Source organism: Deinococcus frigens DSM 12807, from assembly GCF_000701425.1.
GTDB classification, from domain to species: domain Bacteria; phylum Deinococcota; class Deinococci; order Deinococcales; family Deinococcaceae; genus Deinococcus; species Deinococcus frigens.
In genome coordinates this window covers 1-87623 of sequence record NZ_JNIW01000014.1, presented here as the reverse complement: position 1 = coordinate 87623, position 87623 = coordinate 1, and the positions used below count along the sequence as shown (strand labels likewise).

The following is an 87623-nucleotide window of genomic DNA, read 5'->3' as shown; positions in this document are numbered from 1 at the left end:
CTTTTGCCCACAGTGTGGGCGCGAGTGAAGATCACCATGTTCTGGTGGTAGAGGACGGAGCGGGTTTCCATGTCCCTCCAGAGGAGGGACAGCCACCAGGTGTCCAGATCATCACCCTGCCCCCTTACTCACCCGAGTTGCAACCCGTGGAGCGCATGTGGGACCTGACGGACGACACAGTGGCCAATCGCTGGTTCGACACGATGGATGACTTCACTCAGACGCTGGGCCAGCAATGCGCCTGGTTGGAAACCCAGCCAGATCTCATCTCCCAGCAGACCCTCTTCCATTGGTGGCCCTTGTCAAGGAATTAATCGGAGTCAGTATCAGACGTAAATTTCTGCACTGAGCGCATGAGATTGACAGCATCTGAATAGCACGCTATAGTTCTTATCAAAACCGCCGAATGAGGCGGCTTTTTTATAGCCTGGGCCTTTTAAACTGCCTGCCGAGCATCGGGAGTCTGGGATATACGGGAGTCTGGAATATACACGCCTCTCAACCAGTGAACAGAAAGAATGCTGTGTAGCAGGGCGTTTTTTCAGTCCAACGCATAAATTTGACAACCGCCAAATATCGCGATATCTTGTTCTTATCACCGCCGAAGAGGCGGGCTTTTTATTTAATCTCATTCTCAAGGACTGCGAGCGCCGTTTTTGATGTTTCCAGTTCCACCCAGGATGCTCGCCCAGGTACGGCGACTTTTTGCAAGCGCAAGATGTCGGCCTCAATCTGACGGCGGATCACCTCGCCACCCGCGCGCAGGAGCAGCGGCCCGTATTTCAGTGCGGCGTTCAGCGGCATGCCGTCATACTCCGGGTCTGGCCCGCTGGCCCGCTCCAGCCGCAGCACCGGGTAAAGCCAGTATCCGGCGATCAGGCGTTCGGCGCGGATGTGGTAGCCCGCCCCACGCGCCCACAACCGCAGCAGCAAGGCAGAGTCATTGGGTTGCAATATCAAGGCTGCGGGTAACCTCTCCCCCGCCCGTTCCAGAATGCTTTTGATGGTGTGCGCGCCCATGCCGCACAGGCTAGCGCTGCCCACCTCGCCGGGCAGGAGGGGCGCGAAGCCGTCGCCCTCGCGGACCTCAATCCGGGTTTCCAGTCTGGACCGCGCCACGCTGCGGCTGGCCTGGGCCAGCGGGCCGGGATTCAGTTCCACGGCAATGCACTGCTGCGCGCGGCCATCGCGGACCAGGCGCACGGGCAGGCGGGCGTGGTCGCTGCCGATATCGGCGTGAACGTTGGTGCGAATCAGCTCCAGCACAGCTTCCAGGCGGGCATCAAGGGTGGGCGTCGGCATCTACCTTTTCTGGCCCAGCATGTGCGGGTGGCCCGTGGATGCGGCTCAGGACCGAGCTGTAGACGCCCACAGCCAGGATTACAGCAGCGATGGCCGCGCCGTACACCAGAATGCTGTTGTCACCCGTCCACTCCAGCGCCACCGCAAAGAAATTGACCGCCAGTGCCGTGACCACCACGCCCAGCAGCTTCTGCTTGAGATCATCAAAAGACCCCACATGCAGCCATTCCGGCACGTTCTGGAGCCGCCCGATAAACAGTCCCTGCAAGCCCAGCCCGATGATCAGCAGGGCCACGCCCACCAGCAGCGTATCGGCCTGCTCCACGGCGGCAATCAGCAGATGTTTGGTGGTCTCTGGCTCGCCCAGATGCCGGAAGGCGTCGGTGATGGTGTGGTATGCCTGCACAATGGCCGCGATGAACAGCGCCAGACTGAAGGCCAGCGCACTGAACACGCCCAGCTCCACGATCAGCCGCGTGAAGCCAAAAGCCCGCGCCAGCATACGGGCAGCGCGGGCCGCCGGATTCCGCGCCATCAGCCCTGTTCCGCCAGTTCAGCAGCCAGCGCCGTCACCGCGTCGCCCTGCCGGATCACGCCGCCCACGACCACCCGCGCGGTCAGGCCACCGTGACCGCGCACCGCGTTGTAGCCGCCCTCGCCCAGATTTTCTTCCATCCGCGAACAGGGGTGGCATTCGCCGGTTCCCTCCAGCACCACTTCGCCAATCTGGAAGCGGGCGTCCTTGAGGGCAAGGAGCGACATACCCGACACGACAATGTTGCGGCGCAGCAGCTCTGGCGTGACCTCGTCCAGTCCGGCCAGGGCGGCAATCACGGGCAGGTGTTCGGCCTGAATCAGCGTGACCTGCCGTTTGCCGGGGCCACCGGGAACAGAGGGGTTAGAGGGTTTTAGAGTCGCCTCCAACTCGCCAGAAAGTGCGGTCAGGCGGCCCGGAGCCACTTTGCCGTGATCCCCGATCAGGCCGACGAGCGGATGGGCCTCCACCTCTGAAACGTACAGGGGCGTCACTCGGCGGGCCGGGCGCAACCCCAGCCATTCCACCCGTCCAGGGCGGGGAAACGTCGTGCGGAGGTCCTGAATGGTCTTCACGCCCTCCATGCTATCCGCTACACTGCGGGGCATGAGGCGTTTGACCCGACGTGCATATCTGCCCTGCCGCTAGTGCGGGAGGAGGTCAGTCTTAGCCTGAAATCCAAATCCCGAAGCGGCGCAGCCAGACTGGTGTGCGCCGCCTTTTCTTGTGGAGTCCATATGAATGAAATTCGCCGGAATGTCCCTGTAGACGAGCAGATTGAAATCCTGAAACGCGGTGTGGTCGATCTGGTCACCGAGGACGATCTACGCCGCAAGCTGGAGCAGAGTTTAAAAACGGGCAAACCTCTGCGCGTCAAACTGGGCGCGGACCCCACCCGCCCGGACCTGCATCTGGGACATGCGGTGATCCTCCGCAAGATGCGGCAGTTTCAGGATCTGGGTCACAAGGTCATCATGCTGATCGGCGACTTTACCGCCATGATCGGCGATCCCAGCGGCAAGAGCAAGACGCGCCCGCCGCTGACCCTGGAGGAAACCCGCGCCAACGCCCAGAGCTACCTGGAGCAGTGCCACCTGATCCTGCGCGGCGAGCCGGAGGTGCTGGAAATCCGTTACAACGGCGAGTGGCTGGAGCCGATGGGCTACGCCGACGTGATTCGCCTGGCCAGCAAATACACCGTGGCCCGCATCCTGGAACGCGACGACTTCACCAAGCGCCTGCAAGCCCAGACCCCGATCAGCCTGCACGAGCTGCTGTACCCGGTCACGCAGGGCTACGACTCGGTGGCGCTGGAGGCCGATGTGGAGCTGGGCGGCACCGATCAACTGTTTAACAACCTGGTGGGCCGCGCCCTGCAACGGGATTACGGCCAGGAGGCGCAGGTGGTCATGACCCTGCCGCTGCTGGTGGGCCTGGACGGCAGCGAAAAGATGTCCAAGAGCCTGGACAACTACATCGGCCTGACCGACGAACCGCACCTGATGTTCGCCAGGCTGATGAAAGTGCCGGACGCGTTGCTGGACAACTATTTTACGCTGCTGACCGATCTGCCGAAGGCCGAGATTTCGGAGCTGCTGAATGGGCATCCTGTCGCCGCCCACCGCGCACTGGCCCGCGCCGTGGTGCCGTGGTTCTCACCCGACGCCGACCTGGACGCCGCCGAAGACCGCTTCAGGAGTGTGGCGAAGGGCGGCATCCCCGACAACATTCCCACCATCAACATCACGGCTGAACTGGATGACAGCATAGATGCAGACCGCATCAGCATGGCCAAACTGGTCGTGCTGGCGGGCCTGGAACCCAGCAACGGAGCCGCCCGCAAGTTAATTCAGAATCGGGGGCTAAAGCTGAACGGCGAGACCTACGCCGATCCGCAGGGGCAATTAACACGGAACGAGCTGACCGCAGAGGGCGGCGCGGTCATTCAGAAGGGCAAGGACAAGTTCGCGCGCCTCGTTCTAGAGTCCTGACCCACCCGGCGTCTTCACGGGGCCTTCACGGGCGTCTTGTGCGGAAGGGGGGTTGTGGAAAAAATCGAAAGTTATACACAGGCTGGTGTGGATAACTCTGGAGGCTGTGGAAAGCGTTCTGGACGGCGGGAACCCCAGATTCTGTTGTGGACTTATCCACAGGCAGGGTGTGGATAAACCCCGTGCCTGTGGATAAAAAATCTGACCCGCCCCTGACTTCTGCGGTCCAGGCGGGTCAGCGTTCAACTGGCTGGGATCAGAACTGGGACACCACGCCCTCTTCGCGGAGGGCCTCCACGCGCAGCATGTTGGTGGTCCCCTGCACGCCGAAGGGCACACCCGCCGTGATCACGTAGCGGTCCCCCACATCGGCCAGGTTGCTGTTCTTCAATTCCTTGTTGGCAATGCGGACCATGTCGTCGGTATTGCGCGGGTCCTCGCTCAGCAGCGGCACGACGCCCCAGCTCAGGGCCAACTGGTTGCGGGTGACCTCGTTGGGGGTCAGGGCCAGAATGGCCAGCGGCGGACGGTTCTTGGCGATCCGCAGGGCCGCGCCGCCGGTGCTGGTAAAAGCCACCACGGCGGACGCCCCCAGCTTGGCCCCGATGTTGCATGCCGAATAGGCGATCGAGTCCTGGGCCAGCGTGGTGTCGATCACCAGTTGGCGCTGGAGCATGCTGTAATGCTCGCTGGACTCGGCCTCGCGGGCGATCCGGTCCATCATCGCCACCGACTCCACCGGGTACAGGCCCGCCGCCGACTCGGCAGACAGCATCACGGCGTCGGTGCCGTCGTAAATGGCGTTGGCCACATCGCTGGCCTCGGCGCGGGTGGGGCGCGGCAGGCTGATCATGCTCTCCAGCATCTGCGTGGCCGTAATGACCGGCTTGCCCGCCTCGCGGCACAGACGGATCAACCGTTTCTGAATGGTGGGCACCTGTTCGGCGCGCATCTCCACGCCCAGATCACCGCGCGCCACCATGATGCCGTCCACCTCTTTGAGAATGTCCTCGAAGCGGTCCACCGCCTGCGGCTTCTCAATCTTGGCCATCAGCTTGGCGCGGCTGCCGAAGCGCGACAGGTAGTGCCGGGCCAGCAGCAGGTCGTCGCGCGAGCGCACGAAGCTCAGGGCCACCCAGTCCACGCCCAGCTCCGCGCCGAATTCCATGTCGGACACGTCCTTGTCAGACAGGGCAGGCACGCTCAGATCCGCCTCGGGAACGTTGATGCCCTTGTTGTTCTTCAGGACGCCGCCGATCACCACGCCCGTCAGGATGTCGTTGCCGCGAATGCCCTCCACGCGCAGGGCCATGTTGCCGTCGTCGAGCAGCAGCACCATGCCGGGGTGCACGTCGCGGATCAGGTCCTTGTAGGTGGTGGAAACGCGCGTGGCGTCGCCCTCCACGTCGTCCATCGTGATCGTGAAGTGATCGCCAGGAGCCAGCGTCACGGACCCCTCGGCAAAGCGCCCGACGCGAATCTTCGGGCCTTGCAGGTCCTGTAAGATGCCCACCGTGATGCCCTTCTGGGCGGCCAGTTCGCGGACCATGGTGTAGGTCTGGCGGTGGTCTTCGGGGTCGCCGTGGCTGAAGTTCATGCGGACGACGTTCAGGCCCGCGTCCATCATGCGGCCCAGCACTTCCGGACTGCGGCTGGCTGGCCCGACGGTGGCAACGATCTTGGTGGCTCGGTCAAAATGTTTCATGTGATTGCCTCGTTTTGCAGCACGCTCAAAAAACCAGTGTGCGAGTGCCAGTGTGCAGGTGAAGTTGGAAGTGATTCCAAACAAATCTGGAAGGGTGAATTTCAAGAAAGCGGCGAACTCTGGATTGTCGTTCTCGTCCAGCGTCCGCCGCCTGTGTTTTTTGTTACCTGAGCGCCTTGCGGCCCGGATACACGGCGCGGTCTCCCAGCATCTCCTCGATCCGCAGCAGTTGGTTGTACTTGGCGATGCGGTCACTGCGGCTGGCGCTGCCCGTCTTGATCTGCCCGGCGTTGGTGGCCACCGCCAGATCGGCGATGAACGAATCCTCAGACTCGCCGCTGCGGTGGCTGATGATAGTGCCGTAGTGGTGGCGCTTGGCCAGCTCGATGGCGTCCATGCTCTCGGTCAGCGAGCCGATCTGGTTGACCTTGACCAGAATCGCGTTGCCCACGCCGGTGTCGATGCCCCGCTGGAGGCGTTCGGGGTTGGTCACGAACAGGTCATCGCCCACCAGTTGCACCTTGTCACCAATCCTGGTGGTCAGCGCCTGCCAGCCGTCCCAGTCGTCCTCGGCCAGGCCGTCCTCGATGCTCACGATGGGATAGCGGCTGGCCCAGTCGGCCCAGAAATCCACCATCTCGGCGGTGGACAGTACGCGGCCCTCGCTTTCCAGGTGGTATTTGCCGTCCTTGTACAGCTCGGTCACGGCGGGGTCCAGCGCGATGCAGATGTCCTTGCCCGCCTCGAATCCGGCCTTCTCGATGGCCTCCAGCAGCACTTCCAGGGCCTCCTCGTTGCTCTTAAGGTCCGGGGCAAAGCCGCCCTCGTCGCCGACGTTGGTGTTGTACCCGCGCCCGCTCAGCACTTTCTTGAGGCTGTGGAAGGTCTCGGTGCCGTAGCGCAGCGCCTCGCGGAAGCTGGGCGCGCCCACCGGCATGACCATGAACTCCTGAAAATCCACCGAGTTGTCGGCATGCATGCCGCCGTTGATCACATTCATCATCGGCACGGGCAGCGTCTTGGCGTTGCTGCCGCCCAGGTAGCGGTACAGCGGGATATTCAGTTCCTCGGCGGCGGCGCGGCTGGTGGCAAGGCTGACGGCCAGGATGGCGTTGCCGCCCAGCTTGCCCTTGTTGGGCGTGCCGTCCAGTTCCATCAGCGCCTCGTCCACCGCGCCCTGATCGCTGGCGTCCAGGCCCACCACGGCAGGCCCCAGCGCCTCGTTCACGTTCTTGACGGCCTTCTGCACGCCCTTTCCGCCGTAGCGGCTGCCGCCGTCACGGAGTTCCAGCGCCTCGTGGGTGCCGGTGCTGGCCCCGCTGGGAACGATGGCGCGGCCCACATAACCGCTGTCCAGATGGACTTCGGCTTCCACGGTGGGGTTTCCGCGCGAGTCCAGCACTTCACGGGCGATCACTTTTTCAATGTTCATGACGAGTCCTCCCGAACGCCACCCACTCAGCTTTGAGATGCGAGTTAGGTGTATCTCGGACACTATAAGCGCCAGACGCCAGGCCGGGGCAGGGGCGGTCTAAATCGGTTGGGCGATGGAGGCAACTGCTCTGTAGAGTGATCCATACCCGACGAAATTCGCGCGCTGGAACGCACCCGCCTGAAAGCGCTGGTGTCCGGCGACATGAATACCGCGCAGCAACTCCACGCCCCAGAGTTTGAACTGATCACGCCCAGCGGCCTGCGCCTGAGCCGGGATAAATACCTGGACGCCATTGCCGCCGGACGCCTGAAATACCTCGTCTGGGAGGTTATTTCGGAGATCGAAGTCCGCCATTTTAGCGACGTGGCGTTCATCCGCTACCGCTCCAGGCTGGATGTGGTTTCGGGCGATCCACAGATGGTGGCCGGCAATGTTTCCACCAGACCGCCCGACACCTGCGGGCACACGGATTTGTATGAGCGGCGTGCGGGCCGGCTGGGAGGTGGTGTGGTCACAGGCCACCCGGATCGAAAAATTGTAAAAATATCCTCCAGATCGAGATTTATCCACAGAAGTTATCCACACGGTCTGCCCCTGTGGATAACTTTCGCCGTCTACAGCTTACTTTTGACGCAACGATTTACCCGGCACTCAGACCAACGCGAGTTATCCACAGAAGTTATCCACAATCAGAATTCATATAGATAACTTTGTCAAAAACAAAACAGAAGTCGTGCAAATTCAGAAGTGGAGGGCAGCACGTCCGGCCAGATGCCCCGTGCCGCCCTCCAGTGGCCCCTTAAACGCGCAGCGTGACCATAACAGCCATGTAGCCACCTCCGCCGCTCGCGCGGAAGATTGCGGGGCTTGTGGAGCCGGAGAAGAGAAGCTCGGCCTCGCCTTCAATCGGACCAAGGGCATCGAGGACGTGGCGGGCGTTGAAGGCCAGGCTTATGGCCGGTTCCACGCCGCCCTGCGTGACTTCCAGGGTGTCCTGGGCGCGGCCATAGTCGCCCTCGGCAGCCAAGCGCAACTGGCCCTCGGACACCAGAAATTCGACGCGGTTATTAGCGTTTTTGTCGGCCAGCACGGCCACGCGGTTCACGGCCTCCTTGAGGGCGGTGGCGGGCAGGGTGACCTGAAGCTTGATGTCCTTGGGAATCACGCGCTCGTAGTCGGGGAAGTCGCCGTCCAGCAGCTTGAGGTTCATCCGCACGCGGTCCGTGGTGACGCTGAGCATGCCCTCGCCATAGGTAAACCGGGCCTCGCCGTCCTTGAGGACGCGGATCAGCTCATCGACGCTGCGGGCTGGAATGATCAGGTTTCTGCCGTCGCCGCTGACCGGGAAGTCGCGGATCGCTACGCGGTAGCCGTCACTGGCGACCACGCGCGCCGAGCCAGTGTCGGCGTGGTGTTCGAGTTTGATGCCCCGGAAGACCGCCTGAAAAGCCTCGTTGCTGGCGGCGTAGCGCACGCTGCCCAGGGCGCGGGCCAGTTCCTCGGCGTTCAGGCTCAGGTCCGCGTTGCCCGGAAAGCTCAGGGGCGGATACGCCTCGGTGTCGCCGGTCTGCAATTTGAAATCCGATCCGCCCGAACGCACCGCCAGCTCCTGCCCCACCAGCTCCAGCTCCACCAGTTCGCCGCCCAGATTGCGGACAATCTGCGCGAACAGGTGCGCGGGAACCACAAAATCTTTTGGCTCCTGCACCTCGGCAGGCACGAAACACGACAGGTCAATTTCCAGGTTCGTGCCGCTCAGCGTCAGCCCCGCCTCGCTGGCCTCGACTTTTAGCGAGGTCAGGAGCGGATTGCTGCTGCGGCTGGGGACCACCCGTTCCAGCAATCCCAATCCTTCGCTCAACACTTTTTTGGTGACGTGGGCTTTCATGCCTGATCCTCTCGGGTACTTTGGCCGGATTCCATCTGCGGGTGTCCTGTCATTTCAGCGTCTCACTTTTTGGGCTTGGTCTAAGATTTTCTGGCTTGCCTTCCAACCCCTATCTCTTACCTGTCTTTATTAACTATAAAAGATAATAGTAGTAGTAATAGGGCCTGTGGAAACTGTGGATAAGTGGCCTGCGGCTGCGCTGGGCGCGTGTTTGGCCTGTGGACGAAATTGTGGATAAGTGGCACTTGCCTGTGGATAACCTGTGGACAAAAAGGGGGGTTATCCACAAGGGTGGAAAAGGGGCGAGTTATCCACAAAGTTATCCACAGAAAAAACGGGGTTATCCACAGGTTATCCACAGGGTTATCCACAGCTTGTGAAACTCTGCACACCGTTTTGGAACGGAATTTGGAACTTATTTATGGCCTGGCAGAATTGGACAAGCAGATTACGCATCTAGATCCTCCTCATCCAGCCCCTGCATTTTGCGGCGCAGCAGCTCCACCGACGCTGTGACTTCCTGATCCTTGCCCAACTGTTCGGTGACCTTGCTGATGCCGTGCATGATCGTGGAATGGTCCTTGCCGAAGAACTGCCCGATCTCGGGCAGCGAGTGATCCGTCAGGTCACGGATCAGGTACTGGGCCACCTGGCGCGGTACCACCACCTCGCGCACGCGGCCTGAACCCCGGATCACGTCTGGGGGCATGTTGTAATGGGCCGCCACCTGCCGCAGCACGTCGATCATCTCGACCTTGACCTCCTGCGGCGCAAACACGTTGCTCAGGGCCTTGGCGGCCACCGCGCGCGAGAACGGCACGTTGTTCAGGCTGGAAAAGGCCACCACGCGCATCAGGGCACCCTCCAGCTCGCGGATGTTCTTGGTGACCTGCCGGGCGATCAATTCCAGCACTTCCTGCGGGATGTCGATGCGGTTGTGTTCGGCGTTCATCTTGAGAATCGCCACGCGCGTCTCGTACTCCGGTGACTGGATATCCGTGATCAGTCCCCACTCGAAGCGGCTTCGCAGGCGGCCTTCCAGGGTCTGGATGTCCTTGGGCGGACGGTCCGAGCTGAGGATGATCTGCTTGTGGTTCTCGTACAGCGCATTGAAGGTGTGGAAGAACTCCTCCTGCGTGCGCTCCTTGCCCGCCAGAAACTGGATGTCATCCACCAGCAGCAGGTCCACGCTGCGGTAGCGGTTGCGAAACTGGGTCATCTTGTCGTCGCGGATGGCGTTGATCAGGTCATTGGTAAACGACTCGGTGGAGACGTACTCGATGCGCTTGTCGGGAAAGCGCTCGGACATGTAGTGGCCCACCGCGTGCATCAGGTGGGTCTTGCCCAGGCCCACGTCGCCGTAGATAAACAGCGGGTTGTACGCCTTGCCGGGAGACTCGGCCACGCCCATCGCCGCCGCGTGGGCCAGGTTGTTGTTCGGCCCCACCACGAAGTTCTCGAAGGTGTATTTGGGATTCAGCCGTTTGCGGTTCTCGGCCTGGTCCTGCGCCGAGGGGCCGCCGGAATTGCTAGGCGGCGGTCTGCTGGGCGGGGGCGGCGGGTCATTCAGGGAGAGCAACGTGTCTTGCGCGGCGGGCAGGACCTGAAAGCTGACCTGTGGATTCTGCGCGCCCAGCGAACGCAGCGCGTCTTCGAGCAGCTCCAGATAATGCTTGCGGAACCACTCCTGCGCGAAGGAGTTGCGGACGCCCAGCACCAGCGAACCCTCCTGCACGCCCAGATTTTTCACTGGGGCGAACCAGGTGTGATATTCGACTTCCGAAATGTTCTTGCGGACGTACCCCAGCACGTCCGACCAGATTTCCTGCGTGATAGGCGCACACCTCCCTTACGGACTGCCCTAGTGGACTGTTCAGCGCGGGTCAGCATATCACCCGCCCCTCCGCCCTCCGGCCCGATCAGATGAGCGGCCTAGCCCCCCAGCGACGCCAGAATCCCGGCCTCGCGCTCGGGGGTCAGGACGTATTTGAGGTCCGCGTCCTTGCTCCATTCGCGCGTGTCCCGCGCGGTCACCGCCGGATCGGTCAGGGTCAGACCGGCTGCCAGCGCCCGCGTATTGTCCACATCCATCAGGCCGCCCTGTTCGCTGCCTTCTGGGATGTAAACGGGCAGTGCCTTGAAGCTCAGATCGTTGGCCTCTAACGTTTTGCCATCCACCCAGACGGGATCGCAGACGCCCAGCACATTCATGAAGTCGGCCCAGCGTATTCGCGGCCCGGCCATGTTGAAGATGCCGTCTATTCCGCCTTCAACCACCTTGACCGTGAAGCGCGCCAGATCGCGGGCGTCGATGACCTGAAGGTGGTCTGCGCCGTCGCCGGGGGCCAGCACGGCCCCACCACGCGCGGCGCGGTCCACCCAGTACGGGTAGCGCGCGGTGTGATCGAACGGCCCGGCCACGATCTGCGGGCGCAGCACCGTGCAGTGACCGCCGTAGACCTCGTGGACGATGTTCTCGCAGGTAACCTTGAGGGGACCGTAGGAGTCGCCCGAAACCTCGGTCACGTCCTCGGCAGTGGGCGCGGACAGCGGATCGTCCTCGCGCACCGGATGGCGCTGCGGCTCGGCGTAGACGCTGACGGTGCTGACGAAGACATAGCGCCCCACGCGGCCCTGCAAGCCTTCCGCGCTGGCGCGCACCTGCCGGGGCGTGTAGCCGCTGACATCCACGCAGGCGTCCCACTCCCGGCCCTCCAAGGCGCTCAGACCCGCTGCGCCCTCGTCGCGGTCCCCGTGGAGGCGCTCGACTTGCTCTGGCAGCTCGTCCTTGGATTTGCCGCGCGTCAGGACCGTCACTGTGTGGCCTGAAGCCAGAAATGCCTCCACGATGTGCCGCCCCACGAACTGCGTGCCGCCCAGAATCAGGATGTTCATGGCCCTACCATAGAGCGCTTTGTCAGGCGGGGCGGGCAGAATAGGGCGCATGAAAGTCCGCTTTACGCGCCGAGACGTCCGCGTCCGCATCGACGATCTGGAACTTGCCGCCCTGGAGCGGGGCGAGGTTTTGACGCTTGGAACGCTGTGGGAGGGCGGAGGCTGGACGCTCAGCCTCGATCCGGCTTCAGACGGGGTTCGTGGGGTTGGGGGTCACCTGAACGTCGGGTTGCAAGGTCTCCTTCCCGATCTGACCGAACCTGCGCGCGAGGGCGTGACCCTCCAAGGGCCGCCGCGCGTGGATGTGGAAAAGGATTTCGGTCCTCCGCACGCCTGAATTCGGTTCAGCGCCGCGCCCACCGTCCGCCCACCTCTTCGGCCAGGCCCATCAGTTGCAGCATGACCAGGGCGGTCTGAAGCTCCGGCAGGGGCAAGCCTGTTGCCGCCTGAAGATCGTCCAGCGTGGAGGGGGCACTCAGGGCCTTCAGTACGCGGGCCTGCTCGGGGGGCAGATCGGGAATGGGCGCGGTGGGAGCCTGACCCCAGCCCAGCTCGTCCAGCACGTCCTGGGCGGATTCGGTCAGCACCGCGCCGTCACGGAGCAGGGCGTGGGGACCAGCGGCGCGGGGATCGCCCGCCCTGCCGGGGACCGCGAACACGGTGCGCCCGCATTCCAGCGCGTGGGTGGCGGTGATCAGGCTGCCCGATTTCCGCTCGCCTTCAACCACCAGGGTTCCTGCGCTGAGGGCCGCAATCAAACGGTTGCGCGTTGGGAAGTGGTGCTGGGCGGGGCCGGTGTCCAGCGGATATTCGCTGATCAGGGTCAGGCGTTCGGCCAGTCGCTCGTTCTCGCGGGGATAGATCACGTTGACGGCGCAGCCCAGCACGCCGATGCTGTGGCCTCCGGCCTCCACCGCCGCGCCGTGCGCCGCCGTGTCGATGCCGCGCGCCAATCCGCTGACGATCACCACGCCCGCCCGCGCCAGATTGCCGGAAATCTTGCGGGTCAGGCTCACCGCATACGGACTGGCAGCCCGAGTTCCCACGATGCCCACGGCGCGCGGCACCACGTCCAGCGTTGGCAGCGCCCCCAGCACCCACAGTACCGGGGGCGGATCGCCCAAGGCCTCCAGGGCCGCCGGGTAGCCGTGCAGCCCCCGGCCCAGCAGCGTGACGCCCATTCGTGCTGCCTTTTCCAGTTCGGCCTGTGCGCCCGCTGCCGCCTTGGCATTGCCCATCCCGGCCACACTTTTGGCGTCCAGACCCGGCACGTCGCGCAACTTCGTCAGTGGGGCGTCTAAGGCTTCCCCCGCACTGCCGAAATGCCGCCGCAGCGCTTCGATCCGGCGCGGCCCCAGGTTGGGCGTCAGGCGCAGGGTCAGCAGGGCCAGCAGTTCGGAAGTGTGGGTGGGGATGGTCACCGGGTCAGGATAGCGGGGAGAGGGCCAGTGGCGCAGAGCCAGCGAAGGCAGGCCAAAAGCCTGTCTGACGGCCCGGCACGGCGGTTCGTTCGGCGGCTCCCGTCATCCTTCACCACCGCTGCTCCACCCAGCTCAGTCCTCGTCTCCCAGCGCCGCGCTTGGAATCCCCAGCACGAATTGCGCGCCGCCCTGAGGATGGTTGCCGCCGCTCAGGCTGCCGCCGTGCATCACCGCGATCTGCCGCGCCACGCTCAGGCCCAGCCCGCTGCTGCCCGAGCCGCTGACAAATGCATCGAAGATGCGCTCGCCCAGCTCGGGCGGCAGGCCGGGCCCGCTGTCGCGCACAGTAAAGGTCAGGTCGTCGGCCCTTTCCTCCAGCGTAAGTTCCACACGGCCTTCTGATCCCGCCGCGCGGCGGGCATTCGCCAGTAAATTGCGAATGGCTTGGGTCAGCCGGTCCGGGTCGCACAGGATGCCGCCGGTCCAGTTTCCCTCGAAAGCCGTGCCAGGCACCAGCCGTTCCAGCCGCTCTTGCAGGGTGCGCGCGGGGATGTAGTGCCAGGCCAGCTTCAATTCCAGTTGGCCGCGTGCCAGTTGCATCAGGTCCTGAGTGGTAAAGGTCAATTCATCGGCCACCAGCGCGGCGCGGCGGACCTCGGGATCGTCGGTGCGCTCCTCGGCACGGCGCAGACTGGCCTTCAGGACGGTCAGCGGTGCGCCCAGCTCATGCACGATCTGGCCCAGCAACTGCTTCTCACGTGCCTGCCCGGCCTCGATGCGGACCATCAGGCGGTTGATGGCGCTCAGCAGGCGGTGAACCTCGTCTTCGCGGGCAGGCAGGGGCAGCGTGGCGAGGCTGCGCGTGGGATCGATCTGATCTGCTAGGTTCGCTGCCCCCTGAAGCCCCGACAGCGCCCGCTGGCCCACCCACCAGCCCACCAGCAGCAGGATCAGCGGCGTGAACACCAGCGCGATCAACAGGGCGCTGGCGGCGCTCTGGCGGGCCGCAATCAGGTCATCCTCAGGCAGGCCCACCCACAGCGTCCCAAACGCCCCGGCCTTGCGTTTGACCGCCCGCACCGAGGTCTCCCCGACATTGACCCGCGACTGTTCCCCGTACGGATACGGCGCTTTCTGAAAATTCCGCAAAATGGGGCTGGCCGCCACCACATTGCCGTCTCCGTCGATCAACATGGTGTAGGCATTGGCTCCGCCCGCCGTCTTGCCCAGGCCCGCGCCGGAAGTGGTGAAGGCCTCGGCCAGTGTATCTGCACGGTCATTCAGCCGGTCACCAAACTGCTGATCCATGCGCGACAGCAAGAGCGTGACCACGCCCAGGCTGATCAGCATGATCAAAGCCAGCGCCAGCAGGCTGTAGGTGGCCGCCAGCCGGAAGCGCAGGCTGTGCCGCCACGCCACCCGCGCCGAGGACAGCCCGGCCCCCGGCGTCAGCACCACGCCCCGCCTGTGTGGTGCGGCGGGCGCATTCGGGGCGGGGCGGGCAGGCGGAAGCATCTGCAGTTCAGCGCTCAGGCTTGCAGCACGTAGCCGACGTTGCGGATGGTCCGAATCCTCAGGTCACTGTCCGATTGCTCCAATTTCTTGCGAAGCTGCGAGATCCGCACTTCCACGCTGTTGCTGTTGGGCGTTTCCCAGCCGTACAGATGGGACTCGATGTCGGCCCGCGAGAACACCCGCTCGGGCGTCCGCATCATCAGTTCCAGGATGCGGGCCTCGTGTTCGGTCAGATTGATGCTTTTGTCGTTCACCGTCAGCAGCAGGCTGGAGGTGCTGAGGCTGGTGTTGCCCAGATTCACCCCGGTTCCGGCGGCGGTGCGGCGCAGCAGGGCGGTGATCCGGGCGTCCAGCTCCGGCATGGCAAACGGCTTGGTCAGGTAGTCGTCGGCCCCGGCATTCAGCCCGGCCACGCGCTCCTGCACGCCGCTACGGGCAGAGAGGACCAGCACCGGCGTGCTGCTGTACTGCCGCAACGCCTGCACCAGATCCAGGCCGTCGCCGTCGGGCAGGTTCAGATCCAGCAAGATCAGTTGGGCGCTGTGCATTCCCAGCCACTCCTGAGCGCCGCGCAACGTGGCGGAGTGATGCACCTGGTAATCGCTGGACAAGTATTCCTTGAGCAGCGGGCCGAGGTGTGGATCGTCTTCTACAACCAGAATCTGCGCCAGCATGGATCTCCTTGAGGGTAGGACGGATGGAAAGGCTTACTTACCGTCTTTGGCCGCGCCGTCTTTGGATGGACTGTCCTTGGCCGCAGACTCCGTAGTTTTCAGGCCCGGCAGGCTCAGGGACTGTCCGGCAGGCTGGGCGCTGAGGGTGAGTTTGAAGGGAATCAGAAATTTGCTGAGCGTCAGGGAGGTATTGGCGGGGCTGGCCCCGGACGTGCCCGGCACCTGCAAGGTCAGCAGCCCCTTGCTGAGGGTGCCGTTATAGCTGCTCTTGAGGCCGGGGAAAGTCGCGCGCGACTTTTCCTCATCGGTCTGGGCAAACAGCACCACCACCGGGCCGTCGTAATCGCCCACGAACTGCATCATCAGTTTGCTGCCGCTGCTCTCGCCGTCGCCCACCTTGGTCTGTAATTCCCGGTCCCAGACCTGCACCTTGAGCGCCCCTGCCGTGGGGGCCAGGGCCGTCAGGCACAGCAGGGAAATGAGGATTCGGGTCATCATGGCAGTGTAGCGGAGTCTCCTGGAGGATGAGGGATAGGGAGGGACGGAGCAATTGAAATGCTCCCGGTACCTCACCTTAATCCTTCAAGCTGATGCGCCCTTGACGAATTCGGGGCACACCTTTATGTCGGCTTGGGATCTGTCGGCTTGGGATTTACGTCGGCTTGGGGTTCGGTGCAGCCGGGCGGCTTACATGGCCTCCAGCATCAGCCGGTCCGGGTCTTCCAGCAGGCGGATCACTTCCTTGCAGAAGCGGGCGGCCTCCGCGCCGTCTACCAATCGGTGATCGAAGGACAGGCTCAGGTACATCATGTGGGCCACCACGATATTATCGTGTTCATCCACGATGGGCCGCTTGACGATGCTGTGAATCCCCAGAATGGCGGCGTCCGGCACGTTGATGATCGGGAACGAGAACAGCGCGCCAATCGAGCCGATGTTGGTGACCGAGAAGGTGCTGCCCGTCAGTTCGTCCGGTGCCAGCTTGCCCGCCTGGGCGCGGCCCGCCAGATCAACAACCTCGCGCGCCAGCTCGAAGATGCTTTTTTGATTCACGTCCCGCAGCACGGGAACGGTCAGGCCCGCGTCGGTGGCCACGGCCATGCCCATGTGGTAGTACCGCTTCTGGACGATCTCGCCGCTGGACTCGTCGAAGGACGTGTTCAGGCTGGGATACTTCTTGAGCGCCGCCGTGACTGCCTTGAAGATGAACGGCAGATACGACAGTTTGACGCCCGCCGCCTTCGCCTCCTCCTTGACCCGGCTGCGGAAGTCCACCAGCTTGCTCAGATTCACCTCGTCCACGGTCAGGGTGCGGACGGTATACAGGTGGCTGGCCTGCATCTGGTTGCTGATGGCGCGGCGCATGCCCCGCAGCGGCACGCGGTTTTCCAGGTGTTCATAGCCCCTGGGCGTGCGGTACTGAACGGGCGCGACGGGCATTCCGCCTGCGCCCTTCGCGGCAGGCTGGGGCTGGCTGGCTGGAGCTGATGCGGCCTGCGCCTGCGGGGCCTGAGCCTGCGACTGGGTCTGAGGCGCAGCCGCCTGCCCTCCTCCACCCTGCCCATGCTCTGCCACGTCCTGCACCCGGATACGCCCGTTGGGACCGCTGCCCTGGACCTGCGCCAGATCAATGTTCATCTCGCGGGCCAGTTGGCGGGCGGCGGGAACGGCCAGCACGCGGCCATCGGCGCGGGCGGGCGCAGGCCCGCGCTCCAATGTTCCTGTCCCGGCGGTGGAGCTGCCCGGCGCGCCGCTGCCGCTGCGGCTGCCCAGGCCCTGCACCTTCACCTGTTCATCGGAGGCAAAGGCCTTGAACAGACTGCTGGAATCGTCGTCGGCCCCGCCCTTCAGGTGGCCCGCCTCCACGATGCTGCCGCCCTGCTCCTCAGCCTCGTCGGCGCTCATCTGCTCGCGCTCCTCCTGGGCCTGTGGGGGCAACTGGGCGTCGGCGGTGGCCGGATTTTCGCCGCTGTTCTGAATGGCCTGGGTGGGGCCGGGCTGGGCAGAGTTGGGGTGGGCAGAGTCAGGCTGGGCAGAGTCGGGGGTGGCTGCCGCGCCCGCCTCACCCCCCTCGTCGATCAGCGCGATGACGGCGTGGACGGCCACCACGTCGCCCTCCTGCGCCATGCGCTTGCTCAGGATGCCCGCTGCCGGGCTGGGCAATTCCACCGTCACCTTGTCGGTCATGACCTCGCACAGCGGCTGTTCCAGCTCAATGGTGTCGCCTTCCTCCACCAGCCACTTGAGGATTTCGCCTTCGACAACGCTTTCGGCCAGTTCGGGGAGCAGGATTTCTTTCACGAATTACCTCTTCGGGGTGGGGGAATAGGGTGGGGATGTGGGGCGGTTGCTCGCCTCTAGCCGATGACAAACATTCGCAGCACGCCGTAAACGGTCAGTACACCGCCCAGCACCTGAATCCAGCGTTCGCCCCTGGCGTACAGGTAGGCACTGACGCCCAGCAGGACGAACATCGCGCCGATGCTCAGGTTGTGCCACGGCTGGGGCAAGTCGCCCGCCACCGCGTACAGGCCGAAGCCGATCATCAGGCCCAGGGTGCCCAGCAGCGGGCGCAGCAGCTCAGGGTTCAGCTTGAGCTTCATAGGCGCAGGCTCACGCGCGGTGTGGGCAGCGCGAAGGTGCTAATAGTTCAGCGCCTGCACGCAGGCCGCCGTGATGCGGTTGGGGCCGGGGAGGTAGATCTTGTCCTGCACGTAGGGATACGGCGTGTCGAAGCCTGCCACCTGCCCCACCGGAGCCAGCAACGAGTCGAAGGCGGCGGCCTGGATGCTGTACGCCACCTCGCCCATGAAGTTGCTGATGCGCGGGGCCTCGCTGACCAGCACGGCGCGGCCCGTCTTCTGCACACTGTCCACCACCAGCTCCTTATCCCATGGCACCAGACTGCGCAGGTCAATGACCTCCACGCTGACGCCCTCGGCCCCCAGCGCGTCGGCGGCGCGTTCCAGATCGGGCATCACGCCGCCGTAGCCGATCAGGCTCAGGTCCGTCCCCTCGCGGCGGATGGCAGCCTCACCGATCCTGACGGTGTAGTCGTGGCCCGGCACTTCCCCTTTGGAGGCGCGGTACAGCCGCTTGGGTTCAAAGAAGATCACTGGGTCTTCCCCTCGGATGGCGGCTTTCAGCAGCCCCTTGGCGTCGTAGGGCGTGCTGGGCATCACCACTTTTAGGCCCGGCGTGTGGGTGTAATAACTCTCGGGACTCTGGCTGTGGTGGTGGCCGCCCTTGACGCCGCCGCCGGATGGGGTGCGGATCACCAGCGGCGCGGTGTACTGGCCGCCGCTGCGGTAGCGCATTTTGGCCGCCTGAGAGATGATCTGATCGAAGCCCGGCCCCATGTAGTCGGCGAACTGGATCTCGGCCACGGGTTTCAGGCCACGCACCGCCATCCCCACCGCCGCGCCCACGATGCTGGCCTCGCTGAGGGGGGTGTCGAACACGCGCCGCTGGCCGAAGCTGGCCTGAAGTCCCGCCGTCGCCATGAACACGCCGCCGCGTGCGCCCACGTCCTGACCGAACAGCACCACCCGGTCGTCGCGCTCCATCTCCTCGTGCAGCGCCTCGGTGATGGCGGTGATCAGGTTGATGGTGCGGGTTTCGGGGGTGGCGGCTGGCAGGCTCTGTTTTTCCTGCGTGGCGGTCACTTGCGGTCCCCCCCGGTCTGCTCAGCCTGCTCGGCGCGCAGCATGGCCGCTTCCTCGCGCAGATGGGCGGGCATGTCGGAATAGACGTCCTCAAACATGATTCGCCAGTCGGGCTGCCCGGTGGCCTCGGCGCGGATGACCTGCTGATCCACCTCGCGGTGAACGGCGGAAATCATGTTGGAGCGCTCCTCGGATTCGATGGGATGGCCCAGGTGTTCCAGCAGTTTTTCCACCCGCACAATCGGATCACGGCCCAGCCATTCCTGCACTTCCTCGCGGGTGCGGTAGTGCTTCTCGGCGTCCGCGTCTGCGTTGCTGTGCGAGCCGACGCGGTAGGTCAGGCACTCCACCAGCGCGGGGCCGTTTCCGGCGCGCACCCACCCGGCGGCGTGCGTGCAGACCTCCATCACGGCCACCAGATCGTTGCCGTCCACGTAGAAACCGGGCATGCCGTACGCCCTGGCCTTGATGTGGATGTTCTCGCTGGCGGTCTGGCCACGCAGGTTGGTGCTGATGGCCCACTGGTTGTTCTCGCACACGAACAGGCACGGCGCGGCCATCGCTCCGGCCATGTTCATTCCAGCGTGCCAGTCGCCCTCGCTGGTGGCCCCGTCGCCGAAGGTGCAGACGGTAATCTCGTCGGTGCCCAGATACTTTTGCGCCATCGCCGTACCCGTAGCAGGCGGCACCTGGTTGGCAATGGAACTGCTGATGGATACGAAGTTCTGCTTGCGGGCGGCGAAGTGGTGCGGCATCTGGCGGCCCCGGCTGGGATCGGAATTGCTGCCCAGGCACTGGCTGATCAGCTCGAACATCGGCACGCCCAGCGCCAGGGCCAGCGTGTGATCGCGGTAATACGGCCACACCCAGTCGTGGCCGGGCCGGACCGAGTGCGCCAGCCCCACCTGGGTGGCCTCCATGCCGCTGGACTGTGCATAAAAGGTGGTGCGCCCCTGCCGCAGCAGCGTGATCAGCTTGCGGTCGAACTCGCGGGCGCGCAGCATCACGCTGTGCAGCTCGCGCAGGCGCTCGGGTGTGTAGGCGTCGGGCAGCGGATGGACCGGCAGGCCGTCCTCGCCCACATAGCGGATCGGTTCGGCGGTGAAAGGTTGAATTTCCGGAACCGATAAGAATTCAACCGGAGGGGCAGGGTTGATCTGGAATGGGGTCATCTGAGGCGGGCCTCCTGAGCGTGCGGCAGACTGTGGAGCCTTCTCTGCCATCGGCGGAATCTGTCTAACTGCTGTCTAAACTAACGGGCGTTAGGCATTCTAGCCGCTGGGCGTGGACAGAACAGGAGGCAGGCCCGTCCGGCAGGTGTGGACGGGAGTGGCTTTCAGGAGCTATGGGGAGAGCCTTGCTCCCGTTCAGTGCGCGAAAAACACCAGATCGGCGGGGACGTACGTGGGAACGGCTCTCCCCTCCCCTACTGGCCCCAGGGTCTCTAAAACGCGCTGCGCCTCTTCCAGATAGGCGGCGAACGGCACCTCTCCCCCAGCGGTCTGTGGTCGCTGCTCTCCAAACAAGTCCATGGGGGCCTCGTCCTGCGCGTGCGTCCATGCCCCGCTCATCCAGTCGAAGGCGTACAGCGGCAGGAAACGCGCGCCGTGTTCAGCCACGAATTCGGTGGCGCAGAGCAGAAACTCCACCTCCTCATCGCTGGCCCACGGCGCGAGGTTCAGGCGGGTCCAGCCCGGTTTGAGGCCGTCGATGTTGGACAGCGCGCACTGCATGTACCGTTCACTGCGCTCGTCGTCGATGTTCAGCAGCACATGGCCGTAAGGTCCAGCGCAGGCACAGCCGCCACGCGCCTGGATCCCGAAGAGGTCGTTCAGCAGCCGCACCACCAGCCGGGGGTGCAGGTAGGCGTCGTCGGTGGCGCGCACCAAGAAGGACAGGAAGGCCAGCCGGGCGGCCTGCGGATTGCCCAGAATCTGAATGCGCCCGTTGTCTCCCAGCCGTTCCAGCGCCCGCGCGAACAGCTCATGCTCCCGCGCCGTCAACTCGTCCACGCCCAGCTCCTCTTTGACCTTAAAGGCCAGCGCCGTACGAATCTTGCCCAGAATGGCAGGCGTTCCGGCGTCCTCGCGGGCCTCGATGTCCTCGATATACACCTGCTTGGTGCGGCTGACATAACGCACCGTGCCGCCGCCCGCCGTGCTGGGCACATTCAGATGGTACAGGTGGTCCTGAAAACACAGCAGCCCTGGCGTGCCCGGCCCCCCCACGAACTTGTGTGGGCTGAGGAACACGGCGTCGTAGCCATCTGGCTTGCCCGGCTTCATGTCGATCTTCACGTATGGGCCGCTGGCCGCGAAGTCAAAAAAGGCGTAGGCCCCGTGCCTGTGGAGAATACGCGCCACTGTGCGGGTGTCGGTCAGCAGCCCGGTCACGTTGCTGGCCGCGCTGAACGAGCCGATTTTGGGGCGGCGGGCATACTGTGGGGACTTGAGCGCCGTGACCAGGGCGTCCAGATCGAGGCTGCCCTTATCGCACAGTGGCAGTTCCACCACCTCGGCTAAGGTTTCACGCCAACTCACCTCGTTGCTGTGATGTTCGTACGGGCCGACGAAGACCACCGGGCGCTCGTGTTCGGGAATGGAGGCCAGCACCGTGGCCCGGTGGTCCCCACACACCGTCAGCCCCAGGATGTCCTGAATGCGCCGCACCGCCGCCGTGCTGCCCGAGCCGCAGAAGACCAGCTTGCACGTTGCGTCTCCGCCCAGTTGCTCCCGGACGTAGTCGGCGGCCTGATGAGACAGGTGGGTGCTGTGCGCCCCGGTGGCGCTGTCCTCGGTATGGGTGTTGGCGTAAAGCGGCAGTGCCAGCGTGTTGATCCGCTCTTCCACACTCCTGAGCGCCCGTCCGGAAGCCACGTAGTCGGCATAGGTCACCCGCCGCTCCCCAAAAGGCGTGCGGATCACGGCGTCAGTTCCGATCAGATCGGCCCGGAGGGTGGCGAAGTCCATGGCCAATTGTAGAAGGTTGGAAACCTGAAGACCAGATGAATAAACCTGCCCATCCACTCATCCGCTCATCCGAACTTGGATTGAGCAATTATCGTCCCACGGTGCGGGTCACCGTTGGCACCGGGCTGGGCAGCTAAACTCACCACCGATGAATGGCTGGAATGTGATCGTGATTGGTGGGGGCCATGCCGGCCTGGAGGCGGCCTGGGCAGCTGCCAAGTTCTCGCGTGTGGCCCTGCTGGTGGGCAACCCGGCGACGGTGGGCCGGATGCCCTGCAACCCGGCGGTGGGCGGCCCGGGCAAGAGCCAACTGGTCTTCGAAATTCAGGCGCTGGGCGGCCTGATGGGACGGCTGGCCGACGACACGGCCATTCACACCCGAGTGTTGAACGCCAGCAAGGGTCCGGCGGTTCAGTCCCTGCGTGTTCAGAACGAGCGCGACGCTTACGCAGAACGCGCCCAGGACGTGATTTTTGGACATCCTGACATCGACATCGTGCGCGGTGAAGCAGCTGATCTGGAATCCGATGGCTGCGGCGGCTGGCTGGTCCTGACCACCGATGGTCGCCGTCTTCCCTGCCGTAGTGTGGTGGTTGCAGCGGGCACCTTTATGCGGGCTGTAACTTGGTATGGACGGCAGTCGCGCGCTGAGGGGCGGCAGGGTGAGCCGCCATCGCGCTTTCTCTCAGCCCCGCTGGAACGGGCCGGCCACATCCTCAAGCGCTTTAAAACGGGAACGCCGCCCCGCGTCCGGGCGGACTCAGTAAATTTCATGGAGCTGCTTGAAATTCCCGCCGATCCGCAGCCGCGCGGCTTCACCGGTACGCCTGGCCCGCGTGCTGGGGAGTCCCCCACCTGGCAGACCCACACCACCCCCGAAACGCACCGCATGATCCATGAAAACTTGCATGAATCTCCGATGTTTTCCGGTGACATTGAGGGCCGGGGGCCGCGCTACTGCCCCAGCATCGAGGACAAGGTGGTGCGTTTCGCCCACCACGACCGTCACCTGCTGTTCGTGGAACCGGACGGGGTTCAAACCAGCGAGGTGTATTTGCAGGGCTTCAGCTCCTCGCTGCCGCCGCATTTACAAGATGGGCTGGTGCGTACGCTGCCGGGTTTCGAGTCGGCGGTGGTTCAACGCTATGCCTACGCGGTGGAATATGACGTGATCGACTCTACCGACCTGACCCTGAATATGGAGTCGCGCTTACTTACGGGGGTCTTCACGGCAGGACAGATCAACGGGACCAGCGGCTACGAGGAGGCGGCGGCGCAGGGTCTGGTGGCCGGAATGACGGCGGCCCGCCGCGCTTTGAATCTGGTGGTTGAACCGATTGGCCGCGAGACAGGCTACATCGGTGTGCTGCTGGACGACTTGGTCTTCAAGGGCAGTGACGAACCGTACCGCATGATGACCAGCCGCGTCGAACACCGCCTGCTGGCGCGCCAGGACAACGCCGACGAACGTATGACGCCCCTGGGCCATCGGCTGGGGCTGGTGCCCGATGACGATCTGGCCAGAGTCCGGATGAAATACCGCCGCGTCACTGGAGGAATGGCTGCGCTCGCATCCCAGCGCAGTGGTGGGCAGACGGGTGAAGCGTGGCTGCGCCGTCCAGAGTTCGGTTTGCTGGATGTCGAGGCGCTGGGTATTTCCCCAGGCAATGATCTTGACGCTTCCGAACGTGAGGCCATAGAGATTCGTGTCAAGTACGCCGGCTACATCGAACGCGCCCGCCAGCAGCTCCGTGCCGAGGCCCGTGCCCGTGACGTGAATCTGGAAGGGATGGACTACGCCGCCATACCTTCCTTGTCCAATGAAGCGCGCGAGAAGCTGGGCCGCAGCCGTCCCCATACGCTGGAGCAGGCAGCCCGTATTCCGGGCGTGCGGCATGCCGATGTCGGGGCGTTGCTGATCCATCTTAAAAAGCAGGGAGTTTCACGGGAAACTTGACGGTGAAACAAGATTGACGGAGCTGGTGGGTCACGGCCCGCCTCTCTGATGTACCGTCTCCTTGACGCCGGCTGAGTTTCACGGGAAACTTGACGGTGAAACAACGGAGGGTGGGCATTGAACACATTTGAGGAAGGGCTGCTGCTCGGTATTCTGATTGGCGAGGGACATTTTGGCGGCGATGGGAAACAGCCCCAGGTCACCCTACGGATGCATACCCGCCATCACAAACTCTTCGAAACATTGCTCCGACTGTGTCCTGGGTCTAAATTGTACGGTCCCTACGAGCACGGTGGACGCAGTTATTTTCAGTGGATGGCGCGGGGCCAGGTGTTGCGCGAGACGCTAATGCCATTGCTGGACCGTTTGCCGCTGGAAAGCATTGACCCGCACGTCTACGGGCGCTATGCAGATATGAAAATGCGGTACAGCCTGTGAGGAGTGAAAGCGCGGACCTGTTGCAGCGGGGCGCACAGGCGCTGGGACTGGAGGTGATAGACCAGCTTCCAGCCTTCGGGCGGCTGTTGGAACTGCTTCGGGAAGGCAACACTCGCCTGAATTTGACCGCCCTCAAGACCGAGGAGGACATTGTCCTCAAGCATTTCGTGGATTCGCTGACCTGCCTGCGGGGAGCATACCTGGAGGGGGCGCTGGCTGTTCTCGATCTGGGAGCGGGGGCGGGATTCCCGACCTTCCCACTGGCGCTCGTCAGGCCAAAGCTTCGGTTCACGCCTGTCGATTCGACCCGCAAAAAGATCGACTTCGTTCGGGAAACTGCCTCGCAGCTCGGTCTCGATCAGGTGACGCCACTGGTGGGCCGGGCGGAATCGCTGGGGCAAGATGCGGAACACCGGGGCAAATATGACCGCGTGGTGGTGCGTGCCGTCGCTTCGCTGCCAGTCCTGGCAGAACTGGCACTGCCGTTGCTGCGCGAGGGAGGCCTGCTGGTGGCGCAGAAGGGGAACATCACCGCCGAGGAGTTAAACGCCGGACGGCGCGCGGCGGGAGAGGTGGGCGGCAAGGTTCAGGTGGTGGACCCGTTTGAATTGCCCATCCTGGGCGACGCGCGGACCCTGATCGTGATTGAGAAGCACAGGCCCACGCCGTCCAAATACCCCCGGCGCGAGGGCGTCCCTACCGCCCAGCCACTGTTCTGGACGCCACCTCCCCGACAGGCACGCTAAAGTGAAGGGCAAAGGTGAGGTTGACTTGATGGGAGACGGGCAAAAGAGACGACCGCATGGTGCGGAGATGGCACACGGGGGGCCGCAGTGAACGTGCTGGGCCTGGTCAATCAGAAGGGAGGGGTGGGGAAGACCACCACCGCGATCAATCTGGCAGCCTACCTGGCCGCAAGCGGGCGGCAGGTCTTGCTGCTGGACATGGACCCGCAGGGCAACGCCACCAGTGGTCTGGGCCAGCGTGGAGCCGAGCTGGGGCTGTATGAGGCTCTGGAAGATCCGGCCCGCGCAGCCGAATGCATCCGTCCCACCGATCAGCCGGGGCTGGATCTCCTTCCTGCCACGCCCGATCTGGCGGGCGCGGGTGTGGAACTGGCCGATGACCCGGACGCGCTGAGTCGCCTGCTGGGCAGCCTGACCGGCTACGACCTGATCCTGGTGGACGCGCCACCCTCGCTGGGGCCGTTGACGGTCAATGTGCTGGCTGCTGCCGACGCGCTGCTGATTCCCTTGCAGGCCGAGTATTACGCCCTGGAAGGGCTGGCGGGCCTGATGGAAACGGTGGAGCGCGTACAGGGCGGCCTCAATCCGCGCCTGAAGGTGCTGGGCGTGGTGCTGACCATGTTCGATGGGCGCACCAATCTGGCCCAGGAGGTCGAGACGATGGTGCGGCAACACTTTGGCGAACTGGTCTTCTGGTCCGTGATTCCACGCAACGTGCGGCTCTCGGAGGCGCCCAGCTTCTCCAAGCCGATCAACGCCTTCGCGCCGTTGTCCAGCGGCGCGGCTGCCTACAAGCGACTGGCCGACGAGGTGATGTCGCGTGTCGAAAAAATCTAGTCTGGGCCGGGGGCTGGACGCCCTGCTGGCCCGCCCGGTGGCCGAAGCACCTGCCAGCAAGAGTGCCAGTGGAGTGCAGGCCCTGAGCATCAACCGCATCGTGCAGGCGGGCTATCAGCCGCGACAGGTGTTCGAGCCGACCTCGCTGGCCGAACTGGCCCAGAGCATCCGCGAGAAAGGGGTGATCCAGCCGCTGCTGGTGCGCCCGCGCGGTGAGTCATTCGAGATCGTGGCCGGGGAGCGGCGCTGGCGGGCCAGCCAACTGGCCGGGTTGACTGAGCTGCCGGTCATCATCCGCGATCTGGGTGACCGCGAGGCGCTGGAAATCGCCATCGTTGAAAACCTGCAACGCGAGGACCTGGGACCGCTGGAAGAAGCGCGGGCCTATCAGGCATTGCTGGACCAGGGACTGAATCAGGAGGGGGTGGCGCAGGCCGTGGGCAAGGGCCGCAGCACCGTGTCCAACGCCCTGCGGCTACTGACCCTGACTGACGGTGCCCTGCGCGCCCTGGACAGCGGCCAGATCAGCGCCGGACATGCCCGCGCCATTCTGGCCCAGCCGGACGCGGACCGCGCCTGGGCGCTGGAACAGATCACGTTGCGGGGCCTGAGCGTCCGCGAGGCCGAGGCGCTGCGCCGGGAAGGCAGCGCAAAAGCCAACGCGCCCATCAAGGTCAATCCGCCGCGCACCTACCGCCAACTGGAACTGGACCTGAGCCGCCGCACCGGAACCCGTGTCCGCATCACCGGCGAGGACAAGGGCAAGGTGGAGTTGAATTACGCCTCGCGCGAGGAATTGGACCGGCTGCTGAATTTGCTGGGATTTGAAGCCGAATCATAAGGCATCCCGAGAGGGGAGAGGCGTGCATGCTTCTCCCTCTCCCCTCCTATTTCTTCCTGCTCAGCGCCCTGTGCCGACCAGAAAGATATTCGGCCACGGGCGGTAGCTGCTCTTGAGGGTGTCCTGCCTGACGGTTTTGCCGTTGCGCACCAGCTTGCGCGTGACCTCCATCACCGCGCCGGGGGCTGCCCAGTCCACCTGCTTGCGCTGTCCGGCAGGCAGTGTGGCGTCGGGGATGATCCTGTCGGCAGGTGAGGGCGTGGAACTGAGCGTCCTCGGCTTGCCGATCTCCACGGTGAAGTCCCGCGCCTTGCCGAACACGCTGATACTCAGGCTAGCCGCCTCGTCGTCCCACTCGGTCTGGAACCACAATGCGCCGCCAGTGTCGTTGGCGAACTTGAGGTCCAAGCTGGGCTGGTAAATGGTGGCGTCCAGCCCCTGCGGATCGTAGTAGTGCACCTGATACGAGTGGTTCTGTCGCTGAAGGGTGGGAAGCCCAGCGCCGTACAGCGTGCGGAAGGCGGTGGTGCTGACCTGGCAGATGCCGCCGCCGACGCCGCTGGCGGTGCGGTCCCCGGCGATCACCAGACCGGTCACGTAGCCGTTGCTGGACGTGACCGGACCGACGAAGCCATTAAAGGAAAAGGTCTTGCCCTCGAACAGCCGGTCGCTGAAGTTCTTCGCGCCCACATGAATATTGGTCACGCGGGCGTCGCTGCTGCCGTAGTAGTTGGTCTCGCCGGTGCCCAGATGCGCGGTGATCCCTCTGGAAAGGAAGTAATCCAGGGTGCGCTGCGGGGCCGTCTGACCCGTCACGACAACGCTGGCCTTGACACCTCTGGGATCCTGGACGGCGGCCAGGACATTGGCGCGGGTGGCGGCCAGATCGATCTGGAGGGCGTTGCGCTGCACCACTGCCCAGCCGTCCCACAGTTCCTCGAAACGGGCGTCCTGCGCCTTTCCGGCCAGTCCGTTCACGAACTTTTTCAAATCCGCGTCCAGGCTGGCGGTAACCGCGCCGCTCTGCCGGATCAGCGCCATGCGTGGGCCAGGAATGGTCAGCGTGCGGGTCAGCGGCACGGTGGTCTTCTTGCCGTCCACCAGCACTGGGATGGTGGTTTCCACGTTGATCAGCAGCGGTCCCTTGAAGGCGGGCACTCTGACGGGCGGCGTGGTTGCCGGAGCTGGCTCAGGCACAGGCATCGGCACAGGCGCGGGGGCTGGTGGGGTGGGTTCCGGCACAGGGTCGGGAGTCGGCTCTGGCTCTGGAACTGGCTCTGGGACCGGGGCAGGCAACGGCTCTGGCAATGTGGGCGAGGGCAGCGGCGGCAGCGCCGGGATGGGCGGCATCTGGGCGATACCCTGACCCAGTGCCGCCGTCAGCAGCGCGGCACCCAGACCCAGGGACAGGCGGAATCTTGACCTCATGCCCGCCAGTATCTCACGCGCCCGCAGCACGTCTGTGAGGGAACATCAATGCGCCAGCAGCTCCGCGCGCCCGGCCAGTTGCCGTGTGATCTCGGCCACTGCCGCCTCAGCGTGGTGGCGTCCATTCTCGATAAACACCTGATTGGTCTTGCCCGCAAAACCCGCGCTGCCCACCACGAACAGTCCCGGCGTGCTGCTCTCGTACTGCTCGTCTAGAACCAGACACGCGTCCGGCTCTTGCGCCAGATTCAGATCACTCAGGAAGGAGAGGTCTGGACGGTAGCCGGTCAGTGCGAAGGTGAAGTGGGTGGGCAGCTCGAAGGTGGTGCCGTCCTGGCGCTCCACCGTCACCACGTCCTGCCCGATGTCCACCACCCGCGAGTTGAAGTGGGCGGCAATGCTGCCCTCCTTGATGCGGTTTTCCAGATCCGGGCGCACCCAGTACTTGATGGTGCTTTTCAAGTCCGGCGCGCGGACCACCATCGTGACCTTCGCGCCGCCGCGCCACAGGTCCAGCGCCGCGTCGGCGGCAGAGTTGCCCGCGCCGATCACGGTCACGTTCAGGCCCATGAAGGGGTGCGCCTCGGTGTAATAGTGGCTGATATTCGCGCTGTCCTCCCCGGAAATGCCCAGGTGCAGCGGGTTGTCGTAGTAGCCGGTTGCCACCACCACGCGCCGCGCCTCCAGCACATCGGGGATACCGTCGCGGCGATTGGTTTCCAGCGTGAAGCCCGCCGGGGCCGCATGGACCGCCGTGACCGAGGTGTACTGCTCGATGTTCAGCGCCTCGCGCTGCGCCACCAGGCGGTAATACATCAGCGCGTCGCGGCGGTCCGGTTTGTCGTGGCCGGTGACCATCGGGTGGTTGCCGATTTCCAGTTCGGGGGCGGTGGTGAAGAACGACATGTAGGTGGGGTACTCAAAAATGGCGTTGACCACGCAGCCCTTGTCCAGCACCACGTAGCTGAGGCCTGCGCGCTTGCAAGAAATAGCGGCGGCCAGCCCCACCGGGCCAGCGCCGACGATGGCGACATCGAACAGGTCAGAAGGGGGGGCAAGACTCATGCCTCCATTGTGTCAGCCAGACACGAATGAGACCGTGAGATTTATAGACGGTTGGGACGGTAGGGGAGGGGAGAGGTGGCCCTGATCAGACGCGAGTCGCCCCTCCTGAACTTTTCAGGCAGGGTGCGGGCGCTGAGAGCACCCTGGTCAGGCTAAATGCCAGCGAAAGGAGTCATACTTGCTGGCCCGTCTCTGAATAGGCCTGTTATTTCTTGCTCAGCTCCCGCCACAGCGTTCCGGTAAAGCCGAACGAGCGCATGGGGTTGTAGCTGGCTGCCGACGCGCCCTGAAGGTTGCTGCGAACGGCGCGGATGTTGGTCTCGGCGGGCAGCACGATAAAGGGACTTTGCTGGTAGGCGCGGTCCGCCACCTGCTTGTACAGCCCGGCGCGGGTGGCGGGGTCCACCGTGGCGCGGGCCTGCTCCAGCCAGCGGTCCACGTCCGCGTCTTTCCAGTTGTTGGTGGGGTAGAAGAAACCGCCGGAGCTATAGAAGGTGTACATGAAGTTGTCAGGATCGGCGTAGTCCGCGCCCCAGCCCATCGGCAGCATGATCTCTAGGCCGTCCTGCATCTTTTTGGACTGCTCAGACCACGGCTCCTCGATGATGTTCATGCGGAACCTGGGATTCAGGGCCTCCACATTGCGCTTGAGCAGTTCCAGCGCCACCTGTCCGGCGATGTGCCCGGTGCGGTAATTGGCGTTGATGGTAAAACCGTTCTTCCAGACCTCGCCGCCACGGGCCTTCTTGAACAGCGCCTGGGCCTGTGCCGGATCGTACCCATACGTTTTGGTGCTCCCCGAGTAGCCGGGGAAGGTGTCGGGCAGCAGCATGGTGCGTTTGACCGCCTTGCCGCGCTGCACGTCGCGCATGTACTGGTCGTAGTCGAAGGCGTAGGCAAAAGCCCGGCGCACATCGGTGTCGGCGAAGAAGTCGGCGGGGATGCCCTTGCCGTCCAGCTTGCCGCTGCCCAGAGCGGAACTGCTCTTGATCTTGTTGTTCATGAACAGCGCCTGCGCCCCGGCGCTGGGCAGGTTGTCCAGCACATTCACGCCGGGTTTGCCCCTGAGCTGCGCCTCCACGTTGGCGCGCGTTCCGGCCTCGATTAGATCGGCGTCGCCGCGCAGGAACGCCTGCTGCCGCACGGCCAGTTCGCCCACCTTCTGCATGATCACGTTGGCGATGGCTGGTTTGCCGCCCCAGTAATTGGGAAAGGCCCTCAGCAAGATGTTGTCGGCGTCGCGGCGCAGCAACTGATAAGCCCCGGTGCCGCTGGGCTGGGCGCTCAGCTTGCTGCCCGAGACGTCCTTGCCCATCCAGTCGCGCCAGGTGGCCTCGGTGCCGTTCCACTCGCCCATTTTGGTGGCCCATTTGCTGTCCAGCACGCCCATTCCGGCAAAGGCCATCTTCGCCACAAACGCTGGATCGGGTTTGGGAAGTTTAAAGACCAGTTGCCCCTGCGCGTTGCAGCTCACGGCCCCGGAGATGCGTGCCCAGGTGACGCTTTTATCCGTCTTGGCGTTGTCGCGCGTGCCCAGCAGCGACTCGCTGATAAACCAGTTGGCCGATTCGGCATGGTTCGTCACCAGATCGCGGCGGTAGGTGTACTGGGCGTCGGCGCAGGTCATGGGGTTGCCGCTGTGGAACTTGACGCCCTGATGCAGGTTCACCGTCAGCGTCCTGCCGCCGTCGCTGTACACCGGCAGCGCCGAGGCCAGCAGCGGCGTCATCTGCGTCAGGCTGGCTCCCTTGTAGGTCCACAGCGTCTCGTACATGTTCTCGATGATCTGGAGGCTGAAGGTGTCGTAGGCGGCGCTGGGGTCCAGCGTAGTCACGGTGGCGGCCTGCTGAATAACCAGCGTGTCCTTAGGCGCAGCGGCGAATGCGGCGCTTCCCAGCACGGCAAGGGTCAGGGTCAGGGTATGGAGTGACGTGATCGTGAACCTCCGGGGATGGGGGAAGTGGGGGAGAGACTGGAGCTGGACTGTTGGAAACGTCTCCCACTATGCGCGTCCCGGCACAGGGGGGCAAGTTGGGGAGGGCCGCATTCATCAACTTCGCTGCCTGACCAGATTAACGCGTCGCTCATTTTGGGTAGGGGGCCTGGAACCAGAACACGCAGTCAGACCCACAGAAGACGTGGGCCACGAAACGCAGTTCCACAGCCCTGATAGCCTCACCTCTGATTGGCTTTGCCTCTGTGGCAGCCTCACATTGGCAGAGTGACTGGGCCATCAGCGTGAGTCCGAAGTTGCCCATCGACCTGACAGCACAGGCGACTCAGGGCGTAAGCCGTCTGGACAGGCGGTTCCCGCAACGGCTGGGCCTGCCAGTCAACCAGGCATGGGGTAACCTTGAAATCGCCCGCAGCTCGAACGCTACGCTAAGCCCCCCAGACCCGTAAAAAGGCCGAGGGGGCGTGCCACTGTGCGCTTTATCTCGAGGCGTTAATTCAAGCGGTAGTTCAGGCCCAGGCGTGCACCGAAACCGAATCCGATGCTGCTGCCCGTGCCCAGCGAAACCGTGGGGCCAGCATTCACTTCGCCAAAAACGCTGATCGGGGCATTGAGCTGATACTTGAGACCGGCTGTAACGTGGGGATACACCGTGAAGCCGGTGCCTTTGCCCAGAGAGATCCCTGCGCCCAGGCCCGCGCCGTAGTACGGCGTGAACGCACCCAGATTGCCGCCCGCGAGATTGGCCAGATAATCCACCGAACCGCCCACCGAGAGCGTGCCGAAGTTAAAGCCCACGGCGTCCAGGTTCAGACCGTAGCGGAGGGCCGACTGCGCGTTACGGTCGGTCTGGTAATGGATGGACAGACCGCTGCCGATAGAGCCGCCGATATAATTCGCGGCAGAGGCGGAGGAAGCGGCGCTGAGGGCCAGGAGGGTCAGGGTGGCTTTCTTCATGAACCCATCATATCGAGATTGCCCATCCTCTGAAAGGCAATGGCCTTCACATATCCCTGGCAGTGGTCTTCATACTCTGCTTATTTCCTGACATTGATTGTGGGGGCAGTCTTTTCAAAGCGCGACCTGGTTGACCGCCGAGAGCCGCTGCAAGGCCCGCGCGATCTCATCCCGCGATTTACAGAAGGCGACGCGCAGCAGGCCCTCCGGCGCGGGGTGTTGCCAGTAGAAGGCCTCGCCAGGAATCACGGCCACGCCGCGCTCCACCAGACTTTCTGCCCGCCACTCAGGGTGAATCGCCGTGAGAAAATAGGTGCCCTGCGGCATGAAGACGGCGGCTCCCAGGTCGCGCAGGCCACCGGCCAGAAGCCCCCGCCGGGCGCTGTACTCGGCCCGCAGATCCTGGTAGAAACCTTCGGCGCGGGCCAGCGGCAGGGCCAGGGCCACCGCCGCCTGCAAGGGCGTGGGCGAGCAGAACGATCCCTGCTGGCGCACCCCGGCAATGTTGGCGGCCACGCCCCGGCCCGCCTCCCCGTTTCCGGTGCTGGCGGGCGGACACGCGATCCAGCCCACGCGCCAGCCGGTGGCCTCCAGCCGCTTGCCCGCGCTGCCCACGGTAAAGGTGCGTTCGGGGGCCATGTCGCGGATGGACACGGGTTTCTCGCCGAAATACAGTTCGTCGTAGACCTCGTCGCTGATGATCCACAGGTCATGCGCGCGGGCCAGCGCCACGATTTCCGTCAGTTCCTCGCGGGAAAAGACCGTGCCAGTCGGGTTATAGGGACTGTTCAGCAGCAGCGCCCGCGTGCAGGGAGTCACGGCGGCCTTCAACGCCTCCAGATTCAGGGACCAGCCTCCCGCCCCGGACAACTGCATGGGCACGGTAACGGGTATGGCCCCGGCGAGCAGCGTCTGGGGAATGTACACGTCGAAGACCGGTTCCAGCATCAGCACCTCGTCGCCTGGACCGTACAGCGACAGGGCCAGCACGTTCAGCGCCTCGGTTGCGCCGCAGGTCACGATCACATCCGCGCCGTCCACGCCCAGATCTGTGCCGATGGCGTCGCGCAGTGCGGGCAGGCCGGACGGCGGGCTGTACTGGTCCAGCGTGCCCACCGCCCGCCGCGCCGCGTCCAGCAAAAAGGCCGGGGGAGAATCGGCGGGAAAGCCCTGGCCCAGATTAACGGCCCCGTACTGCGCGGCCAGGCGGCTCATGCGGGCAAACACGCTCTCCTGCGAGGCGCGGGCGCGGGGCAACAGTTCGGGCATGGCCCCAGTCTGCGCCCCGGCGGAGGGCGGCGGGGGCAGGCGGGTCAGACAGGGAGGGCTAAGGAGGCAAGGAGCGGGACATCAGACGCCTCCACCCGGCGGCCAAACCTCACATCTCCGCCCGTCCGCCTGTGCGAGGATGCCCCCCGTGAGCAGCGTCGCCCATCCCACCTCAGTCCCCCTGCCCGCCGTGCCGCGCACGCTGAGCCTGGGTCTGGTGCTGGTAGTGCTGATCGTGGCCTTCGAGTCGATGGCGGTCAGCACCGTGCTGCCCAGGGTCGCCGGAGAACTGCGCGGGCTGGCCCTGTACGGCTGGGCCTCCAGCGCCTTTTTGCTGTCCAGCCTGTTCGGCGCGGTGCTGGGCGGCGTGGTGGCGGACCGGCGCGGGCTGGCGTTCGGGGCCGTGCTGGCGTTGGTCCTGTTCGCTGCCGGACTGCTGGTAGGGGCCGCTGCGCCCACCATGCTGATCTTCGTGCTGGGCCGCCTGATCCAGGGCCTGGGGGCCGGCGGTCTGGCGGCGCTGCCGTGGGCGGTGATCAGCACCCGCTACCCGCCGGGGGCGCGCGCCCGGATGCTGGCGGCCATTTCCAGCGCATGGCTGCTGCCCGCGTTGATCGGCCCGCTGATCGCCAGCCTGATCGCCGATACGTGGTCCTGGCGCGCGGTGTTCTGGGGGCTGGTGCCCGTGCTGGCCCTCAGCGCACCGATGGCTGTACTGCCGCTGCGCGTCCGCGTCCGGCAGCCGCAGCAGGGTGAGGCATCGCGCGGCAGCCGCCGCATCCTGTGGCCTGCGCTGGGGCTGGCCCTGTCTGCGGGCGCGCTGGTGGAGGGCCTGCGCCGCGCCGACGCCCTGGGATTGCTGCTGGGCGCAGTGGGTCTGATCGGCGTGGGCCTCAGCACCCGCGTGCTGTTCCCGGCGGGCATGTGGCGCTTCAGGGGCGGCCTGCCCAGCGCCCTGATGGTCCGGGGACTGGCGGCGTTTGCCATCATGGGCACCAGCTCCTTTCTGCCGCTGGCCCTCAACGAGTTGCGCGGCCTGAGCCTGACCGGTGCGGGCCTGATCCTGTCGCTGGGCGGCGTGAGCTGGACGCTGGGATCGTGGATTCAGGCCCGCATCGAGGACGCGCGCGGCGAGGCGTCCCGGCCCGCCCGCATTCGCGCCGGCCTGAGTGGCGTCACCGTCGGCGTGGCCATGACCGCCCTGGGCGTGCTGAACATTCTGCCGCTGTGGGCCATCTACCCCGGCTGGGTGCTGGCCTGCCTGGGCATGGGCACCGGCTATACCAGTATTTCCCTGTTCGCCCTGTCCAGTGTGCGCCCGGAAGGTGCGGGGCAACTGTCCGGGCAACTGGCGAATATCGAATCGCTGATGGTGGCGCTGGCCGCAGGCGTGGGCGGCGCACTGATCGCCCGCGTGCGCCCACTGGACGGGGCCTTCACGCTGGCCTTCGCGGTCACGTTGCTGGGGGCGGTGGTGGCCGCGCTGCTGGCCGGACGGCTGTGGGCGGGTCAGAGGGAAGAGGTGGGAGAAGAGGTGAAAGCGGTTTGATGGTGACGGGGCGCAGCAGGGTAGGATAATTGAGTGACGGCAAAACTAAACGAGTTTGTCTGGGAGATGTATATAGCGTCTTCTGAAGGTCAGTTGGCGCTCAGTTACTTTGAGCGGTTGGACAACTTTGCCGAACGTGCAGATCTGCTGGAAACTTTTATGGGCGTGGATGGTTGGATTGCTGTTCATGGCAGTGATGAACTGGAATGGCAGGAGGTTTCCCTTGGAGACGAGGAAATTGCCTACATCACCGCCGTTCGTGAAGCCGCTCAGGAATTTGCTACGAATACGCCTGAGCAAATTAGACATCTCCTAACTCAGTTGGTTAGTTCGGGTACTGTTCGGCTGTCAGAGAAAGACGGTGACGTTCTTGCTCTGGACGATGTATTCGCCAATTTGCACTTGCTGAGTCTGGGCCTTTATCTCGCCCACCCAGACGTTTTTTTACCTTATGCCGTGTCTGGTAACTTTTACCTCGTTCTCAAAATTTCCGAAACTTTCAGCATTCCACTTCCGCCCGTCCCCCCGAAGAATGATCGTCTGGGGCGGTGGCTCTACTACGCCCAGCTCTGCGCGGCATTTTGGGATTTCCGCAGATTGAATGGGTTGTCGCTGCCGGAGCTGCTGGCCTTCATGTACGACTTTTCGGTGAATTACGTGGATGACGGTGAGAACAACGATCTTCCCGAGCCGCGTAGCGCCTGGCTGCTGATCGGCGGCGTTGAGAACGATGACTTGGAATGGATGGATGAGAATCAGAGTGTCGCGCAGACGCACTGGCAGGGCAATCTGGATATGCGGCGCGGTGACGCTTGCATCATGTACGCCAGAAGCCCGGTCAGCGCGGTGCATTCGCTGTGGCGGGTGGTAGAAGACGCTTACGAGGACCCGTTCTTCCACTACAAGCACGCCGTTCAAATCGGCCAGCCATTGCGCCTGCCCGCGCTTCATTTCCGGGAAATTGCCAGTGATTCTTTGTTGGGCCAGAACAAGTACGTTAAGGCCAACTTGCAAGGAGCCAGCGGGAAAGCCCTAACTCACGGCGAATACGAGCGAATCCTTCAAATGCTTGGCACCAAAGCGGACCTTCCGGCGGGCATTCCGCATTTCACGCCGCAGAAATCAGTTGATCTGAGCGCACTTGCCAATGAGCGAGACGTTGAAATTCAGTTGATTGAGCCACTGTTGCAACGTGCCGGGTTGGAGCCGAAAGATTGGGTCAGGCAACTTCCGGTGCGGATGGGACGCGGCGAACGGGTCTATCCAGATTATGCAATCGGGCTGACAGGCAGCGCGCCCGAGCAGCGTGCCAAGGCTCTGGTAGAAGTTAAATACCGCGCCGCAGGAGAGCGCGACTGGCGAGAAGCCTTCTTGCAGGTCAAATCCTACGGCCTTCGTCTGGGAGCGCGGGTCATCCTAACTGCCGCTGCTGAAGGTGTGCGCGTCTATCAGAAAAAAAACGACGATTTTGACTTTGCCTCCGGACAGCACCACGCTTGGGCCGATTTGCAAGCGGGCGAAACGCTGAGGCAGTTGGGACGGCTTCTGAGAGCAAAATAAAAGCAGTGGAATCGGCTTTGAACTGCCAATTCCACCGCTCGCAGCTCGACCTACACCCCCAAATATGCACTCCTAACCCGGTCATCCGTCATCAGCTCCTGCTGCGTGCCCTGCAAGGTCAGCACGCCGCTTTCCATCACGTAGCCCCGGTGCGCGATGTCCAGGGCGGCGTAGGCGTTCTGCTCGGCCAGCAGCACGCTGACCCCGGCCTCGTTGACGCGCTGGATGGCGGCGAAGACCTGCTCCACCACCATCGGCGCAAGGCCCAGGCTGGGTTCGTCCAGCAGCAGCAGTTCGGGGCGGGCCATCAGGGAACGGGCAATCGCCACCATCTGCTGCTGCCCGCCCGACAGGCTGCCGGCGGGCGCATTGCGTTTCTGCACCAGATCGGGAAACAGGGTGTAGACGCGCTCCAGCTCTCGGTTGGTGCCCGCCGTGTCCTTGCGGTGAACGAAGGCACCCAGCCGCAAGTTTTTCTCTACGCTCAGGTCCGGGAACAGCAGGCGGCCTTCCGGACACTGCGCGACGCCGTGCGCCACGTTGTACTCGGGTGTGCCGCCGGTCAGCGGGGTGTTCTTCCATTTGGCGCTGCCGCCGCTGGCCCGTTGCAGGCCCGACAGCGTGCGAAACAGCGTGCTCTTGCCCGCACCGTTGGCCCCCAGCATCACCACGATCTCGCCGGGATTCACATTCAGTGAGATGCTGTGCAGGGCGGTGAAGTGGCCGTAATTGACGCTCAGATCGCGGACCTCAAGCATGCTTCGATTCCTTGGTCAATTGAACTGCGCCCGGGGCAGGAGCATCACCGTTTGTGGCCTGTCCCATCTGGCCGCCGTGGGCGTGACTGCCCAGGTACGCCTCGATCACGGCAGGGTCGCGGCTGACCTGCGCGGGCGTGCCCTCGGCGATCTTCTGGCCGTGGTGCATCACCAGAATCTCGTCGGCCAGGCCCATCACCAGGCTCATCTTGTGTTCCACCAGCACCACGCTCAGGCCGCCCACCACCAGTTCGCGGATCAGGGCCATGAGATTGACCGTTTCCTCGGGGTTCATCCCGGCGGCGGGTTCGTCCAGCAGCAGCAGTTTGGGGTCGCTGGACAGGGCCATCGCGATCCCCACGCGCTTTTGCCCCTCCTGCGTCAGCGCCCCAGCGGGCAGGCCCGCCTGCGCGGCCAGCCCCACCCGTTCCAGCGCCGCCATCCCTCCGGCGCGGCTTTCCTCCTCGTCGTGCCGCTCGCGTCCGGTTCGCAGCAGGGCGTCCCACAGTCCGGCGCGGGTGCGGACGCGGTGGCCGATCATGGCGTTGTCCAGCACGCTCAGTTCCCTGTAAATGGTGGTGGTCTGGAAGGTGCGGGCGATGCCGCGCGCCACCACGTCATGCGTGGGCAGGCGGGTGATGTCCTGGCCCAGAAACTGAATGCTGCCCGAGGTCGGCTGGTAAAAGCCCGAGATCAGGTTAAAAAAGGTGCTCTTGCCCGCCCCGTTCGGCCCGATGATGGCGGTAATTTTCCCGGCCTCGATGCTGGCGGTCACGTCCTGAACGGCGTGGTTGCCGCCAAAATGGATGCCGAGGTTCTTAACTTCCAGCACGGCTGGCCTCCTTCTGGGTGGGCGGCGCAGCGGGTGGCGGGGTGCGCCGCGCGGTCAGGCGCATCCATAGCCCAGCTATTCCCTGCGGCGCGAACATGATCAGCAGCACCAGCAGTGGCCCGAAGACGATGTACTGGTAGTCCTGGAGGCCCTTGAGGTTCTGCGCCAGCGTGTACATCAGCGCCGGTCCCAGCAGCGGCCCGGCCAGCGTGCCCAGCCCGCCCACCAGCAGGTACAGCAGGATGGTAAAGGTCTGGATCGGCCCGGTGGCCGCCGAACCCAGAAAGCCCAGATAGGTGGCGTACAGCCCGCCCGCGAAGCCCGCGATGGCGGTGGACAGCATCATGGCCCGCAGCTTGTGAGAGTAGACGTCGATGCCCGCACTGCGCGCCAGATCGTCCCCGCCACGAATGGCGATCAAGGAGCGTCCGAACACGCTGCCCCGCGCCCGCGCCACCGCGATCACCGTCAGCGCCAGCGAGATCAGCGCAAGATAGTAAAAGCCGCCCGACAGCTTCAGGCCCACGCTCTTGGACAGCGCCTCCAGCCCGGCGGGAGGCATGATGCCGTTCAGGCCATCGTTGCCGCCCGTCAGCGCGTCCCACTTATTAATAACCAGCATGATGATCACGCCCACGCCCAGGGTGAAGATGGCAAACGTGTCCCCCTTGGTGCGGAAGGCCACCAGCCCCAGCAGCAGCCCGGCCAGCGCGGAGATCGCCACCGCCACCGGCCACGCCAGCCAGAAGCTCCAGCCCAACTTGAGGGTCAGAATGCCGGTGGCATACGCGCCGATGCCGAAGAACCCGGCGTGTGCCAGCGGCAACTGCCCGGTATAGCCCAGCAGCACGTTCAGGCCGTACGCCAGAATCGCGTAGATCATGATGTTCACGCCGATGTCCAGCACGTAGCCGGATGGCCCGAAGAGCGGCACCAGGGCGGCTAAAGCAAAAACCGCAACCCACCACATCCAGCCCTTCATGTGCCCCTCTTGAACAGACCCTGGGGCCGGATCGCCAGCACCAGCACCAGCATGGCAAAGCCGATCACGTCGGCGAAATCCAGACTGATATACGCGCCGCCAAAAGTCTCGGCGAAGGACAGCAGAAACGCGCCCACAATTGCGCCCGGCACGCTGCCCATGCCGCCCAGGATGATGATGGCGAAGACCTTGAGGTTCATGACCTCGCCCATACTGGGGCTGACCAGCAGTGTGGGGGCAATCAGGGCCGCCGCCGCCGCCGCCAGCAGGCCAGAAATGGCGAAGGTCAGCGCGCCTACCCGGTTGGTGTTGATGCCCACCAGCCGCGCGCCCTCACGGTTTTGCGACATGGCCTCGATGGTGGCCCCCGTCAGCGTGCGTTTCAGGAAGTAGTTCAGGGCCACCACCACCACCACGCTGGCGGCGATGATGATCAGGCGCTGCCAGGTCACGATCACGCCGCCGATCTCGACGATGCCGTTGATGGGTGCGGGAATCTGCTTGAAATCCGGCCCCCAGATCAGTTGCACGGCGGCCTCCAGAAAGAACAGCACCCCGATGGCCGCGATCATCGGCGAGACGTGGGGCGCGTCCCGCAGCGGATAAAAGATCACCCGCTCCATCAGGGCGGCCAGTAGCGCCACCCCGATGGCCGCCAGGATCAGCGCCGGGACGTAGCCGATGCCCAGCCCGGTCAGCGAGGCGTAGGTCAGGTACGCGCCCAGCATGTACAGCCCGCCGTGCGCAAAATTCGGCACGCGCATCACGCCATACACCAGCGTCAGGCCCAGCGCCACCAGCGCGTAGACCCCGCCCAGCGCCACGGCATTGAAGAGTTGTTGCAAAAAAGTGGTCAAGGGGCAAGTCCTCCAGAGCAGGGGGGATAAGGCAAGGGCCGCGAAAAAAGACTGAGATGATTGAGTGCGAATGGCTGGGCTGGCTTGACCCCTCTGTCCCTACAGGTGACTCATGGAGCTGCGGAGCAGAGGGGAGTCGTGGAGGCGGCGGGGGGAGGGTGCCACCGGAGAGGCCGTGACCGAAAACAGGATGCCATGCTTCTTCTGCGCCTGATCAAAACTGGCCATCCCAACCACCCCATCAAAACGCGCCCCGCAAAACTCATTCGGGGCGCGGGCAGCGGGGCGGCATTCAGAACAAGTCCTGGGTGCCGCCCCACCCGCCTTACTTGTAAACCTTGTCGACGCGCAGTTTGGTGTACTTGCCGTCCTTGACGCTGGCGATAATGAAGTCAGCGTCGGCGTGGCCGTCGGCAGTGACTCCCTTCATCTTGAAGATGGTCTTGCTCTGGGGCAGCGCCTTGGCGGCGGCGTCCAGGCTGGCCTTGATCTTGGCGGGATCATCGGTGGTTCCGGCCAGTTCCATCGCCTTGGCCAGCACGTTGATGCCCATGTAGTTCAGGGCCGCCTCCGACGTGGGGATCTTCTTGTAGGCGCGCAGGTACTGGGCCACGAAAACCTGCGTCCCGGCGAATTCCTTGGTGGGCAGCACGCCCACGGAGCCGTTCAGGTACGACACCGGAACAATCTGGTCCATCTGCTCGAACTTGGCCTGGTCCATCACGATAAAGCCGCCCTTGAAGCCCTGCTCGCGGGCGGCCTTGACCACCAGCGCGGTGGGCTGGCTGGGACCGCCGATGAACAGCACGTCGGGCTTCTCGGACAGCGCCTTGGTCACAGCGGCGCTGTAGTCCACGGTGGTGCCGTAGTCCACGCCGTTGTTCGCGCCCAGGCTGCCGCCCTGCTTGGTCCACTCGCCCATCACGGCCTCGGCCCACTGCTTGCCGTAAGCGCTGGTGGTGCCCACCATGCCCAGCTTCTTGCCGAAAGCCTTCATCTGCGTGCTCACGAAGGGTTGCAGGTAGTTGTCGTAGCGCGGCGGCAACATAAAGGTCAGCGGGTTCTTGGCTTCCAGGATCTTGGGTTCGCTGGAGTAGGCCACCAGCAGGAAGGCGGGATCGCGGGTGGTCATCGGCTGCACGGTCAGGATGCCCCCGGCGTGCGGTACGAAGATGATGTCGATGCCCTGCGAGGTCAGGCGTTTGACGTTGGTGGCCGTTTCGTTGGGCAGGTAGCGGTCATCCAGGCTGACCAGCTTGAAGGTGACCTTCTCGCCGCCGACGGTGACGCCGCCCGCCTTGTTGATGTCGCTGATGCCCAGCTCGATGCCGCTCTGGACATCCTTGCCGTAAAAGGCCGCGCCACCGGACAGAGGACCGGAGTAGCCGATATTCACGACTTTATCGGCGAAGGCAGAACCGGCCAGTGCGGCCACGAGTGCAGAGAATAGAAAGCGCTTTTTCATGGGTGAACCTCCGTGATCCAGAAGACGTAGAGGACGGTGCCACATACGCTGGACGCAGTACAAGTTGTGCGTGGAACACATGCTGTCATGGGCAGGCGAGGGTGTCAATTGTCTGGCCCCCAATTCATAAAGTTCCCAGGTGAAAGGTCTGGCTGAAGGATGTGGATCAAAGTTTTGGCGGGGCGCGCACTACACTCCTGGGCGATGACCAATCCTGCCGCTGCCCCGCCGCCCGCCGCCCCGCTGCCCGTTACCCGGACTCCCCGCAGCCGCGCCCGCATGCTGGAGCTGGTCTTTCCCAAGGACACCAACTATCTGGGCACGGCCTTTGGCGGCTGGGTGCTGTCCCTCATGGACAAGGCCGCCAGTGTCGCGGCGGTGCGTCACGGCGGCGGCAACGTGGTCACGGCCCGTATGGACGGCGTGGATTTCCGCGTGCCAATCCGGGTGGGTGACGCGGTGGCGCTGGACGCCCAGGTGGTCCGGGTGGGCCGCAGCAGCATGACCGTGCGGGTGGACGTGTACCGCGAGACCATGACCACCGGGGAGCAGGAACTGGCGACCACTGGCATGTTCGTCTTTGTCGCGGTGGATGAGGCGGGCAGGCCCTGCCCGGTTCCCCCGCTGCCCGAGGGCCAGCAAACGCCCAGCGCCCATCCGGACCCGGAAGCCCGTCCTTAAGGCAGGACTGCAAATGCCCTCACCGCGACATCAGACTTCCGCTGGTGCCGCATGAAATTGAAGCCTGGCCGTGCGTTTTCCCCCTCGGCCCTCTTGCGTGCGGGGGAGGGAAGAGCGAAGCGGGGCAAGGGCCGGGGGGGGTCACCGGGCACGCCGCTACCGACATCAAGATATCGGCGACTCGATTTTGCTCTCTCTTCCTTACCCTGTTGAGACCCTGTTGAGCAAAGTCTACCCGCCCACGTGGGTCGAGAAGAGACTCTCGTTTGACGAATGCTCTGGCTCCGGCGGCGCTGGACGGAGTGCGGCGGCCTGGTGTGGAGCTGGATGTGGTGTGGGGATGGATCTGGAAACACTCCCCCCGAACGCTGACCTTGAAAGCTGGCAATTGATGCGCTTGAGGTCCCCTCAAGGCCCGCTCGATTCTGCTTTCGTAAAGAAGTCGGCATCCCACGAAGCAACTGTGAAGTTCCCACCTTTATCTCCAGAAAGCGTAAGGCGTGCGATACAGCCGCCTGCTTACGCTCTGGGGACCATGACGGCCTCCTCGCCCCATCTCTCGGTCCTGGTTGTAGACGACAGTCCTGGCGTTTTGCTGTCTCTGCACCGGCTGCTCTCGCCCCACGTCCGCGTGCAGATGGCGAGCAGCGCCCGCGCCGCGCTGGAGGTGCTGACCCCCGACACCGCGCTGGTCCTCAGTGATGTGCGGATGCCGGGCATGGACGGTCTGGAACTGGCGCGCAGGCTGCGGGAGGAGCACCCGGAGCTGGCGGTGGTTCTCATGAGCGACGTCGTGGAGGACGGCCTGCGCCGTCAGGCCCGCGAACTGGGCGTGCTGGAGGTGCTGCGTAAACCCCTGCAATCCGAGGCGCTGCTGCTGGCCCTGCGCGGCTGGCTGGGCATTGGGCTGGGCATTGGGCTGGGCGGTGGGCCAAGCGACGTGCCCGCTTCCCCGGGGGTAAAGCGCCCCGCAGAACTCCAGCCCAGCACCCCGGTCCTGCGGGGGCTGGAGCTGAGTTTTCAGGCCGCGCAGGCGTGTGTGGGCGGCGTCAACCTGCTGCCCGGCGTCCTGTCGTCGTGCGTGTTTGGCGAGCAGGGCGAGCTGATCGCGGGATCGGCGCAGTTGCCCGCCCAGCTCGGCGCGTATCTGGGTTTTCTGTGTAGCACCTCAGCTTCGCTCAGCACGCAACTGGGCGGCCAGATGCCCATGCAGGCCGTGCAGATCGAGTTCGGAGACCGCGTGATGGTGGTCTGTCCATTCGGCGCGGGCGTGCTGACGGCCCTGGTCCACGACACCCCGGCGGCCAGCGGCGTCAAATCCTGGATGCGGATGCAGGCGGGCGGCCTGGACCAGCAGCCTTTGCATTAAAAAACATTTCCCAGAAACGACAGCATCAATTTGTGGAAACGCCCAGGTAGAGTGGCAGTGCCTCTTTTTCCACGTCAGAGATGGGTGGGAGACGGCAGGACTTGTTTAGAACGCCACATCCTGGCCGCGCCACCGTCGGCAGCAGCTTGACCCTCCCTCTCCAGCCTGCTAGATTCTGTATAGCTATGCGGTAAAAGCGCATAACAATACATCTGATGCCAGACCTGACCTCCCGACGCTAACGCCTCCGCCTGACCCGATCTCTGGGGATGGGCGGCGCTGCCTCGCGCCGGGATTTTGCGTTGCCCACCCGTTCTAGGAGACAATCCCCCCATGACAGACCAAACCAACAGCGCCCGCGAAAAAATCGTCCTCGCCTACAGCGGAGGGCTGGACACCAGCATCATTCTCAAGTGGCTCCAGACCGAGCGCGATTACGACGTGGTGTGCTTCACGGCGGATCTGGGCCAGGGTGACGAGGTCGAGGAAGCCCGCGTCAAGGCGCTGAATACCGGCGCGGTGGCCGCCTACGCCCTGGACCTGCGTGAGGAATTCGTGCGCGACTACGTGTTTCCGATGTTCCGCTCCTCCGCGCTGTACGAGGGCTATTACCTGCTGGGGACCAGCATCGCGCGCCCGCTGATCGCCAAGAAGATGGTGGAGATTGCCGCCAAAGAGGGTGCGGTGGCCGTGTCGCACGGCGCGACCGGCAAGGGCAACGATCAGGTGCGTTTCGAGATGACTGCCTACGCCCTGAACCCCGATATCGTGACGGTTGCTCCCTGGCGCGACTGGGCCTTCCAGGGCCGTGCCGATCTGGAAACGTTTGCCCACGAACACGGTATTCCCGTGCCCACCACCAAGAAGGACCCCTGGAGCACCGACGCCAACATGCTGCATATCTCCTACGAGGGCGGCATTCTGGAAGACCCCTGGACCGAAGCCCCCGCGCACATGTTCAAGCTGACGGTCAGCCCCGAGGACGCCCCGAACACGGCGCAGTACGTGGAAGTGGAATTCGTGAACGGCGATCCGGCGAGCATCGACGGCCAGAAGCTCTCGCCCGCTGATTTGTTGCAAAAGGCCAACGAGATCGGCGGCAAGCACGGGATTGGGCGGATCGATCTGGTGGAAAACCGCTTCGTGGGCATGAAGTCGCGCGGCGTGTACGAGACCCCCGGCGGCACGCTGCTGTACCACGCCCGCCGCGCCGTGGAAAGCCTGACCCTGGACCGCGAGGTGCTGCACCAGCGCGACGCTCTGGGGGTCAAGTACGCCGAACTGGTCTACAACGGCTTCTGGTTCGCCCCCGAGCGCGAGGCGCTTCAGGTCTATATCGATCACGTCGCGCAGAGCGTGACCGGTACGGCCCGCCTGAAGCTGTACCGGGGCAACTGCGATACGGTGGGCCGCAAAGCGCCACAGAGCCTGTATGACAAGGATCTGGTGAGCTTCGAGGCGGGCGGAGACTACAACCAGCACGACGCCGGGGCGTTCATCAAGCTCAACGCCCTGCGGATGCGGGTGCAGGCGCGGGTGACGGCCAGGAGTGGAAACAGAGCTGAGTACAAAGACCCGGCGAAGGTCTGAGGATGACTGGCCTCGCTGAAGTTGTCGCTGAAGCTTTGCCGAGGCTGCGGGCCTTACCCGAGGGGCAGACTGCCCGCAAGCTCGTCCCCGATGTCTGGAGCGCCAAACAGATTCTGGGCCACCTGATCGACAGCGGCGTGAATAACCATGCGCGCTTCGTGCGGGCCTCCGCTGAGGCTGGCCTGAGCTTGCCCGGTTACGATCAGAACACCTGGGTGGCGCTGGGCGGCTACCAGGAGCGGTCTTGGACTGAAATGGTGGCGCTGTGGGAGGCGTACCAGCTTCAGGTGGCCCACGTCATTGCGCATTCGCCGCCCGCCAGTCTGGCCCACACGCTGAACATCGGCGGCGGCGCAAGTGTGACGCTGGAGTTTGTGGCACAGGATTACGTGGCGCACCAGTTGCACCATCTGGCGCAGGTCTGGGAGCGGACGGAGGCGTGAACCTGCCCCCCGGCCTCACCCTGCGGCCCGCCACCGTCGCGGACGCCAAAACCGTCCAGGCACAGCGCGACGCCATGTTCACCGACATGGGCAGCGCGCCGGAGCGGGTGCGGGCGGCCTCGGCTCCCAGCCTGGAATGGCTAGGCGGGGGGCTGGCCGACGGTGCGTATTCCGGCGTTCTGATCGAAACCGAGGAACAGGTGGTGGCCGGGGCGGGCGTGATCTGGCAGACGCTGCCGCCCAGCCCGCGAAGCCTGGGTCCGGTGCGGGCCTACATCCTGAATGTTTACGTGGTTCCAGCGCAGCGGGGGCAGGGACTGGCCCGGCACCTGATACAGGCCCTGCTGGCCGAGTGCCGGGCGCGCGGCGTGGAACAGGTCAGCCTGCACGCCTCCGAAGCGGGGAAATCCACTTACGTCAGCCTGGGCTTGGTCCCCACCAACGAGATGCGCCTGACCCTGGAAGCCCCGTGATTCGCCCCGTCACCCCCGCAGACCTGCCCGCCTTTTACGCGGTGATGATGGCGGCAGGCATGGACCCCCGCTCGAGCTGGAACCGCACGACGCTGGAGGGGCTGGAGCAGTCGCTTTTTGCCCCTGGCTCAGGCGGATTTGTGGCCGTCAGTGGGGGAAAGGTCTGCGGCTGCGTCGGCTTCCGCCCGGATGGGCAGGACACGCTGACGCTGAGTCGCCTTGCGGTTCTGCCTGGCGCACGGGGCCAGGGCATCGGCGCAGCGCTGGTGCGGGCGGTGGAGGCACTGGCCGCCGAACGCGGATTCGGGCGCGTGCTGCTGGCCGTCTCGCAATTCAATCTGGAAGTCATCCCGCTTTATGGGCGGCTGGGATATATGCCGAGCGACGAAGCGTATACGTTTGCCAGTCCAGGGAGTCCGGTGCCGGTGGTGCTGGTGAAAGCTATTCAGACTCATCTTCAGAAGGCAGTGACATGACCGATACAACAGCAAAAAAACTGTGGGGAGGCCGCTTTGCCGAGGCTACCGACAGCCTTGTGGAACTCTTCAATGCCTCCGTGTCCTTTGATCAGCGGCTGTACGAGCAGGATATTCGCGGGTCGCTGGCGCACGTCGCCATGCTGGGGCAGGTGGACATTCTGACCGGGGAGGAAGTCACCCAGATCAGCGACGGCCTGAACGCCGTGCTGGACGATATCCGCGCCGGAGAGTTCGAATGGCGCTTGGACCGCGAAGACGTGCATATGAACATCGAGGCCGCCCTGCGAGACCGAATTGGTCCGGTGGCGGGCAAGCTGCACACCGCCCGCAGCCGCAACGATCAGGTGGCCGTGGACTTCCGGTTATTCACCAAAGAAGCGGCGCTGGACCTGGCCGCCCAGACGCGTGCCCTGCGCGCCGTGATGGTGGCCGAGGCCGAGCGGGCGCTGGATACGGGCGTGATTCTGCCCGGTTACACGCACCTTCAGGTGGCCCAGCCCATCCTGCTGGCGCACTGGTTCATGGCCTACGCCGCCATGCTGGAGCGCGACGAGGGCCGCCTGCGGGACGCCGCCGCCCGCATGGACGAGTCGCCGCTGGGGAGTTCGGCGCTGGCCGGGACGCCGTGGCCGATTGACCGCCACACGGTGTCCACCGCGCTGGGCTTTGCCCGCCCCACCTCCAACAGCCTGGACGGCGTGGGCAGCCGCGACTTCGCGCTGGAATTCCTGAGTGGGTGCGCCATCCTGTCCGCCCACCTCTCGCGCTTATCCGAAGAATTGATCCTGTATTCCACCTTTGAATTCGGCTTCCTGACGCTGCCGGATTCTCACACCACCGGCAGCAGCATCATGCCGCAGAAGAAGAATCCGGATGTGGCCGAACTGGCGCGGGGCAAGGCGGGGCGCGTCTTTGGCAACCTGATGGGCCTGCTGACGGTGGTCAAGGGCACGCCGCTGGCTTACAACAAGGACTTGCAGGAGGACAAGGAGGGTGTCTTCGACAGCTACGACACCCTGAGTATTGTGCTGTGCCTGTACGCCGACATGCTGCCCAGGTGTGAGTGGCACGCCGAGAAAACCCGCGAGGCGGCGGCGCGCGGCTACAGCACGGCCACCGATGTCGCCGATTTCCTGGCCCGTCAGGGCGTCCCCTTCCGCGAGGCGCATGAGGTGGTGGGCGGCCTGGTGGGGCTGGCCTCGCGCAGTGGGCGGCAGTTGTGGGACTTGACCGATGAGGAATTACAGGCTGCCCATCCGCTGCTGACTGCCGAAGTCGCCGCCTCGCTGACCGTGGAAGAAAGCGTCAAGAATCGCTTGAGTTACGGCGGCACCGCGCCCAAGCGGGTGCGCGAGGCCGTGGACGCGGCGAAGGTGGCGCTGGGTTTAGAAACGCTGGGTTTGGAGACACCGGGTTTGGAAACGCTGGGCGTGGTTGCGGAGGACTGACGGATGGAGGTGACGGTGAATCTGGACGGCACCCTGCTGCACAGGCGGCAGGCGGAGTGGGCGTACTGGCTGGCGAACCCGGGCGAGAATCCACTCGTGCCAGACGCTGCCGGGCAGCTTGGTGGGACAGGCTTCACGCTCCAGAACGGGCTGTGCATCTACAGCCAGCTTCGCCCCGAATATGCCGAGGGCCTTCCCTACTCTGGAATCATCGTCACCACACGCCCCTGTGAAACCGTTTTTGACCTGACCCCCGCAGAAGCCGCCGCCGTCCACGAATTGCTGGCCGAAGTCCGCGCCCATCTGGAAGCCACCGTCAGACCGGACGGCTACACGGTGGGCTGGAACGTCTTCCCGGCGGGCGGGGCGCACATTCCGCATGTCCATCTGCACGTCATTCCGCGCTGGAATGCGGACGCGGCGGCGGGAGCGGGGCTGCGGTATTTCCTGAAAGCCGCCGCGCAGGCCACCGAACGACGACGAAAGACGGAGGCCGATTCTCCGCTTTCCCCCTCTCCTTCCTCAGAGGTTTCCCCATGACCCGGACCCAATTGCCCAACCCACTGCCCCTGTCCCAGATGCACGTCAAGCTGCGCCAGGCCGCCCCGGAAGACTTTCCCACCGTTCTCGCGCTGCTTGGCGGCTGCGGGCTGCACACTCAGAGCGCGACGCCAGGGGGCAGCACCTACTGGATCGCGGACCTCAACGGCGTGCCGGGCGGCTGTATCGGCCTGGAACACGGCGAGGGGGTGTCGCTGATCCGCTCGGCGGCGGTGCTGCCCACGGCGCGCTCGCAGGGGCTGGGCCGCGCGCTGGTGATCTCGGCGCTGACGCACGCCAGCCTGCGCGGAGACCGGGCCGTGTACCTGTTCAGTCAGGAAGCCGGGGACTACTGGGCGCGTTTCGGCTTCGTGGCGGTGGGCGCAGACGAGATCAGCGCCGCCCTGCCGGACACGCCCCAGGTCAGGAGTGGGCTGTGCAAGGGCTGGATTCACGGCGAGCAGGCGTGGAAGTGCGAGTTGAGTGGGGGCGCGGGCAAATGAAGCCGGAATGCCCGCCACAGGCGCGGGGCGTGCGCTATCCTTCCGACGTTCTCAATTCAAGTGCGCCGGGACCGCTCGGCGAATTTCCTGTCACTTCCCTTCTCTTTCCCGGAGGATTTCCACATGACCGATCAAAGCGTTCAGATCAGGCTGGCCAGGCAGGACGACAAAGACACCGTGGTGCGGGTGTTTCACGAGGCCGGACTGGACACCGACGAGGCCGTGGCGCAGGGCACCACCTACTGGGTGATGGAGCGCGGCGGCCAGCCCATCGGGGCGATTGGCCTGGAGCACGGCGACGGGGCCTCGCTGCTGCGCGGCGCAGCCGTGATGCCAGGCGCGCGGGGCGGCGGCCTGGGTCGGCGGCTGATCATGAGCGCCATCGAGTACGCCCAGGGCCGTGGGGACCGTGCGGTCTACATGTTCAGCAAGGGCGGCGACTGGAGCACCTTCGGCTTCACGCAGGTGCCGATGGCGCTGGTCATGGGCGACGTCCCCGACGCCCCGCAGGTCAAGACCTACCGCTCCGGCGGCGAGCGTCCCGGCGATACCACCTGGATGCGCGACCTGAGCGCGGGGGCCAGCAAGGCCTAGGGCGCGCGGCGATCCGGGTTTTTCCGGCGTTGCACAGGTGTGTTCCATGACCCTTTCCCTGGATTCCATCGCCATTCCCGACATCCACCCGCAGGCTCCGCTGGGTGGGCGCAAGGCCAGACTGTCGGACATCGAGGCCATTCACGAATTGATCGGCTCCTGGGCGGCGCGCGGGCAGATGCTGGTGCGTTCGCGCGCCCTGCTGGCCGAGACCATCCGGGATTTTCACCTGATCTTTGCCGCCGACCACGAGGGTCAACCCGGCGGCCTGGCAGGCGTCTGCGGCCTGCACCTGCTGGCCCCCGATCTGGCCGAGGTGCGCGGCCTGGCCATACATCCCAACATGCAGGGGCGGGGGCTGGGCAAGCAACTGGTGGCCGCCTGCGAGCAGGAGGCGCGCGAGATCGCTCTGCCCGCGCTGTTCGCCTGGACGTACCAGCAAGTCTTTTTCGAGAAGTGCGGTTTCACCCGCATCGACAAGACGCACCTGCACCCCAAGGTCTGGAGCGAGTGCCAGCGCTGCGCCTTTTTCGAGAACTGCAATGAGATTGCGATGCTCAGGGTGCTGGAGTAGGCGAAGCGTTGTCTGCCACAGCGCCCACCCTGCCGTCCTGCCACTCCAGCGTCAGCCGTTGCCCCGCCGTGACCCCCGCCGCCCGCGTGACCGGCTGCCCGGCCCCATCCCGGACCAGGGCGTAGCCGCGCGCCAGGGTGCGCTCGGGGGTCAGGCCCAGCGCCTGCCGCATCAGCGCGTCCACATCGGCGCGGGCGGTGTCGCTCTGGCGGGCAGCGGCGCTCACACTGCGGTCACGCCCCCACAGCACGGCGGCGTCGGCGTCCACCAGCACGGACGCGGCGGCGGCGCGGATGCTGCGGACGTCCTCCTGCGCGGCGGCGGCGGCCCCGGCCACCGTGCGGACGATCAGGGCGGCGGCCTTGCTGGGCGTATCGGTGCGGACGCAGGCCACCTCGTCGGGCAGGGTGTCGTCGCGGGCGTGGCCCAGACCTGTGATGACGGGGGCGGGAAACGTCGCCAGGGCGCGGGCGAAAGCCAGATCGTTGAGCCACGCCAGATCGGTCACCGCCCCCCCGCCCCGAATGACCACCAGCGCGTCCAGCGGGGCTTCCCCGTACAACTCGCGGGCTTCCTGCGCTGCTCGTAACAGGCTGCTTGACGCCTCTCGGCCCTGAAAGGTGGCCTCCAGATATACGAATTCGGTGATCCCGGCGGCCTCCAGCGGGTCCGTCTCGCGGCGGAAGTCGCCCAGGCCCGCCGCCCCGGTGGGCGAGATCACGGCCACCCGCGCGAAATCGGCGGGGGTGGGCAGCAGGCGGTTCAAGCCGTACACGCCCTCGGCCACCAGCGTCTGCCGCAGCGTGTCCAGGCGCAGCGCCGCGTCTCCCAGCGTGTATTCGGGCGACAGGTCCAACACGTTCAGCGAGAAGCCGTACTGCGGATGGAATTCCGGCTGGCAGAACAGCAGCACCTTCAGGCCCGCCGTCAGGGTGCCGCCTGTCGCCTGGCGGAATTTGCCCTCCAGGGCAAAGCGTTCGCGTGCCCAGACGGTGGCGCGGCATTTGGCGATCTCGCCGCCCTCGCCCAGTTGCACCAGGTCCAGGTACAGATGGCGGCGGTCTGTGACCGAGGCTACCTCGGCCCGCACCCACACGGCCCCCGGCATGCCCCGCGCGATCACCTGCCCGATGTACGCCAGCACCTCCGAGAGTTCCAGGAACTGCTCCGGCGGGCGCGTCGGCTCTGTCTTTTTGCGTCCCCGTGTCACAGCCGTGCACCCAGCAGCCGCCCCGCCACCGCAGCCGTCAGCCCCAGGCCCACGCTGCCCAGCGCGTACAGCAGCGCCTGTGCAGCCTGCCCACGCAGCAGCAGGGCGTCCAGTTCGGCGCTAAAGGTGGAAAAGGTGGTGAACGCGCCCAGCACGCCGGTCCCGAAGGCCACGCGCACCCCCTCCGGGACCATGCCGCGCCCAAACAGCGCCAGCGTCAGGCCCAGCAGGAACGATCCCAGCACGTTGACGATCAGCACGGCGAAGGGAAAGCCGGTCCTCAGCACCAGCGGGGCCAGGGCCAGCACTGCCCCCTGGCGGCACGCGGCCCCCACCGCGCCTCCCAGCATCAACGAGAACCACAGCGCGGGCGTCATGGGGGACAGGATAGAGCGTGGACGGGGGAACGCTCTGTACGCCTTTCCCCGCGTACCATCATCGTCATGATCCGCGCCAAGCAACTCGCCACCGGGCAGGCCCTCGAATGGACCGGGCAGACCCAGGGTGTCTGGGTAGACGCCCAGGACATCTCCCCTGAAGATTTGCGGCGGCTGCAAGCGGCCTTCCCCCTGAATGAGCTGGCGCTGGAGGACGTGCTGGAACACGGCCACTGGAGCCGCGCCGAACAGTACCCCGAACACGCCTTTATCACCGTGCGCTCCTTCTCGCATCCCGCCGAGGAGGATGAGGACACCGAGCGCATCAGCATCTTCAGCTTCCCGGACGCGGCGCTGACCTTCAGCACGGGCGGCACGGCGGCGCTGCGCAATGTCTGGGCGCTGGTGGGGCGCGAGAATGTCAACCTGCCCGCCGAGGTCATTTACGAGCTGCTGGACCACACCGCCGATACCTTTTTCACGCTGGCCGAGGCGCTGGAAACGCGCACCGACGCGCTGGAGGAACAGGTGTTCAAGAACAGGCGTGACAACGCGATCCCCGATATTTTTGAGGTCAAGCACCTGCTGTCGCAGGGCCGCCGCCTCGCCAGCGACGCCCGCGAGGCCACCGCGACGCTGGGCCGCTACGCGCCGGGCAACTCCGCCGATGTGCTGCGCTACCGCGACGCCCAGGACAGCTTTGACCGCGCCGCCAGCCACCTGGACAGCCTGCGCGACTTCCTGACCAGCCTGCTGGACCTGCACCTGAACCTCCAGAACCAGCGCATGAACGAGGTGATGCGGACCTTGACCGCCGTCAGCGTGATCTTTCTGCCGCTGACCTTCCTGGCGGGAGTATGGGGCATGAACTTCCAGGCCATGCCGGAACTGGAGTGGCCCCTGGGGTACGCCCTGGCCTGGGGCAGCTTCCTGCTGATCGGTGGCCTGCTCGCCTACTACTTCAAGCGGCACGGCTGGTGGTAACAGCGAAACTCCCTCTGCCACGGCGGGAAGAGGGAGATGTGGGGACTTAGAGCAGATTGCATAAAAAGACCTGTCATGCCGAGCGAAGCCGAGGCATCTCGTGGGCGTCCATTTGACCCTTCGGCTTCGCTCAGAGTGACAATCTCCTTATGACCTTCTTGTGCAATCTGCTGTAAAGACTCAGCCGTGGTAGCCGCTGAGGCCCTTGAGGCGGGTCTCGTCGATCAGGGTCAGGCAGCGGTAGGCGGGCAGCAGCAGGCCGTCGTCGCGCATCTCACCGATCAGTTTGCTCACGCTTTCGCGGGTGGCCCCGGTTCCCTCGGCGATCAGTTCGTGCGTGGCGCGGACATAGCGTGCGCCGTCGGCGTGCTGGCCGCCCAGGGTGCTGTCGGCGAGGTTGAGCAGGTAACGGGCGATGCGCTCGCGCAGGTCGCCATCCTGAATATGCACGCCGTCGGTCATCATGCGCTGGAGCTGCGCGCTGAGGCTGCGGGTCAGGTCCCACAACTCGGCGGCGGACAGGTGCTCGGGGTGAATCGGCGTCAGCGCGGCGTCGGTCAGCGCGACGACCTGATGGGCGCGGGCCTGGCTGTGCAGCGTTTCCTCACCGAAAATATCGCCGGGGTGGATATGGCGCACCGTCAGGTTGCGTCCCTGCGGGGTCAGCCGCACAGCGCGCATCAACCCGCTTTCCAGGCGGTACAGGCTGGGCGAGCTGTCGCCTGCGTAATACAGCGTCTGACCGCGCCGGACGTGGCGTGCGGAGAGATCGGTGTGGGTGTTGGTTGCAGTGTTCGAGAGCGTGGACGGGGCAGCGTAGGTCATGATTGCTCCTGTGGGGACAAGGGGCATTTCAGAAAAAAAATTCGGCGTACCCGAGTCGGACCCTCGTGCTGGACCTGACGCTCTCTTCTGAACGGCCTTTCGTACAGAGAGTGTACAAGCCTTGAACAAAGGTAGAACGTTCGGCCCCCACAGTATGAAGACTGACCAAATTCTGCCCGCTAGCCCAAGACCTCCAGGCCGTCAAAAACCACGCTGGCATGGGCCTTAATGGTCAATTCATGATCATGGTTGTAGCCGCCCGCCAGCATGGTGACCACCGGAATGGCCGCCACCCTGGCCCAGGTCAGCACCGCCCGGTTGCGCTCACGCAGGCCGTCCAGGCTCAGGGCAAAGCGTCCGAAACGGTCCCCGGCCAGCACGTCCGCCCCGGCCAGATACAGCAGCAGATCGGGCCGGAAGGCCTCGGCGGCGGGCAGCGCCTGCCTGTGCAATACCTCCAGATACTCGCTGTCGGTCACGCCGTCACCCAGGCCCAGGTCCAGCGAGCTGCGTTCCTTGCGAAAGGGGTAATTGCGCTCACCGTGGACGCTCAGGGTAAAGGCCCGCGCCTCCGGCCCCAGCATGGCCGCCGTGCCGTTGCCCTGATGCACGTCCAGATCGATCACCGCCACCCGCGAGGCCAGGCCCCGGTCCAGCGCCACCCGCGTCAGCAGCGCGGCGTCGTTGAGCAGGCAAAAGCCCTCGGCGCGGTCCGCGAACGAATGGTGCGTGCCCCCGGCCAGATTCGCGCCCCAGCCAGTGCTGACGGCGTCATGCAGGGCCGCCAGCGAGCCGCCCGCCGCGCGGCGCGAACGCTCCACCATCTCCGGGGACCACGGCAGGCCCAGGGCGCGTTCCTCGGCGCGGTCCACCTCGCCCCGCCGCCAGCGCCGCAGCCACTGCGGATCATGCACCCGCGCCGCATCCGTCCAGCTCAGCGTGGGCGGGTCCGGCACAGGCAGGTGCGGGCGCAGCACCTCGCGCACCCCGGCGTACTTGTAATACGGAAAGCGGTGGCCGTCGGGCAGCGGAAAATGGAAATCGGCGGGCGAGTACGCCCGGAAGGGGTGGGCGAACGTCGGTGAGGCGGGCGCGGACATCCTCCCCAGTCTGCGGCAGACGGCGCGGTCAGAGGGAGAGGGGGGTTACGGGGTTGGAAGGGAAATGCTGATGAAGTGGCCTGCTCAGCGCCCCGTTCTCTCCACCTCATTCCGCTGTCTTAGCCCACCGCCGTTCTAGCCCTCTCTCGTCTGCCCCAACACGGTTTTGAGCACGTCGCTGACGGTCACCACGCCCAGCAGCCTGCCGTCGTCGTCCACCACGGGCAGGCCGTGGACATCCAGCGCCAGCATCTGGCTCAGGGCGTCGCGCATGGGGGTGCCGCCGCGCAGGTGGCCGGTGGGTGGGCGCATCAGGTCGCGGGCCTGCTGGCCCTGTAGGAAGAACTGGCCGCCCATCACCGTGTCGCCGTGACCTGCGCTCGCCCGGTCCAGGGCGTCGGCCAGATCGGTTTCATGCAGCAGGCCCACCAGCACGCCCTCCTGAAGCACGGGCAGCACGCGCAGGCGCGAGATCTTCAACTTGGCCGCCGCCTGGTGGGCCGGGGCGTCGGCGGGGGTGGAGACCACGTCCGCCGTCATGTGCTGCTCTACCGCCCCCCAGCGCAGGCGCGGGGTCCTGGCCTCGGCGCGCAGCACGTCGGTCAGGGTCAGCATGCCCAGCAAAGCGCCGTCCCCGTTCACCCCGTTCCCAGCCACCACCGGCAGCCCGCCGATGCGCCGTTCCAGCACGGTGTGGATGGCCGCCGCCAGCGGCATTTCGGGGGTGACCGTGTGCGCGGGCTGGCGCATGGCATCGCGCACGTGGATGCGCCCGATGCGACTTGCAAAAGCCCAGGGGGTCAGGCCCTCTTTGAGCGGCGGCAGGTTGCGCCGGACCTCGCCGTCGGTCAGGATGCCGATGACCCTGTTTGGATGATCGGGGCCGTCCTGCACCACCGGCAGCCGCTTGACCTGCAATTCCTCCATGCTGACCACGGCGGCGACCAGGGTTTCATGCGCGCCGATGGTCACGGCCCGGCGGTGCATGGCGTCGGCCACCGTCAGTAGGGCGGGACTGGTGGGCTGGGCAGATGTGGGCTGAGCAGATGTCGGCTGGGCGGATGTGATCTGGGGCGCGGTCTGATCGGATATGGGGCGAACCTCCTGGCTGGGCTATCTGGCTGCACTGGGGCGCTGGGTGGGGGCGGAATTCCGAACTGGGCGCAGCCTCCTCCCGCAGCATTACGGAGGCATTACCGCAGGCGGGATACTGGGGCCATGACCACTGGGGCTACGCACACGTCACCCGGCCACGTCATCCTGATCAACGGGGCGTCCAGTGCCGGGAAGACCACCCTGTGCCGCGCGCTGCGGGACGCGCTCCCAGACACCCAGACGGGACCCTTCCTGCATTTCTCCCTGGACTTCTTCATGTTCGGTGCGGACGTGCTGCCGCGCACGCCTCAGGGGAAAGTCCGCGCCTGGCCGCTTATCCGCCCGCAGGTCTTCGACGGCTTTTACCGCTGCCTGCCCGCGTTGCTGGGGGCCGGTAACAATCTGGTGGTGGACCTGATCATCGAGGGCGGGGCGCAGCGGGACCGCCTGCGCGAGCTGCTGGTCCCGCATGACGTGTATCTGGTGGGCCTGCACTGCCCGCTGGAGGAACTGGAGCGGCGCGAGGCGGCACGCGGAGACCGCCGTCCCGGCGACGCCCACCGGGACGCGCGGACGGTCCACACCTTTTGCGCCTATGATCTGGAGATCGACTGTGGCAACACCCCTGAAAATAACGTGGCACACGTGATCGGCGGCTGGGCGGCGCGGGACGGTGCGGGCGCGTGGGGCAAAGGCCTGGGGTAAGGGGCGAAGGCCCCCACGCGTCTCAGCCTCGGGGCCTGTATCCTGCACCATGTTGCGCCGCGCGCTGTTGCCCGCCCTGCTGTTGCCCCTGCTACTCACCGCCTGTCTGGATCAGCAACCGCCGCCAGTGCCGAAGCCGCTGCCACCACCGCCGCCTCCGCCTCCAGCAGCCTGCCGCACCCTGAGCGCCGCCGCGCTGGGCACGGCTCCCCTGAGCTGGCCGCAGGTCACGTCCGACTGGAACGCCGCGCGGGTGCCGGGGCAGGTGCTGATCCTGCGGAGCAGCGCCGCCGGGAAACTCAGCACCCAGGCGCTGAGCGCCCTGTCTGGCGTGCAGACGCAGGCCGTGGTGCCGGGGGTGCAACTGGCCCGGACCCCGGCGGGAGAGGAGGACCGGGCCTTCGCGCAGCGCCTGCGGGCGGCGGGGGTGCGTACCCAGCCCAACTACGTGTACCGGGCGCTGGCCCTGCCCAACGATCCGGCCTTTCCGGGCAACGTGGGTCTGGAGGTCACTGCGGGTATGGACAAAATCAACGTGTTCCAGACCTACCTGACGCGCACCGGGGTCCCGGCGGCCTGGGACGCGCTGGCGTCCGCTGGCAAAACGCCACAGGGGGCCAGGGTGGCGGTGCTGGACTCGGCCCCGGACCGCCGTCACCCCGAATTGCAGGGCCGCCTGGGGGCCACGGTGTCCTGTCTGGCGGCTGGTCCCGACACCGGCGAGGTGATGGCCAGCGAACACGGCACCGAGGTCACCGGCCTGATCGGCGCGAACACCAACAACGGCGCGGGCATCGCGGGCGTGATCTGGAGCGGTCCACTGCTGGGTGTTGAGGTGCTGGACAGCAGCGGTGACGGCAGCACGGCAGAACTGGCCGCAGGGCTGGACTACGCCGTTCAGCAGGACGCGAAGGTCATCAACATCAGCCTGGGTGCGCCGGATATCGAAGACGCGGTGCTGGACGCCGCACTCACGGCGGCGGCTAGAACGGCGGTGGTGGTGGCGGCGGCGGGCAACACCGCCAGCCAGGGCGTGTACTACCCGGCCAGCCACCCCGACGTGATCGCCGTCGGTGCGGTGGGCAGCAGCGACAGCGCACTGGCCTGCTACAGCGCCCGCCCGAATGCCGAGCGTCCCCGCGCCCTGGACATCGTCGTGCCGGGCGGCATCGGCGGAATCTGTCCGGGATACAGGCCAGAACTGGACCTTCCCGTGCTGGCTTCCGGCGGCGGGTACAGGCTGGAGGCGGGCACCAGTTTCTCCGCCCCGCTGGTCAGCGGCGTCGTGGCCCTGATGCGCGGCGCAAGTCCCGGTCTGAGCGCGGCGCAGACCCGCACCCTGCTGCTGGGCAGCGTCAGGCGCTCCGGCGAGCTGCCGCTGCTGGACGCCGCCGCCGCCGTGCGCGCCGCGCTGCGCTGAGGGTCAGGTGGAGAAAAGAAGATGGCGGCCCCACATACGGGACCGCCACCCTCTTAGACGCTCTGAAGGCCGCTGTTACTGCTGCGCGCCGCCCACCAGCAGCGTGGGCGTTTGCAGGTGGCGCACCAGCAGGACGAAGGCCACTGCCGCGTGCAGGACCAGCAGGCCGAACAGTCCGTCGTTGGGAGCAGTGGCGTAGGCGTAGGCCCCCACCAGTTGGAACAGGGTCATGATCAGCAGGGCGCGCGGGCGGCGTTCGGGAAAACGCACGTACAGGTAGAGGCCGCCGCAGAGACTGAACAGCAGAGGAAGAACGAGGGCATTGAGCATTCCTTGATCCATGCCTCATTATCCGTGCCAATTTCTGACACGGCTGTCACCTGCATAGAACACCCGGAGTACAGGAGACCGTGTGTTGACTGGAAGAAAGAACCGCCCCTTGCTCCGGGCCGCCAGACCTCCATTTACAGCTGGTAGCGTTCCAGTTTCTGCGGGTCCACAGCGTGTTCGCGCAGGCCGTTGACGTCCAGCCAGCCGTCCTTGAAGGTGATCGGCAGATTCAGCAGATCGTCCTGGAGCTTCAGCACGAAGCTCAGCTCGCACGGCTCGGTGACCTCGGCGCGGGTGGAGAGCAGGGCGGCGTGCAGCGTGCCCAGTCCGGTGCTGGCCTGGGACCCCACCATGCCGCGCTTGCCGTGCCGGGCGGCCTCGCGCAGCATCCACGCGCCGTCGGTGAAACCGTTGCGGGCGGTCTTGACGTTCAGCACGTTAAAGGTATCGAAGTCCAGTTCCCGCTCCAGATCGGCGGGGGTAAAGCAACTGTCGTCCGCCACGATGGGCAGCGGGCTGCGGGCGTGCAGCTCGGCCCGCGCCCGCATCTGGCGCACTGGCAGCGGTTCTTCGACATACAGCAGCCCTGCCCCCCGCATGGCGTCCAGCGCGGCGGGCGCGGTTTCCGGGGTCAGGGTCTCGTTGCTGTCGGCGTACAGCAGCACGTCCGGGCCGAAAGTGCGGCGCAGTTCGGAAATGACCGCCAGATCGCGGGCGTGGTCGCGGCCCACCTTGACCTTCAGGCAGCGCACCCCTGCCGCCACCACCCGCGTGGCCTCGGCCAGCATGTTGGCAGGAGTGCCCAGCCCCAGGATAAAGCTGACGCGCACGCGCCGATTGGGCCCCATCAACGTATCGAACAGCGTCTGGCCCCCGGTGCGGGCACGGGCGTCGTGCAGCGCCATGTCCAGCGCGCCGCGCGCCGTGTGGTTGTTGGCCACTCTGTTGCGAACGCGGTTCAGCGCGTCCTCATCGGCGATCTTCAGTCCGCTGAACGCGGGGGAGAGGTGGGCCAGGATCGCCACCACGCCCTGCGGCGTCTCGCCGTAGATGGTGGGGCGCGGCGTGGCCTCGGCCTGCCCCACCGTGCCGTCCGAGAGGGTCACGCGCACCAGCACATGCTCGGCGGCACTCATCGCGGAATGCGCGCCCCACGCCAGCGCGGAGGTCAGCGGCAACCGGTAGGGAATGGCCTCAATTCGCTGGACCGTGACGCCGTTCACACCGACGCCTGCACGGCCCACTCCTGCACGGCCCGCGCCACCTGGGCCGGATTCAGGGCCACGGTGTCCAGAATCAGTGCTCGCTGAGGCGGTAGCCCGCGCAGAAAGGCTTCGGCGGCGGCGGGATCGTACTGGCGGCGCTCGCTCAGCACGATCCGCACCTTCGCCAGCACCCCGGCGGCGGGGCACTCCGGCCCTTCCAGCGCGGCCAGCGCGGCCAGGGCGTCCAGTTCGGTGGGGCTGAACACGGCAAAGACGCCCTTCAGACCTTCCAGCTCGGCCCGCAGGCCGCCGTCTGTGGCGCTGCTTCCAGTCACCCGATCGAAGCCGTCCGCCCGGCCCAGCAGGCGGCGCACGCGTACGGTATCGGGTGCGCCCAGTGCCACGAACCGCCACGCGGGAAATTTTTGGGCGGCGTAACGCACCTCGTCCAGGCCGCGCAGACCGTCGAACAGCGGGGCCGGTCCCCAGTGGCGGGTGTCGGCCAGCAGCGATCCCAGCGCCTGTGCCATGCCGCCGGGGTGGGCGGCGCGGTACTGCGCGGTCAGGGCGAAACGTTCCTCGCGGTCCGTCACGGCGCGGCCCACCTGCGGCCAGATCATCACGGCGTCGGCCACCTCGCGGCGGTTGGGCAGCACTTTTTGCCCTCTTAACTCCTGTAACGCCCCCAGCGCCGTACTTTTGCCCACCCCGGTCACGCCCACCAGCACGGTCAGCGGCAGGTGGCCCAGAGGGTATTCCTGCGGCCCAGGTGACGCGGCGTCGGCACGAAGATGGGGCAGGCTCAGGCTGGCGCTCACGCCGTTCAGGCTACACGCACCGGGAGCCGGAGGTCCGGGATAGTCCGCGACTGGGGCACCGGATGAGGGCCGTACGGCGCATTTGCATGCCTTGTTGCTGATTTTTCTCCCGGCGGTCTGCCCTCTGCTGGCCTGCGGGATGGACCGGGGTCCCCTCGTCCTCTCTCTGTTAAATTTTCTAAAGACCACCGCAAGATTAAAACAAGTGCGCTGAGGACTTCGGCCATCACTGACCCGCCGTTCATCTCTACACTTTTACGTGGAGGCAACATGACCCGACTTAAAGGCAATGGTGGTGGCGGCGGCGGTGCATGGTTGCTGATCTTGTTAATCGTGATCGTCGTTTTCCTGCTGGCGTACTTCCTGTATCTCAAGCCGCAGGGCATTCTCAATCTGGGCTTTATCTGAAGCTCTTCCCAGATCTCTTCTTTACCCCCTTTCCACTGGAGCGTGACGCATGATTAAAGGCAAAGACATTCTGGGGCGGCATATCGTTGCCATCGACTCCGGCGAGCGCATCGACAGCGTGCACGACCTGATCTTCGATCACCAGGCCAACGAGGTGCTGGGCCTGCTGGTCGACGAGGGCGGCTGGTTCCGCGCCGCCAAGGTCGTGCCCTTCGAGATGATCCGCTCGATCGGCGAGGACGCCGTCATGATCGCCTCGGCGGAGCATGTGACCACCACCCGTCAGGACGACCGCCTGGCCGACGTGCTGGACAGCAAGATCAGCCTGATCGGCATGACGCTGCTGACCACCGACGGGCAGGACCTGGGCAAGATCGCCGACGTGTACTTCGACGAGGCTTCCGGCAAGGTGGAGGGCTACGAGGCCACCGGCGGCCTGTTCTCGGACATGAGCAACGGGCGGACCTTCGTGCCCGCGCCGGAAAACGTGCAGATCGGCGAACACGCCGCCATCGTGCCGGTCTCGGTGGCCACCGCCATGCACGAGCAGGAGCCGGGCGGCATCAAGGGTGCCCTGAGCAGCGCAGGCGACTCCATCAAGGGCGCTTACGAGAATGTCGCCGAGGCCACCAAGGAACGCCAGAAGGAATACGTGATCGGCAAGACGGCGGGCGGCGATATCACCCTGGACGATGACACCGTGATCGTCGCCAAGGGCGACACCATCACCGCCGAGCAGGCCGACCAGGCCGAAGAGCACGGCAAGCTGACCGCGCTGGCCACCGCCGCGACGGGCGGGGTGATTTCGGACGCCTACGGCAATGTGGCCAACGCGTCCAAGGAACGCCAGAAGGAATACGTGGTCGGCAAGGCGGCGGGCGGGGACCTGCTGGCCGAAGACGGCTCCACCATCGTCACCAAGGGCCAGATCATCACCGCGGAGCAGGCCGAGCGCGCCGACAAGGACGGCAAGCTGACCGCGCTGGCCACCAGCGCCACCGGCGGCGTGATCGTCGCCAGTTACGGGGACGCCCGTGACCGCGTGCAGGGCGGTTTCGAGGACATGCGCGACGCCACCGCCGAGCGCCAGAAGACCTATGTGGTCGGCAAGACCGCCAGCAGCGACGTGAGCACCGATGCGGGCGAGAGCATCGTCTACAAGGGCGGCGTGATCACCGAGTACCAGGCGGACCGCGCCGAGCAGACCGGCAAACTGGGCGCGCTGACCGCCGCCGCCACCGGCGGGGCCATCGCGGGCGGCGTGCAGGGCCTGCGCGGCGGCGGCGACAGTGTGGATCCCACCAGTCCCGAGGCCGCCATTGGCCGCCGCGCGAAGACCGAGGTGCGTGGCCCCAGTGGCAGCCTGGTCGCGGCGCAGGGCCAGATCGTCACGGCGGCCATCGTGGAGCGTGCCCAGCACCTGGGCATCGAGGAGCAACTGCTGGCCGCCACCGTGGGCCGCCCGACCCAGTCCGGCGGCACCGACACCCGCGCCGCCCTGGCCGGAGGTCTGGAGAACGTGTCCAGCGGGGCCAGCAACCTGTTTGACCGCGCCAAGGGCTGGCTGGGCGAGCGCCGCGAGGACGCCGAGACTGCCCTGGACGAGCGCCAGCAAAAGGCCCACGAGCAGAGCATCAAAGACGCCCTGGGCCGCCCGGTCAACCGCGTGATCCTGGCCCCCGACGACAGCATCATCTTGAACTTGGGCGAGATCGTGACCCACAAGGCCGTGGACCTTGCCACCCAGGGCAACGTGCTGGACATCCTGCTCGACAGCGTGAGCAAGGCAACGCCCGACATCAATCCGCTGGACAGCCGCCCCGACGAACACGGCAAGGGCGCACTGGACAGCCAGCCGGACCTGGACAAGCACAACACGCCCGCCGGTTCGTCCACCGATCCCAAGGCGCAAGGCTAGAAACCGCTTAATCACCCCTCACCCCACCCTCTCCCCACGGAGAGGGCTTTTTTATGGCTGTTCCCCTGGCTGCAAGTGGCGGCTGGAAGCAACTCTCGAACAGGAGTCCTGAGATTCACGACCCGGCGCTGAATGGGAGACGCACCCTCCCGTCTCCTCCCGACCGGGCCTATGCTGGCGGGCATGGTCGAGACGCTGATTGGCAATACCCCGCTGGTGCAACTGAGGCGCGTGACCGAACCCGGCATGGCCGATGTGTTCGTGAAGCTGGAGGGCCAGAATCCCGGCGGCAGCATTAAGGACCGCACCGCGCTGGGCCTGATCGAGGACGCCGAGCGCAGCGGACGCCTGAAGCCTGGCGGCACGATTGTGGAACCCACCAGCGGCAACACCGGCGTGGGGCTGGCGCAGGTGGCGGCGGCCAAGGGCTACAAACTGATCCTGTGCATGCCTGCCCAGATGAGCGAGGAGCGCAAACGCACCCTGCGGGCCTACGGCGCGGAGCTGGTGCTGACCGATCCCGAGCGCCGTATGCTGGCCGCCATCGAGGAGGCCGGGCGCATCTCGGAGGAAACGGGAGCGGTGGTGATGGGTCAGTTCACCAACCCGGCCAACCCCGCCGTCCACGAGCGCACCACCGGCCCGGAGCTGTGGAAGCAGATGGACGGACGCATCGACGCCTTCGTGTACGGCAGCGGCACGGGCGGCACCATCAGCGGCGTGGGGCGCTTCCTCAAATCCCAGGACCCGGACATTCAGGTGATCGCCGTGGAACCCGCCCGCAGCAACGTCCTCAGCGGTGGCGAGCGCGGCGAGCACGGCTTTCAGGGCATGGGGCCGGGCTTTATTCCTGACAATCTGGACCGGGCCGTCATCGACCGCGTGATCACGGTCTGGGAGGAGGACGCCTACCCCCTGGCCCGCCGCCTGGCCGAGCAGGAGGGCGTGTTCGTGGGCATGAGCAGCGGGGCAAACGCCTGGGCCTCGTTGTCGGTGGCCCGCGAACTGGGCGTGGGCAAACGGGTCGCCACCATCGCCTGTGACACCGGGGCGCGGTACCTGACCACGGCGCTGTTCAGCGACGAGACCGGCACGCCGCCGGGCTACAGGCCCTATTCGCGCGAACGGGTTTCCAAAGACAATTGAAGTCCCCCGTCCTGACGCCTGGGACATCACGATGGGTCGTTTAAACACTCGATTGTAAAAAACTTGGCAAGCTCATAAAATTTTTCTCATGCTGATCAAGAAGCTTATCGCCGAGGCCATTGGCACCTTTGCCCTGCTGTTCGCGGGCATGCTCGCCATCGCCAACGACGCGACTCTGTTGGGCGTGGCCTTCGCCCACGGTCTGGCGATTGCCGTGATGGCGATGGCGCTGGGCACGGTCAGCGGCGGGCAGTTCAACCCCGCCGTCAGCATTGGCCTGAGCCTGACCGGACACCAGAAATGGACGGAGACCTTCGCCCTCATTCCTGCGCAACTGGTGGGCGGCATTCTGGGGGCGTTCGCCGCCGTGGCAGTGGCCGGACAGGACGCCATGAACAAGGTGGGCTACGGCGCGGCAGCTCTGGGCAGCGGCGTGAGCGTCGGCGGCGGCCTGCTAGCCGAGGCGATCACCAGCGCCTTTTTGCTGATGGTGATCGTCAAGGTGGCGATTCACCAGAAAAGCGTGCTGGGCGGCCTGATCGTGGGCCTAACCATCGTGGTGGACATTCTGGCGGTGGGGCCGATCAGCGGGGCCGCCATGAATCCGGCCCGTGCGCTGGGAGCAGCGGTGGCAGGCGGCGACTGGGCCAACCAGTGGATTTACTGGGTGGGACCGGTCCTGGGCGGCGCGGTGGGCGCGTTCATTGCCAACTACACCGAGGACATGCGCCCCAGCCCGGTGCCGATGGGCGCGGCGGACTGAGGAGGAGCGGTCAAACGGTCGCACCGTTGAACAGTCGAACGGTCAAACGGCAGGCGGTCTGAGAGGGGACACCTGCCGTTTCTCGTCGTCACGCTCAGCGAAAAATCAGTTTGAGTTTTTATGGTGTCCGTCTTGCTCCTTGCGCTGGCCGTTGCCCCAGCGCCGAAAGATGACTTACGTCTGGGCCTGACCGAAACGCAGTGGCGTGGGCTGGTGTCCAACACACTGGGCCATGTCGCGCAGGGCTACACGATCACGCAGGTCCTGCATCCGGCCAGCGGCGACGCTCTGGTGCGCTGGTCCTCCACGGCCAGCCTCGATCCCAGGGGACCAAACGCGCTGGGGCTTCAGCTCTACGGCCCGGACGGCATGTTTCGCCGCTGGCTGCCTGACACTGCCAGGATTAACCGCGATTATGTCCTGTGCGGGCGTTACTTGATTGGTGGGGGCAACACCCTGCGGGTCTGGGATACGGAGCAAAATTACGCGGTGATGGCGCGGAGTCGTCTGCCCGGCCCCCTTCCCGTGGCCCGGCTGAAATGCGATGGCGGCAACGTTCTCCTGAAACCTCCCTCTTCAAATTCGGCCCAGGAGGCCTTTCCGCTGCGCTTCTCTCTTCCCCTGCTTTTGCCGCTGCCCGCAGTGACCCTGCAAGTGGTGCCGTTGCCGCCCAGACGCTGAGGAAAGACCTTTGCTGGCCTGACTGTGCCCCGCCTGAGACGGCGCAGGTCTGGTGCCCAAGCTCAGGGCCGTTCTGACCCCGCCGCGCCCGCTCATACGGATTCCGTTTGTTTCGTAGATGAATCGGCGCTGTCCCGATTCATCCAGTCCACGTCCAGAACCCGTTGTTCCCCTGCTCGTTGACTTGTCCAGAGCAGCGCCCATGAAGACGCTTGGACGCCTGCCCGGATTTCCAGGTGTTTTCGACACCTTTCAATCGGGGTCCGTATAACATGCCCGCATGACCTCTCCCCACCGGCTGGTAATCGCGGGCGGCTCCGGCTTTCTGGGACGGGCGGTGGCGCGGCATTTCTCGGACCTGGGCTGGGATGTGGTGACGGTTTCGCGCTCGCCGTCCGCCGTGTCCATGCCAGGGCGCTGGGTGCGCTGGCATGGACTGCGGCAGGGCGAGTGGGCGCGCGAGGTGGGCGGCGCAGCCGCCGTGCTGAACCTGGCCGGGCGTACCGTGAACTGCCGCTATACCGCGCAGAACATGCTGGACATCTACACCTCGCGCCTGGACACCACGCGGGCGCTGGGGACGGCGATCCGGGACGCGGCAGCGCCCCCACCCGTCTGGCTGAACAGCAGCACCGGGACCATCTACAGGGGCGCGCAGACCCCGCAGACCGAGGCGGCGGGAGAGATCGGAGACGGTTTTAGCGTGGACGTCGGGCAGCGCTGGGAAGCGGCGCTGCTGGAAGAGGACCTGCCGCGCACCCGCCGCGTGGCCCTGCGAACGGCGATGGTCTATGGCCTCGGCACGGACGGTGTGATGGCCACCACTGATCCCCTGATGCGCCTGGGCCTGGGCGGGCCGATGGCGGGCGGCGGTCAGTACGTCTCGTGGATTCACGAGCGCGACTTCTGCCGCGCGGTGGAGTTTCTGGTCGATAGCGAATTGGCAGGCCCCGTCAACGTCAGCGCGCCCCAGCCGCTGCCCAACCGCGATTTTCTGCGCGCCTACCGTGAAGCCTGGGGCATGCCGCTGGGCATTCCGTCCACTGCCGGGCTGATCGGGCTGGGAGCTGCCGTGATGAGGTCGGAGGCGGAGTTGCTGCTTAAAAGTCGTTATACGGTGCCAGAGCGTCTGCTTCAGACGGGCTTTGAATTCGAGTATCCATCCTGGCCAGAAGCGATTGCCGCGCTGGTGGCCGAGGTCCGTGAAGTGGGTCATGCGGGCCGCTAAAGTTGCGCTGATCGCTGCTGGAGTTGTGGCGCTGGTGGCCGCACTCTCGGCCTGTTCGGACGTGCGCTATCTGGCGCAGGCGGCAGGCGGGCAACTGGACCTGCTTCAGCGGGCGCGGCCCATTGCCGATGTGCTGGCCGACTCCGCCACCGACGCGGAGGTACGCCGCAAGCTGGAACTGGTGGGCCGGGTGCGCGCCTTCGCCACCGGCGAGCTGGGCCTGCCCGATCACGGCTCGTTCTTAAAGTATGTGGACGTGGGGCGGCCCGCCGTGGTCTGGAACGTGTTTTCCGCGCCGCCGGACGGCATTGACCTGCGGACCTCCTGCTTTCCCATCGCGGGCTGCGTGACCTACCGGGGCTACTTCCACGAAGCTGCGGCCCGCGCCTACGCCGACACGCGCCGCGCGGCGGGGGACGACGTGAGCGTGGGGGGCGTCAGCGCCTACAGCACGCTGGGTTACCTGAAAGACCCGGTGCTGGCCACCATGCTGTCTTCCTCCGACGCTGGCCTGATCCGCACCGTGATCCACGAACTGGCGCACCCGGCGCTGTATGTGAAAGACGACACCGTGTTTAACGAGTCCTTCGCCACCTCGGTTGAGGAGGCCGGAATGCGACGCTGGCTGAAGGAATACGGCACCCCCGAACTGGCTGCGGCAGACCGGCTGGCGCAGGAGCGCGCGGCGGGCTTCCAGAAACTGCTGCTCCAGACGCGCGGCGAACTGGAAGCCCTGTACGCTCAGCAACTGCCCGCCGCCGAGGTTCAGACCCACAAGGCGGCGATCATCGAGACCCTGAATGACCGCTACGCTGCCCTCAAGGCCAGTTGGGGCGGCTATAACGGCTACGACGGCTGGTTTGCGCGCGGGGCCAACAACGCCTCGCTGGGTGCGGTGGCCGCCTACGCGACGCTGGTGCCGGACTTCCTGGCCCTCTTAGAGCGCAACGGGGGCGATATTCCCACCTTTATCAAGGCTGCCGCCAAGTGTGCGGGGCGGCCCAGTGGGGAGCGGCAGGAGTGCTTGAAAGGAGAGTAGAAAAACGCGGCTGGGACGTATCTTTTGGCCCTTCCCCCCAATGGGTGAGGCTGGGAGGGAGTGAACCGCAAACGCCCGGCCAGCGCAGTGATGCGCACCGCGTTCAATTCCAGAGTAGACAGGAAAGCGCCGTCTGTTCTTCCAGACCACGCTCTTCCAGACCACGCCACGCGTTCTCTTTGCTTCTCCTTCCAGCCGGGTCATAGTAAGGACTTTGACCGCAATCCGTGTCAGAGGACGGCGCTGCGCTTCTGGCCCACTCGGCGGCCTGCCCTGTGGCCCCCCTCCCCGGCCCTGCGCCCGGAGGAGGGAGCACAGACCTCCCCGCCTCCCTTCTGAGAGAATGACCGCATATGTGGACCCTCGTTCTCAACAGCGGCAGCAGCAGCTTCAAATTCGCCCTGATAGACCCGGCCTCGGGCAAGACGTGGCTCTCGGGGCTGGCCGAGCGGCTGGGGGTGGAGGCGGCCTCTGTGCGGCTGGATTCTGATGGCAAACGGCAGACCCATTCCCTGAATGGCGGCAGTTACGCCGAGGCCATGCGGCTGGTGCTGGCCGAACTGGACGCGCTGGGGCTGCGGCAGGACGTGCGGGCGGTGGGCCACCGCGTCGTCCACGGCGGCTCCCGCTTCAGCGCCCCCGCGCCCATCACGCCCGAGGTGCTGGAGGCCATCCGCGACTGCGTGCCGCTCGCGCCGCTGCACAACCCGGCGAACATCGCGGGCATCGAGGCGGCCATGAACGCCTTTCCGGGCCTGCCGCAGGTGGCCGTGTTCGACACCGCCTTTCACCAGACGATGCCCGAAATTGCCTACCGCTACGCCGTGCCGGAGGAATGGTTCCGGCAGCATGGCGTGCGGCGCTACGGCTTCCACGGCATCAGCCACGCTTTTGTGGCCGGGGAGGCCGCGCGGGTGCTGGGCCGCCCTTTGGCCGAGCTGAACCTGATTACCGCCCACCTGGGCAACGGCTGTAGCGTCTGCGCGGTTTCTGGTGGGCGCAGCGTGGACAGCAGCATGGGCCTGACCCCACTGGAGGGGCTGGTCATGGGCACCCGCAGCGGCAACGTGGACCCCGGCCTGCACGACTACCTGGCCCGCGTCTCTGGCCTGACCCTGACCCAGATCACGGCGGCCCTGAACCGTGAGAGCGGGTTGCTTGCCCTGTCTGGCCTGACCAACGACATGCGCGAGCTGGAGGAAGCGACGGCGCGCGGACACGTTGGCGCGAAGCTGGCCGTGGGAATCTTCGTCTACCGGCTGGCGCAGGGCATTGCCGCGATGGCTGTGGCCCTGGGCCGGGTGGACGGTCTGGTCTTCACCGGGGGCATCGGCGAGAACAGCGCCACGGTGCGCGCGGCGACGATGGCCCGCCTGCCGTTCCTGGGTTTCAAGTTGGACGAGTCTGCCAACGCGGCAGCCGCGCGTGGTCAGGGCGGCCCCATTAGCGCCCCCGACAGTCTGCCTGCCCTGGTGGTCAACACCAACGAGGAATGGATGATCGCCCGCGAGACGGCAGGCATCCTGGCACTCACGCCCCGCTGAGCGTTTCCTCTCTGCCCCCAAACCTTGAGACCCCTCCGAAGGAGACCCACATGAAAACCCTCTTCATCGCCCCCACCCGCAACGCCGTGGGCCTGTCCAGCACGGCGCTGGGCCTGACCCGCGCGCTGGAACGGCAGGGCCTGAAAGTCGCCTTTCTCAAGCCGATTGCCCAGACGCACGAGCTGGATACCGACGACAGCGTGCATTTTGCCCGCGCCCTGGCCCACCTGAAGACCCCCGATCCCATTCCGCTCTCCAAAGCCGAGGACCAACTGAGCCACGGCGCGGAAGAGGAACTGATGGAAAACGTGATCGCCCTGTCGCGCGCGGCCACGGATGGCGGCGGCGCAGACGTGTTGATCGCCGAGGGCCTGGCCCTGACCGAGCGCAACGTGTATGCGGGGGCGCTGAATGCCTCGCTGGCCCGCAACCTGGAGGCCAGCACCGTGCTGGTGTCTAGCCTGTCGGGCGTGACGGCGGGAACGCTGGCCGACGAGCTGGAAATCGCCGCGCAGAACTACCGCCGCAGCGACGGCACCGGGTTGTCGGGCTACGTGCTGAACTTCGCGCCGCCCACGCTGGATTTCGGCGGATTGATGGCCGAACTCCGGGTGCGCAGTCCGCTGCTGGCAGGCGGGGAACTGCCGCTACTGGGCGTGGTGGCCCAGTCCCCGGCATTGGCCGCCCCGCGCACGCTGGACGTGGCCCGCTACCTGGAGGCCGAGGTGCTGAACGAGGGCGAGGCCCAGTTGCGCCGCGTCACCAGCACGGTGGTCACCGCCCGCACCGTGCCGCGCATGGCCCACCTGTTCGTGCCCGGCGCGCTGGTGGTCACGCCGGGGGACCGCGAGGACGTGATCATGGCCGCCTCGTTGGCGCACCTGAGCGGCGTGCCGCTGGCGGGCCTGATGTACACCTCGGGCAGCGGGCCGGAGGACAGCATAGAAAAGCTGTGCCGGGCGTCGCTGACCTCCAGCCTGCCGGTGATGCGTGTCCAGACCAATTCCTTTCATACCGCCTCGCGCCTGTCGCGCATGGACGCCCGCGTGCCGCACGACGACACCGAGCGCATGGAGCGCACGCTGGATTTCATCGCGGACCGGCTGGACCTGGCGGCGCTCCGAACGCGCATCCGCACGCCGGAGGTGGTGGGCGAGCGCCGGTTGCCGCCCAGCGCCTTTCGTTACGAGCTGATCGTGCGCGCCCGCGCCGCCAACCGGCGCATCGTGCTGCCCGAAGGGGACGAGCCGCGCACCGTGCGCGCCGCCATCCGCTGCGTCGAGAAGGGGATTGCCCGCCCGCTGCTGCTGGCCTCGCCCGAGAAGGTGCGCCAGGTGGCCGATGGCCTGGCCCTGACCCTGCCGCCGGGCCTGGAAATCATCGACCCCGACGGCATCCGTTCACAGTACGTGGCCCCGATGGTGGAACTGCGCAAGAACAAGGGCCTGACTGCCCCGCAGGCCGAGGCGCAACTGGAGGACACGGTGGTGCTGGGGACCATGATGCTGGCCCAGGGCGAGGTGGACGGGCTGGTGTCCGGCGCGGTGCACACCACCGCCAACACCGTGCGCCCGGCCATGCAACTGATCAAGACGGCCCCCGGCGCGGCGCTGGTTTCCTCGGTGTTCTTCATGTTGATGCCCGAGCAGGTGCTGGTCTACGGCGACGCGGCCATCAACCCCAATCCCAACGCCGAGGAACTGGCCGACATCGCCATCCAGAGCGCCGACAGCGCCCTGGCCTTCGGTATCACGCCGCGCGTGGCCATGCTCAGTTACAGCACGGGCGAGAGCGGCAGCGGCGAGGACGTGGAAAAGGTGCGCGTGGCCACCCGGCTGGTCCAGGAACGCCGCCCGGACCTGATGGTGGACGGCCCGATGCAGTACGACGCCGCCAGCGTGCTGAGCGTGGGCCGCCAGAAAGCCCCCGACAGTCCGGTGGCGGGCCGCGCCACGGTGTTTATCTTCCCCGATCTGAACACCGGCAACACCACCTACAAGGCGGTGCAGCGCGCGGCGGGCGTGGTAGCCGTGGGGCCGATGCTTCAGGGACTCAGGAAGCCGGTCAATGACCTGTCACGCGGGGCACTGGTGGACGACATCGTGTACACCATCGCGCTGACGGCGATTCAGGCGGCGCAGGGGGAAGCGGCACGGGCAGAAACGGCCCAAATGGAAACGGCCCAGATGGAAACGGTGCAGATGGGAACGGCCCAGGATCAGGAAGCGGGGGATCAGGCGACGCCGGGGGAAGGGCGGTAAACGCAGCCCCATGATCCGTGCTGGCCCGGCGCACAACCGTGCAGCTTTAGCGGTACAGATCCGCCCGGCTCAGCGGCAACCCAGCCTGCCGCTCTGCATCCGGTCTGGCGAGCAGACTCTGAAAGATGCTCAGGTGGCCCTTCTGAAAGTAGTACGACGTGGCCCCCAGGTAGATGCGCCACAGCCGGAAGCGCTGCTCACCCAGTGCGGCCAGGGCTGCGGGCCGGTGGGCTTCCAGGTTGCCCGCCCAGTGGGTCAGCGTACGGGCATAGTGTTCGCGCAGGTTTTCCACGTCGCGGACTTCAAAGAGGGCCTCGCTGGCGTATTTCAGGGTTTCCCACACGGGCAGCAGTTCGCCGTCCGGGAAGACGTACTTGCGGGCAAAGTTGCCGCTTTGCAGCCACATCGGCACCCGGGCCTGACCGATGCCGTCGCTGATCGCGTGGTTCAGCATCAGGCCGCCGGGTTTCAGGGCCGCGTAGGCGGTGCGGAAGTAGCTGGGCATGTTCTTGCGGCCCACATGCTCGGCCATGCCCACAGAGGCGATCTTATCGTAGCGGGCCTCTCCGCCGCTCAGGACATCGCGGTAGTCGCGCAGTTCCAGGGTGACCAGATGCTCCAGGCCCGCCGCACGCACCCGGGCGCGGCCCTCGGCCAGTTGCGCCTCAGACAGCGTGACGCCGTGAACCCGCACACCGTAAGTCTGCGCGGCATAAATCGCCAGACCGCCCCAGCCGCAGCCGATGTCCAGCAAGTGTTCGCCAGCTTTGAGTCTCAGCTTGCGGCAGATGTACTCCAGCTTGGCGGTCTGTGCCTGGTCCAGCGTCTCGGTGCCGGTGGGAAAATAGGCGCAGGAATACACCATGCGGCGGTCCAGCCACAGCTTGTAAAAGTCGTTGGACACGTCGTAGTGATACTGGACGGCCTGCTGATCGCGCTCCCGGCTGTGCGGCTGGCCGTCCAGACTGGCCGTCACGGGGGCGGCGGCTGGCCCAGCCGCGCGGCGCAGGGTCTGCACGGCCCTGAGCAGCCCAGGAACCTGCGCGGCATGAAAGGCCGAGTCGAAATCATCGGCGATCCCAGCAATGGTGCCGATGTCACCCTCGATCTCGAAGTCTCCGCGCAGATACGCCTCGCCCAGCGCCACATCCACCGGCAGCTTGAGCATCCGGCCTAGGGTCTGTTCGCCCATGATGGTCAGGGTCGCTCGGCTGGGCAGGCGGGTGGCGGCAAGCACCGTGCCGTCCCATAGGCGCACCTCGAATGAACGCTGACTGGGCAGCACGGCCTCCAGCAGGTGCAGCGCGGCGGCGCGCAGTTCAGGCGCAGTCGGCGGGGGCCGTGTGGCCCGGCGGACCAGCAGGGCAGCGCTCAGTCCAGCAGCGGTTAGCAAGAGGCGGTGGCCAGGGCGCGGACGCGGAGACGAGGGCATGGCCCACGCTAGCGCGGATGGCTCCCGCAGGCACCGGCGCTGGCGGGTCACCCTGCGCCGAAAGTGGCCGGGCAGAACAAGGGGGGCCGGTCCGTTCACGGTGCTGATCGTGGGTGATGGGCCGGGAACCAGTCTGTGTTTACCGCGTCGCCAACACCGCCCGCCGCCACGGCAGCGGCCAGGCGATCCTGATACGCGGCGTCCTGGACAGAAAAAACCCCGCCACATCGGACGGGGGATTGTCTTCCAGTCCCGATTACAGCGAGATCAGGAACGGATCTTCCAGCGCCTCCGCGATAAAGCGCACGAAACGGGCCGCATCTGCGCCGTCGATCAGGCGGTGATCGTAGGTCAGCGAGAGGGGCAGCATGTTGCGCGGCTCGAATGTGCTTGTTTCCCTGTTCCAGACCGGCTCCAGGCCGCCGCGTGAGACGCCCAGGATGGCGACTTCGGGGCTGTTCACAATCGGCGTGAAAGCGTGCCCGCCGATGCCGCCCAGGTTGGAGATGGTGAAGGTGGCCCCCGACATCTCGTCGGGCTTGAGCTTGCGTTCGCGGGCGCGGCCTGCCAATTCGGCCAGCTCCAGCACCAGTTCGGTGATGCTCTTGCGGTCCGCGTCCTTGACCACCGGGACCAGCAGGCCCACCGGGGTATCCACCGCCACGCCGATGTTGATGTAGTCCTTGAAGACCACCTGCTCGGCGGCCAGGTCCAGGCTCGCGCCGAATTTGGGGAACTGGCGCAGGGCGTTCGCCACGACCTTCATCAGGATGTGGGTCATGGTCAGCTTGCCGCCCGCCTTCTCCACGCGTGCGCCGAAGCGTTTGCGGGTTTCTTCCATCGCGGTCACGTCGGCCTTGTCGAAGTGCGTGACCATCGGGATGGTGGTCCACGAGGCGGTCATGGAGCGCACGGTGGCCTTGCGGATGCCGGACATGTCCTCGCGCTTGACCGTGCCCCACTTCTCGAAGTTGGGCAGAGGCGCGGCCTGAGTCTGCGCTGGGGCGGCGGGCGCACTGCCGGAAGCGCTGGCAGCAGAGGCGGCGGCGGGCTGCACGCTGGGGGTTCCGGCGGTGCGGCGCACGTCTTCCTCGCTGATGCGTCCGGCGATGCCGCTGCCGTGAACGTCATGGATGTCCACGCCGATCTCGCGGGCCAGGCGGCGCACGCTGGGCGCGGCGGGAACCACCGTGCGCCCGTCATAGGTCTGGGTGTTGTAGGGCCGCTGCGCGCCGGGGGCCTGGGTGCCAGCCCCGGCCTCTGCGGGCAGCTTGTCGTGGTTGCCGGAGGTGTCGGGAGCCGTGGCCTGCGGCTGTCCGCCCTGCTGGCCCTGCGGCGCGGCCTGGGCCTTCTGCGATTCCTGCTGCGCCTGCGCCACGCGGTTGGCCGTTCCCGCATCGGCAGCCGTGGCGCTGGATTCCACGTTCGCCGCCTGATCGCCGCCGCCCTGTGTTGCTGGGGACTGTGCTGCTGAGGATTGGGCTGCTGGGGATTGGGCTGGAGCGTCCGCCGCACCGCCCGCACCGCTTTCAGTACCGCCGCCCGAAAGCGTGAGGATGGTGCCGCCCACGTTCACGGTGTCGCCCACCGCCACGCCGATGCTCTCCACCGTGCCGCCCGCGCTGGACGGAACCTCGATCACGGCCTTGTCGGTCTCGATCTCGATGACCGGATCGCCCTCTTTGACGGTGTCGCCCACCTTGACCAGCACAGTCACGACGGTTCCTTTCTCGATGTTGTCGCCCACGTCGGGCAGCGCGACGGTGGTGCTGCTGCCAGAGCTGGTCGGAGCGGCAGGAGTAGCGGCGGCTGGAGCTGGGGCAGCCGCTTCCTGCTTAGGAGCTTCGGCCTGTGCGGGAGCCGCCGCCGGGGCCGCTGAGGCGTCACTGCCGCCGCTGAGGGTCAGGATCACGCCGCCCACGTTCACGGTGTCACCCACGTTGACGGACACGGCTTCCACGGTGCCGCCCTCGCTGGCTGGAACTTCAATGACAGCCTTGTCGGTCTCGATCTCGATGATCGGATCACCCTCTTGAATGGTGTCCCCGGCCTTGACCAGCACGGTGACGACGGTTCCCTTCTCGATGTTGTCCCCGACGTCGGGGAGTTTCAGTTCTGTCGCCATTGGTTCTCCTTCGGAGAAAGTTAATAGTAAAAGGTTGATGGTTGATGGTCAGGATGTTGATGGTAGAAGGTAGATGGTTAAGGGCTGAAGATTAACGGTTGGAAATCTTTTTCCATCACCCATCTACCATCACCCATTAACGCAAAACGGGCGCGGCACGTTCGGGATCGATGCCCAGATCGGCAATGGCCTTTGCCACCACATCGCCCTTGACCTTGCCGTCGCGCTGGAGGGCGTATAGGGTTGCCAGAACGACGTGCCTGGCGTCCACCTCGAAGAAGTCGCGCAGTTCGGCGCGGCCCTCGCTGCGGCCAAAGCCGTCGGTGCCCAGGGTCCAGACCTTGCGGTCCAGGTGGCCGTTCAGGCCGTCCGCGCCCAGCTTGACGTAATCGCTGACGCTGATCAGAACGCCGGGGGCATTCTCGGCGGACAGTTGCTGCGCCACGTAGCTGACCTTCGGCTCCTCGGTGGGGTGCAGCATGTTGTGGCGCTGGGTCAGCAGGGCGTCCTGATGCAGTTCTTTGTAGCTGGTCACACTCCACAGGTCCGCCGCCACGCCGTAGTCGGCCAGCATTTCTACCGCCTTCTGCGCGGCGTCCATCGCGGGGCCGCTGGCGAGAATCTGGGCGCGCAGCTTGGCCTTCTTGTTGCCGCTGCGCTGGAACACGTACAGGCCCCTGATGATCCCGTCGTGGATTTCCTGGTGGGTGCGTCCGTCGTCGGGCATGGCGGGCTGAATCTCGTTCTCGTTGTCCACCGTGATGTAATAAAACTCGTCGATGCCGTCCACGTACATGCGCTGAATCCCGGCCTCGATGATCACCGCCAGCTCGTAGGCAAAGGCCGGATCATACGTTTTGAGGTTCGGCACCACGTAGCCCTGCAAGTGGCTGTTGCCGTCCTGGTGCTGGAGGCCCTCGCCGTTGAGGGTGGTGCGCCCGGCAGTCGCGCCCAGCAGGAAGCCGCGCGCCTTCTGATCGGCGGCGGCCCACACCAGATCGCCGATGCGCTGCATGCCGAACATGGAATAGAAGACGTAAAAGGGAATGGTGGGAACGCCGTGGTTGGCGTAGCTGGTGGCGGCGGCGATCCACGAGGACATCGCGCCGTCCTCCGTCAGCCCCTCTTCCAGCATCTGGCCGTCGATGCTTTCCTTGTAGACCATCAATGAGCCGCTGTCCACGGGCGTGTAGGTCTGGCCGCGCGGGCTGTAGATGCCGATGCGCGGCACCAGCGCGTCCATGCCGAAGGTGCGGGCCTCGTCGGGGACGATGGGCACGATCAGTTGGCCGATTTCCTTGTCGCGCAGCAGCTTGCTCATGATCGAGACGGCGGCCATGGTGGTGGACACGGCGCGGCCCTTGCTGCCGCCCGCGAATTCCTCGTAGAACTCGCCGGTGGGGACGGTGAGGCCCGGGTACTCCACATGGCGCGAGGGAATCAGGCCGCCCAGCGCGGCGCGGCGTTCCAGGGCGTACCCCACCTCCGGGCTGTCGGGGCCGGGGTTGTAGTACTCCAGATGCTCCACCTGCTCGTCGGTCAGCGGCAGTTCCAGCAGGGTCCGCAGGGTCTTGAGGCTGCCCGTGTCCATCTTCTTGACGTTGTGGGCCACGTTGCGGGCCTGCGCGCTCTCGCCCAGGCCGTAGCCCTTGACGGTGCGCGGAATGATGAGGGTGGGGCTGCCCTTGTGCGCGATGGCGGCGGCGTAGGCGGCGTAAATCTTATGCACGTCGTGGCCGCCCCGGTTCAGCAGCTCCAGATCGGCGTCGGTCCAGCCCTCGATCAGGCGCTTGAGTTCGGGGGTGTTGAAGAACTTCTCGCGCAGTTCCTTGCCGCCGAAGGCCGCGTAACGCTGCGATTCGCCGTCCACCAGCAACTCGAAGCGCTTGACGATGTCGCCGTTGTAATCCTTTTCCAGCAGTTCGTCCCACTTGCCGTCCCAGATCACCTTAATGACGTTCCAGCCCGCGCCCCGGAACAGCGCCTCGAACTCCTGAATCACCTTGGAGTTGGCGCGCACCGGGCCGTCCAACCGCTGGAGGTTGGCATTCAGGACGAAGATCAGGTTGTCCAGGTTCTCGTAGGAGGCGAAGCGGATTGCGCCGATGCTCTGCGGCTCGTCCATCTCGCCGTCGCCCAGGAAGGCCCAGACTTTCGCGTCGCCCTTGGGCTTGAGGCCCCGGTTTTCCAGGTACTTGATGTAGCGCGCCTGATAGATCGCCTGAATGGGACCCAGGCCCATGCTGACGGTGGGGAATTCCCAGTAGTCGGGCATCAGCCAGGGGTGGGGGTAGCTGGCCAGGCCGGGGCCGTCCGGCGACAGCTCGCGCCGGAAGCGGTTCATGCGGCCCTCGTCCCAGCGGCCTTCCAGGAAGCTGCGGGCGTACACGCCGGGGCTGGCGTGGCCCTGGTAGAACACCAGATCGCGGTCCTGCCCGGCTTCCGGCCCCCGGAAAAAGTGGTTAAAGCCCACTTCCAGCAGCTCGGCGGCGCTGGCGTAGGTGGACAGGTGGCCGCCGATGCCGTCGCTGGCCTTGTTGGCGCGCAGCACCATGACCACCGAGTTCCAGCGGATCGCGTTGCGAAACTTCAGCTCCAGCGCCTCGTTGCCGGGGTATTCGGGCTGCGCCTCCACGTCAATCGTGTTGATGTACGGCGTGTTCTGCTTGAACTCAATCGGTGCGCCCTGAAAATAGGCGTAGTGATCGAGTTCGGTCAGCAGCTCCGCCGCGCGGTTGTCGCCCGCGTCGGCAAAGACATAGGCCAGTGAATCCAGCCACTCCTGCGTCTCCACGTTGTTGACCGAATCGCGTTCCTGCGAGGGAAGGCCTGCACGCGGCGGGCGGTTGGGCGGCTGCTTCGTCATGCTGCCCAGTCTATGCCCCGCCCTTCCACACTTCCAACAGCATGTTCTGGAGGCATTGACCAGACGCGGTGGTGAGTGGGGGTTGGGGAGGATTTGAGGGTGGGGTTTGCCCGGTGGCCCCCGTACCCTTCCGCCGCTTCGCGGCTCCCTCCCTCTGCTCCGCAGCTCTGCGGGTCACCCACAAGTGGAGAGGGGATAAGACAACTTCGCCGCTGTCATACTGACTCCATGAAACGGGCCAACTTCGCCCCGCCCCTGCTGGCCGCGCTGCTGTCCTGCGCTGCGTTGGCGCACCGCCCCATGTTCAATCCCGGCTCTAACAGCCGCGCCGCCGCCTATACAGTTGCCGAGCCGGACGTGTCGCAGGTCATCACCGCCCGCGCCCGGAAGGGAACGCAGGACTGGTACACGCTGAAGGTTCCGGCGGGTTTCGCGCTGAACATCGCCGTGTTCGTGGGGGCGCGGTGCAGCGACGCCTACCGCCCGCAGTTGTGGCTGCTTGGTCCCGGCTTGAGCGAACCGGGTTCCCGCCCCGCCTTCCTGCCCGCTGGCGTGGGGGCGGTCAGCGTTCCCCGCACCTACGCGCCGTACAGCGGTCACGGCGTCACTGCCCGCAAGGGCCAGACGCTGGCGCGCACGCTGGAGGGCGGCACTTACACTCTGGTGGTGGATCACGGCGCGGCAGATGGCTGGTACTTCCTGTACCTGGCCGGGAAGGAATTGGGTGGGGGAACGGCGGAGGGGCGGGAGGGGTTGAGGCAGTTTGGGGGTGCGAGTGAGATAAACACTCACAAATTTCATTTAAAAATTTGCTTTTTATATAAGAACAACCTGACAATAGTCAATATATAGTAATGCCCTCTTATAGAATTCGTAAATCTCCTCAACGCTATTTGGAACTTCAAAGCTTCCAAAATTTTGATGGACAATTTGATTTCTTAGGGAACCTATCATCAGGAACGATCTAGACGCTTCACCAAGATCAGCATTGCCCTTGATCTCCTTAACTCTGATATCCTTAAATTCTGCTCCAAACATACCCCAAAACGTATTATCTTTTAGATTTTTCCAATCAAACCAGGTGTGATATTGTCTAGAAATTACCTTAATTTCTACCAAAGAAATAATTTCTAAGCAGTTATTCGATTTGGATTTAACATGATCTTTCACTATATCTTGAATAATTTTTTCGAAATAACTCGCCGCAGCCAGAGTGAGTGATCTTCTAAATTCCTCTTGAGCTTGCAGCGCGAATGAGTATTCCCCTTGTTCGATCAAGTAGTTGTATAAATCGGAATGTCTGAAATATAAGGAATCTACAACAGTATCATCTCTGAACTTTATCATTGATTATCTCGTCAGCAGTTTTTAAGCGAGTGATATATTTCTCTCTACTACCCGCACTGGACATAGATGCGTCTGTAAACTCTTTATCAGCCTTTATCATTTGAATCTTCTCTAAAGAAATATCAAATTTGCCATGAACATGTTCATCACCTATAAAATTTTTTGTGTAAGCATAGAAGACTGCTTCAAATAAAGATATATTAAACCTTCCTCTAGTACTCATGAACATATCTTCAGATACTTCAGCGGCTTCATTTACAAATTTATCAAACAATTGGCTCAAGTACAGTATCTTTTCATCGCTAATAGTTTTAGACTTTCTCGAAAATTGATTTATAAAGCTCCTTAATGAGGATTTATACGACTGGTTGTCCAATAGAGCAGCAAAGGATCTTAAAATAACTTCTATATCTTTCATATGCAAGTCCGGTGGCTCGCTCCCCGTAAGCTTTCTCCAGCTCGGATTCATATTGACTCTGTATAGCATTTCGTAGAAGCTGGAATGGTACATACTGGATCTAATTTCTTGGGGCCTTAAGTTAACTCCGCCAGAATTTAGACGATTGAATATTTCATAAATGGATGAATCGTCATTTGAAGGTAAATTCTGCCTAATGACCACTACTCTAAGTGGGCGCATATCAAAAGAAAATTTTGCGTCTCCTAAATTAGAGTAGTTCAGTTTATGAAGCTTATTTTTCTTTTGAGCAACATTCTCAGAAAGTTTCAAATTAAAATTAGTGAAATATTCATCACTCATAAGTACGCTATCGTCAATTTTACCCTGGCTATCGAAAATCTGCCTAAGCTCTGATCTTTTAGTTTTCCGAGGAAACTTATGCTTCATAAAATAGTAAAGCGACATTAGTCGTTGCTGACCATCAATCACCAAAAATTTATTTCTTGCCTCTTCGTAAAGGAATATTTGAGGAATAGGCAGACCAATAATCAGAGATTCTATTAACTTTGAAGCTCTCGAAATATCCCAAATATAATTCCTCTGAAAAGATGGTATCTTCACCATGCCACCATCCATCAAATCAAATATCGTTTTAACATTGAAGTCATTGGGTATTGAGGTTATATCGTATTCACTTATATCCTCACTGTCTTCTTCTTGCTGAACATCTTCAAACCACTCGCCATCTCTCTGGAATTGTTCAAGAGTCATGCGAAAACTATAGCTTAAAAACTGGTATCTGAAGAACGCGTGCGGGTGTAAGGGTGTCTTACACAGGTAGATTCTCATCAAACCGCTGAATCTCCACCCTTTCTCCGCTCGGCCCCTTCGCGTAAAAATGATAAATCCCGTACTCGGCGTGGTGCTTCGGCGCGGCCTCTGCCTTCACGCCTGCTTTGTGCAGCGTCTCGTACACGCCATCCACGTCGTCCGTCACCAACGTCAGGACGACGGTGGGCGGCAACTCCACCGCTTCGCGCAGGCAAAAGCCCAGGTAACCGCCGCCCGCAACTGAATAGATATGGCACGTTCCCTGATCCCGCGCCAGCGTCAGCCCCAGCGTGCCGACATAAAAGTCGTGCGTGGCCGCCAGATCGGTGGTGGGGTAAAAGCCGATGAAGGCGCTGAAGGGGTGCGGCATGGGGATAAGGATAGCGGGTGGGGGCGGAATTGGAGATGGGATTTGCGCCAACTGGACAGGCGCGGAAAGCAGCCTGCCAACCGTTCAGGATACCCGCGCCTTCCCGAACGCTGGCCGCCAGCTTGTCGAACAGGGTGTCATTCATCGCGGCAACCCGTCTGCATGGTCTGGCGGGTACATGTCCAAGCCTTGCCGCTGAGCATTCCCCAGCTCCGCATAAGCCGTATCCAGTTCCCTGTCCCGCAAGGCGCGAATGGCTGCCGCCACAGCCTCATCGCGTGAGCCGGGCGCGTGTGTGGCCCCGTACGCGTCCAGCACGGCCACCAGTTCGGCGCTGAGGTCAAATGTCAGGCGGATTTGCCGGGCCATGCTACCCACTTTAGGCCAGTGGGCGGCGTATCCTCCGAAGCATGACCCCCACCGTATTTCTGGACATGAACGAGACCCTGCTGGACCTCTCGGCGCTGGACGGGCTGTTCATGGCGGCGTTTGGCGATCCGGGGGCCAGGAAACAGTGGTTTGGCCTGATGTTGCAACTGGCCCTGACCCACACGGTGCTGGGCGACTACCGCGACTTCTCGGAGCTGGGCCGCGTGGCCTTGCAGGCGCTGGGCGAGGCGCGCGGTCAGGACGTGCCGGATGATCTGCCCGGCGAGGTGGCGGCGGGCATGCGGTCCCTGCCCGCCCACCCCGACACCCGCGAGGGCCTGGAGATTCTGCGCGCGGGCGGGGCGCGGCTGGTCTGCCTGACCAACAACCCGCAGGCCGTGCTGGACGCCCAATTGGACAACGCGGGCTTTGCCGATCTGGTGGACGGCGCGGTGTCGGTGGACCCGGGCCGGATGCTCAAGCCGGGGCGCGCGGCCTACGAGTATGGCCTGTCGCGCACAGGCGCGCATGCCCACGAAAGCTGGCTGCTGGCGGCGCACGGCTGGGACATCGCGGGGGCAAAATCGGCGGGCCTGCACACCGCCTTTGTGGAACGCCCCGGCCAGGCCCAGAACCCCCTGATGCGCGCCGATATCGCCGGGCCGCTGCCCACCGTGGCCCGCGCGCTGATCGGGCGGCTGGGCGGCCAGGCATGAGCAGGCAGGCGTGAGCGTGCCGCCGCGCTCGGCCATTCGCCCCGGCGCTGGGGTGGACATCGTGCAAAAGCACCACCAGCGCAGTGGGCAGCTCACGCGCGGCGTGGTGGCACAGTTGCTCACGTCCTCCTCCGCGCACCCGCACGGCATCAAGGTCCGCCTGACCACCGGCGAGGTGGGGCGCGTGCAGGCCCTGGCAACCCCAGCGCCGTCCGCTCCGATCTGACCCGCAGTGAGCCGCACACCCGCGCCAGGGAGCAGAATGTCAGGGTTGGCAGCAAGACGGGCAGGCTGGAGCGGGTGGACGCCCTGAAATAAGCTGTTTTCCTCCAACTTTACGGGAGGGTGGAGGGGCCACCGGGCGAGCCGTCACTTCAAACGAGTGGCCTGCGCCCGCCTTTTATACCTGTGCCTGCCGACGCGGCAGCGTGATCCCCAGCCCCAGTAGAAACCCGCCCAGCACCGCCAGCACGAAGGTGATCAGCACGTTGTTCAGCGGGGTGGGAAAGCTGGTGGAGCGGTTGGCGTTGGCGACGGCGTGAAGCTGGTTGATGTCGATGACATCCTTGCCCAGCAGCAGCAGCGAGGCCACCAGTGCCACCAGGCCCAGCGCCACAACGATGCGGGAAACGATTTTCATGCCCTCATCTTAAGGGCTGGCCTGTCACCCGGAGGGGAACCCCTCCCTCCCCTCACTTCCGGGGGCCTGACGGACCACCTTTGTGCGGTGGCAGCGGGGTATGCTACGAGGCGTTATGACGCAGTGGCAGACCATCATGTCCGGCGGGAACGCGGCCTTTATCGAGGGGCTGTACGAGACCTACCTGACCGATCCTGGAAGCGTGGACGCCGAGTGGCGGACCCTCTTTGACGAGTTGCGCGGCGGGACCCAGGAGGCCCTGCACTCGCCCGTCCAGCAGGCGTTCTATGAGCTGGGCCAGAGCCGCCGGGGCGGTGTGGCGGCAGCGTCAGCCCCCGCTGGCGGCGGCGCGCAGCAGGCCGGGGGCGCGCTGGTCACGGCCTACCGGGTGTACGGCCACATCAGCGCCCGCAACAATCCCCTCAAGATGCGCGGCCAGCCGGTGGTCCCCGAACTCACGCCCGAGTTCTACGGCCTGTCCGAGGCGGACCTGAACGAGAACGTCAACGAGGGGCCGTTCAGCGGACCTCTGCGGGACGTGATCGCGCAGCTTCAGGACACCTATACCGGCTCGATTGGCTTCGAGTTCAACTACCTGCCCGCCCCGGAGCGCAAGTGGTTCCAGGAGCGCATCGAGCGGCAGCAGGGCCAGGGCCGCTACGCCTTGAGCAAGGACGAGCGCCGCCGCATCATGCTCAAGCTGAACGCCGCCGAGGGGCTGGAGCTGTACCTCAAGAACAAATACCCCGGCGTCAAACGCTTTGGCCTGGAAGGCTCCGAGAGCTTTATCCCGCTGATGGACCGCATCGTCCAGCAGGCCGGGGTGTACGGCGTGCGCGAGGTGGTGATCGGGATGGCCCACCGGGGCCGCCTGAACACGCTGGTCAACATCTTCGGCAAGCCGCCGGGTGTGCTGTTCGACGAGTTCGACGGCAAGAAGAAGCTCAGCGACAACCCCGACGTGGCCGGGGACGTCAAGTACCACATGGGCTACTCCAGCGACGTGCGCACCCCCGGCGGCCCCATGCACCTGGCGCTGGCCTTTAACCCCTCGCACCTGGAAATCGTCTCGCCTGTCGTTCACGGCAGCGTGCGCGCCCGCCAGGACCGGCGCAATGATGCCGAGCGCAAAACGGTCCTGCCCATTACCATCCACGGCGACGCGGCGGTCAGCGGGCAGGGCGTGGTGATGGAAACGCTGAACCTGTCGCGGTTGCGCGGCTTCGCTACGGGCGGCGCGGTGCGAATCGTGATCAACAATCAGGTGGGCTTCACCATCAGCGATCCGCGAGACACCCGCAGCAGCCGCTACTGCACCGACATCGCCAAGGTGGCCAACGCCCCGGTGCTACACGTCAGCGGCGACGATCCCGAGGCGGTGGTCTTTTGCGGCGACCTGGCGCTGGCCTACCGTCAGGAATTCGGCAAGGACGTGTTCATCGACCTGATCTCGTTCCGGCGCAACGGCCACAACGAGGGCGACGAGCCGCGCATGACCCAGCCGATCATGTACCGCGAGATCGACAAGCACCCCGGCACCCGCGCCCTCTACGCCGCCCGCCTGGAGCAGGAAGGCGTGCTGGAGGCGGGCGAGGGCGACGCGCTGGTGGGGCAATTCCGCGACAAGCTCGACGCCGGGCAGCCCGTGGTCTCCGAGATGGCCAATCTGGCCCAGAGCGAGCTGGCGGTGGACTGGTCCTCGTACACCGACACCCGCTGGGAGGACGAGGTTTCAACGGCGGTCCCGCGTGAAAAGCTGGAAGAACTGGGCCTGAAACTGGCCAGCGTGCCCCAGAACTTTCAGCCGCACCGGGGCGTCGAGCGGGTGCTGAAGGCCAGGGCGGCGATGGCGCGCGGCGAGCAGCCGCTGGACTGGGGCATGGGCGAGAATCTGGCCTATGCCACCCTGCTGGACGAGGGCTACGGCGTGCGGCTGGTGGGCCAGGACAGCGGGCGCGGCACGTTCGTTCACCGTCACGCCGTGCTGCACAACCAGAACGCTGATGATCCCTTAAACGAGGAATACCTGGCCCTGGCCCACCTCTCGCCCGATCAGGGCCGGGTGGAGGTGATCGACAGCACCCTGTCCGAGGAGGCGGTGATGGCCTTCGAGTACGGCTATTCCACCTCTGAACCCAAGGGGCTGGTGGCCTGGGAAGGGCAATTCGGCGACTTCGCCAACGGCGCGCAGGCGGTCATCGATCAGTTTGTCAGCGCGGGCGAGAGCAAGTGGCTGCGCCTGAGCGGCCTGACCCTGCTGCTGCCCCACGGCTACGAGGGCGCGGGGCCGGAACACTCCAGCGCTCGCCTGGAGCGCTACCTGCAACTGTGCGCCCAGAAGAACATGCAGGTGGTGGTGCCCAGCAGCGCCGCCCAGATCTTTCACCTGCTGCGCCGCCAGGTGCTGCGCCCGTACCGCAAGCCGCTGATCGTGATGACCCCCAAGAGCCTGCTGCGCAACAAGCAGGCCATGAACCCGCTGAGTGACTTTACCGAGGGGCGTTTCTGTGAGGTCATCGAGGACAAGGACGTGAGCGGCGCGCACCGCGTGGTGATCAGCAGCGGCAAGCTGCACTGGGAACTGATAGAGGCGCGGAACGCCGACCAGGACGCCTACGCCGGAACCGCGTTGATCCGCCTGGAACAGCTTTACCCCTTTCCTGCCGAGGCCATGCGCGCCGAACTGGCCCGCCACCCCGGCGCGCAGGTGGTCTGGGCGCAGGAGGAACCCGAGAATCAGGGCGCGTGGCTGATGCTCTGGGAAGATCTGGAAAGCGTCCTGGCCCCCGCTCAGGTCCTGAGCCACGCCAGCCGCCCCCGCAGCGCCAGCACCGCCGCCGGGTATGCCAGTGTTCACGCCCGCGAGCAGGCCGCCGTGATCGCCGCCGCGCTGGGCGAGAAGATCGACCGGGAAGTGATCCGGGAGCAGGAGCAACTGGCCGAGGAAGCCGCCCAGCCGGGCTGAGGCAGGTGATTGGGAGACGGGGCCGGAGTGACTTCGGCCCCGCTTTTTTGTGGGTTTGCGCTCAGGATCAACGGGATGGCCCCACGGTTCGACCCCTCCGTCCCTTTGGGACACCTCCCCTTAGAAGGGAGGCAAGGGGAGGCTCATTTCCTGGTTTTCTGCACTCCTTGGCTCCCTTTAAGGGGAGCTGGCGGCGAAGCCGACTGAGGGGTTGTCTTGGGAGCGGACGGGAGACATCGCCAGACAAACCACCTTCCCCCGGTGATAGCCTGCCCATGATTCAAAAATCCAGCCCGGCCCCCCGCGAGGTGTTCATGACGCATGTAACAGACCTTCCGTCCGATGTCGCCGCCGCTCCCGCCGACTTTACCTATGACCTGCTAGTAATCGGCTCCGGCCCCGGCGGGCAGCGCGCGGCCATCCAGGCGGCCAAGCTGGGCAAGAAAGTGGCGGTGGTGGAGCGTAAGGCGGTGGTGGGCGGCGTGTGCATCAACACCGGCACGATTCCCTCAAAGACCTTCCGCGAGGCGATCATGCACCTCAGCGGCTACAACGAGCGCGGGCTGTACGGCGCGAGCTACAGCGTCAAGGACGACATTGGCGTGGAGGATCTGCTGAGGCGCACCACCAGCGTGATCGGCCACGAGCTGGACGTGGTGCGCGCCCAACTGCACCGCAACCGGGTGGAGGTCATCTCTGCCGAGGCCAGTTTTATCGGCCCGCACACGCTGCGGCTGCGCGACGTGAGCGGCAAGGGCCACGGCGACGGCTGGCGCGACGTGACGGCCCGCCAGATCGTGATTGCCGTAGGCACCAAGGCGGCGCGCGATCCGAACATTCCCTTCGACGGCCAGCGCATCCTGATCAGCGACGACATTCTGGACCTGACTGAATTGCCGCGCACGGTGGCCGTCATCGGCGGCGGCGTGATCGGCTGCGAGTACGCCAGCATGTTTGCCGCGCTGGGTGTGCGCGTCACCCTGATCGACAAGCGCCCGCGCCTGCTGGACTTCATTGACCATGAGATCACCGACATCCTGGCCTATCAACTGCGCCAGAACCGCATGACCCTGCGGCTGGGCGAGGCGGTTCACAGCGTCCAGAAGGAAGACGGCGAGCGCGGCGAACGGGTCCGCATCGTCCTGGCCAGCGGCAAGGAAGTCACCGCCGATCTGGTGCTGTATTCCATCGGGCGCATCGGGGCCACCGCGAAACTGAATCTGGAGGCGGCGGGCCTGAGCGCCGATTCGCGCGGGCGCATCGACGTCAACGAGCATTACCAGACCGCCGCGCCGCACATCTACGCGGTGGGCGACGTGATCGGCTTTCCCAGCCTGGCCAGCGTCAGCATGGAGCAGGGCCGCCTGGCCGCCTGCCACGCTTACGGTGTGCCCACCCAGAGCGTCCCCGAACTGTTCCCCTACGGCATCTACACCATTCCCGAGATCAGCACGGTGGGCAAGAACGAGGAAGAACTGACGCAGGACGGCGTACCCTACGAAATTGGCAAGGCGCAGTACCGCGAGATCGCGCGGGGGCAGATCATTGGGGACGAGCAGGGCACGTTGAAGCTGATCTTCAATATGGACACGCGGGAGTTGCTGGGCGTGCACATTATCGGCACCGGCGCGAGCGAGCTGATCCACATCGGGCAGGCAGTGATGGCCTTTGGCGGCACGGTGGATTACTTCGTGAATACCGTTTTCAACTACCCCACCCTGGCCGAGTGCTACAAGACCGCCGCCTTCGACGGCATCAACCGCCTGGGCAGCGCCCCTACGCTGGAGCCGAAGCTGGAACCGGCGCAGGAAGTGGGGGTGGTGGTATGAGGGAGGGCTCAGTACCCGACACTTTCCCTGGAGGCTGTCCAGGACAGAATTCCCTTCCCTGTTCAGGCTGATGCTGCCCCAGGAGGTCACTGCACAGCGACGCACCGTTGGCGTGTCGTTGCCGTTGCGCTCACGCCTGGCCGCACAAGACGAATGTTTTGCCCCTGATGGTCAGATGATGATCCGTGCAGGAAAACCTGAAAGTGCTGTTCCGGACGGTCTTCTAAAAAGTGTCGGGTACCTGGCGGCCTGACAAATTTTATGAGAGCGGACGAAAAACGAGTTGCCAGCCGACTTCAAGGGTGGTTTGAGGAGGGGCATGAAGGCGTTTCCGCTGACCTGGTGGCTCAGGGTCAGGCCCGCCCTGGAGCGTCAGGTGAGAGAAGATTGCCTGACCACGGCTCAGCGCGTAATGAACCGCCCGGAGACCGATCTTGAGGTAGCTCAGCGCCCGCCGCCAGTGGGGATCGACGTGTCGTCGATCCCCACGCT

82 protein-coding genes and 1 pseudogene are annotated in these 87623 nt (G+C 65.0%); 40 read left to right on the top strand and 43 right to left on the bottom strand.

Annotation, left to right across the window (positions count from 1 at the left end; all coding sequences use genetic code 11):
* A partial coding sequence (locus Q322_RS0107425) for a transposase (RefSeq protein ID WP_029477228.1) occupies nt 1-314 on the top strand: 314 nt, incomplete at its 5' end.
* Nucleotides 315-618: 304 nt separating this feature from the next.
* Here Q322_RS0107425 and Q322_RS0107420 read toward each other — a convergent pair.
* From Q322_RS0107420 to Q322_RS0107410, 3 genes are read right to left on the bottom strand one after another with little or no spacing between them, the layout of a single operon-like run.
* Complete coding sequence (locus tag Q322_RS0107420; RefSeq protein WP_029477227.1) at nt 619-1302, bottom strand: tRNA (adenine(22)-N(1))-methyltransferase TrmK; 684 nt, start codon at nt 1300-1302, stop codon at nt 619-621.
* On the bottom strand, nt 1283-1837 hold the full coding sequence (locus tag Q322_RS0107415) for a YqhA family protein (protein WP_029477226.1): 555 nt from the start codon (nt 1835-1837) through the stop codon (nt 1283-1285). Before Q322_RS0107415 ends, Q322_RS0107420 begins: the two co-directional genes overlap by 20 nt.
* Nucleotides 1837-2412 (bottom strand): MOSC domain-containing protein, encoded by a 576-nt coding sequence (locus tag Q322_RS0107410; RefSeq protein ID WP_034417962.1) that lies wholly within the window; start codon nt 2410-2412, stop codon nt 1837-1839. Before Q322_RS0107410 ends, Q322_RS0107415 begins: the two co-directional genes overlap by 1 nt.
* A 162-nt stretch (nt 2413-2574) precedes the next feature.
* Here Q322_RS0107410 and tyrS point away from each other — a divergent pair, with 162 nt between their 5' ends.
* The gene (gene tyrS, locus Q322_RS0107405) at nt 2575-3828 is read left to right on the top strand and encodes a tyrosine--tRNA ligase (RefSeq protein WP_029477224.1); all 1254 of its coding nucleotides are present in this window, start codon (nt 2575-2577) and stop codon (nt 3826-3828) included.
* A gap of 256 nt (nt 3829-4084) precedes the next feature.
* Here the strand turns inward: tyrS and pyk are convergent, their stop codons facing one another.
* Nucleotides 4085-5533: a pyruvate kinase gene (gene pyk, locus Q322_RS0107400; RefSeq protein WP_029477223.1), complete on the bottom strand. Its 1449-nt coding sequence runs from the start codon at nt 5531-5533 to the stop codon at nt 4085-4087.
* Nucleotides 5534-5696: 163 nt separating this feature from the next.
* On the bottom strand, nt 5697-6965 hold the full coding sequence (gene eno, locus Q322_RS0107395) for a phosphopyruvate hydratase (RefSeq protein WP_029477222.1): 1269 nt from the start codon (nt 6963-6965) through the stop codon (nt 5697-5699).
* A 144-nt stretch (nt 6966-7109) separates the two neighbouring features.
* On the opposite strand from eno, the gene Q322_RS22345 reads away from it, so the two are divergent.
* Nucleotides 7110-7676: a nuclear transport factor 2 family protein gene (locus Q322_RS22345; RefSeq protein ID WP_342667659.1), complete on the top strand. Its 567-nt coding sequence runs from the start codon at nt 7110-7112 to the stop codon at nt 7674-7676.
* A 91-nt stretch (nt 7677-7767) separates the two neighbouring features.
* Here the strand turns inward: Q322_RS22345 and dnaN are convergent, their stop codons facing one another.
* The 3 genes from dnaN to Q322_RS0107375 all read right to left on the bottom strand — a co-directional run bounded on the left by dnaN (nt 7768) and on the right by Q322_RS0107375 (nt 11751).
* On the bottom strand, nt 7768-8856 hold the full coding sequence (dnaN, locus tag Q322_RS0107385; RefSeq protein ID WP_029477219.1) for a DNA polymerase III subunit beta: 1089 nt from the start codon (nt 8854-8856) through the stop codon (nt 7768-7770).
* A 448-nt stretch (nt 8857-9304) separates the two neighbouring features.
* Nucleotides 9305-10666, bottom strand: coding sequence for a chromosomal replication initiator protein DnaA (gene dnaA, locus Q322_RS0107380; protein WP_245593177.1), 1362 nt, complete (start codon nt 10664-10666; stop codon nt 9305-9307).
* A 122-nt stretch (nt 10667-10788) separates the two neighbouring features.
* Entirely contained in the window at nt 10789-11751 is a 963-nt protein-coding gene (locus Q322_RS0107375; protein ID WP_029477217.1) for an NAD-dependent epimerase/dehydratase family protein, read from the bottom strand.
* A gap of 49 nt (nt 11752-11800) precedes the next feature.
* Between Q322_RS0107375 and Q322_RS0107370 the strand changes: the two genes are divergently transcribed.
* Nucleotides 11801-12088, top strand: coding sequence for a hypothetical protein (locus tag Q322_RS0107370; protein ID WP_029477216.1), 288 nt, complete (start codon nt 11801-11803; stop codon nt 12086-12088).
* Between the two features lie 7 nt (nt 12089-12095).
* Here the strand turns inward: Q322_RS0107370 and dprA are convergent, their stop codons facing one another.
* The 9 genes from dprA to Q322_RS0107325 form a co-directional block, all read right to left on the bottom strand.
* Nucleotides 12096-13172, bottom strand: a complete 1077-nt coding sequence (gene dprA / locus Q322_RS0107365) for a DNA-processing protein DprA (RefSeq protein WP_029477214.1) — start codon at nt 13170-13172, stop codon at nt 12096-12098.
* 132 nt (nt 13173-13304) lie between these two features.
* Nucleotides 13305-14687: a sensor histidine kinase gene (locus Q322_RS0107360; RefSeq protein WP_084147862.1), complete on the bottom strand. Its 1383-nt coding sequence runs from the start codon at nt 14685-14687 to the stop codon at nt 13305-13307.
* A gap of 14 nt (nt 14688-14701) precedes the next feature.
* Nucleotides 14702-15361 (bottom strand): response regulator transcription factor, encoded by a 660-nt coding sequence (locus Q322_RS0107355; RefSeq protein ID WP_029477212.1) that lies wholly within the window; start codon nt 15359-15361, stop codon nt 14702-14704.
* A 33-nt stretch (nt 15362-15394) separates the two neighbouring features.
* On the bottom strand, nt 15395-15856 hold the full coding sequence (locus tag Q322_RS0107350; protein ID WP_051668337.1) for a hypothetical protein: 462 nt from the start codon (nt 15854-15856) through the stop codon (nt 15395-15397).
* 192 nt (nt 15857-16048) lie between these two features.
* Nucleotides 16049-17662, bottom strand: a complete 1614-nt coding sequence (locus tag Q322_RS0107345; protein WP_029477209.1) for a dihydrolipoamide acetyltransferase family protein — start codon at nt 17660-17662, stop codon at nt 16049-16051.
* 56 nt (nt 17663-17718) lie between these two features.
* Nucleotides 17719-17964 (bottom strand): hypothetical protein, encoded by a 246-nt coding sequence (locus Q322_RS0107340; RefSeq protein ID WP_029477208.1) that lies wholly within the window; start codon nt 17962-17964, stop codon nt 17719-17721.
* A 39-nt stretch (nt 17965-18003) separates the two neighbouring features.
* Nucleotides 18004-19026 (bottom strand): alpha-ketoacid dehydrogenase subunit beta, encoded by a 1023-nt coding sequence (locus Q322_RS0107335; protein ID WP_029477207.1) that lies wholly within the window; start codon nt 19024-19026, stop codon nt 18004-18006.
* Complete coding sequence (locus Q322_RS0107330) at nt 19023-20198, bottom strand: thiamine pyrophosphate-dependent dehydrogenase E1 component subunit alpha (protein ID WP_051668331.1); 1176 nt, start codon at nt 20196-20198, stop codon at nt 19023-19025. The genes Q322_RS0107335 and Q322_RS0107330 overlap by 4 nt, the downstream gene beginning before the upstream one ends.
* Before the next feature lie 195 nt (nt 20199-20393).
* Nucleotides 20394-21995: an aminotransferase class V-fold PLP-dependent enzyme gene (locus tag Q322_RS0107325; RefSeq protein ID WP_029477205.1), complete on the bottom strand. Its 1602-nt coding sequence runs from the start codon at nt 21993-21995 to the stop codon at nt 20394-20396.
* A gap of 148 nt (nt 21996-22143) precedes the next feature.
* Between Q322_RS0107325 and mnmG the strand changes: the two genes are divergently transcribed.
* From mnmG to Q322_RS24970, 6 genes are all read left to right on the top strand, one after another.
* Nucleotides 22144-23952, top strand: a complete 1809-nt coding sequence (gene mnmG, locus Q322_RS0107320; RefSeq protein ID WP_029477203.1) for a tRNA uridine-5-carboxymethylaminomethyl(34) synthesis enzyme MnmG — start codon at nt 22144-22146, stop codon at nt 23950-23952.
* 117 nt (nt 23953-24069) lie between these two features.
* Nucleotides 24070-24390, top strand: coding sequence for a hypothetical protein (locus Q322_RS0107315; RefSeq protein WP_029477201.1), 321 nt, complete (start codon nt 24070-24072; stop codon nt 24388-24390).
* Complete coding sequence (rsmG, locus tag Q322_RS0107310; RefSeq protein ID WP_029477200.1) at nt 24387-25136, top strand: 16S rRNA (guanine(527)-N(7))-methyltransferase RsmG; 750 nt, start codon at nt 24387-24389, stop codon at nt 25134-25136. The genes Q322_RS0107315 and rsmG overlap by 4 nt, the downstream gene beginning before the upstream one ends.
* 87 nt (nt 25137-25223) lie before the next feature.
* Nucleotides 25224-25973, top strand: a complete 750-nt coding sequence (locus Q322_RS0107305; RefSeq protein ID WP_029477198.1) for a ParA family protein — start codon at nt 25224-25226, stop codon at nt 25971-25973.
* Nucleotides 25957-26814: a ParB/RepB/Spo0J family partition protein gene (locus Q322_RS0107300; protein ID WP_029477197.1), complete on the top strand. Its 858-nt coding sequence runs from the start codon at nt 25957-25959 to the stop codon at nt 26812-26814. Before Q322_RS0107305 ends, Q322_RS0107300 begins: the two co-directional genes overlap by 17 nt.
* Before the next feature lie 3 nt (nt 26815-26817).
* Nucleotides 26818-27069, top strand: coding sequence for a HipA N-terminal domain-containing protein (locus Q322_RS24970; RefSeq protein WP_415831111.1), 252 nt, complete (start codon nt 26818-26820; stop codon nt 27067-27069).
* Between the two features lie 87 nt (nt 27070-27156).
* On the opposite strand, the pseudogene Q322_RS24965 reads toward Q322_RS24970, so the two are convergent.
* From Q322_RS24965 to Q322_RS0107275, 5 genes and pseudogenes are all read right to left on the bottom strand, one after another.
* A pseudogene (locus Q322_RS24965) lies at nt 27157-27855 on the bottom strand (VanW family protein); the annotation flags it as partial.
* A gap of 432 nt (nt 27856-28287) precedes the next feature.
* Nucleotides 28288-29307 (bottom strand): YpdA family putative bacillithiol disulfide reductase, encoded by a 1020-nt coding sequence (locus tag Q322_RS0107290; protein WP_029477194.1) that lies wholly within the window; start codon nt 29305-29307, stop codon nt 28288-28290.
* Between the two features lie 205 nt (nt 29308-29512).
* Nucleotides 29513-31207 (bottom strand): ABC transporter substrate-binding protein, encoded by a 1695-nt coding sequence (locus Q322_RS0107285; RefSeq protein ID WP_245593176.1) that lies wholly within the window; start codon nt 31205-31207, stop codon nt 29513-29515.
* 546 nt (nt 31208-31753) lie between these two features.
* A complete protein-coding gene (locus Q322_RS0107280; RefSeq protein WP_029477191.1) occupies nt 31754-32218 on the bottom strand; it encodes a hypothetical protein in 465 nt (154 codons plus the stop codon).
* A gap of 114 nt (nt 32219-32332) precedes the next feature.
* Entirely contained in the window at nt 32333-33487 is a 1155-nt protein-coding gene (locus Q322_RS0107275) for a pyridoxal phosphate-dependent aminotransferase (protein WP_029477190.1), read from the bottom strand.
* A gap of 139 nt (nt 33488-33626) precedes the next feature.
* On the opposite strand from Q322_RS0107275, the gene Q322_RS0107270 reads away from it, so the two are divergent.
* Nucleotides 33627-35036 (top strand): MFS transporter, encoded by a 1410-nt coding sequence (locus tag Q322_RS0107270; protein WP_051668330.1) that lies wholly within the window; start codon nt 33627-33629, stop codon nt 35034-35036.
* 33 nt (nt 35037-35069) lie between these two features.
* A complete protein-coding gene (locus tag Q322_RS0107265; RefSeq protein ID WP_034417933.1) occupies nt 35070-36596 on the top strand; it encodes a hypothetical protein in 1527 nt (508 codons plus the stop codon).
* A 50-nt stretch (nt 36597-36646) separates the two neighbouring features.
* Here Q322_RS0107265 and Q322_RS0107260 read toward each other — a convergent pair whose 3' ends face one another.
* From Q322_RS0107260 to Q322_RS0107235, 5 genes are all read right to left on the bottom strand, one after another.
* Nucleotides 36647-37354, bottom strand: a complete 708-nt coding sequence (locus Q322_RS0107260; protein ID WP_029477185.1) for an ABC transporter ATP-binding protein — start codon at nt 37352-37354, stop codon at nt 36647-36649.
* Nucleotides 37347-38186 (bottom strand): ABC transporter ATP-binding protein, encoded by an 840-nt coding sequence (locus Q322_RS0107255; protein WP_034417929.1) that lies wholly within the window; start codon nt 38184-38186, stop codon nt 37347-37349. The genes Q322_RS0107260 and Q322_RS0107255 overlap by 8 nt, the downstream gene beginning before the upstream one ends.
* Nucleotides 38173-39168, bottom strand: a complete 996-nt coding sequence (locus Q322_RS0107250; protein WP_029477183.1) for a branched-chain amino acid ABC transporter permease — start codon at nt 39166-39168, stop codon at nt 38173-38175. The genes Q322_RS0107255 and Q322_RS0107250 overlap by 14 nt, the downstream gene beginning before the upstream one ends.
* Nucleotides 39165-40025: a branched-chain amino acid ABC transporter permease gene (locus Q322_RS0107245; RefSeq protein WP_029477181.1), complete on the bottom strand. Its 861-nt coding sequence runs from the start codon at nt 40023-40025 to the stop codon at nt 39165-39167. The genes Q322_RS0107250 and Q322_RS0107245 overlap by 4 nt, the downstream gene beginning before the upstream one ends.
* Before the next feature lie 325 nt (nt 40026-40350).
* On the bottom strand, nt 40351-41490 hold the full coding sequence (locus Q322_RS0107235) for an ABC transporter substrate-binding protein (RefSeq protein WP_029477179.1): 1140 nt from the start codon (nt 41488-41490) through the stop codon (nt 40351-40353).
* A 204-nt stretch (nt 41491-41694) separates the two neighbouring features.
* On the opposite strand from Q322_RS0107235, the gene Q322_RS0107230 reads away from it, so the two are divergent.
* The 11 genes from Q322_RS0107230 (at nt 41695) to Q322_RS0107180 (ending at nt 50184) form a co-directional block, all read left to right on the top strand.
* A complete protein-coding gene (locus Q322_RS0107230) occupies nt 41695-42171 on the top strand; it encodes an acyl-CoA thioesterase (protein WP_051668329.1) in 477 nt (158 codons plus the stop codon).
* A 535-nt stretch (nt 42172-42706) separates the two neighbouring features.
* Nucleotides 42707-43540 carry a response regulator gene (locus Q322_RS21660; RefSeq protein ID WP_051668328.1) on the top strand — a complete coding sequence of 278 codons (834 nt, stop codon included), beginning with the start codon at nt 42707-42709 and terminating at the stop codon, nt 43538-43540.
* Nucleotides 43541-43873: 333 nt separating this feature from the next.
* Nucleotides 43874-45130, top strand: a complete 1257-nt coding sequence (locus Q322_RS0107220; protein ID WP_029477175.1) for an argininosuccinate synthase — start codon at nt 43874-43876, stop codon at nt 45128-45130.
* A 2-nt stretch (nt 45131-45132) separates the two neighbouring features.
* Nucleotides 45133-45573 carry a DinB family protein gene (locus Q322_RS0107215; RefSeq protein WP_029477174.1) on the top strand — a complete coding sequence of 147 codons (441 nt, stop codon included), beginning with the start codon at nt 45133-45135 and terminating at the stop codon, nt 45571-45573.
* On the top strand, nt 45570-46046 hold the full coding sequence (locus Q322_RS24490; RefSeq protein ID WP_034417926.1) for a GNAT family N-acetyltransferase: 477 nt from the start codon (nt 45570-45572) through the stop codon (nt 46044-46046). The genes Q322_RS0107215 and Q322_RS24490 overlap by 4 nt, the downstream gene beginning before the upstream one ends.
* Nucleotides 46043-46522, top strand: a complete 480-nt coding sequence (locus Q322_RS24485; protein ID WP_034417925.1) for a GNAT family N-acetyltransferase — start codon at nt 46043-46045, stop codon at nt 46520-46522. The genes Q322_RS24490 and Q322_RS24485 overlap by 4 nt, the downstream gene beginning before the upstream one ends.
* Entirely contained in the window at nt 46519-47973 is a 1455-nt protein-coding gene (gene argH / locus Q322_RS0107200; RefSeq protein ID WP_051668327.1) for an argininosuccinate lyase, read from the top strand. The genes Q322_RS24485 and argH overlap by 4 nt, the downstream gene beginning before the upstream one ends.
* A 3-nt stretch (nt 47974-47976) precedes the next feature.
* Complete coding sequence (locus tag Q322_RS20735; protein ID WP_051668326.1) at nt 47977-48513, top strand: HIT family protein; 537 nt, start codon at nt 47977-47979, stop codon at nt 48511-48513.
* A complete protein-coding gene (locus tag Q322_RS23840) occupies nt 48510-49016 on the top strand; it encodes a GNAT family N-acetyltransferase (protein WP_029477168.1) in 507 nt (168 codons plus the stop codon). Before Q322_RS20735 ends, Q322_RS23840 begins: the two co-directional genes overlap by 4 nt.
* 123 nt (nt 49017-49139) lie before the next feature.
* A complete protein-coding gene (locus tag Q322_RS23835) occupies nt 49140-49610 on the top strand; it encodes a GNAT family N-acetyltransferase (protein WP_029477166.1) in 471 nt (156 codons plus the stop codon).
* A 46-nt stretch (nt 49611-49656) separates the two neighbouring features.
* Nucleotides 49657-50184, top strand: coding sequence for an N-acetyltransferase (locus Q322_RS0107180; protein ID WP_029477165.1), 528 nt, complete (start codon nt 49657-49659; stop codon nt 50182-50184).
* On the opposite strand, the gene xseA is transcribed toward Q322_RS0107180, so the two are convergent.
* Both xseA and Q322_RS0107170 read right to left on the bottom strand, forming a co-directional pair.
* The gene (gene xseA / locus Q322_RS0107175; protein WP_034417924.1) at nt 50168-51394 is read right to left on the bottom strand and encodes an exodeoxyribonuclease VII large subunit; all 1227 of its coding nucleotides are present in this window, start codon (nt 51392-51394) and stop codon (nt 50168-50170) included. The genes Q322_RS0107180 and xseA overlap by 17 nt on opposite strands.
* The gene (locus tag Q322_RS0107170) at nt 51391-51771 is read right to left on the bottom strand and encodes a fluoride efflux transporter FluC (protein WP_029477161.1); all 381 of its coding nucleotides are present in this window, start codon (nt 51769-51771) and stop codon (nt 51391-51393) included. The genes xseA and Q322_RS0107170 overlap by 4 nt, the downstream gene beginning before the upstream one ends.
* 66 nt (nt 51772-51837) lie before the next feature.
* Between Q322_RS0107170 and Q322_RS0107165 the strand changes: the two genes are divergently transcribed.
* Complete coding sequence (locus Q322_RS0107165; protein ID WP_029477160.1) at nt 51838-52755, top strand: magnesium transporter CorA family protein; 918 nt, start codon at nt 51838-51840, stop codon at nt 52753-52755.
* Nucleotides 52756-52935: 180 nt separating this feature from the next.
* On the opposite strand, the gene Q322_RS0107160 is transcribed toward Q322_RS0107165, so the two are convergent.
* The 3 genes from Q322_RS0107160 to Q322_RS0107150 form a co-directional block, all read right to left on the bottom strand.
* Nucleotides 52936-53580, bottom strand: coding sequence for a Crp/Fnr family transcriptional regulator (locus Q322_RS0107160; RefSeq protein ID WP_051668325.1), 645 nt, complete (start codon nt 53578-53580; stop codon nt 52936-52938).
* A 179-nt stretch (nt 53581-53759) separates the two neighbouring features.
* A complete protein-coding gene (locus Q322_RS0107155; RefSeq protein ID WP_029477157.1) occupies nt 53760-54680 on the bottom strand; it encodes a histone deacetylase family protein in 921 nt (306 codons plus the stop codon).
* A gap of 135 nt (nt 54681-54815) precedes the next feature.
* On the bottom strand, nt 54816-55679 hold the full coding sequence (locus Q322_RS0107150; RefSeq protein WP_029477155.1) for a CBS domain-containing protein: 864 nt from the start codon (nt 55677-55679) through the stop codon (nt 54816-54818).
* A 219-nt stretch (nt 55680-55898) separates the two neighbouring features.
* Between Q322_RS0107150 and Q322_RS0107145 the strand changes: the two genes are divergently transcribed.
* Both Q322_RS0107145 and Q322_RS0107140 read left to right on the top strand, forming a co-directional pair.
* Nucleotides 55899-56480 (top strand): chloramphenicol phosphotransferase CPT family protein, encoded by a 582-nt coding sequence (locus Q322_RS0107145; protein WP_051668324.1) that lies wholly within the window; start codon nt 55899-55901, stop codon nt 56478-56480.
* A 49-nt stretch (nt 56481-56529) separates the two neighbouring features.
* The gene (locus tag Q322_RS0107140; RefSeq protein WP_084147859.1) at nt 56530-57900 is read left to right on the top strand and encodes a S8 family peptidase; all 1371 of its coding nucleotides are present in this window, start codon (nt 56530-56532) and stop codon (nt 57898-57900) included.
* Nucleotides 57901-57975: 75 nt separating this feature from the next.
* Here the strand turns inward: Q322_RS0107140 and Q322_RS0107135 are convergent, their stop codons facing one another.
* From Q322_RS0107135 to Q322_RS0107125, 3 genes are all read right to left on the bottom strand, one after another.
* Nucleotides 57976-58242, bottom strand: coding sequence for a hypothetical protein (locus tag Q322_RS0107135; RefSeq protein WP_029477152.1), 267 nt, complete (start codon nt 58240-58242; stop codon nt 57976-57978).
* A gap of 122 nt (nt 58243-58364) precedes the next feature.
* Entirely contained in the window at nt 58365-59453 is a 1089-nt protein-coding gene (locus Q322_RS0107130) for an enolase C-terminal domain-like protein (RefSeq protein ID WP_029477151.1), read from the bottom strand.
* Nucleotides 59450-60253: a nucleoside/nucleotide kinase family protein gene (locus Q322_RS0107125; RefSeq protein ID WP_051668323.1), complete on the bottom strand. Its 804-nt coding sequence runs from the start codon at nt 60251-60253 to the stop codon at nt 59450-59452. Before Q322_RS0107125 ends, Q322_RS0107130 begins: the two co-directional genes overlap by 4 nt.
* Before the next feature lie 270 nt (nt 60254-60523).
* Here Q322_RS0107125 and Q322_RS24030 point away from each other — a divergent pair, with 270 nt between their 5' ends.
* From Q322_RS24030 to pta, 9 genes are all read left to right on the top strand, one after another.
* Entirely contained in the window at nt 60524-60661 is a 138-nt protein-coding gene (locus Q322_RS24030; RefSeq protein ID WP_169739077.1) for a hypothetical protein, read from the top strand.
* 49 nt (nt 60662-60710) lie between these two features.
* Entirely contained in the window at nt 60711-62579 is a 1869-nt protein-coding gene (locus Q322_RS0107115) for a PRC-barrel domain-containing protein (protein ID WP_034417919.1), read from the top strand.
* Between the two features lie 183 nt (nt 62580-62762).
* A complete protein-coding gene (gene cysK, locus Q322_RS0107110; protein WP_029477148.1) occupies nt 62763-63725 on the top strand; it encodes a cysteine synthase A in 963 nt (320 codons plus the stop codon).
* 88 nt (nt 63726-63813) lie between these two features.
* Nucleotides 63814-64488, top strand: coding sequence for an MIP/aquaporin family protein (locus tag Q322_RS0107105; protein WP_051668322.1), 675 nt, complete (start codon nt 63814-63816; stop codon nt 64486-64488).
* A gap of 123 nt (nt 64489-64611) precedes the next feature.
* Entirely contained in the window at nt 64612-65169 is a 558-nt protein-coding gene (locus Q322_RS0107100; protein ID WP_156952935.1) for a hypothetical protein, read from the top strand.
* 280 nt (nt 65170-65449) lie between these two features.
* Entirely contained in the window at nt 65450-66397 is a 948-nt protein-coding gene (locus Q322_RS0107095) for an epimerase (protein ID WP_029477145.1), read from the top strand.
* Nucleotides 66372-67436 (top strand): aminopeptidase, encoded by a 1065-nt coding sequence (locus tag Q322_RS0107090; protein WP_156952934.1) that lies wholly within the window; start codon nt 66372-66374, stop codon nt 67434-67436. The genes Q322_RS0107095 and Q322_RS0107090 overlap by 26 nt, the downstream gene beginning before the upstream one ends.
* A 353-nt stretch (nt 67437-67789) precedes the next feature.
* The gene (locus tag Q322_RS0107085; protein WP_029477143.1) at nt 67790-68980 is read left to right on the top strand and encodes an acetate kinase; all 1191 of its coding nucleotides are present in this window, start codon (nt 67790-67792) and stop codon (nt 68978-68980) included.
* A gap of 50 nt (nt 68981-69030) precedes the next feature.
* On the top strand, nt 69031-71241 hold the full coding sequence (gene pta / locus Q322_RS0107080; RefSeq protein ID WP_084147857.1) for a phosphate acetyltransferase: 2211 nt from the start codon (nt 69031-69033) through the stop codon (nt 71239-71241).
* 46 nt (nt 71242-71287) lie between these two features.
* On the opposite strand, the gene Q322_RS0107075 is transcribed toward pta, so the two are convergent.
* The 3 genes from Q322_RS0107075 to aceE form a co-directional block, all read right to left on the bottom strand.
* Entirely contained in the window at nt 71288-72673 is a 1386-nt protein-coding gene (locus tag Q322_RS0107075) for an SAM-dependent methyltransferase (RefSeq protein ID WP_029477141.1), read from the bottom strand.
* Nucleotides 72674-72929: 256 nt separating this feature from the next.
* A complete protein-coding gene (locus Q322_RS0107070; RefSeq protein WP_029477140.1) occupies nt 72930-74798 on the bottom strand; it encodes a 2-oxo acid dehydrogenase subunit E2 in 1869 nt (622 codons plus the stop codon).
* A 136-nt stretch (nt 74799-74934) separates the two neighbouring features.
* Nucleotides 74935-77664 (bottom strand): pyruvate dehydrogenase (acetyl-transferring), homodimeric type, encoded by a 2730-nt coding sequence (aceE, locus tag Q322_RS0107065; protein WP_029477139.1) that lies wholly within the window; start codon nt 77662-77664, stop codon nt 74935-74937.
* Nucleotides 77665-77892: 228 nt separating this feature from the next.
* On the opposite strand from aceE, the gene Q322_RS0107060 reads away from it, so the two are divergent.
* A complete protein-coding gene (locus Q322_RS0107060; protein WP_029477138.1) occupies nt 77893-78516 on the top strand; it encodes a hypothetical protein in 624 nt (207 codons plus the stop codon).
* Here Q322_RS0107060 and Q322_RS23175 read toward each other — a convergent pair.
* From Q322_RS23175 to Q322_RS0107050, 4 genes are all read right to left on the bottom strand, one after another.
* Nucleotides 78481-78942, bottom strand: coding sequence for a HEPN domain-containing protein (locus Q322_RS23175; RefSeq protein ID WP_156952933.1), 462 nt, complete (start codon nt 78940-78942; stop codon nt 78481-78483). The genes Q322_RS0107060 and Q322_RS23175 overlap by 36 nt on opposite strands.
* Before the next feature lie 49 nt (nt 78943-78991).
* Nucleotides 78992-80182, bottom strand: coding sequence for a GmrSD restriction endonuclease domain-containing protein (locus tag Q322_RS22335; protein ID WP_084147856.1), 1191 nt, complete (start codon nt 80180-80182; stop codon nt 78992-78994).
* A 58-nt stretch (nt 80183-80240) separates the two neighbouring features.
* The gene (locus Q322_RS0107055; protein ID WP_029477137.1) at nt 80241-80612 is read right to left on the bottom strand and encodes a VOC family protein; all 372 of its coding nucleotides are present in this window, start codon (nt 80610-80612) and stop codon (nt 80241-80243) included.
* Nucleotides 80613-80753: 141 nt separating this feature from the next.
* The gene (locus Q322_RS0107050; RefSeq protein WP_029477135.1) at nt 80754-80981 is read right to left on the bottom strand and encodes a hypothetical protein; all 228 of its coding nucleotides are present in this window, start codon (nt 80979-80981) and stop codon (nt 80754-80756) included.
* 41 nt (nt 80982-81022) lie between these two features.
* On the opposite strand from Q322_RS0107050, the gene Q322_RS0107045 reads away from it, so the two are divergent.
* Together Q322_RS0107045 and Q322_RS0107040 are read left to right on the top strand one after the other, a co-directional pair.
* Entirely contained in the window at nt 81023-81697 is a 675-nt protein-coding gene (locus Q322_RS0107045) for a haloacid dehalogenase type II (protein ID WP_034417917.1), read from the top strand.
* A 16-nt stretch (nt 81698-81713) separates the two neighbouring features.
* On the top strand, nt 81714-81923 hold the full coding sequence (locus Q322_RS0107040; protein WP_029477133.1) for a YwbE family protein: 210 nt from the start codon (nt 81714-81716) through the stop codon (nt 81921-81923).
* A gap of 174 nt (nt 81924-82097) precedes the next feature.
* Here the strand turns inward: Q322_RS0107040 and Q322_RS0107035 are convergent, their stop codons facing one another.
* Complete coding sequence (locus Q322_RS0107035) at nt 82098-82337, bottom strand: hypothetical protein (RefSeq protein ID WP_029477132.1); 240 nt, start codon at nt 82335-82337, stop codon at nt 82098-82100.
* A 115-nt stretch (nt 82338-82452) separates the two neighbouring features.
* Between Q322_RS0107035 and Q322_RS0107030 the strand changes: the two genes are divergently transcribed.
* On the top strand, nt 82453-85302 hold the full coding sequence (locus tag Q322_RS0107030; protein WP_034417915.1) for a 2-oxoglutarate dehydrogenase E1 component: 2850 nt from the start codon (nt 82453-82455) through the stop codon (nt 85300-85302).
* 275 nt (nt 85303-85577) lie between these two features.
* Nucleotides 85578-87131 carry a Si-specific NAD(P)(+) transhydrogenase gene (gene sthA, locus Q322_RS0107025; RefSeq protein WP_245593175.1) on the top strand — a complete coding sequence of 518 codons (1554 nt, stop codon included), beginning with the start codon at nt 85578-85580 and terminating at the stop codon, nt 87129-87131.
* Nucleotides 87132-87623: the final 492 nt, after the last annotated feature.

What these genes read in the sequence shown, in the direction of transcription:
- cysK (WP_029477148.1), top strand. Translation starts at nt 62,763, where the DNA reads ATGGTCGAGACGCTGATTGGCAATACCCCGCTGGTGCAACTGAGGCGC.
- Q322_RS0107360 (WP_084147862.1), bottom strand. Translation starts at nt 14,687, where the DNA reads ATGCTTCCGCCTGCCCGCCCCGCCCCGAATGCGCCCGCCGCACCACAC.
- Q322_RS0107155 (WP_029477157.1), bottom strand. Translation starts at nt 54,680, where the DNA reads ATGTCCGCGCCCGCCTCACCGACGTTCGCCCACCCCTTCCGGGCGTAC.
- Q322_RS0107350 (WP_051668337.1), bottom strand. Translation starts at nt 15,856, where the DNA reads ATGACCCGAATCCTCATTTCCCTGCTGTGCCTGACGGCCCTGGCCCCC.
- Q322_RS20735 (WP_051668326.1), top strand. Translation starts at nt 47,977, where the DNA reads ATGGAGGTGACGGTGAATCTGGACGGCACCCTGCTGCACAGGCGGCAG.
- Q322_RS0107330 (WP_051668331.1), bottom strand. Translation starts at nt 20,198, where the DNA reads ATGACCCCATTCCAGATCAACCCTGCCCCTCCGGTTGAATTCTTATCG.
- Q322_RS0107290 (WP_029477194.1), bottom strand. Translation starts at nt 29,307, where the DNA reads ATGAGTCTTGCCCCCCCTTCTGACCTGTTCGATGTCGCCATCGTCGGC.
- Q322_RS0107140 (WP_084147859.1), top strand. Translation starts at nt 56,530, where the DNA reads ATGTTGCGCCGCGCGCTGTTGCCCGCCCTGCTGTTGCCCCTGCTACTC.
- Q322_RS0107275 (WP_029477190.1), bottom strand. Translation starts at nt 33,487, where the DNA reads ATGCCCGAACTGTTGCCCCGCGCCCGCGCCTCGCAGGAGAGCGTGTTT.
- Q322_RS0107340 (WP_029477208.1), bottom strand. Translation starts at nt 17,964, where the DNA reads ATGAAGCTCAAGCTGAACCCTGAGCTGCTGCGCCCGCTGCTGGGCACC.
- Q322_RS24030 (WP_169739077.1), top strand. Translation starts at nt 60,524, where the DNA reads ATGACCCGACTTAAAGGCAATGGTGGTGGCGGCGGCGGTGCATGGTTG.
- Q322_RS0107250 (WP_029477183.1), bottom strand. Translation starts at nt 39,168, where the DNA reads ATGAAGGGCTGGATGTGGTGGGTTGCGGTTTTTGCTTTAGCCGCCCTG.
- Q322_RS0107105 (WP_051668322.1), top strand. Translation starts at nt 63,814, where the DNA reads ATGCTGATCAAGAAGCTTATCGCCGAGGCCATTGGCACCTTTGCCCTG.
- Q322_RS0107230 (WP_051668329.1), top strand. Translation starts at nt 41,695, where the DNA reads ATGACCAATCCTGCCGCTGCCCCGCCGCCCGCCGCCCCGCTGCCCGTT.
- Q322_RS0107370 (WP_029477216.1), top strand. Translation starts at nt 11,801, where the DNA reads ATGAAAGTCCGCTTTACGCGCCGAGACGTCCGCGTCCGCATCGACGAT.
- Q322_RS0107180 (WP_029477165.1), top strand. Translation starts at nt 49,657, where the DNA reads ATGACCCTTTCCCTGGATTCCATCGCCATTCCCGACATCCACCCGCAG.
- Q322_RS0107165 (WP_029477160.1), top strand. Translation starts at nt 51,838, where the DNA reads ATGATCCGCGCCAAGCAACTCGCCACCGGGCAGGCCCTCGAATGGACC.
- Q322_RS0107075 (WP_029477141.1), bottom strand. Translation starts at nt 72,673, where the DNA reads ATGCCCTCGTCTCCGCGTCCGCGCCCTGGCCACCGCCTCTTGCTAACC.
- Q322_RS0107375 (WP_029477217.1), bottom strand. Translation starts at nt 11,751, where the DNA reads ATGAACATCCTGATTCTGGGCGGCACGCAGTTCGTGGGGCGGCACATC.
- Q322_RS0107135 (WP_029477152.1), bottom strand. Translation starts at nt 58,242, where the DNA reads ATGGATCAAGGAATGCTCAATGCCCTCGTTCTTCCTCTGCTGTTCAGT.
- pyk (WP_029477223.1), bottom strand. Translation starts at nt 5,533, where the DNA reads ATGAAACATTTTGACCGAGCCACCAAGATCGTTGCCACCGTCGGGCCA.
- Q322_RS21660 (WP_051668328.1), top strand. Translation starts at nt 42,707, where the DNA reads ATGACGGCCTCCTCGCCCCATCTCTCGGTCCTGGTTGTAGACGACAGT.
- tyrS (WP_029477224.1), top strand. Translation starts at nt 2,575, where the DNA reads ATGAATGAAATTCGCCGGAATGTCCCTGTAGACGAGCAGATTGAAATC.
- Q322_RS0107420 (WP_029477227.1), bottom strand. Translation starts at nt 1,302, where the DNA reads ATGCCGACGCCCACCCTTGATGCCCGCCTGGAAGCTGTGCTGGAGCTG.
- Q322_RS0107035 (WP_029477132.1), bottom strand. Translation starts at nt 82,337, where the DNA reads ATGAAAATCGTTTCCCGCATCGTTGTGGCGCTGGGCCTGGTGGCACTG.
- Q322_RS0107055 (WP_029477137.1), bottom strand. Translation starts at nt 80,612, where the DNA reads ATGCCGCACCCCTTCAGCGCCTTCATCGGCTTTTACCCCACCACCGAT.
- Q322_RS0107170 (WP_029477161.1), bottom strand. Translation starts at nt 51,771, where the DNA reads ATGACGCCCGCGCTGTGGTTCTCGTTGATGCTGGGAGGCGCGGTGGGG.
- Q322_RS0107160 (WP_051668325.1), bottom strand. Translation starts at nt 53,580, where the DNA reads ATGACCTACGCTGCCCCGTCCACGCTCTCGAACACTGCAACCAACACC.
- Q322_RS0107235 (WP_029477179.1), bottom strand. Translation starts at nt 41,490, where the DNA reads ATGAAAAAGCGCTTTCTATTCTCTGCACTCGTGGCCGCACTGGCCGGT.
- pta (WP_084147857.1), top strand. Translation starts at nt 69,031, where the DNA reads ATGAAAACCCTCTTCATCGCCCCCACCCGCAACGCCGTGGGCCTGTCC.
- Q322_RS0107070 (WP_029477140.1), bottom strand. Translation starts at nt 74,798, where the DNA reads ATGGCGACAGAACTGAAACTCCCCGACGTCGGGGACAACATCGAGAAG.
- Q322_RS23840 (WP_029477168.1), top strand. Translation starts at nt 48,510, where the DNA reads ATGACCCGGACCCAATTGCCCAACCCACTGCCCCTGTCCCAGATGCAC.
- argH (WP_051668327.1), top strand. Translation starts at nt 46,519, where the DNA reads ATGACCGATACAACAGCAAAAAAACTGTGGGGAGGCCGCTTTGCCGAG.
- dnaN (WP_029477219.1), bottom strand. Translation starts at nt 8,856, where the DNA reads ATGAAAGCCCACGTCACCAAAAAAGTGTTGAGCGAAGGATTGGGATTG.
- eno (WP_029477222.1), bottom strand. Translation starts at nt 6,965, where the DNA reads ATGAACATTGAAAAAGTGATCGCCCGTGAAGTGCTGGACTCGCGCGGA.
- Q322_RS0107325 (WP_029477205.1), bottom strand. Translation starts at nt 21,995, where the DNA reads ATGGACTTCGCCACCCTCCGGGCCGATCTGATCGGAACTGACGCCGTG.
- Q322_RS22335 (WP_084147856.1), bottom strand. Translation starts at nt 80,182, where the DNA reads ATGACTCTTGAACAATTCCAGAGAGATGGCGAGTGGTTTGAAGATGTT.
- aceE (WP_029477139.1), bottom strand. Translation starts at nt 77,664, where the DNA reads ATGACGAAGCAGCCGCCCAACCGCCCGCCGCGTGCAGGCCTTCCCTCG.
- Q322_RS0107215 (WP_029477174.1), top strand. Translation starts at nt 45,133, where the DNA reads ATGACTGGCCTCGCTGAAGTTGTCGCTGAAGCTTTGCCGAGGCTGCGG.
- Q322_RS0107270 (WP_051668330.1), top strand. Translation starts at nt 33,627, where the DNA reads ATGCCCCCCGTGAGCAGCGTCGCCCATCCCACCTCAGTCCCCCTGCCC.
- Q322_RS0107280 (WP_029477191.1), bottom strand. Translation starts at nt 32,218, where the DNA reads ATGAAGAAAGCCACCCTGACCCTCCTGGCCCTCAGCGCCGCTTCCTCC.
- sthA (WP_245593175.1), top strand. Translation starts at nt 85,578, where the DNA reads ATGATTCAAAAATCCAGCCCGGCCCCCCGCGAGGTGTTCATGACGCAT.
- Q322_RS0107145 (WP_051668324.1), top strand. Translation starts at nt 55,899, where the DNA reads ATGACCACTGGGGCTACGCACACGTCACCCGGCCACGTCATCCTGATC.
- Q322_RS0107050 (WP_029477135.1), bottom strand. Translation starts at nt 80,981, where the DNA reads ATGGCCCGGCAAATCCGCCTGACATTTGACCTCAGCGCCGAACTGGTG.
- mnmG (WP_029477203.1), top strand. Translation starts at nt 22,144, where the DNA reads ATGAATGGCTGGAATGTGATCGTGATTGGTGGGGGCCATGCCGGCCTG.
- Q322_RS0107030 (WP_034417915.1), top strand. Translation starts at nt 82,453, where the DNA reads ATGACGCAGTGGCAGACCATCATGTCCGGCGGGAACGCGGCCTTTATC.
- Q322_RS0107220 (WP_029477175.1), top strand. Translation starts at nt 43,874, where the DNA reads ATGACAGACCAAACCAACAGCGCCCGCGAAAAAATCGTCCTCGCCTAC.
- Q322_RS0107095 (WP_029477145.1), top strand. Translation starts at nt 65,450, where the DNA reads ATGACCTCTCCCCACCGGCTGGTAATCGCGGGCGGCTCCGGCTTTCTG.
- Q322_RS0107355 (WP_029477212.1), bottom strand. Translation starts at nt 15,361, where the DNA reads ATGCTGGCGCAGATTCTGGTTGTAGAAGACGATCCACACCTCGGCCCG.
- Q322_RS23835 (WP_029477166.1), top strand. Translation starts at nt 49,140, where the DNA reads ATGACCGATCAAAGCGTTCAGATCAGGCTGGCCAGGCAGGACGACAAA.
- Q322_RS0107260 (WP_029477185.1), bottom strand. Translation starts at nt 37,354, where the DNA reads ATGCTTGAGGTCCGCGATCTGAGCGTCAATTACGGCCACTTCACCGCC.
- Q322_RS0107045 (WP_034417917.1), top strand. Translation starts at nt 81,023, where the DNA reads ATGACCCCCACCGTATTTCTGGACATGAACGAGACCCTGCTGGACCTC.
- Q322_RS0107085 (WP_029477143.1), top strand. Translation starts at nt 67,790, where the DNA reads ATGTGGACCCTCGTTCTCAACAGCGGCAGCAGCAGCTTCAAATTCGCC.
- Q322_RS0107115 (WP_034417919.1), top strand. Translation starts at nt 60,711, where the DNA reads ATGATTAAAGGCAAAGACATTCTGGGGCGGCATATCGTTGCCATCGAC.
- Q322_RS0107415 (WP_029477226.1), bottom strand. Translation starts at nt 1,837, where the DNA reads ATGGCGCGGAATCCGGCGGCCCGCGCTGCCCGTATGCTGGCGCGGGCT.
- Q322_RS0107060 (WP_029477138.1), top strand. Translation starts at nt 77,893, where the DNA reads ATGAAACGGGCCAACTTCGCCCCGCCCCTGCTGGCCGCGCTGCTGTCC.